Here is a 115,343-nt window from a genome sequence, read left to right as displayed (position 1 = left end):
AAGCGTCAGCTCCTCCGTCTGCAATCAGTGAACGAAGCTGGTTGAGAGCAAGCTGCTGCTGGCCTTCAATCGCCTCTTCAAAAGACGGCATTTCACGCTTCGTCATCTTTTTCTTCGATAAACGCTCAATCGCTTTAACATGATCCTTTTCACGCGGCGTCGCAAAGGTAACCGCCACACCCGATTTCCCAGCACGCCCTGTACGTCCAATCCGGTGGACGTAGCTTTCCGGATCCTGCGGCAAATCGAAGTTATAAACATGCGTCACTCCGCTAATATCGAGCCCGCGCGCTGCCACGTCAGTAGCAACAAGCACGTCAATCAAACCGTTCTTAAATTTGCGCAGGACACTGTCACGCTTCGCCTGGTTCAGATCACCGTGAATTCCTTCTGCGCGATAGCCGCGTTTTGCGAGTGCCTCTGCCAGCTCATCAACCCGACGCTTCGTCCGGCCAAATACGATCGCCAGCTCCGGCGTATGAATATCAATTAACCGGCATAAGGCATCGAACTTATCACGTTCGGCAAGCTCAATATATTGCTGTTCAATGTTTTCCATTGTTACTTCTTTTGCTTTGACTGCAATAAGCTCGGGTTCCTTCATAAAGGTTTGCGCCAGCTTTTCAATTCGCTTCGGCATTGTAGCAGAGAACAATAATGTTTGACGCTCCGTCGGAACCTCTTTCAAAATGGTCTCAATATCCTCAATGAATCCCATATTTAACATTTCATCCGCTTCATCCAGAACGACTGTTTCCACTTCCTGAAGACGGATCGTCTTACGGCGCATATGGTCCATCAAACGTCCAGGTGTGGCGACGATCACATGAGGTTTCCGCTTTAAATCGCGAATTTGCTTGCGCATATCCTGTCCACCGTAAACGACGACCGTGCGCACACCCTTATATTTTCCAAAGGCAATCAGCGATTCCGAAACCTGATTGGCCAGCTCTCTTGTCGGCGCAAGAATTAACGCCTGCACATGGTCCTCTTCCGTCTTTATCCGATTAATTAGCGGCACGCCAAATGCGCCCGTTTTTCCTGTTCCTGTTTGCGCCTGACCAATGATATCCTTACCCTCTAAGGCAGTTGGTATCGTCGCTGTTTGAATAGGTGTGGCTTCTGAAAAGCCCATTTCTGTTACGGCTCTCACCACTTGATGGTCCAAGCCAAATTCATAAAAAGTTGCCAAATATATAATCTCCTTTATCAGTGTTATCCACCGTACTTAAATAAAAAAACATCTTTTAATGATACCATGTCCAAAAAGTCAATGCAATATAATTGTTAAGAATTTAAATCTCCAACACCTTTTTCCCGCTCTTTATATACCCTCGCTTCGTAAGGATGAAACCAGGCATTCGAACAGGGCTGCAGATTTGATAGTATCAGCTCCATTCTCGACAATTGTGCAGCCAGCTCGGCCTCGAGCTTCGACTCAGCCGCTGCCATATTGACGACGATCAAATACGACTCTTCCTGCCACACTCGGCGATAGGCATAAATCGCCGGGTCATCCTTTGCCTCCAGCACATAGCGTCCATAGAGCAACGGCAGGGAATCTTTTCGCAGGCTGATCATCGCTTTGTAATACGAGAGGACGGAGTCAGCATCCAGTTCCTGGGCGGCGACATTGATCGAGCGGTAATTCGGATTAACCCCGATCCATGTTTTGTCGGACGTTGAAAAGCCGGCTTGTGCTGAATCATCCCATTGCATCGGTGTCCGGGCATTGTCTCTTCCGTCCTTCCAAATCGAAGCGATCGCTTCATTGCCGGACAGGCCGGCCTCCCGTTTAAGCCGATACTCATTTTTCGCGCTTACATCACGATACTCATCAATTGAAGAAAACCTGACATTTGTCATGCCGATTTCCTGCCCTTGATAAATAAACGGCGTCCCCTGCATAAAAAAGAATAATGTGGCGAGAGCGGTCGCGCTCTCACGCCAATACTTTTCATCGTTGCCCCAAGAGGAAACGCTTCTTGGTTGATCATGATTTTCCAAAAATAAAGCATTCCAGCCTACACCGTCCAGCTCTTTCTGCCATTTAGAAAGCACTTGTTTCACCTTTTTAAGATCGAATTGCTCCCCGTCTTTCCCCCACAAGCCAAGATGCTCAAATTGAAAGATCATGTTAAAAATCCCGCCGGCTTCTCCGACCCATAAGCCGGCTTCTTCAGCGGTCACCCCATTCGCTTCCCCGACTGTAACGATGTCATGGTTGGCAAAGGTACGCTGCTTCAACTCCTGCAAAAACAGATCGATCCCTTTTTGATTCAGATGGCCTTCAAAGGAAGGAACGTAGCGCAGGCCTTTCGGGTTGGGCAGATCAGGGAGACCTTCCGCTTTCTTAATATGGGAAATCGCATCGACCCGAAAGCCGTCAATCCCTTTAGCGAGCCAGCCGTTTATCATCTGATAAAGTGCGTGGCGGACCTCTTTGTTCTCCCAATTTAAGTCGGGCTGCTTCTTTGAAAAAAGATGCAGGTAATAGTCCCCAGTAAGCTGATTATATTCCCAGGCTGACCCGTGAAAGATCGATTCCCAATTGTTCGGCTCACTTCCGTCCTGCTTTGGTTCTTTCCATATATACCAGTCCCGCTTCGCAGAGTTTCTCGAGGAGCGCGACTCAATAAACCATGGATGCTCATCGGACGTGTGGTTAATGACCAAATCAAGAATCAGCTTCATATTCCGCTTATGAATTTCGTCCAACAGACAATCAAAATCGGCCATCGTCCCGTACATCGGCAGAATCGCTTCGTAATCGCTAATATCATAGCCGTTGTCATCATTTGGTGAAGCGTATATAGGACAGAGCCAGATCAAATCAATTCCCAGCTCCTTCAAGTAGTCCAGCTTTTCGATGATTCCCCGCAGATCGCCGTTCCCATCGCCATTTGAATCCTTAAAGCTACGCGGATAAATTTGGTAAGCAACGGCTTCCTTCCACCAGCATCTTTCCATTCCTTGCCTCCTCTTAGTATACCCCGTTCCTCTTTCTCTCTTTCATATTTTATACTCAATAAGATTACATTGAACCGGCTGGAAGTGGGTATGTTAAAAAACAACTGCATGTTCATCGTTCTCCACAGCACGTAAACATTTCAAAAGCGGTATAACAAGTCATTCACTTTTTTATACTTACTTTTCTTTTAAGAAAGTATTCCATGAATTGGAGGAAGATAGCTATGACAGATCTCAACGACAGGAATTCATCCTTACCAGAACGGCCGGAGCCATTTTGGCGTGTTTCCACCCAGTTGGCTTCCTTCCCCGCTCTCACTCAAGACATTGAAACCGATGTGGCGATTGTCGGTGGAGGCATCTCCGGTTTGACGACAGCCTACCTGCTTGCAAAGGCTGGAAAAAGAGTAACTCTGCTTGAGGCGGATGTGCTGGCCAATGGTACAACCGGTCATACGACAGCGAAAATAACCGCCCAGCATGACATCATTTACGCTGAGCTCATTTCCCACATTGGCAAGGAGCAGGCGAAGCTTTACTACGAAGCGAGCATGGATGCTTTGCGCTTCATACGCAGTCTTGTCAAAGAAGAAAAAATGGAGTGCGACTTTTCTGAGCAGGACGCCTATTTATATACAACGACGAACCAAGGTGTAAAAAAGCTAGAGGATGAGTACAACGCTTACCAGGAGCTCGGTATTCCAGGAGAGTTACTAACTAGCATTCCGGTGAAAAACATTCCGGTGAAAGCAGCCCTCGTCATGAACGAGCAAGCCCAATTCCATCCGTTAATGTATGTCGCTCACCTCGTAAAAGGCATTGTCGATAATGGCGGTTCTATTTACGAACAGACCGTGGCGCTCGATATGGAAGAAAAGAGTCGTCCGGTTATTTTGACAAAGAGCGGCGCAAAGGTTCAGGCTGATCATATTGTGATCGCCTCTCATTTTCCATTCTTCGATGGCAGCGGATTATATTTCTCGAAAATGTACCCGTCCCGTTCCTATGTCGTCGCCGCAAAAGTGGACAACGACTTTCCAGAAGGAATGTATTTAAGCATTGACTCTCCGTCCCGCTCCCTGCGCTATACGATGATGGATGGGGAGAAGCTTGTCTTAATCGGCGGACAAAATCATAAAACGGGACACGGCATCGACACAATGAATCATTACGAGGCGCTTGAGCAGTACGGGCAGGAAATCTTCCAGACGCTCGACATTCGCTTCCGCTGGTCGGCGCAGGATTTAACAACACTGGACAAAATTCCTTATATCGGGCGGCACTCCAAGCTCCACCCTTCGATTTTTGTCGCGACAGGCTACCGGAAATGGGGAATGACGAACAGTACCGTCGCTGCGCTACTGATTAGCGATCTTATTTTACAGCGCCCCAATCGATACGAGGAATTGTTCAGTCCAAGCCGTTTTGTCGCCGATCCAAGCATCAGGAATTTCATTTCGCAAAACACCGATGTCGCCAAGCAGCTTTTTCAGGGAAAGTTTGATCAGACAGAGCGCAAGCCGGAAGAGGTTAAAAAAGGGGAAGGCACAATCGTCAATGTGAATGGCAAACGCGCCGGCGCCTACCGCGAACAGGACGGCACCCTGCACGTCGTCGATACAACCTGCACCCATATGGGCTGTGAGGTTCATTGGAATCACGGTGACCATACATGGGATTGCCCTTGCCACGGCTCACGCTTTTCATACAAAGGCGAAGTCGTGGAAGGGCCGGCCAAACAGCCGCTCAAATCCATTAAAACCGACTAGTGGCTCCGTTCGCTACTCGCAGGAGAGGATGAGACAAAAGCATCTAGCAGCAATGGCTTCACTCGCCACATGCCTGTTGTGAGAAACCCACTCACAACAGGCTTTAATAGTTCGTGGCGGTTGCGCTCATTGCCTGGGGCCGGCGCTAGTGGCTCCGTTCTGCGCTCATCCGATACCGAAAAAACCCGTTTCGGTATCGGATTTCAAAACCAGGCGCAGACTCCGCACACCGTTTCGTCAAGACCTCTCAGGAAAACCTTCCTGAGAGGTCTTGACTTCAGTAAACGAGGTTTTTCTTTTCGATGTTGTGCTGGTCACAGTAGTCGTAGTAGCGTTTCATTTTGCTGAAGACGTCGTCCTGGACGATCACCTGGTCATGGTCATCGAGGTACTGGATTGTGCCTTCGAGCATAAAGATTGTGATCATATCCTCTTCCCCGTCGACTGTAAGCGTATGAATGTCGCCCGGCGGCTCAAAGACGAACGTCCCCGGCTTGGCCGACCACTCCCGTTCTAAATAGCGCCATTCCCCTTGAATTGTGTAGGCGAGCACTTGACCGCCTGTATGGCGATGTCGGTTGACCACACCACCCGGCTTGACCTTTAACAGATTAATCCAGGCTCCTGTTGCCAAATTAAAACGCACCGGTTTAAACCAGACACGATCTCCCTGGGGCACCCATGGAATTTCATTCAAATCAATCGCTTGATCAGGCAAACCCATCTGTTCTGTGAACGTGTTTAAATCAATACTCATTTTCTGCTCCTCCTTTTTCTCCTTGTTTTATGATTGAGCGGCCGGCGGATAAAGCACCGGATCCCCAGCCAACAAACCACCATCTATCGGAATATCAACACCCGTGACAAAGCTAGCATCGTCCGACAGCAGAAAATCAATTACCGCTGCTACCTCCTCCGGTCTGCCGAACCTTCGTTGCGGAGTGCGGGAAAGAATCCGTTCCTTGAACACCGGGTCCTTTGTTGCGCCGGCAGATAGTTGTGTTTCAATATAGCCCGGACTGACGGCATTGACGCGAATATTATCCTCCGCCCAGTCCACGGCCAGACACTTTGTCATTTGAATGACGGCCCCTTTAGACGAAGCGTAGCTGATTAAGTTTTTACTGCCATAATGAGCGAGCATCGAGCCGAAATTAACAATGCTGCCGCCGCCATCCTTGGCCATATAAGGATAAACGGCCTGGCACATCAATAAACCGCCGACTAAATTAATCGACAAAACCTGTTGATAATCCTCCTTTTGAACGCTTTTCGCCGGCGCGCGCGTAATAATCCCGGCCGCATTGACCAAATAGTCCATTCTGCCAAAGTCACGGTAAATCTCGGAAACTACCCGGGATACCGCCTCTTCGTCAGAGACATCTCCGTCATAATAGACAACGCTTCTTCCCTGCTCCTGCAGCGAGCGCTCCGTCTCCCGCCCAAGCTCTTCTGTAATGCCGACGATCGCGATGCGAACCCCTCTGTTGCTTAATCGTTCCACGACCGCGCGTCCGAGGCCTGTTACTCCTCCTGTGACGATCGCCACCTTTCCTGCATTCACCCAAGCCACCTCCTGTAAACTGCTGTTTCAGAAAACCGCGTAGCGGCTTATCTTAGAAGCGGCGTGCGAAGCCGCCTCCCTTCCCCAAATCAACCCGAAAATCTTATACGTTCTTATCTGTTAAAAAGCCGGTTCACTCACTAGACTACGAGATTCTGATTAGCCTTCAGCGCAATTTTCGGCTTCACCTCCTTATTCACCAAATATGGCGGATAATGACCGGTAAGCACGGCCGCCACGTTCTCGGCACATTTTCTTTTCAGCTCCTGCTCCGATTCTACAGAGTACCAGGCGACGTGTGGATTGAGGATGACGTGCTCCATCTGTAAAAAAGGATGATCGCCCGATAGTGGCTCCACTTCGACGACATCGAGTCCAGCCCCGGCAATCTCTCCATTTTGCAAGGCAAAGATGAGTGCCTCTTCATCAACGACCGGACCTCTCGCCGTATTAATCAGAAAAGCCTCGTTCTTCATCAGTTTAAAGTGCTCCGCTCTGATCATGCCGCGCGTCCGCTCCGTCAGTGGCGCATGAATCGAAAGATAGTCGGCATTTTGGCACAGCTCCTCCAGCGAAACAAGCTCCACGTTCAAGTCGGCGGCAATTTCCACTGAAACAAACGGATCAAACGCCATTACTTTTAAACCAAAGGCCTGCGCTTTCGGAACGAGAGCACGCGGAATGCTTCCAAGTCCGACGAGTCCGAGTATCCGGTTTTTCAGCCGATAAACCGGCACCCCCTGCTTAAAATCCCATAAGCGGTCTTCCTTAATTGCGGCGTTCAGCTTGACGACTTTCCGGGCGCAGGCGATCAGCAGGGCAAAAGCATGGTCGGAAACTTCATCCAGACAGTAGTCCGATACATTGCAAACTAAAATGCCCGACTCCGTTGCTGCCTGAACATCAACCGTGTTGACCCCGATCCCGTACTTCGCAATAACTTTGCAGTTGTCGAGCGTGTTGATGACCCTTTGGGACAAAGGCGCATATTGATTGAAAATCGCATCTGCCCCTTTGGCCGCTTCGATCACCTCGTCCTCTGTCCGGCATTGCATCGGAATGAGCTCCGCCCCAATGCCCGAGAGGACTATCCGTTCAATATCAAGAGAGCTGTATTCATAATCCGTGACGACTACTTTGAATTTCCCCATCTAAACGGCCCTCACTTTCCATCTATTATAAAGCGCTTACAAAAATAAGAAAAAAGGATAGATATATGTAATATATTACATATTAAAAATTTTATTGTCAAGCTGAAACACTTACGAACCGATAAGCTGGATGGCGGCTGTAACGACCTTCACGTTTCTGTATTAGTCTATTAGCTGAATCGTCCATATATTAATAGAAAACCTGTCCTTCCATCGCAGAGCCCTGTCTATGAAAAAACCAAGCCTGGAAAAAGGTCCATCCCATCCTTTGTTCCAGGCTTTCCTCTACTTATCCAACTTCAGCTTAGCCAACGCTTCAGCCAACGCATTGTTGGCAAATTCGTCTTGCTTGTTTTGCTTTTTCATATAGTTGGCGACTTCTTTTTTTGACACTTTCTTATGCTGATTCTCTTTGCGCCGTTCCTGAAAAGCCGACAGCTTCTCGCGATGACCACAGCTGCAAACGAAGGTCTGTCCTTCCCCTTCACCCCAGAGCTCCAGCTTCTTTTTGCATTTCGGGCAACGGGCGTTGGTCACTTTGGCAATATTTTTCTTATAGCCGCACTGTCGATCCTGACAGACCCGCTTTTTGCCATGCTTTGTGTTCAGTTCAATTAGCAGCTTTCCACATTGCGGGCACGGTGTTCCTGTAATATTGTCGTGCTTGAACGTTTTGTCGCTTTGCTTGATTGATTTGACGATGCTGCCGGCGTACTGTTTCATTTCCTCGACAAACTGTGACTTGCTCAGTTCGCCCTTGGCGATTTTCTCCAGCTTCAGCTCCCATTCGGCTGTTAAAGCAGGGGATTGAAGATCTTCAGGGACGAGGTCAAGCAGCTGCTTTCCTTTTCCCGTCAGAAACAGCTCTTTCCCCCTCTTTTCCATCAGCTGTGTCTGCAGCAGCTTCTCAATGATGTCGGCCCGCGTTGCCACCGTTCCGATCCCGCCCGTTTTGCCGAGCGTATCGGCGAGCTCCTTCTCCTCCTTGCTTAAAAAAGCCATCGGCTTTTCCATTGCGGTAAGCAGCGTCGCTTCAGTCAGCCTTGCCGGAGGCTTCGTTTCCCCATGCTTTAACTCGACCTTGGCCAAACGAAGCTGTTCCCCTTTTTGCAGGCGTGGAAGGTCAACATCCTCCTCTGTCCGGGAACCATCTTCGGCATACACTTCCTTCCAGCCGGGCGAGAGCGTGCGTTTTCCTTTGGCGATGAGCTGTTCCCCAGCTATCTCTGCACTAACCGTCGTCTGCTCATATTCCATCGCTGGAAAAAGAGCGGCGAGAAACCGGCAGACGACAAGGCGATAAAGCTTTGTCTCTTTTTCGCTCAGCGCAGCAGGGGCCGGCGCCTGCTCGGTCGGAATAATCGCATGGTGATCGGACACCTGCTTATCATTGATGCAGGCAAGCCGCTGATCAAACGAGCGTCCTTTCAACAAAACAACGACTTTCCGAAATGGCTGCACGTCACACGCCTTAATCCGCTCCGGCAACGTCCCGACAAGATCGGAGGAAAGATAGCGCGAATCGGTCCGCGGGTAGGTCACCGCCTTATGCTGCTCATATAAGCGCTGCAGGATCGACAGCGTCTCCTTCGCCGAAAACCCGTAACGGCTGTTCGCTTCCCGCTGTAATTCTGTTAAATCGTACAGCTGCGGAGGCGGGGTTTTCTTTTTCACCGTGTCCACTGCAGTAATGACGCCGTTCGCGTTCTTCAGCTTTTGTTCCAGCTTCTCGGCTTTGGCTCGGTCAAAAATACGCTGCTCCTTCGTCTTTTGATCGTGCCATTGCAGCGTCAGCCCCTGTGTGGTCGTCACCATCAGCTGGTCATAAGGGACTGGCTTGAACGAACGAATATCAGCTTCCCTTTTCGCAATCATCGCCAATGTCGGCGTCTGCACGCGTCCGCACGATAGCTGCGCCTGAAATTTAGTCGTCAGCGCCCGCGTTCCATTAATGCCGACATACCAGTCCGCTTCTGAGCGGGCAACGGCCGAGTGATAAAGGCCTTCATATTTTTTCGCGTCTGCGAGCTTGGCAAAGCCCTGCTTAATCGCCTGGTCGGTGACGGAGGATATCCAGAGCCGTTTCAATGGCTTGGTAACATGCGCTTTTTCAAGTATCCATCTTGCGACCAATTCTCCTTCACGTCCGGCGTCGGTCGCGATGATGACACGATCGACATCCTTTCGTTGCAGCTGCGCCTTTACCGCGTGGAACTGCTTGCTCGTCTGCTTAATGACCACGAGCTGCAGGCGCTTCGGCAGCATCGGCAAATCCTCCAGCTTCCACGTTTGATACGTTTCCCCATAGGCTTCAGGCTCAGCGAGCGTAACGAGATGGCCCAATGCCCACGTGACAATATATTGATCTCCTTCCAGAAAGCCATTTCCTTTCCGCTCACAGCGCAGCACTCTGGCAATGTCCCGGGCGACGGACGGCTTTTCTGCTAATACAACCGCTTTTTTCATAAAAACATCCTTTCTCAACAGATCACTTCTTTTCAGTATACATGATCTGTCTTTCCCCAGCTAATCACTTATGCCGTGACGAGCTTCAAGCCGATTACAGCGGTGATGATCAGACTTAAACAGACCATCCGGGTGATGCTTCTCGCCTCGCCGTAAAAAAGCATTCCGATAAGCGCTCCGCCAGCCGCCCCAATTCCGGTCCAGATCGCGTAGGCCGTCCCCATCGGCAACGTTTTCAGCCCCAGCGACAACAAAAAGAAACTGATCGCAAATGCGGCGAATAACGCAAGCAGGCTGGCGGCAGATTTGCTCTTATGAAACTGGTTCATCATCGTCACCCCGAGCATCTCAAAGATGCCGGCAAGGATCACATACAACCACGCCATCTTAGTTACCCTCCTTCTCGACTTCCTCCGTGCTTGTTGCCGCTTTTAACCCGAAAATGCCAGCAAGCAAAAGCGCCAGAAACAACAGCACGGATAAGCGTAACGGTTCACCGAATATCAGAATATCCATCGTCACCGTTCCCGCCGTGCCGAGGCCGACGAAAACCGCATATACCGTGCCAACAGGCAAACGCTGACCTGCCCGGATGAGCAGGCCGAAGCTGACGATGATCGCTACTGTGGTCAGCGCCCACTCTCCCGTCGTAGCGGCATATTTCAGGCCGATGACCCAGCCAACCTCAAAAACGGACGCCACCACGACCATCAGCCATTCCAAAGATCCTTTCATCATCATTCTCCCCTCTTACTTCTCCTCACAGAAAAAGCCCGGGAGCCTTCTGTCTTAACAGAATTCTCCCGGGCTTTTATCCCTCCGTGTCACAGACTGCCGAGCCTGTGCGTTTTCTCTCGGTCCAGACCGCCGGTTGACGCGGAACCCTAGAAAACCTTTTATCATATTGCCCTTATTATGAACAAAGCCTCAGATCAAGTCAACCTCTCCCGAAGCGGCTCGTCAGCTGAAGTTGCTGAAATAATACGATTTTCACTTTTTCAGCAGCTGCGAGTTACGAAAAAGGACGCTTTTCAGCGGCCTCCGTCAGCTGAGCCTTTTCAGAAAGACAACCTTTAAATAATCTCCCTCAGGGAAGGCCTTCGTCGTGCGGAAATCGTCAGGCAGACTGTATTGCTCCATCAGCTCATAGCTGACTCCTTCACGTGAAAAAGCTTCGCGAATAAAGGAGTGAAACTTTTTCATCGAAAAAAGGCTGCAATTGGTCGAGGCGACAATCAAACCATTTTTCCTCGTTAAGGCAATCGCTTCCTGCAGCAAACCGGTATAATCCTTCTGCGCGCTGAACGTTCTTTTTTTCGAGCGGGCAAAGCTTGGCGGGTCAAGAATAACCAAATCAAACGTCTTTCCTTTTTTGCGGGCGTAGGAGAAATACTGAAACACATCGATCACGACAATATCCTGTGCTTCATAATCAATTTGATTGACACTGAACTGTTCAATTGTTTTTGGTAAACTTCGTTTGGCGAGATCGACGCTTGTCGTTTTTCGCGCTCCTCCTAAAGCGGCCGCAACCGAAAACGCTCCCGTATAGGAAAATGTATTCAACACATCCTTGCCGTCGGCATAGTGATCGCGAATCCGTTTGCGAACATCACGCTGGTCAAGAAAAACCCCGGTCATCGGCCCATCATTCAAATACACAGCGAACGTCATGCCATTCTCCTTGACCAACAATGGAAATTCGCCTCGCTCGCCGCTGACGAAATCATCGTCTTCCACGTACTGCCCTTTCGCCGAGAAACGTTTTTTCTCATAAATCCCTTTGCACGTCACGATTGATTGCAGCGCCTCGTAAACTTCTTTGCGAAACGAATAGATCCCCTCGCTGTACCAGGTGCACAAATAAAACCGATCATAGTAATCGATCGTCAATCCGCCGATTCCGTCACCCTCGCCGTTAAATAGGCGAAAAACCGTCGTCTGATCATCAGCCTTCAGCGCGGCCCGCTTGTCAAAGGCCGCCTTGAGGCGGGATTGAAAGAAGGGACGATCAATCTCCTCGCCCTGCTTTCTTGTCAGCACCCAGCCTACTCCTTTATTTTGCCGGCCAAAATACCCTTTGCCGAGAAAAGCACCCTTTTCATCAAGCAGCCGCAGCAGCGTTCCTTCTTGAAGCGAATCGATAAACGGCTGGTCGAACGCTGATTTCTCAATGAGCGGATAGCCATTTTTCAATTTCGCCGCGTAACGCTGTTTGATCACTGCTGTTTGTTCTTTTGTCATTACGATCCAACCTTACTCTTCATTAGCTGTTTTCTGTTCTCATCTTACCATAAACAGCTTCCTTTCCCTAAGCAGGTCAAAAAGTCACTCAGGAAATCAGCCCTAGAGTATGGTACACTTAAAAAAAAGGAGGGATTGGGTGAATACTTCATATGTTTGGACCCTGATCATCAATAAGCAGAGTAAAAAGATTGAGCCTGATAAAATAACGGTTTTTCAGCAATGTACATTAGTGGAGTGCGTCGAAAAGACAAGTGCCGAACGCTATCTCCTCTATTTTTATCATAATCAATTCCTTACCGCTCTTCCACAGCCGACGGCGGAGCCGGGAACCTTTTTAGATTTGGCCGAAAGACGAGGCCTGCACGTTGAACAGGCAGCACCGTTTTTTTCCTTACTCGCTGACCCGTCTGAAACGCTGCACGCCGATGGCCTGCCACAGCTTTTGCCTCGTTTGAAACGGTCCTTGCCACCTGAGGAAACTGCGCTTATTTTCTCCTATTTCGATCACGCTTTGACCCCGAAGGAACTCGAAAACTCATTGAAAGATCTCTTTTTTTCTTACCGACGCAACGGTCAGCTGAACAACGCCTTTCGCCTTGCCACCCTTCTGCGCCTGCGTGGCTATAAGCAGGATTGGCTGCACGCGACGATCATCCATCCGGACTATACAAAAGCAGCCGAACTGTATCAGGCGCCTTTAACCTCGCTGCTGGACACCGATCCTTTGTACGTTGAACAGAAAGCCTTCATCCGTTACATCAAAAAGCAGGACGACAACCTGCTAACGGCTCTCTATAAAAAACAGAAAAACACGCTCAACCTTCTTGTCCTGCAAACCGACAGCTACAAACAAAACCCGTCCGAAGCATCCCTTGCGACCCTGATCACCGCTTATCAATCTTCTTTTAACGCGCAGGATTGCCTGCATTGCCTCCTCGCCTTGACAGAAAGCGTCCCTGCTGAAAGCGGACTTCATGCTCACGTCTTCCACTTCCTGACCGAGCAAAACGAATATGACAAAGCGATCGAGCTACTGTTAACACATTCTTTCCTTCTTTCCAAGCAAGAGCTCATGCAACTGCCTGACATGTGGTGCCAGCTTACGGCAGTTCCGGACAATCTACTGTCCAAAAAGGTCTCAAAGCGATTATTCAAGCTGCTTCGCGGCCATCCTGCTGTGCTTGAGCGGATCATCCAGCTCTCGCTTCCGGTCCTGCTGCAGCGCTACCAACTAAAAGAACTGCACGACTGGCTCAAAAATGCCAAACACGCCACATTGCAACCGTTGGAGCAACGGCTCGCTCAAGTGCTGAGGCTCGAAGAAGAAGCTGACAACCAGCTGGAACTGGGGCGGTTCTATTTCGAATTTGAACAGTATGAAAAGGCGATCGACTGCTTCAGCTGGGACATGGAGCTGCGCCCAGACGAATCAGCTCCGCTTGAATGGCTTGTGAAAACCTATCAAAAGCTCGGTAAACATGAAGAGGCGGCCGCTTACCAACAGCTGCTCGGTCAGTTAAAAGCATGATCAGCTGGCTGCTGTCACGTTTTCACAAAAAATCCACCGGATTGCCGCATTCACGGCTCTCTCCACTAAGAAAAAGCTGTTATACTTGGTATGGATGCTATGCAACACAACCACCATCTACTTTTTCTTATTATAAAAGGAGTTGATTATTGGTGAGTGCCTCATTAAAAGGTTTTAGAATCATCAGCTATTTGGAAGGCATCTCCTTCTTACTGTTGCTTGGAATTGCCATGCCGTTAAAATATTGGTTTGATATGCCGCTCGCTGTCACCGTAACAGGAATGGCGCATGGTATTCTATTCGTAATTTACTTGCTTGCTGTCGCCTATCTGATGATCGCCTTCCGTTGGTCGTTCATGAAAGGACTGCTCGCAGTCGTCGCCTCTGTCGTGCCGTTTGGCCCGTTTATTTTCGACGCTAAAATGATCAAGGCCGAAACTGCGGCTTCTGACAAAGCAGCAAGTGAAGCGTAATCGGCCTGTGAAGTGAGCAGGAACGAACAGAAATAAGACAAGCAATTGGAAAACGTCACAGACGGATTTTCCCTGCCTCTCAAAAGAAAGCTGTCTCAGAAAGGTTGAAAGATGACCTTTCCGGGACAGCTTTTTTCGGTTGATTTTTCCGTTTGCAGCCAGGGCGAAAGCGAGGCGGATTTTCCCTGTTTGCACATGGGGCATCCTTCAATCGGAATGTTTCTTCCTGACAATCGCCTGCTTTTGATCATTGACGATAAGCTGGAAAACATCCGGACGGCTGTAATGACCGACCACATCAAAATCAAACCGGCTTTGCGTCACTTTATCCAGCTCAAGCGTCGCAAACAATATCCCTTCTTCATGATAGAGCGGTTCGACGACGTACTCACCAAGCGGATCGACAATGGCGCTGCCACCCCGGCTGAGTACATCATCGTCTTCATGAATGTCGTCGTAGTACGCCAGGTCGGCAGGGTACGTCGACTTCGTCGCAAATTGATTGCTGGAAAGCACGTAGCAGCGCCCTTCGCAGGCAATATGACGAATCGTCGACTGCCACGAGTCGCGGGCATCGGCCGTCGGCGTAATATAAATATCAACCCCCTGTGCGTACATCGCTGTTCTGGCAAGCGGCATATAGTTTTCCCAGCAGATCAACCCTCCTATTCTGCCAAACGGGGTATCAATAACGGTCAATGTGCTGCCGTCCCCCTGTCCCCACAGCAAGCGCTCCGAGCCGGTCGGAACGAGCTTGCGATGCTTGCCCAGCAACGTCCCTTCAGGCCCGAAATAGATGATGGAATTATACAATGTCCCCGTGCTGAACTCCTGATCCTGCTCGACTACGCCAATCACTACATAAACTTCCAGCTCCTTTGCCAGCTCAGCCAGTACCTCCGTTTCCGGTCCTGGAACCTGAATCGCGCTGTCCCAATAACGCTGCCAGTCCTTGCGTCCCCCGGCAGTCCGGCTGCCGACCCGCGCGCCGAAGCTAAGGCCGCGCGGATAACCCGGAAGGAAAACCTCGGGAAAGACAATTAGCTCCGCCCCCTGGCCGGCCGCCTCTCTCGTTCTTTTTCCGATTAGCTCCAAGGCGACCTGCTTATCAAATAAGGTAGGCGCCGCCTGGACTACAGCAACGTGAACTTGACGTTTTTTCATTTTACCATCCCTCTCTAAACGTTCTCCCCACTTCTTCTCCTGCCACTGAAACTGCTTTCTCTCCACGGATGCGCAATCAGCCGTCGTAACTCCATCCGGCGACCGCAATTTCTCTCTACCTGTTAACAGAGATGGATACCAGCTCCGGCCCGCCGCCAATAGGAACCGAAATCCTCGCCGGCACGCCTCTGCTGGACAAAAGCCGCCAACACCGGGCGAATGGTTGCCATACCTGACTCACTCCTCACTAATTCCGACTTAACCACTATTATAATAAGTGATTGAGCGATAATAACCATCCAATACCAGATCATTTCCCCCATCCATTTGCGCGGTCATCCAGCAGCTTTGCCGATTTCCACTTAACGAGAATTGCAACGTTTTTTCAAAGCAGCCACCGGCTTTGCTTACAAAGAAAAATGAGCAGGAAAGAAACGCTCTCCTGCTCATCTTTATCGTGAAACAAACCGGTTCCCTTTCACCCAAAACCGCCACGGATATTCCCTTGCTTCACCGCTATTATCAATCCCGATCCGCGGACCGCTCATAATGATTCCAGGCTGTCGGCCTTTGGCAATATACAAAGGAGGCTCAACAAACCGCCTCCCATAATCGTTGCGGTCGATGCCGAGCGCCTTCGTCAGCTTACCTGGTCCGTTCGTCAACTCCTGTTCTTTTTTCTTCTCTCCGCGTCTCTCATACATTAGCTCCAGTCCCTGATACGGCTCAACCGCGCGAATCAGCACCGCCTCCGGTTGATCAACTTTGCCGGAAACGACATTGACGAGACAATGGGTGTGCATCACATATGTATACACATAACCCGGGGCGGCAAACATGATTTCCGTTCGCGGCGTGCGCCGGTTGCCAAAGCTGTGCGCCGCGCGATCACCCGGTCCTATATACGCTTCCGTTTCCACAATCCAGCCGGAGGCCGTACCTGAAGCGCTCTCTTTCACGAGCAGTTTCCCAAGCAGCCCTTTCGCCAGCTCAAGAGTAGGCTGCTCAAAAAACGATTGCGGTAATGGCTGAACCTTCATCGTTCTCTCTCCTTCCTTCCAGCTGAGCGCCGGTTCCACGATTTGTCTTTCTTTCAAAAGAAAGCGATAAAACGGTATAATAAATTATAGCAAATATGTCCCAGTATCAATAACGAAAGGAGATTCCCAATGACCCGAACACTTATTATTACCCAGGACATCGAGAAAGGATTGCTGAACAAAGTCAAAGACGCTCTCCCGGATTGGAATATAATCAGTGGAAGAAACAAGGAAGTTTGGCATGACAAATTGAACCAGGCCGAAATTATTGTCGGCTGGAAGAAAGAAATGGCCTCGGCCTGTCTGGAGCAGCCGGCAGCGCTTCGCTGGCTCCAATCATGGACGGCTGGCGTCAATAACCTGCCATTATCCAAGCTCAAAGAGCGCGATATCCTCGTCACCGGCGGGAATGGTGTTCACGCCTATCCTATTTCTGAAACAGTATTTGCCCTCATGCTTGCTCTTACCCGCAACATCCATACGTATGTCAGAAACCAGCAAAAGAAAGTGTGGCACGACGGCTCCATCCGTCTTGAGCTTCATCAAAAAACCATCGGCATTATCGGCGTAGGGGCGATTGGAAAAGAAACAGCGAAAATCGCCAAAGCATTCGGAATGACCGTGCTTGGTGTCAGACGGTCGGCGAAGCCAACGGATTATGTTGATGAGATGTATCCGATTGATGAATTAAACTCGATCCTGCCAAAATGTGATTATGTTGTTGTTACCCTCCCGCTCACAAAAGAAACGCATCACCTCTTTGGTGAAGAACAGTTTGCCAAGATGAAGCGCTCGGCGTTTTTCATCAATATTGGCCGCGGGGATATTGTCGACGAAGAAAGCCTGATTACAGCCTTGCAGCAGGAGCAGCTTGCCGGCGCCGGACTCGATGTTGTCTCAACCGAGCCGCTTCCGGCGGACAGTCCTCTCTGGGAAATGGAACAGGTAATCATTACGCCGCACACAGCCGGAGCCACCGAACATTATGCCCGGCGGTTAATCGAGGACATCTTACTGCCAAACCTCAAAAGCTATTTAGCCGGCAACCAGCCCTCTCTAAATGTCATAGACTACGAGGCGGGATATTAAAGGGACTGGACCAAAAGGTTGATTGGTCCAGCCCCAAAGCAATGAGCGTAACCGCCACGTTCTTTGAACGCGTGTTGTGAGCGGGTTTCTCACAACACGCTTGTGGCGAGTGAAGCCATTGCTGCTCTATGCTAACTGGTTTTGTCCCAAGCTCTTCCCCGGGGCGGTTGTATGTGCGCAGAACGGAGCCACTGCCTTTGCCAATTTCTACCTGTCCAGCGCGTCCAGAACAACAATTACCTTGAATAAGTCACCGTCAACCTCAATGGTCAGGCTGCCGCCGTGGAGGTCGATAATCGACTTGGCGATCGCCAGACCGAGACCGGAGCCTTCAGTATGACGGGAAGCATCACCGCGCTTGAACCGTTCGAATAACTCTTCACTATTGTCGCCAAGCTCGTATTTCGTTACATTTTTGAAGGTGATGATAACCTGGCCGTTCTCACGCTTGCTTGAAATATAGACCCTCGTATGCTCAAGCGAATAGTGTAAAATGTTGGCGATTACGTTATCGAATACCCGCCAAAGCTTTTGCCCGTCAACGAATGCAAAGACATGCGTCTGTTCATGGGTGACGCGGAACTGTAATGTTGAAGCCTGAATCGTTTCATTATGCTCAGCGAGCGTCTGCTGCAGCAGCTGGACGATATCAGCCCGCTCTCTAACCAATTCAATGTTTCCACTGGCCATTTTCGAGGCTTCGAATAAATCATCAATTAACACTTTCAGCCGCTTTGACTTCCGATCGATGATTTCAATATACGCCTGCCGATCCTCGCTTGTCGTATCCGGCGCCTTGAGCAATTCGGTATAGGTAATAATCGATGTGAGCGGCGTCCGTAAATCGTGACTGACATTGGTGATCAATTCTGATTTTAACCGTTCACTTTTCGCCTGCTCCAGCTGTGATGCCTGCACGCCATCCTTCATTTTATTCATCGCATCAGCCAGCTCGCTTAGCGCCGACTTTCCTTTCACCGGCAAGTCAGCCGTCACCGCTCCTGTCGCCACAGTCGCCGCATGGCTGACAATTTTGTTGAAATACCCGACTTGCTTCAACAGCCAGAGCATAAGCGGTCCTCCAACAAGGAACAAGACTATGGCATATGGAATAACGAGAGTTGGCTCAACACCGATAAAAATCGCGCCGAAGCCCATCAAGTAAATCATTCCGAGAAGAAAGCTCATTTGCGTACCGACCTTCCGATTCGAAAATGTTTCCGTAATTGCCCGAATGATCCTGCAGAGCAGGGTTCTCTCCCAATAAAGTCCCCACTCATCTTTTTCTTTGGCAACGGTCAGTAAGTAGCTGCCTTGAACTAGACAGAGACCGATCAGAACTGCCGCGAGCAGCCAGTTGATGATAAAGCCCTCCAGCATATAATAAAGATTGTAAGACAGACTGTAGCCGAGCGGCTTTCTTGCCAATGAATCAACGAAATCCAGGGCGAGAAAGACTAGAATGATAAACAGGATCACCCCGGCGTCCTGCGGCATCCGCTTATAAAGCTCCAACCCTTTTTGATAAGGAAGAACCTCTTTAAAAGGAATTCTTTTTCTTCTAAAGATCATCGCGCAGGTTAAAAGAAGCCCCAATGAAAAATATCCTGCTAATAGCCACTGCGTCTGTTGATAATGATCGTACGATTCCATAATGAAATTATTTGTCCGATCCTTTGGAATGCCAATAACGCCTTCGATATTGCCCATATCCGCATAGGAGAAAAGCGGAAAGCCATCGTCCGCGTGTACCAACTGGCCATCCATCGGCAAATACTCACCGTTTTCACCTGAATAGCGCTTCATAAATATCATCTTATCCGTGGAAAATACTTGGTCGAAATCGGCAATATTCAAGGTCGTATTCGTATAAATATTACCCGTACCCGTATCTTCTAAATAATACGTAAAAATGCTTTTATACGTTAAAAAAGCCGCACGTTCTCTCTCCAGCTCCTGATAGTATTGATCGACCTGCCTTGCTTTCATATTGCGAATCTTCGCTTCAATATGCTCATCGCTATTAAAATTAAGCGTAATATCCTCTATCTTCGCATCGCGTTCCTCCCGGTAGGCTGAGGCGAGTTCTTCATTCCCTTCACTTTGCGCGAATTGAATATCAGCTTCATACTGCGCGTTAATCGATGATATCTGTTCTGTTAAATCCCCATAGCGATAGCGATGCTCTTCAATTTCTTCCTGCGAGACAGTGATCCGTTCCTTCGCTTCTTCCCTGGATAGGTCGTTCAGCTCAAATAAATGCAAATAGCTGATAAATTGCGCAAGCTCATAGTCAAACTCGTCTGTTTCAAAATAACTTTTTTTCGTATATTCACTGCTGAAAACAAGACCGGCCATCATTCCACTGACCCCAAAGGCAATCAGCAAAAGCCAAATTCCCACTCTCACTCTATTTTTCCATTTTATATCCAACTCCCCATACCACCTTTACATATCTTGGATTCTTCGGATCAATCTCAATCTTTTCCCGTATTTTACGGATATGAACGGCAACCGTATTTTCCGCATTGTAGCAAGGCTCGTTCCAAACCCGCTCATAAATTTCCTGAATCGAAAAGACCCTGCCGGCATTTCTCATTAAGAGCTCGACAATTTTATATTCAATCGGTGTCAATTTGACCGCCTCTCCATGAACGGCAACCTCCTTCGCCGCCGGATCAAGCGTCAGCCCGTGCAAATCAATAACTCTCGCTCCACCTTCATACGTGCCAAGCGTGACGTAGCGTCTAAGCTGCGACTTCACCCGGGCAATCAGCTCCAGCGGATTAAACGGCTTTGTCACATAGTCATCGGCGCCGACCTGCAGTCCGAGAATTTTATCAATGTCCTCACTTTTCGCACTAAGAATAATAATTGGGATGTTTTGCTTTTCACGAATCTTAAACGTTGTCGCTATCCCATCGAGCCGGGGCATCATCATATCAAGAATGATCAAATGCACGGTCTGCTCATTCAGAACATCAATCGCTTCAATCCCGTCCTTCGCCTGAATGACTCTCATTCCCTCGTTGCGCAAATAGATCTCGATGGCATCGCGAATCTCTGTTTCATCATCAACGACTAATACCGTGTACGGCTCCATTTCCGTTCTCCCCTTTCCTGTCTAACGTAGTATAGCATGTCTCTCTTTTCCCGCTCACTCAGTATAAACAGGAAATCTTAACATCTCCTTACTGAATTTCTTAAGAATTTCTTAACATTACAAGCTGGAAGAAAGAAGCGGCGTACGTAACCGTTACAACTTTTCAAAGGTGGCTAAAAACGAGATTCTTTTAGACATCCGCGAAACGCCATTCCTTGAATTACCCCCAAATTTTTATTCTTCTTATCTAATAGAGGGGCGTGTGACAGGCGACAAAATGTTTTACAGTTATTGGTTTTACTAAAAAATTTTTCATCATTAAATAAATTTATAAAATTAAAAATATTGACTTTTATTTAATTAAATAATAAACTCAGTTTTGTAAACGCTTTCTTTATACTCCTTTTTTTAACTCAATTTCCGTAATTGATCTTAAATGTAAGCGAGTTTTTAGAAAGCGTTTTCTATTTTGATAAAGGGGGACTACTATGAAAAAATTTGTTGCTAGTTTATTCTTTGTATGCTTCATTCTGCTGTTAGCTGCCTGTGGGGGTACAGAATCAACTTCCGATGACGGAGCCGGAGAGCCGGCTGACACGGAAGAACCAGCTGAAAATGGAGAAGACACAACAACGGAAAGCGAATCGGAGACATCATTCCCTGAACAAAACATTACATTAATTGTTCCTTTTGATGCCGGAGGAGGAACCGATGCGACGGCAAGAGCCCTCGCCTCTGCCGCCGAAAAGCATCTTGGCGTCTCGGTCGGCGTTGTCAACCGCACCGGCGGTGGCGGAGCGGTCGGTATGTCTGAAGGAGCCAATGCTGCTCCTGACGGTTACACGGTGACGATGGTCACGGTTGAGTTAGCGACCCTGCCTCACTTAGGTCTTGCTCCGATCACATATGAAAATTTCGCAGGAATTGGCCAAATGAACTTTGACCCGGCGGCGGTCACTGTTCCGGCTGATGCCCCTTACGATACATTGGAAGAATTTATTGAATATGCAAAAGAGAATCCCGGCCTGCAAATGGGGAACTCCGGTACCGGTTCAATCTGGCATCTTGCCGGCGCTTCGATCGAACAAGCGACAGGTACTGAATTCAACCACGTTCCGTATGATGGAGCGGCGCCTGCTGTAACGGCATTGCTTGGCGGACATATTGACGTCGTCCCGGTCAGCCCGGCGGAAGTATTGACTCATGTCGAGGCTGGCACATTGAAGACGCTTGCCGTCATGTCGAATGAGCGCTCACCTGCCATGCCTGATGTTCCTACGTTTGCCGAACTAGGCATTGATGCTGTCGCTGTGGGACCTTGGCGGGGACTAACTGTGCCAAAGGATACACCGCCAGAAGTAATTGAAGTGTTAACAGAGGCGTTCAGTAAAGGAGCACAGGAAGAAGAATTTATCGAGTTTATGGATAACAACGGCTTAGGAATCGTGATCCTTGATGGACCGGAATTTGAGGCGATGATGCAGGAATCGCATGATTTCTACGGAGAACTAATTCCGGAGCTTGGCCTTAACGAATAAGCTCCTTAGTAGCAGCTCACAATCGCATGACATTCCACTGATTACAGGCGGCTCCAGGCATGTGTCCATCCTGCCGGGCCGCCAGCTATTTCTTTTTGATATGAGGTGATCATATGACAAAAGCCAATCATGATGTGATAATCAGCATTTGTGTAATGGGGTTCGCAGTCTTCTTTTTTTCTCTTACTTTTCAATTTCCGACCGGCAATCCACAGGATATGGGGCCTGCCTTCATGCCGAGAGCCTATGCCATTATGATTATGATTCTTGGTCTATTGCTGTTCTTTAAAGGATTAAAAAGCGGACCGCAAGCCGGGAAGAAAGGTACGAAGCTCATCTTACTGACAATTGGTTGGCTTTTTATTTATATTTTCTTCGTGCCGATTATTGGTTTCTATATCATGACACCACTCTTTCTGTTTGTATTCCTGTGGATCGTCCGTGAGCGCCGCCTCATCCCGCTGCTCGCTATTCCACTTTTCACAACTGTCCTTATCTTTTTCTTTTTCAAGCAGCTTCTCAATGTTCCGATTCCGGCAGGGACGTTATTTTAAGCAGTGAGAGAAGGCAAGTTCTCGTCCGAACTTTGCATGGAATGATTCTCCACCTTAATTCCGGCTCCCGCTCTCTCGCCCGTCACGGACTTGTGGCAACTGTCGCCATTTGCCAATAGGTCAAAGCTAGTTTTTGTCTCAAGCTCACTTGCAGAACGGGCTCACTGCTTCATTTTCGGCTTGGAACAGGCTGCTGAGACAGCCCCATTATGTTAAGGAGGGATCACATGGACTTATTTATTCAAGGCTTGAGCAACATTTTTACGATTCAGGTACTCGCTATCCTCCTGCTTGGATCGGCTGTTGGAATTTCAATCGGTTCACTGCCGGGGCTGACAGCGACAATGGGGGTTGCCTTGATTTTACCGATTACATTTGGAATGGAGGCCGTCACCGGTATTCTATTACTGGTCGGCGTTTATTTTGGCGCGATTTACGGCGGCTCGATCACAGCAATCCTTTTGCGAACGCCGGGTACCCCTGCCTCTGCGGCAACGGCAATTGAAGGCTATGCGCTTTCCCAAAAAGGCTATGCCCAAAAAGCGCTGACGGTTGCGACTTTATCTTCTGTGACAGGCGGCATCCTCAGCGTTCTTGTGCTAATCTTAATTGCGCCGAAGCTAGCCAGTTTTGCTTTGCAATTCAGCGCGCCGGAATCTTTCGCGCTGGCCTTCTTCGGCTTATCGATTATTTCAAGCATCTCCGGAAACTCCCTTGTGAAAGGATTAATTGCCGGCTTTGTCGGCTTACTCATTGCCACGATCGGCCTTGACCCGATGGGAGGCTTTCCGCGCTTTACGTTTGACAGTCTTAATTTAATGAACGGGGTAAACTTCATTCCTGTAATGATTGGCCTGTTCGCCGCGGCGACCGCCCTGGAATCGCTGGAAGATCTCTTTTCCGCTTCAACGAAGAAAGTGAGCGATACGCTGAAAAAAGCCAAATTAAAATGGGTGGAGTTCCGCTCTCTCACGGTTACGATTTTGCGATCCTCAGCGATCGGTACCGGCATCGGGATGATCCCGGGAGCCGGCGGCGATATCGCTGCCTTTGTTGCTTATAATGAAGCAAAACGGTTCGCGAAAAAAACCGACCAATTCGGGGAAGGTGAAATCAAAGGAATTGCCGCACCTGAAGCGGCCAATAATGGCTCGACGGGAGGAGCGATGATTCCGTTATTAACATTAGGAATCCCCGGCGACGCTGTCACCGCCGTTATGCTCGGCGCCTTAATGGTACAAGGCTTACAGCCGGGACCATTGCTGTTTGATACGAATGCCGAGCTCGTCTATACCCTCTTTGTCGGGATGCTTGCAGCCAATTTAATTATTTTGTTGTACGGAATGCTCGGTATTCGCTTATTTACAAAGGTGCTGCTCGTTCCAAAAACATTTCTCGCGCCGATTATTCTCGTGCTATGCGTCATCGGCTCTTATTCTTTAAACAACAGCTACTTTGACGTCTGGGTGATGCTTGTATCAGGAGTAATCGGCTATATTATGCTGCGCTATGGCTTCCCTGCTTCTCCGGTGATTCTCGCTTTGATCCTCGGACCGATGATGGAAGCGAACTTCCGGAGAGCGCTCGTCATGTCCGAAGGAAGCTACAGCGTCTTTTTCACCCGGCCGATTTCAGCCACACTAATCATACTTGGGCTGTTTACGTTGCTAACACCATTGATTAAAAGCTGGTATCAAAACAGACGGCTTGACAATAAGCAGTCACTCGATCTCTAACAAAAAAGGATGCTGACCATCCCTCTCGCAATGAGCGATTGAGATAGCTTACAAGACAGAATCCGTTACTCGTGAGCAGGAGGACAAACTAGACCTCCTGCTCACTTTGCTTTCATGCCCCTTCGTCATCCTCCCAAAACAGTTCATCCAATGTGCGGGAAAGCGCTTTGCAAATAGCAAGACAAAGGCTGAGGCTCGGATTATACTTCCCGAGTTCAATCAGCCCGATCGTTTGTCGTGAAACGCCAACGATTTTGGCAAGCTGCTCCTGTGATAAATCCTTTTCGACGCGCGCCATTTTCAATTTGATATTCTTCACGGTTGATCACTCTCTTCATCTTCCTCAAGCTCCCGCTCAATCGCCCGCTCGCTTCTTTTTAACGCAGCCTGATGGGAGATAACTAAAATGAGAACAAGCACTGGAACATACATAATCAAGGACGCTAAAAAGACGATTCCAAAATAAGAGAGGCTTTGAGCCGCTCCTTCTCCATAAACAATCGCGCTGCGAATGCCAAAAAACAGCGCGATCGCCACGCCAACCGCTAACCCTATGATGACATTCTTTTTATTCATCGACAGCCTGCTTTCCCGGTCATGAAGCTCTACTTCAGCAGAAAAGACACCAAGATTAGCCGACCTCACGACATAATAAACGCCCTGACTAACTAAGATAACAAGCTCCGCCACAACCTCCCCTGGCTGAAATCCATAAATAATCGTTTTTACGACGATGGAGCCGATACAAATAAGCAAGACTAGCATGTAAATCTCACGGTAAATTTTATTTTGTAAATGAACGATCCTTTCATCGACGCTGGCGCTTCCTTTAAACAGGTTCATTACGCTCACACTCATTTCCTTTAAGATACTCATATTATATAATATATTCATCTTTTTGCAATATATATATGTCATTTTGTATTATAAAATAGTCATCAGCCGATTTATCATAATCGACTGATGACTTTGTACGTTCTTATTTAAACACCGGAATAGGCGAGAAATCCGCCGTCAACCGGGACTGTAATCCCTGTAACAAACCCGGACATATGCTCGTCGACCAACCAGAGCAATGTACCGAGCAAATCCTCGGGCTTGCCGAAACGTTTCATCGGAGTGTGAGTAATAATTTTCTCCGAGCGCTCTGTTAATGAACCATCCTCATTCGTTAACAGCCGGCGGTTTTGCTCGGTGAGGAAGAAGCCAGGCGCGATCGCATTGACACGCACGCCAGCCGGTGCAAGATGAACGGCGAGCCATTTCGTGTAATTTTCCACCGCCGCCTTCGCGGCGCTGTAAGCCGGGACCTTCGTCATCGGGGAAGGTGCGCTCATCGATGAAATGTTGATCATTACCGCGCCCGGACGGTTGATCATCCGTTTGCCGAACACCTGGCTCGGGATAACCGTGCCGATAATGTTTACGTTAAAGACGAACTCAAATCCATCTCCCGTTAAATCAAAAAAGCTCGTTACATCCTCATTCCCGATATCCTCAGGCTGCAATGTTTCCTTCGTCGTCGTCCCCTGCGGATGATTGCCACCTGCTCCGTTGATTAAAATATCACACGGTCCGAATGCTTCATAGACAGCAGCCTCAGCGGCCTGAACGCTTTTGACATCCGTCACATCACAAGAAACGGCCAGCGCCGTCCCCCCTGCCGCCACAATATCATCGACAACGAGCTTTCCTTTTTCTGCACTGCGATTTAAAACCGCGACCTTAACTCCCTGACGGCCGAGCTCTCTTGCCATCGCTCCACAAAGCACCCCGCTGCCCCCTGTAATCACTGCCACTTTTCCAGCTAAATTTTCATTTTTCATTCGCATGACTGCTCCCCCTTAAGCTGACTCAGCGTATCCCAGATTCCCCATACATACATAATCCCTAGCGCCCGGTCATAAAGGCCGTAGCCCGGGCGGCACTGCTCATCCCAAATATGACGGCCGTGGTCGGGGCGCGCGTAGCCTTTGAAATTCATGTCATGATACGCTTTAACGATACTCGTAATATCAACGGTGCCATCCTTTGTCCGGTGAGACGTTTCAATAAAGTCCCCATTTTCAAACAGTTTCACATTGCGAATATGGGCGAAAGCAATTCGGTCACCAAACTCCTTAATCATCTTTACCAGATCATTCTCGCCGTTCGCGCCGAGCGAGCCGCTGCATAAGGTGACCCCATTGGCCGGGCTATCGACCAGCTGCAATATTTTGCGGATATTTTTCTGATTGGTGACGATCCGCGGCAGGCCGAATACAGACCATGGCGGGTCATCAGGATGAATTGCCATCGTTATACCATATTTCGCCGCGACGGGAACGACTTCCTCTAAGAAGTAACGCAGATTTTCCCATAAATCCGCCTCGGTAACCCCCTGATAACGCGCAAACAGCTCCGTCAAATATTTCAACCGTTCAGGCTCCCAGCCGGGCATCGTAAAATCTTCATGCTTCGTTATTTGCTTTACCAACTCCAATGGGTCCATATCGTCCAGCTTCGCCCTTTCATAAAAAAGGCCGGTCGACCCATCCGGATGCGGTTCAAAAAGGTTCGTGCGCACCCAATCAAACACTGGCATAAAATTATAGCAAATCACCTTAACTCCGACTTGAGCGAGACGTTCAATCGTGATCTTATAATTTTCGATATACGTATCCCGTGTCGCTGCCCCCAGCTTAATATCCTCATGAATATTCACGCTCTCAACGACGTCAATATGTAAGTTGTACTTTTCAGCCTCCTGCTTGATCTTCAGCATCCGTTCAAGCGGCCACGCTTCTCCGGCCGGGATATCATGAAGAGCCCAAGCGACTCCTTCCACCCCTGGAATTTGCCTTATATGGTTCAGCGGAACCGTATCGTTTCCCTCACCAAACCAGCGGAATACCATTTTCATCTGATGTGAACCTCCGTTCTAGTGAGCTTCCAGTAAATAGGAATGAATATTGTGAAAGCAAATATTTTCAACAAGCTCTCCTAAAAAAGCGTAATCATCAGGGTATTCTCCATTTTCGACCCAATGACCAATCAGGTTGCAGAGAATCCGTCTGAAATATTCATGCCTTGTGTAAGACAGGAAGCTCCTGGAATCCGTCAGCATACCAACAAAGCTGGAGAAGACGCCGACATTAGCGAGAATTTTCATTTGCTCTTCCATTCCGTCCCGCTGGTCGTTAAACCACCAGGCCGTGCCAAATTGAATCTTCCCCGGCCTGCCTCCTTGAAAATTGCCGGCCATTGACGCGACCATATAATGATCACGCGGGTTCAGGTTATAGAGAATCGTTTTCGGAAGCTCATCCGTCTGATCAAGTGTATCAAGCAGCCGGGCGAGGTCTTCAGCATACGTAAAATCGGCAATTGAATCAAACCCGGCATGCGCCCCTACCATCCGCTGCATTTTCGTATTCGTTCTCCGCAAAGCGCCAATATGAAACTGCATCGCCCATCCTTTTTCCGCATACATTTTTCCGAGCGCCAAAAGAGTCGCTGTACGCAGCTTCAATGCTTCTTCGGCAGTCAGCTGCCGGCTCACAATCCGCTTTTGAAACAGCTGCTCGATTTCCTGCTCCGTTGCTTGCTGATAGAAAGGCTGATCAAGGCCGTGATCTGACAAGCGGCAGCCTGCATCATGAAAATAGGCGACCCGCAGCTCCAAGGCAGCAATAAAATCGCGGTACGTTGTAATCTGCATGTCAGTGACCGCTTCAAGCTTGTGCAGCCAGTCGTCAAAGCCGGCCAATTCAATTTGCAGCGCCTCATCCGGCCTGAAAGTAGGTAATACACTGACCTCAAAGGATTGATCCTCTTTCAACTGCTTATGATATTCCAGCGAATCAACCGGATTATCCGTCGTGCATAATGCTTTGACGTTGAATTTTTGAATCAATTCCCGCGCGGAAAAGGATGGCTTCTGCAAAAGCTCGTTGCATGTCTGCCAAATCAATTCCGCATTGGCGGGGGTTAAAATCTCCTCAATACCAAAACAGCGCCGCAGCTCTAAATGAGTCCAGTGATAAAGCGGGTTCCCTATTAAATGGGGGACGGTTTCAGCCCATTTCTGAAACTTTTCCCTTTCATCCTTCTCTCCGGTAATATACGCTTCTTCAATACCACGGGCGCGCATCGCCCGCCATTTATAATGGTCATCACTTAGCCACGCTTCCGTTATCGTTTGGAACTGTTTGTTTTCCGCAATGTCTTGTGCCGATAAATGACAGTGATAATCAAAGATCGGCATCTCCTTCGCAACATCATGATAGAGCCGTTTCGCGGTCTCCGTTTCTAACAGGAATTCCTCGTCCATAAAGGTTTTCATTTGCTCACCCCACTTCATTTATCTCATTAACAATTCCGGCAAAAACATGACAATCTGCGGGAAAATCGTCATTAACGCAATCAGCACAATCACCGCCAGTAAAAAAGGAGTAGCCGATTTTATATAATCCGCAACTGAAACCCCGGTTAACGAACATACCGTATACATCGTCACCCCTACCGGCGGAGTCATCCCTCCCATCGTGACAATCGTCATCATGATGACGCCGAAATGAACCGGGTCGACGCCGATACTAGTCACGACCGGCAGCAGAATCGGAGTCAGAAGAATCGTATTCACCGTGCTTTCCATCACCATGCCGGCAAGCAATAAAAACAGCAGAACAATCAACATGATGATCACCGGATTTTCCGTAATGCCTAAAAGGGTATTGACCGTCGTCTGCGGAATTCTGGCAAACGTAATCGCATAGCCTAAAATCGAAGCCGCAGCAATTATCAGCATGATGACCCCGTTATCTTCGACCGTATCCTTCAGCACCGTGCGCATGCTTTTCTGATCAAGCTCGCGATAGACGAACTTCCCGATAATGAAAGCATAGACGACAGCAAAGGCGCCCGCTTCAGAAGGAGTAAACACGCCAAAACGGATTCCGACAATTAAAATAACCGGAAAGAGCAAGCCCCAAAAGCTTTCTTTAAAGGCGACCGCGACTTCCTTAAATGTCGCCCGCCGCGGCCGATCAAGGTCGTAATCATTTTTCTTGGCGATCACGAAGGCGGCGATCATTAAGAGCAATGTCATCAAAATCCCCGGAACGATCCCGGCAATAAACAGCTGTCCAATCGAAACCTGACCGACAAACCCATAGAGAATAAGCCCAATGCTCGGTGGAATCGTCGCCGTAATTAAAGCACTGACGGCAATGACAGCAACCGAGTAACCACCGGAGTAGCCTTTTTGCATCATTTGCGGCGCCAAAATTCGACTTTGCATCGCCGCATCGGCATTGGCCGAACCGGAAATCCCGCCCATTAGCGCACTAAGAACGATTGAGACGTGTGCCAGGCCGCCAACCAAATGGCCGGTGAGCGCGTTGGCAAACCGGATCAGACGCTTCGTAATCCCGGTCGCATTAAGCAAATTCCCTGCGAGAACAAAGAATGGAACGGCCAGAAGCGGGAAGGACTGTGTTCCCGACACAAAGCGCTGTATTGCTAGGTTAATAGGCAAATTTGGTTCAAGAATAAAAAAGAGCAAACCGGAAATCCCAATCGTAAAAGCGATCGGCATATTCAGTAACAATAAAACCACAAAGACTATCACGACGATCAGCATCCCGGCACCTCCCTGCAGCAAGCCTCTGCATTCAAATGACATCTCTTATTCATCATCTCTACCTACTTTACGATTCCGCTGCGCAGACAGCGCCCGGCTCCATTTAAAAATAAGTGTCAGCAGCATCAAAGAACAGCCAACCGGAATCGCCGTTGTAATATAGGAATAGCTCAACGGCAAGTTTTGAATCGATCGCAATGAGTGATGCAGACTATGCTGAAAGCCATAATAAATCATGAAAATCAGAAACGCTCCCACGAGGAGATCCATCAGAACCGCTACGGCGATTCTCACCTTCTCCGGCAGTTTTTCCGTCAGAATATTAACGCCAATATGCCGGTTGTTCCGCAATGCCTGATTTGCCCCGAGAAAAATAATCCAAATAAAGAGAAGCTGGGCCATTTCGACTGACCAGGCAACAGGAAAGCCCCCCCATCTAAATACAGCTGCAAAAAATACTAATCCGACAACGGCGATTAATAAAAGCTTCGTCAGCTTTTCTTCTATTAAAATGATATATTTTTGCACTTTTAACATGAAGGTCACCTTCCCATTTCTCATCCTTACTCGTTTTCGCCCGGCCTTCTGCCGTTTTAATGCCCTAACAGCTCATTGATTTGCTCGCGCAGCTCGGCATAGCCTTCGAACTGCTCATACACTGTATCTGTCGCTTCTCTGAAAGGAGCGGTATCTACTTCGATAATTTCCATTCCTGCCTCAGCCATCATTGCTTCATACTCATCGAGTTGATCCATCACACGCTGCGAGGCAAACTCCCCGCCGGCCACAGCTTCCTCCAGCACAATCGTTTGATATTCCTCTGGTAAACTGTTAAACCATGTATCGCCAATCACGAGCCCTGTTACCAACTGAAAATGAGCGGTTTTCGATAAGTAATCAGCCACTTCATACAAACTTGCTCCGTGAGTGGCAGGATGCTGCGCCTCGGCGCCATCAATAACGCCCTGCTGAATTCCTGAATAAACCTCAGCCCAGGCCAGTCCGGTTGGGTTGGCTCCCATCGCCTCAATTGATTTTAGAAAGACGTCGGCGCCAATCGTCCGAATGCTTAATCCATTCAAATCGGCAGGCTCATGGATCGGCTTATTCGTCACCATATGACGGGCACCCTGGTACCAGTTCATCGACAAAATTTTCAAATTGTGTTCAGCCGCCAAATCATCCGCCCAGCCCTGAAACAAGTCGGATGTGGTCACCGTCTTGATTTCCTCGTAATCTTCCAGCAAATAAGGCCCTTGCAAAATTCCCATCTCATGATTAAAATCGGCCATGATGCCGGCATCGGCCACCGTTCCGACGTTTGCACCGGCCATCGCCTGCTCTTGAATTTCCGCCGTATCACCTAATTGCGAGTTTGGATAAATCTCGACCGTTAAGTCTCCGTTTGTACGCGCTTCCACATTGTTTTTAAATTCAACCAGCCCTTCATAGATTGGATCATTTTCTGTCACAACAATACCAATGTTTAATGCATAGCTTCCCTCTTCGGAGCCTTCAGATCCTCCTGAATCCCCTGTCGCATCCCCTCCTGAGCTTTCTTGATTGCCGCCGCAGGCAGCCAAAAGAAGTAAAAGAATCAAGCTTCCTAGAAAAAACGCTTTCTTCATCATCCTATTTCCCCCTTATGCTTGGTTTTGTCTATGACAAAGGAAATTCCATCCATGTCACCGCTTTCATATAATCGCATTCAAGCTTGTCTACCATAAAACACTTTTCTCGGCCGTAGCCTTGTAAAAATATTGCGGGTACTCCTGCATGAACTTGGCAAAATCAATTGATTGAAGCCCCATATGATCCGTCATAACTTGACGCGCTTGATCACGTTTATTCTTTCTCATGCTGTCGATAATTTGCTCATGCTGTAATAAAAGTGTTTCCCAATGATAGTTCGAAGCAAGGCTAAGCATCCGGATACGATTCAGGTTGAACATCATTCCCTGCATATAATCCCAGACACGCAGCTTGTTACATGCTTCAAAAATCGTTTTATGAAAATCCTGATCGTACTCGAAGAAATCCTCATACCGCTTTTCGGCGATGCTGTTCTTTTGCATTTGCAGATTCTCCTCAAGCTTGACCAGCATCTCTTCGGAAACATGGTCAAATGCCAATTCAACAGTGGCAATCTCTAATGTTGCCCGCATGTACCTCGCCTCTTCCACATGCTCTGGATCAATCAACGAAATAAACGAGCCGCGCTGCGGATAGACTACGATCAGCCCTTCCTGCTTAAGCCGCAAAAACGCTTCCCTGACCGGAGTCCGACTGACATTAAGCTTTTCTGCAATTTTGTTCTCTGTAATTTTTTGTCCTGGAACTAAATTGAACTTCACAATCTCGTTTTTGATAATGTTGTACACGTTTGTTTGCACGGTATTCGTATTCTCGTTATGAATCATGACAACTCCACCTTTTTTAGTTCCAAAATAACAGATGATTAGCAATTAATCTATTTGCATACTTGTATACTACAATACATGTATTCCAGATGTCAAAACATTTTCGCAATTTCGATCAAGTTTACTTGCGTGCATTTTGGTATTCTACAAATGAAGGAGGGTGGATATGAAACATGACAGTACGGTGAATAAAGCGATTTACTACATTGAAACCAACCTTGATTGGCCATTGACATTAAACGTGGTCGCCACTCATGGAGGCCAATGCAAAACTTCCTTTTTTGTATCTCGAAGAAGAGTAATGGCTCCGCGCGTTGCGCGCCTTGCTTCGAGAAACCCACTCATAGCAAGACTTTCAAACCCAGGCAACGGCTACGCCCATTACGAAAAAGCTGCTGAAAAGGTAAAAATCGTACTTTTTCAGCAGCTTTCTCATTTTCACCGGATTTTTCAGCAGGCACTCGGCTACACAATCAGCGACTATATTCGCTTCAGGAGACTCGCCCAGGCCGCTAGTCTGCTGATTCAGAGCGACAGGAAAATTCTTGAGCTCGCCTTTGATTTTCAGTTTGAATCACAGGAAGCTTTTACGCGAGCCTTCAAAAAAGTGTACCGGCTTCCACCTGGAAAATATCGAAAACTCATGACCCCGCTTTTGCGGCAAAAGGAGGAAACAACGATGACTCAGGCTAAACAAGAACCGATAAAGGGCTGGTTCCTTAGCGGCAGCACACCGTACAGCTATGAAATGGGGATCGATCACAAAGTCTACCATCATGGGCGCTCGGCGGGTTACTTGAAGTCCTTGGCTAGGCAAGAGGTTAGCGGTTTCGCTACGATGATGCAGGAGTTCAGAGCAGATGCTTATCGGGGTAAACGCCTCAAGCTGTCAGGATTTTTGAAAACAGAAAATGTTGAACGGTTTTCCGGACTGTGGATGAGAGTCGATGATGCCTCTTCAGACATCCTCCAATTTGATAATATGAGCAACCGTCCGCTGAAAGACAGTCAGAACTGGAACCATTATGCGATTGTACTTGATATTCCCGACACAAGCGCCGTCATTTCATTCGGTGTCCTCTTAGAAGGAAAAGGCTGCATTTGGGTAGACAGCCTGAAGTTTGACGTGGTGTCCAGCCAGGTTCCGACGACGAATCTTGATTTTGCGGAATCCTTACCCGATCAGCCGGTCAATCTGTCATTTGAGGAAAGTGACTAAGCAAAAAAAGTCCGTACCGGGATTTCCTCGGTACGGACTTGGCGCAGGGCGGAACCACTGCCGGCGTTTATTTCGCTTACTTTCTCCCACATGCTTCGGTAAGCTTCGTAAAATTTATGTAATGGTTCATCTTGATAGCGGCTAGTTGCAAGAGTATCCTCCAAAACGCGACGGAGGTACTGGACATCACTTTCAATGTTAGCAGCGATTTGACTAAGCTGAGCTTTATGTTGTCTCTCTGCCACCTTCTTTAATTCTGTCTGAAAGCTCGTCAAATAACTTTCAAAGTCATAAACGAGATTTGAATGATCATTAAGAAGGAACAAAGCGTCCAAAAGATTCGATCTGTGCAACGTCATACTATCAACGAGTTGATGGATAGAATGTAGATGAAGATGTTCCTCCTCGGCATTGGCCGCATTCTCAAGCTCGCCAATTTCATCAACAATTCTATCTAAATAGTCAACTTGATGATAGAGCGTATAGGAATACATCTGACTCACTCTTTCTTTATAAAGAAGCAGTTCCTGTTCTGCTGGCTTTTTTTCATTGTAGAAATAGAGTGTGCTGATCATGAACAGCAAGAGTATGACAGACAAAACGAAAAGCGTTTTCTTCATTCCATTGTCCTCCAAAAAACGGTATTTCTACTAGTATATCAAAAAAATCGCAGCCAGGACCTTGATCAGCGTCCGGGCTGCTACTAGCTTTTCCGTTTGTTAGTAAAGCACATCAGCCTGTCTTTCCCGCCGCCATCTCACGACGATCAGGATTATGGCGCCGGTAATCAGGCAGCCATATAAGAGCGGCTGCATGTAGACCGGCAGCCAGAAAGTGGTCAAGTGCTCAAGCAAGTAGTCAAGCCCAATCGAAAAGCTGACAAAAGCAAGCGGCACCTGTACGCCGACCGCGCTAATATAATTTGGGACGACACTTGAAATAAAGAAGATAAGCAGCGTGAAAAGAAAGCCGAGTAAATAAACAGCGCCGATCGTCAGCGCGATATAATCACTGAACGTCAGATCAAACCAGGAAATCATCTCATAATTAAAGAATGAATTGATCGGCGCATCTAAAAACATGGCGGTGTTATTCCCGCGATAAAGCAGGAAGAGCGCCGCCAAATAAACTGTAATTAGCAAAAAGCTGGCGGTCAGAGAGGCAAAAAGCTTTGTAATCAGCAGCGGCCGCCCTTTCTTGAATGTATATTGCAGCTCGACGAGACGAGTGCGGCGATCCCGCAAATAGACCGGCGTCAGCAACACCATTAAACTAAGCAGGATCAACACCGTCGTATAAGTGATCAAAGAATTGTAATTAGAAAAAATTTCACCCGAGAAAATCGCCGTTATCTGCCCGCTGTCAATTAATTGCTGCTCCCGCGACTGCTGGGCTTCATTGTAATCATTTGACAGCGTACCAATCCTGCTATAGCGCTCGATCATATATTCACGTGCCTGCAGCTCCCAGAAAAGATCCACTCCCTCGTCAAACAGGAGCCGGCTGCTAAGCTCATACTCTCCCTCAACGGAACGGTTTCTAAAATCGGCATAGGTGCCCATTCCGGCTTCAACGTATTCGGGGCGCGCCTGCAAAAATTGATCGGCCTCAGTGACCCGTTCTTCATATTTTTCCTGGAAATGAACGAACTCCTCCTCATCGAAAAACCGGCCATAATCCTCCCTCATCTCGATTAAAACAAGATGACTGTCGCCGTTCGGTCGGCCATTTGGAAAGTGGTCGAAATAAAAGCTGATAAACAGCTGATAAAATAAGGAGGCGACAATGAAAAGGAGCAGCATGATTTTCCAGGTAAACAACTTCTTAAGTTCATATAAAAAAATCCTCATCAGTTTCTCCTTTTATAGATTGGATTTGCCAAAGCGTTTCAGTGCAAAGATTGAAGCAAGAGCTACTATAATCGTCCAGCTGAGAATCGTTGCCTGTTCATAATAGGAAAAGATCGTTAATGTTCCATTGCCCGTCCACCATATATGCGGGTTAAGAATGAGCGTAAAGGGAGTAAACATCGTGACAAACAATAGATTTGACGATGTCGGGACAATGCCGGGCAAAAGCACCACTGCGCCAAAGATAATCGCAAATGTAAGAAAGACGAGATAGCTGTTGCGAATAAAAAGAGCAAGCACAGCCGTAAAAGCAGTAAACAGCAGCTGGCAAAGATAAACAAGCACTATGGAAGCCAATAAATATTCCGCAAATGACAGGCTCCACCATGAAAGATAGGTCATTCCTGATTCACTGTTGAACTGGCTGCTGATCGGCACATGCCAAAGCCCGCTGTAATCAAACCTGAGAAAATACGCCGCCAAGGTCGAGCCGATGAGGATGGTGGTGACAAGGAGGCTTGCTCCGAGCGACACGAGCAGCTTGTCCAGCTGCAGCCGTCTGCCCCTTTTCGTCGTATAGGTCACAAAGGCGGTGCGGTTTTCAAATTCATACGTCAGCAAAAAGCCCGTCATCAGGACAATGAGAATCAGCGATTCATTAAGCAGAGAGCGGAAAATGGTTTGAAATAAAGCGGCGTGCATTTCATACACTTCGCCGTAAAAAAACAGCGTATTCTGTTCCCCGGCCTCGCCCGCCTCTCTTTCCCGTTCCGCCAATGCCCGGTACTGCTGCCTGATCGTCTCCGCCGCTGTACCGCTAAGACCGTACTTCATAATCTCCCCTTCGGCAATTTCGTCCATCGCAATGGATTCAGCGCCTTGCTCAAGCTCAACCGCCGCCTGGTAATACGCGTCTTGGACGATCCACTCAAACCAGCGCGCTTTCTCCGCTTCCCCCGCCAGCTCCAGATCGGCCAACGAATGACCCGTTTCCTCCTCCAACAGAAGCTGTTCTTCATCAAGATCTGCTTTCCACTGAGCGAGCATCGTCTCATCAATTTGATAGCCGTATTGATCAACGAGCGTATTTAGCAGAGCCAGCTCATCCCGGTCCTGGGGCATCGTCAAAATCAAATAAAGATTGAAGGCGATAAAAAGCAGCATAAGCAAAGGAACGACAGGGGCGCTGACAATCTTCTTCCATTCCAGCAGCCAAATCCTCATTGTTCGACCTCATCACGATAAATGTAAAGAAAGACGTCCTCAAGCGTCGGCGCGGCTGCCTTCCATTCAGGGCGCGGCTGATCCTCGCAAATAAAGCGCACCTTCATCTGCCCTTCCTCCTGCTTTTCAGCGAGAGAAATATATTGCTGGCGGAAGGCCGGTGCCTGGGCAAATTCAATCGTGGTTTCATATACTTTTCCGGCGACAACGTGACAAATCTCAGCGATCGGCGCTTTATAGAGCACCTGCTTGTCCTTGATCATAATAATTTCATTGGCGATCGATTCAACATCGGAAACAATATGAGTCGAGAGGATGACGATACGATCACGGGCAAGCTCCGACATCAGGTTACGGAAGCGCGCCCGCTCTTTTGGATCGAGGCCGGCGGTCGGCTCATCGAGAATCAGAATTTCCGGGTCATTGAGCATCGCCTGGGCGATCCCGACGCGTTGCAGCATCCCGCCTGAAAATTTTTTCAGCCTTTTATTGGCGACGTCTTTAAGCGCGACCAGCTCCAGAAGCTCCGCAATTCGCTCATCGGCCTGTCTCGCCTCTACTCCTTTCAAGGCTGCCAAATAGCGTAAATACTGCTTTGGCGTATAGTTTTTGTAATAGCCGAACTGCTGCGGCAAATAACCGAGCACCGCGCGATATTTTTCATCAAGCTTCCTTATATTTTCGCCTTTATAGCGGATTTCGCCACGATCCGGAAACAGCAGCGTGACGAGCATTTTGATCAATGTCGTCTTGCCGGCTCCGTTTGGGGCAAGCAGTCCGTACACCCCGTTGGTGAATTCAAGATTAATATTTTCCAGCACTTTCATGTCACTGAAGCTTTTCTCAACCTGGCGAACAGCCAACATGTTACATCACGCCCTCTCGTTTTCGTCCAATCATTTTCTTTAATGAAGCAACATACATTCCCGCGCTCGCAACAAAAAGAAGCAAATAAATAACAACGGGAATCCGGCTGAGAAACAACTGATAAAACTCAGCACTGTACCCCGCCAGCAGCAGATTCATGACCACCCAGCCGGCAGCGAACCCGTATTTCGTCAAACGCGAACGTAAAAAATAAACAACATAAAGCGAAAAGCTTGAAAACAGGAACAAAGCAACCGTCGAAATAAGAAGGGCAAAGAGTGGATTAATTCCCGAAAATGGCGCCACGATGGCAATAATAACGGCATTTCCAAATAAAGAAACAAAGCTGAACATCAGCATTTTAAACGCGGTCAAATCGTAGAAGCTCCACTTGCATACCATTTCTACCTCATACGTCTGATGCTCGTACACCTTTAAAAAGGAAAGAAGACAGCTCAAAATATACAAAAGCGGCGAGGTAATAAAGAGAAATGAATAAAGATGAGCATCTGTCCGCAAAATCGAGCTTTGCCCGCTGATTCCAATAAAGACAAGCAAGGTGATCGCGGTGAAAAATAAGAAAAACAGCTCTGTTCGATTATGAAACAAATGGTTGAAGCCAACCTGCTGATAAAGCTTAATCAAATGCCGGTAAAAGGAATCCTTTTCCTCTAGTCCCGTCGCAACAATTGCTTGAATCTCTTCCTTTATCTCCTGCTCAGCCGGATAATCAATCTCAAATTTGTTATCCTTCATGCGCTCCCTCCTTCCAAGCCTGTTTGACATACTTTTGCGCCGTGTAAAATTTCGTCTTCACCGTTGATTCAGGCAAATCAAGAACCTCCGCTATATTGCGAAACGTATACTCGGCAAACAGCTTCAGCCGAAAGATTTCCTGCGAACCGGCATCAAGCTGATTAACGACCGCCACCACCTTTTCCAAATCCTGCTGCTGCTCGAGCCTTATCGTGAAATCCTCTTCATCATTGAGGCTCTCCTCCTCAATCGGGTCGATCAGCTGATGGTATTTATAATATTTGGAGCGGTAGTAATCAATAATGCGATTCGTGGCCAGCCTGTACAGCCACGTGCGAAAGGAAGCTTTGCGCTGATCGAAGGTTTGAATCGATTGAAGGACACTAATAAAAACCTCCTGCGTCAAATCCATCGCCAGCTCTTTCTGCAACGTCTGCTTATAAAGGAAGCGGTACATTTCTTTATAATAGGAAGAAATTAATTCATTCGCCGCCTCTTTATCCTGTTTCCGCTTAATTTTTTTAATTAAAGCTGCTTCTTTCTTCATCCTGTCCACTCGCTTCTGCTTCGTTTTTGCTCCTCATGGATATATTCGTAAAGGAATAATAAATAGTTTTGACTTTCTAAATAAATTCCCTGAATACTTCTCTCAAAAGTTCTGCTAAGCATACCTTTATTGATCTTTTGACACAAGTTATCTTCTCATTTTCCAATATAGAAAACCGTTTGACCTTATCAAAAACAAAATTGTTTGAGAGATAATATTCATCTTTGACAGAATTAATTGACAATAATAAATTTTGATAATAAAATGTAATTAAATTTATCTTTGAATAAGTTTGGTAAGTTTAATTAATTAAGGAGGAATGTTATTTATGAGTAATAATTTCAGAGTCGGTTTAATTGTGCCCAGTTCTAACACGACAATGGAAACAGAAATACCTGCCATGCTTCATAACCGAATGAAGGAGCACCCAGAGACTTTTACCTTTCATTCTGCACGAATGAGAATGAAACATGTTAACGCCGAAGAATTAAAAAAAATGGACATAGATAGTGATCGTTGTGCCCTAGAATTATCCGATGCCCGGTGCGATGTGCTTGCTTATGCCTGCCTTGTCGCCATAATGTGTCAAGGTCCCGGATATCACCAAATCTCTGAAAAGCGATTGGCAAAGGTAGTAGAAGAAAATGCTGAGAGAGCTCCGATTGTTAGCAGTGCGGGTGCATTAATTACTGGAATTAAAAGATTAAAAGCAAAAAAGGTATCCATCATTACCCCCTACATGAAACCTTTGACAAATCAAGTTATTGATTATTTAGAAGCAAGTGAAATTGAAGTTATTGATTCCATTAGTCTCGAAGTCGCTGACAATCTGGAAGTAGGGAGGCTTGATCCCGTTCATTTAATTGATCATGCTGCCCGGTTAAATTGTAAGGGGGCAGGTGCTGTCGTTCTTTCAGCTTGCGTACAAATGCCATCCTTACCCTCTGTTCAAAAAGCTGAAGATCTTTTAGGAATACCGGTCTTATCAGCAGCAACCGCGACTGTTTATGAGATATTATCAAATTTAAATGTAGCGCCTATTGTTCCAAATGCCGGTTCCTTACTTTCCGGTACTATTAAATAAAGAGCACAGCGGGGTGCATACAGGGAGGGAAATCAATTGTCAGAGAAGGATTTGGAATTTTTCGAGAACAGAGGATTTGGAAAGAAGTTAGGATTTGGGACATGCTTATGTCTTATTGTTGTTGATTTTATTAATGGATTTACCGATGAAAACATGCCTATGGGCTCAAATTTAGATAAAGAAATCAAGAATACTAATGAGCTGATAAAGGTTGCCAGATTACAGAGTATACCTGTTATTTTTACGACAATTTCTTATTCGAATAGTTATTTAGACAGTAGAAACATCTGGAGAAACAAAATGGAAGGATTAAATACACTCCAAGAAGGCACAAGAGCTGTCTTAGTCGATGAAAGGCTGGATTATCAGCCCCAGGACGATTTATTAGTTAAAAAGTACGCCTCATCCTTTTTTGGAACAGATTTAGTCTCCTTACTTAATAACGCAAAGGTTGATACACTTCTGATCACCGGCTGCACGACAAGTGGTTGTGTGAAATCGACAGTAGTTGATGCTGTTCAGCATGGCTTTTGCCCGATAGTTGTTAAAGATGCTGTTGGGGATCGTTCAAAAGCTTCCCATACCCAGAGCCTGTTTGATATTGAGCAAAAATATGCAGATGTCATGACAACAAGTGAAATTATTGGGACATTAATCGATTCAGTAAATTCCCCGGCAAAAAATTCGTAAGGAGGAGAATATGAGCAAAGTATGCATTCATTTAACCCATGGAATTGAGGCGCCAACTCAAGCAGACCGTGCCTTCTTGATTGCCAGAACGGCTATCGAAGAAGGGCATCAAGTGTCTATGTTTTTAGCCGGTGCCGCTGTTAATTTGTTGAAGGATGAGCACTTAGATACCATACTTGGCTTCGGTCCGGAATTACGAAGCTACTATAACGCTATTATATCTGGTGGCGGCAAAATTTATTTATCTCAAATCTCTTGTGACTCGCGTGGTATTACATCGGCCGATTTGGACGGAAAAGAAGTGGAGTTGTCGCCTCCGAACAAACTTGTGCAACTCTCTATCGAAAGTGACTCCATGATTACTTATGGATAAACATATTTAAAAGAAGGAGTTGAAAGATCATGATAATTTCAAAGCAAAACGGTAAGTTAGTTTTAGTCCGGCAGGATGAGCATATGATTCATGCTGGGGAAATAACACAAAGATGGGGAAATGACTTCGTCGCTAAACCAGATCCGAATGACGCTGTAGTGATGGCCATTGGAAATCATGACGTTGGATGGACAGAAATTGACGACCTGCTCCCATTTGATCATGAGAAAAGCCGGCCGGTTAACTTTCTTGATGTCGACCTGAAACAACATGTGGATTTCTATGGAAAAGGATATCAGCAAATCGTAGAACAGAATAAGTATGCTGGTTTATTGTTAGGAATGCATTGGATTGGATTATACACTAGTCGTTTTGGTTACGATCCTACTTTTACTTACAAAGCACCGGCCGAATTAAAGCCCTTTATGCATCAAACCATTTCAGAGCAAGAAAAAAAATGGGTTGATATAAAACAGGAAATTTGGAATTTTAACCAGTCAAGACGCGAATTCGAAGATAACATTTGGTTACATTATGAACTGTTTCAAATTATGGATCGGTTGTCTTTGTTTATTTGCTTGAATGATCTAAATGCAAAAAGCAAAGTAGAGCTTGGTCCTGTCCGGTTTACAAAAGACGGGGATTACCACTTTTTATCTGTAGAATCCAATGGCAATGGTGAGATAAGTGTCGATCCCTTTCCATTCGACCGGGAATTTGAAGTTTCCGTTCCTTTGCGTCGAATTCCAGATGTCAATTATTCTTCTGAGAAACATTACAGAGAATCGTTCATCAGTACACCAATAGAAATCCTTAAAGCTAAGTTAGTCAGAAAGCGTAATTAAAATCAATTAAATTGTTAGAATTTTAAGATTATAAGGCACAATTAATCCTATAAATGGCCTTAGCCTGATACTGCCTTCGGGCTAAAGCCTTTTTATCTAGTTTCTCTTCTTCCTGAAAATATCGTTGTTCATTATGACTATTAGTGAAGATTAAAGAACGGTTGAAAGGAAAGTGATGTGAAGTTATCTGACAAATTATATTGACTAATAAAATATCGTAAACTATAATCCTAAATAGAAATAGTTAAGTTTGGAAGCTTTTATAAACTTATATAATCTTTATAAATGATTTATAAGATTTAATCAAATCATTTGAACCAACGTAAATATCAGCTTTCTCATCCTGATATTTATGAAAACAATTACCTTTAGGAGGAAATTTCATGAACACAATAGCAATTGTAGGGGGAGGCCCTATAGGATTAGCACTTGGCGTTGGATTAGTAAGAAAGGGGCTGAAGGTAGAACTACTAGAAAAAAGATCCTCTATTTCGACTTTTCCTAAAGCCTCGACCATCCATCCCCCAACTTTAGAAATTTTGGATGAATGGGGTTTATTTGAAAAAGCTAAAAAAATTGGAAGAGTTGTTGATCGAATTCAATATTGGAACCGAAAAACGGAGGAACTAATTGTAGAGTTACAGTTAAATCTTCTTAGAGATTACACTAAGTTTCCATATCGTCTTCATTTTGATCAGCAATTCCTGTCCCAAATATTTTTAGAGGCTTTGCAAAAGTCTCCTTTGGCTACGGTAAAGTTTGAAACAGAAGTAGTCGATGTTCACCATGATTCACATTCCGTTACGCTGACCACAAAGGAAACTGACGGGAAAATCACTCAACAATCCTTTGATTACCTCGTTGCCGCAGACGGCATTTCGAGCTCTGTTCGCGAAAAGCTGGGTATATCCTTTACAGGTCATACTAATCCTGCCTACCACTTGTTAATGGGGTTAAAAGAATATGAAATTAGCAATAGATTCCCCAATTTGGCCGGTGTAGCTATGTTTTTAGATAATGACGAGTGGGTCGACATGATTACAAACCCCGATATGCTGAAAGTTATTATTCCGATTTCCCATGACCGTACGGAAGAAATAACGAATGAGTTTATCCGAAATAAAATGACTGAAATTGGGATCGTCAAGGATGGATTTGATATTTATTACAAAACAATTTATAAAACACATCAATTAGTCGCGGACAGAATGAATGACGGACGGGTTGTTTTAATCGGTGATGCTGCCCATGTCAATATCGAATTTGGTGGAATGGGGATGAATAGTGGAATACACGACGCTTATTTACTTGTTGATAAGTTTGAAAGAATAAAACAAGGTGGCGACGCAGAGCAACATTTTAAACAATTTGCTGAAAGGCGAATGAAAATTAACAAAGAGGTCGTACAACGAGACACGATCAAGAACACGCAGTTGATTAAAGATATAGACACACATGAAAAACAACTTCGCCAACTTGCTGATAATGAGGCACTGGCTAAAAAGCACTTGCTCAGGACTTCAATGATTGAAGGTTTTAATATGATGTTTGAAGATATGAACTTCAATAGATAATTAAAATATTAGGAGGCACAATTATGTCCAAAAAATATAGAAAATTTAGATATATCCCTCTATTCACTCTTCTATTTTTGATTCTTTCTGCCTGCGGTACTAATAACGAAGAAGTCACCACAGAGGGGGAAACTCCCCCCAGTCAGGATTCCTCCGGGGAAATGGTTATTCAACTAGCTACCGTTGAGCCTGACGGCCACACCGTTACCGAAGGAGCATATAAATTCAAAGAACTCCTAGAAGAAAAGTCCGAGGGTACTATTACAGTTGAGGTCTTCCCCAATCAGCAACTGGGTTCAATGAGAGAACAAACGGAAATGACACAAATGGGGTCCATTCAAATGTCCATTGCTCCTGTTTCAACAGTCGGTAGTTTTGTCGAGGAGCTGCAAATCCTTGAATTACCTTTCTTATTTACCGAGGAAGACACGATGTGGGATGTATTGAATAATGAACCTGGTCAGCAACTTTTGGATACTATGGCCTCAGCAGACTTAAAAGGACTCGGGCTTTGGGCAGGTGGATTTAAACAAATGACAAGTAATATTGAACCAATCAAATCACCTGAGAATTTGAAAAATTTAAATATACGTGTTATACCATCAGACTCCTTGATTGCTCAATACGAGGCATGGGAAGCCAATCCGACTCCGATTGATTTTGCAGAGCTTTATACATCACTCCAACAAGGGGTTGTTGATGCACAGGAAAACCCTTTAATCACCATTTTAAAACAGAAATATTATGAGGTTCAGAACTATTTAACACTTACCAATCACGCCTATCAATTTCATGTCATGATGGCCAATGACCAGTGGTTTACGAATCTTGATAGCGATATCCAGGAGCTTATATTGGAAGCTGAAAAAGAAGCACGAGAATTTTCAACTCAAATGAATCAGGATCTAAATGAATCAAATTTACAAGAATTAATTGATAGCGGCATGGAAGTCAATACATTAGATGATGAGGGTATTCAAGAATTCCAGACTAAGTCTTTACCATTATATGAACGTGCTATTGATACTGAACAAAAAGAAACCATTCTAACAAGTATTCAGGAGGCACTCGCAGAACTGGAATAAACAAACAGCCTTAAGGGCTATTACTCCCGCCCTTAAGGCTTTCTATTATCCATTTAAAAGGAGGGGTTATGTATGAAATGGCTTAATTGGGTTGAAGATGGCTTAATTTCTATTTGTATGCTGGTAGCCGCTATTTTGATTTTATGCAATGTCGTTCTACGTATGTTTGGATACGGCATCTCTTGGACAGAGGAACTTGTGCGCTATTTAATAGTCTGGCTCACGTTTGTCGGATCCAGTGTATGCATTAGACAAGGTATGCACATTAGCGTAGATTTCATTATGCATATCCTCACTAATAGCTGGGTTAAAAAGACTTTAACAATTTGTCTCTCCCTTATTGCAATTTTATTTTCTCTGCTTTTTACGTACTTTGCCTTTAAGTTCTTCCTTCATTCGTTTCAAAGCAACCAGAGATCACCTTCTCTTAATATTCCAATTAGCTACATCTTTATTGTATTGCCTCTTTCCGGCTTACTGATGTTTTTCCGCTATAGTCAACAGCTATTTTTAGACGTCGTAAGAAACTAAACTGAGGAGGAGCTTGGAATGATTACTTTACTGATCGCACTTACTTTTATATTGTTAATTGTTGGAGCGCCTATTTATATTTCATTATTATTATCTTCGATGATCACAATGTTATTATTCACCAGCACAGACCCAATGGTGCTAATTCAACGGACATTTGGCGGGATTGATAAGTTTGTATTAATGTCGTTACCTTTTTATATCCTTGCAGCTAATGCAATGGATGTAGGTGGATTATCAAAAAGGATTTTACGTTGGGCCCAGGCTTTAGTAGGTTATTTACATGGCGGCTTGGCCATGACGGTACAAACAGCGGCAATGTTTTTTGGTGCTTTATCCGGTTCAAGTCCGGCTACTGTAGCTGCCATTGGGAAAATCATGTATCCGGAAATGCTAAAGCAGAAATATCCGAAATCCTTTTCGACCGGACTAATATTAGAATCAGGCTCTATATCTTTGATTATTCCACCTAGTATCACGCTTATTTTGTATGCTAGTGCTACAAATACTTCCGTCGGTTCATTATTTATGGCCGGGTTATCAGCAGGAATTATTTTCGGTTTAATCATTTTAATCTATATTTACGCAGTATCCAAAATCAAAAAAATTCCTAAAGGTGAACCATTTAATATTCCTGTATTGTGGCAGAGTACAAAAAATGCAGCATGGTCCTTAGGGATCCCTATCATTATTATAGTCGGTATTTCAATGGGTATCTTTACTCCGACTGAAGCAGCTGGCGTATCAGCTCTCTATGCTATCTTTATCGGAATGGCTGTTTATCGCGAAATTACTCTCAAAAAATTATTCTTAATCTGTAAATCCTCAGCAATTATGTCAGCGCAAATCATGATTTTAATCGGAGCCGCTTCCGCGTTTGGTTGGCTGTTGACAGTTGGACAAGGGCCTCAATTATTAGCTGAGTTTTTAAATTCCAATTTTAATTCATCCTTAATGTTCCTGTTATTTTTGAATATTGTTTTGTTGATACTTGGAATGTTCCTGGATGCTTCAATAGCCTTAATCGTTATCGCCCCTCTCGTACTACCAACTGCCATTTCGTTAGGGATAGATCCGATTCACCTTGGAATTGTCATGGTTTTAAATTTAGCAATCGGAACCTTTACTCCTCCCTTTGGATTGAACATATTTGTAGGAAAGAGTGTAATGGGGCTGGAAGTACATGAGATGATACCTGGTATAATGAGGTTTTTAATCGTGGCTCTTGCAGGGTTGCTCCTTATAACTTATTTACCAACCTTATCTCTGTTTCTGCCAAACATGATTTTTAATTAGCCGATTTATCTACTATAATGTAATGAGTTATACATCTTAAAATTCTAGTGTTATGATTAAACTAAGCTGTTCTAATGATGATGAGGCTAGCCTGCTTCATTATGGGAGGATGCATATGTACGATGATTTATTAAATATTTCTGAAGCAGCAAAAATGCTCGGGCTTTCTCCAAGTACTTTAAGAAGACTTGAAAAAGACGGTTTTGTTGAAGGTTATGGATTAAGAGTCATTTACACACCTGGGGGACAAAGACGATACGCTCTTGATGAAGTACAAAAGCTTTATACGAATAATGGGTTTTCAGGGGAATTGGGGGTCGGGAGCAAGCCAGCCCTTTTAATACGTGATCTTACAAATGCTTTTACAATGCCCTATTCACAATTGGTGTGTCAGCTCGATAATCAAATTGAAGTTGTCTCTAAGCTAATTGACCTGGCAACTCAACTCAGAGTCCCTGTCATTTTCAGCATTACCGTGTACGATCCGCAAATAAAAGCCTCAGAATTGTGGGGTAAAAAGTTTCCAAATATCCAATTGCTAGACTCCAACAGTAATTGGGTGCAAATTCATCAAGACTTGAGCCAAAAAAAATATGACTTTGTAAACAAGTTAGTCTATATTAGCGATTTCCATTCAGAATTGTTTCGTGATTTCCTGAAGGCTCAAGAAATAGATACCCTTATCATAGCTGGTACAACGACAAGTGGAAGTATTCGTGCAACAGCAGTAGATGCTCTCCAGTACGGTTATAACGTGGTTATCCCGAGAGAAGCTGTCGCAGATCGTTCAAATGCTATCCAAAACGTGACTTTAATGGATTTAAATGCTCGATATGCAGACGTAGTAAGTGTAGACAAAGTATTTCACTATCTAAAAGAAACAGATAAGTAGCCGTTTAGCTTCTTACCTGTTTTTTTAATCTAAAAGAAGAAGTCCTAGGTCGTCTCACTTCTATATATTCACCATTGAAAAACAATACTCAACCATTAGTATAAGCAAAAAGAGGATCTTAAATGAGATAGACTCTTCATTTTTTGATCCTCTTTATTTTTGCGTTTTCTCTTCTTATTCTTCAAATGCTACGACATTGCATGTTGCTCCACGAGCTCCCTGCACCTTCAACGGGAGCACTGACAGCTTTACTCGAGTTTGCTTGATTTCCCCGAGATTACACATCGCTCCAATATACATCACATCGGCTGAATTTAGAATATGTGGAGATGGAAAGTCCTCATATGCTTTTTCAAGAGAATAATTGGCAAGAAAGCGTTTTGCTTCGACTGACGGGAACGGATTGCGTTCCCAAGCCGGCTTTGAAGCCCACTGCGGCAACTGATACTTTCTACCTCCTCCCCAATATGGAATATCCGTGCCGACAAGCTCCGATTCATTTGTCTTCATAATCTCTACCAATTTTTCTGCAGCCTCCTTCGAAAAATGTGGCGCTGTCCGGGCATAATCATCACCTAGCTTGACCCAGTTTTCATTATCTCCCCATCCAGTACGTAAGATAATCGCATCGCCTTTTTCCAAGGTAACATTGGCGAACGCTTCCTCAACATCTGCCGCAAAAAGCTCATCATCGGCTTGACATGGCAATTCCACGACAACCGCATCTTTCATCATGAGAGTTTCCAAAGGCAGTTCATGGACTTTTGGGGCATTTGGATCCTGCATTGCCCGGATCATCAGCCTCGTTCCCGTCTCAGAAAACATTGTAATCATCGTTAGTTCATAACCGTTAAATGAATCAGACGTAATCGGAGTAGACTGGAATGGCACATCCCACGCCCACACGTTTCCTACCGGCATATAATCATACAAAGGTAAAGTTAAATCAATCCATTTTCCCATTTTTTCTTCCTCCTTAAATGTTGACTTTCTTTTATTTTTCAGGTAATTCGCAAGGCAGCTTAGCAAGCAGACCGCCATCTACGGTATGAACGCCTCCTGTAGCAAAGCTCGCCTTTTCACTACATAGAAAGACAGCGAATTCAGCAATTTCCCTGCTTTCTCCAAGCCTTCCAATCGGATGATCCTCTCCCCAGGCTTTTAACGTTTCATCTCCGTCGAAACGACTTGCTGACTTCACTAGCGCAGGAGTATAAATTGTTCCTGGACATACCGCGTTGACCCGTACACCTGCCTCGGCATGATCGATGGCCATCGCTCTTGTTAGGGCATTGATGCCCCCTTTTGAGGTCGTATAAGCAACGACATTTTTTTGCGAGGCAAAGGCTTGAACGGATGAAATATGAACAATTGCCCCACCTCCACCCTCAATCATTTTAGGTAAGCAGTATTTTGCTGTTAAAAACATGCCCTTCAAATTGACATTGATCACTTGATCCCAAATATGTTCCTCTAACGTCATCGCATTCCCTGAAGCTCTTATTGCCGCCGAGTTTACTAAGCAATCAATTCGTCCAAATGCTGCGTGAACTTGCTCTGCCATCACCGCAACTTGCATACTATTAGCTACGTCCGTTTGCACCGCAATAATATTCTTGTTACCTGTCTTAGCAACCGTTGCTTCCACCGCTTCATTAATCGCTTCTTCGTTACTATCGATTAACGCGACAGATGCTCCCTGTTCAGCAAACAGTTGCACTGTCTCAAGCCCAATCCCGCTTGCACCACCAGTTACAATTGCTGTCTTCCCAGCAAAACTCATAAACTACCTCCTAGCCACTTCTTTCCTAGTTTCTTAGTTATTCTCGATCACAATAGCCCTTGCTGGAGCTCCTTCAAAACCCTTTAGTTTGATTGGTAAACAAATAAACTGCACGCGGGAACTTGTGATTTGGGAAAGCCCGCATAAATACTCAACAAGTAGAATTCCCTCGTTCAATAGAAGCTGATGAGTCGGCATGTCCTTTAATCCAAATTTTCCAGTACCATCAATCAACTTCATTGGGTAATCTTGAGGAAAATCGAAGCCAACTACCTTTGGGCTACGCTCTTTTAGCCACTCGGCTGCTTCCTCTGTGACATATGGCGCTTTTGACCAATATTCTCGACTGTAAGGACTATATTTTTCATCCCAGCATGTTTTTAATAGAATAATTTTTTCATTATCCTGAAAGCTACTACTATTTTCTAAGTCAGCCACAGTAATTGCTTCATCCGCTTGTTTCGCTGATAAATCGATAATTACAGCTTCACCACTGTAAGCATCTACACTAAGCTCCTCAATCGTTGCCTCATTTTCTTTACAGTGCAACGGTGTATCGACATGAGTAAAAGCATGCGCACTTGTTTGTAAGCGAGAGGATCTAAAGTCATCTCCATCCTTAAAATCACCTATTACCTCATGGTTAATGTTCCAGCGCCAATGGTCTGTTACTGTCATTGATAAGTCAACCATCTTCATCATGATAAAGCCCTCCTTTATCCAGCTTTAATCCTCAATGGCCACAACCGTCACAGGTGCCCCTATACAATCTCTTGCCATTAATGGCAGCGCTGTCAGTTTAATTCGTTTGCTTGTAATTTGATCCAGATTGCATAAAGCAGCGATGATATAGCCATGGGCGTGAAGTGGCCATGAAGCGGCCCAGTCAGGCCAGGCCTTATCCTTCGTATAATTTCTCAGATAGATCTTTGCTGTTTCTGATGGGAACGGCGGCCGAAGCCATTGGGGGAGGTCGACCCACTCCTTTTTCATATGCTTCCAACCACATGACCCAACATAAGCAACATCAATGGCGACCGTATCACTTTCCTTCTCCTTCATTACCTCAGCAAGCCGAATGGACCCGGCCTCACTGAAATGAGGTGTTTGAATGGCATAATCATCGCCTAACTTCTCATACCGTTTATTATTTCCCCAACCCGTTCGAATGAGAACAATATCACCCACACGATAATCAGGGTTATTGGCAACATGCCTGTCAATATCCTCCGGCACGATTTCTTCCTCAGCACCTTTCGGAATATCGATTACCACGGCTTCCCGATTGACAAATTTATCAAGCTCAATCTCACCAATTGTCGGTGCATCATCATCAATCGTTGCTGCCATCATTAATCTTGTACCTGTTTCGGAGTGAAAGGACAAAGCATCAATCCGGACGCCATTGTTCTCCAAAGTTACAATTGGTTCTTGACGAAACGGAGCATCCCAAGCCCAAACATTTCCGACAGGCATCCCTGGATAAAGCGGTAAAGTAAGGTTAATTGTTTTTGACATTCTTTCTATCTCCTTTCTTCCATATCGTTGATTTGTTTTTCAATACGCTATCTAATCCTTTCCTCGCTCACCCCCTTCGACTATTTCTGAACACTTACATCAACAGAGACGGCAGCCAGGTTGTAAGTGTCGGAAATAGGATGACTAAAATCAATGCCACTAACAAAATCGGGATAAAAGGTAATATCGACTTCATTACTGCCTCTAAGGAAAGATCAGCTATCTTACTTGTTGTAAAAAGTCCCAACCCGAACGGCGGAGTTGACAAGCCAATCATCAAATTGAGGACCATCATCACTCCAAAGTGAACCATATCGATACCTAGCGTCTGAGCTAATGGAACAAAAAATGGTGTCATGATAATTAAAACAGCGGTCGTTTCCATAACCATTCCAAGCAGCAACAAGAAAATATTGATAATAACTAGAAATAGTAATGGATTATCAACAGCAGAAGCCCATTGCGCTAGGAGGTTTCCGAGCTGTTCCATTGTAAGTACCCAAGAGAATGCAGAAGCAACCGAAATAATGAGCATTACAACAGCTGAAGTAATAATTGTTTCCATAAAAATTTCAGGCAGCATTGATAGCTTCAGCTCACGATAAATAAAGAAGCCTAAAATAAACGCATAGACCACTGTAAAAGCAGCCGCTTCAGTAGGAGTAAATACTCCTGTTACAATTCCGCCAACAATGAGCACCGGCGTCATTAATGGAAAAAAGGCCGACATAAATGTTCTTCCAGCACGTCCAAATGAAAATTTTTCATCGCGCGGATAGTTTTCCCTCACCGATATAACGTATATAAGCACCATTAGACAGACTGCAATCAATAGTCCAGGGATAACACCACCCAAAAAAAGCTCACCAACAGAGACACCGGCAATTCCACCGAAAATAACCATCGGAATACTTGGTGGGAAAATAGGCCCAATTGTAGAAGAGGCACAAGTTACAGCTGCAGAAAACGGTTTAGGATAACCTTGTTCCTCCATTGCTTTAATTTCTACCTTACCTAATGATGCACTGTCAGCCACAGCCGAGCCGGAAATCCCAGCAAAAATAATACTCGCTAAAACATTTGAATGACCTAAAGCCCCAGGCACCTGACCAACTAACGCTCTTGCAAATGAAAAGATTCTTGTCGTAATTCCTGCCCGATTCATAATGCCTGCGGCCATAATAAACAAAGGGACAGCCAGAAAGAGGAAGGAGTCCACCCCAAGCAGCATTCTTTCAACAATGATATGAAGCGGCACATCCATTGTAAAAAACACAGAGATCGTAGTGGCAATACCAAGCGAAAACGCCAGTGGCATACCAACGAATGATAGACCAGCAAATAAAACAATCACCAAAATGAGTGTCATGCCTTCATCCCCTTACTTAGACGATTCATGTCCTCTTCATCTTCGTCCTCTTCTTCATTTCTCGGTCCGAAAAAATCGTCATATAGAAAATTCAAAACGTGAACTAGCATAACAAAAGCTGAGAGTACAATCGGCAAATAAAGCCAAATAGCCGAAACCCCTGAAGCTGGAAGCACTTGGGTGGATATGGACACCGTCAGTCGTGTCCCGACAACTAGAATCATGCAAAAAAAGCCTACATACAATAAATTAGAGAGCAGATCGATTGCTCTTCTGATCATTCTGTTTGTCTTAATGTAAAAAAACTCAAAACGTGAATGCTCCTTTTGTTTAAAAACAATGCAGGCTCCAAAAAAGGTGCACCACAGAAAAAAGATACGAGCAAAATCATAGGAACCGACAAAGCTAATTCCAAGCACATACCGCAAGGCAGCCGTACTAAATACATTTATAAACATAATCACTAGTAGAATCATTGTGATAATCCTTGTAAGGCTATCAAGCTTACCGCTCAGATACCTAATCCACATTTGGAAACCTCCCTAAAATCTGACTGGGAATGTTCCAAGAAAGTTGCTAACCTTTGGAACAACTGGTCCCAGCGCGTATAACGATTTTTACTCCCATCCCAGTTCTCTAATAGAGTTGATCAAATCAGGACCAAAAGTACCTTCCCACTTTTCATACACAGGCTGCACCGCATCAATCCATGGCTGGTAATCTTCAATTTCATTTATTTGTAATCCTTCATCAATCAGCTCTTGCTTATAAGTTTCATCTGCCTCTTGTTGCAACTGATTGTAATACTCCGTCGCCTGGCTGTAAGCAGTGAGAATCACTTCCTGATCTTCTTCTGCTAAACCATTCCACCAATCGAGATTGGCAGCCACAATTTCAAAGTTGTTCAAGTGTCTTGTTTCTGTTTTGTAGTCGTAACCCTCTTGAAACTTCTGAGTGGCCGTAATAACGTATGGATTTTCTTCTCCATCAATCGCGCCCGTTTGCAAAGCAGTATAGACTTCTGTAATCGGCATTACAGTTACATCAGCACCGAGAGCTTCAAGTGTGTCCTTCAGCATTTCATCCTCAAACGCACGAATGAGCAAGCCATCTAAATCTGCTGGAGTTTCAAGCGGTTGATGTCGATTCCCGATATTACGAAATCCGACTGTCCAAAAACCTAAACCATAAACATTATGATCCTGCAATCTCGCAAGCAAATCCTTGGAAATATCACTATTAACAAAGCGGTTAATATGATCGAAATCTTCAAACAAATAAGGAAGATTTACAACTAACTGTTGCTGATCTACCGTCCCAAAGGTCGACGTTGCTACCATTTCTACACTGCCATTTTGCACTCCAGTCATTAATTCACGCGATCCACCCAGTTGAGCAGATGGATATACATTTACTTTGATCCGTCCATCAGTTTCCTCATCCAGTATTTCTCCCATCCGAATGGCAGCTAAATGCTCTGGGTGATCAGGAGCCATCGCATGACCAAATCCAAATTCAATACTTTCACCTCCCACATCCTTTGAGTCTCCTTCTCGACCAGATTGCTCCGCAGCGCTTTCTGCGTCATCACTTGTTTCGGAAGAACCGCAACCTACGAGCATCATACTAAGGCTAAGCAACAACAGGAAAAAAATTTTCTTCACCCTTATTCACTCCTTCTTTGATTTTGTTTTTAAGAACCAGATGATGAAAGCGCTTAAATTAAGTGAAATAAAAATAGCTGATCAATAAACCAAGCCTCCTTAATCAAATTAATTCATTCCCAATCGTAGATGTTATAAGAACACACTTTTCAGGAAATCGTTTTCCTCAGGAACAATCATAATCTGCTATTTTCATAAAGTCAAGAATTTTTAGATAATTATTTTTTTCAAAATTCGCTTGATTTCGCACTAAATTTACCACTTTTATTAAAAGTTATGTTAGAATATACATATATACTAGAATTAGTTTATTGCACTAATTAGGATATCTTCCAGCATTTTATGCAAACGATTACCCATAAGGAGTCAAAAAAATGAAGGTCACAATGAAAGATATTGCAAAGGAAGCAAATGTTTCAGTAGCTACAGTCTCTCGAGTCATTAATGGAACAAAACCTACCTCAGAGGAAACTTACAAAAAAATCATGGATGTGATTAAAAAATATAATTACGTGCCTAATTCTTCTGCTCAAAATCTGCGCCAGAAAAATACAAAAACAGCCGCTTTAATCGTTTCAAGTTTTCCAGATTCTTATATCACGAACATCACGAAGGCTGTTGGTCAGCGAGCACGAGAGTATGGATATAGATTACTTTTTATCGATACAAACGAGCAGGCTGATTATGAGCAGGAGTCTATTCAGCTTCTAACTTCTTCACAAATGGTGGACGGATTAATTTTATCACCAACGTCAAATAATATTGATTACCTCCAACCATTAATTGACAAACAGTTTCCGATTGTTTTAGTCAACCGTTACGACCCTAAATTGGAGACTATCCCCCGTGTTACAGCCGATGACTACCAGGCCGGCTTTGATGCAACTAATCATCTGCTCTCTCACGGACATAAGCATATAGGGGTCGTTTATAACTTTCCGAATGTTACCACGACAATTGACCGCCTCAACGGTTACAAAGAAGCTCTGCAGTTAGCCGGTATCCCATATAGGGAGGATTACTTTGCCCAAGGCTTCGGAACTGTCGAAGGTGGAATGAGAGCAACTGAACGACTATTAAAGAGCAAGCCCGAGGTAACTGCTTTATTCATCCAGAGTGACCTGATGACAATTGGGGCGATTTCCGCCTTAAAGAATTTATCATTGAAATGGCCTGATGACATTTCATTAATTGGATTTGGTGACTTTGAGGCTTCCGAAATTATTGAGCCGCCGATTACAAATGTCAATTTGCCACCGGACACGATTGGAAAAACCGCCTTTGATGCCTTACTAAATAAAATGAGCAATCCTCAGTACAACCGCCACATTCAACTTCCGACCTCATTAATTGTGCGGAAATCCTGCGGTTCTCATTAATATATTCGAACACTTTATTAATAACCGAGGATCCCGCCCCATATTAGAAATAGATCCATAAAGCATTTATTTTCTTTCTAAGCTTTTCGGGGGAAACCAATCATACCCCCTTTCTTTTTCTTAACGGTAGCTTTTCCCATCTCATTCATGCGAGTTCCTCCCAATTCCCCCCTCCTATGACAAAAACTAAAATCACTCTTCGCCGATATCCGCTAAATTCTCCTTATACAGGGCAAGCTACAAAAGAATCATCTGCCTCAAGCCGTTTAATTGGACGATGCAGAAAAAAAGCCGTATCATTTTTAGGAAGGATGTATTTCTAAGGAGGAAAAGACCTTGACCTCATTTACCCCTAAACATTTTCATAATATACCATTATCCGTTTTGGATCTTGCTCCGATTACGGAAGGCAGCGACGCGAGTCAGTCGTTTAAAAACAGCGTTGAACTGGCCCAGCATACAGAGGAATGGGGCTTTCACCGCTATTGGCTGGCGGAGCATCATAATATGCCCGGTATTGCCAGTTCAGCTACTTCGGTCGTGATTGGCCATATTGCCGGAGCAACGAAGCATATTCGCGTCGGCTCAGGCGGTATTATGCTGCCAAACCACGCGCCGCTAATGATCGCCGAGCAGTTCGGCACGCTTGAAGCGATGTATCCGGGTCGGATTGATCTCGGGCTCGGACGGGCGCCGGGAAGTGATCAGGCGACAGCTTATGCGCTTCGTCGCACTTTGCAGAGCCGGGGAGAAGATTTTCCTGAGCTTGTCGAGGAGTTGGAAGGCTATTTTGCCGGTGGCGAGTCGGCCCGCGTGCGCGCGTTTCCAGGCGAGGGAGCTGATATTCCGATTTGGCTGCTGGGCTCCAGTGGCTTCAGCGCTCAGCTCGCCGCTCATAAAGGCTTGCCGTTCGCCTTTGCCAGCCATTTTGCTGCGGAGTATACGTTGCCGGCCCTCCGGCTTTATCGCGATAACTTTAAGCCTTCGGAAATTTTAAAGAAGCCTTATGCGATGGTCGGCGTTAATGTAATTGCCGCCGATACAGAGGAGAAGGCCCAGTTTCTTGCCACCTCTCAGCAACAGCAGTTCCTGAGCCTGCGTCGCGGTGCTCCGACACCATTGAAGCCGCCGGTTGAGAACTTGGAGGAAGTCGTTAGCAGCTATGAGCTTGCCAGCTTATCGCAATCGCTCGATTCCCGTACGACCCTTGTCGGTACGAAGGAAACCGTCAAGAAGAAGCTTGAGCAATTCCTTGCTGAAACCGAAGCTGATGAGATGATCATTAATTCACAAATCTATGATCAGCAGGACCGTTTGCGCTCCTATGAAATTGTCGCAGAGCTGCTTGAAGTATAAGGGGCTGAAAAAGTACGATTTTCACTTTTTCAGCAGCTTTTTCAGAGGTTTCGTTGTGAAGGGGGTCTCAAAACAGGCTTGTGGCGTGTGAATCCATTGCCAATAGGTCCGTCTCGAGCTCTACACTTCGAATCACCCTGTAAACGATTTTCCGATTTTTTATATAAGAAAAAGCAGGTGAACCCGACAGGTGATGAACAATCCCCTGTCAGGCTCTCCCTGCTTTTTTTCTTATACACTGAGCAGCCGGCTGACCTCTTCTTCAATTAGCTCCTCGCCTTCATAGACGATTCTTCCTTTGTCGACGATATAGAAGTAATCGGCGACACTTTTGGCGAAATCGAAGCTTTGCTCAACGAGCAAGATTGATGTTTCCTTTTGGTTTTCCTTAATGTCCTTGATAACTTTTTGAATATCCTCGACGATATTCGGCTGGATTCCTTCGGTCGGCTCATCAAGCAACAGCAGTTCAGGCTCGGACACAAGCGCTCTGGCAAACGCAAGCTGCTGCTGCTGCCCGCCGCTCAGGTCACCGCCGGGGCGGTCCTTCATTTCCTTTAATACAGGAAAATACTGATAGATCGTTTCATCAATCGTCCGCTTCTTGTCGCTTCTCGCCTCAAGCCCTAATAGCATGTTTTCATAAACCGTCAGATTGGAGAAAATTTCTCTGCCCTGCGGAACAAAGCCGAAGCCTTTTTTCGCCCGATAGGTCGGATTTTTACTCGTAACATCCTCCCCTTTATACGTGATCGTTCCTTTTCGATTCGCCAAAACGCCCATAATCGTTTTGATAATCGTCGTTTTGCCAACGCCGTTTCGTCCCATCAGACAAACGACCTGGCCCTGTTTGATTTCAAGCGATACATCACGAATGACGATACTATCATCATAAGCTACTTCAAGCTGTTGTAGTTGCAACATCCTTCGCCTCACCCTTACGTCCAAGATATACTTCCATTACGCGCTCATTTGCCTGGACGATTTCCATCGGCCCGTCGCAAAGCAGCTGCCCTTCATGCATCACCGTCACCTTTTCTGAATACTTGCGGACAAACTCCATATCATGCTCGACGACGATGATCGCGCACTGCTCCTTTAATTTCAGCAGCAATTCGCCTGTCTTCTCTTCCTCCTCCTCCGTCATGCCGGCAATCGGTTCATCGAGCATCAGAAGATCGGGCTTCTGCATCATCACCATCCCGATTTCCAGCCATTGCTTCTGGCCGTGGGAAAGCAGCCTCGCCATTTCGTCTTTATGAGGAAGCAACCCAATCAGCTCGAGCATTTCCGTAATTTGCGCCCTCTCTTCCTTTGTTGACTTCGCCTTTAAAATGCTAAATAGCCGCTTATCCTGCTTCATCGAAAGCTCAAGATTTTCCCAGACAGTTAAATTCGGAAACACGGAGGGAGCTTGAAATTTGCGGCCGATCCCTTCGCGGACAATTTCAAATTCCTTCAACTTTGTCAGGTCATGCTTTTCTTTAAACATCAGCGTCCCCTGACTTTGCTTTGTTTTTCCACAGACGACGTCAAGAAAGGTTGTTTTACCGGCGCCATTCGGCCCGATTAGGAAGTGAAGCTCCCCTTCCATGATTTCAATCGAAAAATCGTTAATCGCATAAAATCCACCAAAGGCAACCGATGTATGTTCAGCTTGCAGGATAGTCCGCTTCTTTGCTTTCTTTGTTGACTGTTCGTTTTTCATTTGCATTTCCTCTCCTTTTTAATTTGTCCAGCAGGCTCATCAGGCCTCCAGGTAAGAAAATGACGACAATCACAAACACGGCACCAAGAAAATAAAGCCAAATATCGGGATACGACTCACTGAAAAACGTCTTGGCACTGTTTGTTAAAACCGCTCCAATAACCGGGCCGACAAGCGTGCCCCGTCCACCGATCGCCACCCATAAAATCATTTCAATCGACGGGATAATGCCGATCATCGTCGGCGAAATGATGCCGACTTGCGTAACAAACAGCATGCCGGCCAAACCGGCAATTCCAGCCGAGATGGAGAACACAAGCACTTTGAACATCGACGTATCATAACCGGAGAAACGCAGGCGATTCTCCCCGTCGCGAATAGCGATTAACGCCTTCCCAAAGCGGCTGTTTACGAGACGGGTGCAGATGAGAAAAACGATAACCAGGCAGGCAAGCGTTATATAATAGAGCGCTTTTTGCGTCGCCGGGTTGGACAGTGAATAGCCAAATATCGTCGAGAAACCTGTTAACCCGTTTGTTCCGCCTGTTACATCCTGCTGACTAATAATCAGCGTCACGGTAACCATCACAAGAGCCTGTGTCAAAATGGTAAAATAGACGTCCTGAATCCGATTGCGGAATGTAAAGAATCCAAGGATTGTCGCCAGTATCATTGGAACAAAAATAGCGGCGAGAATCGCGACAGCCGGATTTTGCAGCACTGCCCAGAACCAGGGAAGCTCGGTAATGCCGTTCCACATCATAAAGTCAGGTACACCGTTTGATGATTCCATCGTCAAATAGATCGCCATAATATAGGCTCCGAGTCCGAAGAAAATCCCGTGTCCGAGACTGAGTACCCCCATATAGCCCCATAATAAATCAAGTCCAATGACAAGAATCGCAAATGCCAAATAGCGGCCTAACAGGTTGACACGAAAGTCTGACAGAAAAAATGGCAGTATGATTAAAATAATCGTCAAGATCAGAAACAGCCACTTTCGGCTGATCAAATAATTGGCAATTGATAGCTTCATAATATGTTGTTCTCCCTTCTATCAATCCTGCTGATAGGTCGTAAGCCTCCATATCCTCAGCAGGCACCGGCCCGTATCCTCCTGTTTAATCGAGGGAACGGGTGCGCAATGAAAACATTCCCGATGGACGCCATTGCAGGAACAGGACAATTAAGGCGAAAATAAGCACCTTTCCCATTGAAGCATTGGTCCAGTATTCAAATACTGTATTGAAGACGCCGATCCCCATTGCACCGGCGACCGTTCCGAGCAGCATCCCGACACCGCCGACGACAACGACCATAAAGGCATCGACAATATAGTACGTACCGATCGTCGGCCCGATCGGCCCAATTAACGTTAAAGCCGCACCGGCAATCCCGGCGATACCGGCGCCGATCGCAAAGGTCGTCGCATCCACGCGCCGCGTCGAAATCCCGACACACATCGCCATTTGCCGGTTTTGCATGACCGCCCGTATCTTTCGACCATTGTTCATTTTATAAAGATAAAACGATAGAATCGCAAAACAGACGAGAACGAGCGCAATAATAAAAAGTCGTGAAACTGGCAATGTCACAGACATGATCTCCACTCCGCCTCTAAGAAACGACGGCGCCTCGACACCGACGTTCGGCGCTCCAAAAATAGAACGGGCTGTTTGCTGAAGAATGAGACCAACACCAAATGTCGCCAGTAAACTGTCAAGCGGTCGGCCATAGAGATGACGAATGATCGTATATTCTAATAACATTCCGATTAATGCTGCAACAATAAAAGCGATGGGAATAGCCAACACGAAATAAAGATCGAATAAATGCGCAGGGACGTATTGCGTAAAGATCGACTGGACCACATAGGTCGTATAAGCGCCAATCATAATCAGTTCCCCATGTGCCATATTGATTACTTTCATTAATCCAAATGTTATTGCCAAACCGAGGGCGATCAGCAACAAAATCGATCCTAAACTGATCCCATTAAACGCCTGGATAAGTAGTGCTTCCACCGTGAATCACATCCTTTTTTTCCTCAATCAGAATCAGCATATGCAGGCAGCTGCTGCCTCCTTTGAACTGGCAGCAGCTGCCGCATTGCCTCCATGATGTATTTGCTATTGAGCTAATGTGCTGCTGATTTCACTCGCCCAGTCATACCCTTCTAAATAAGGATCTGGTTTAACCGGCTCTCCGGAATTCCATACTTCCGTAAATTGACCATCTGCTCCGATTTGACCAATCCGCACCGTTTTATAAACATGCTGATTATCGCCATCGACAACAACAGGTCCGCCAGGCGCATTAAACTCAATGCCGGCTGCCGCTTCCCGAACTGCGTCAACGTCAGTCGTTCCTGCTGCTTCTACAGCCTGGGCCCATAAATGAACCATGAAATATCCTGCTTCGATCGGATCGCCCGTCACTCGATCCTCACCGTATGCTTCCTTATACTTCGCAACAAATGTTTCATTTTCCGGTGTGTCCGTAGTTTGATAATAATTCCAGCTTGCATAATGACCTTCCAGAACGTCAGCTCCAATACCGCGAATTTCTTCTTCGGCTACACTGACAGAAAGAATCGTCACATCATCGGCTGTAATTCCGGCATCTGACAGCTGTTTAAAGAAAGCTACATTACTGTCGCCATTTAATGTGTTGAAGATAACTTGCGGCTGAGACTCACGGATCCTGGAAATAATTGTATTATAATCAGTATGACCAAGCGGCGTGTACTGCTCGTCAACTAATGTTGCACCATTTTCTTCAAGCTGCGCTTTAATGATCTGGTTCGCCAGACGCGGGAACACATAGTCAGAGCCTAATAGGAAGAACTCTGTCCCTTCATTCTCAAGCAGCCAGTCAACCGCCGGCACAATTTGCTGATTCGGTGCTGCTCCTGCATAAAAAATATTCGGAGAAGCTTCCATACCTTCATATTGAACCGGATAGAAAAGCAGTCCGTTGTTGTCCTCGACTACCGGCAGCATCGCTTTTCGGCTCGCTGACGTCCATCCGCCAAAGATGACATCGACCCCGTCCTGCTGCAACAGCTTCGTCGCGCGTTCAGAGAAAATATTAGGCTCTGAGGCACCATCTTCAATGATCGGGACGATTTCTTTTCCCAATACGCCGCCAGCTTCGTTAATTTCCTCGATGGCCAACAGCTCGGCATCCCTTACGGACGTTTCACTCATCGCCATTGTTCCGCTTAAAGAATGAAGGATTCCTACAGCAATTTGTTCACTTTCATCAATTTCAACCTCTTCTCCGGGTTCTGCCTCCGAAGCCGTGCCGCCCTCAGTTCCTGTCGTCGGCTCATCACTTCCTCCGCCACAAGCCGTTAAGGCAAGCATTGTCAGTCCTACCACTCCAGCTAACCACTTCTTTTTCCGTAACATGTTTGACCTCCCAGTTATTATCTTTTTCGAACAATTCCGATAATACCAAGTTTCTAACTCAAGTACAGCATTTATGTCAGGAAAGCTGACAGAACATTTTCTCACAAAATGGCTGAATATCTAACAACTGTATGTCATTTTTACTATCCAACTTCCATGTCAGATTATTTAACAACATTATTGCAGCCGCTTTTTTTACAAGTTACAGTTCATATATGACTTTTGGAATATTCAGCAGCAAAAGCTTACATGAGATGTGAGGTGAAACATACATGATTCTTAACCCAATCGAAAAAGAAAAACTGTTTCTATTTATGGCAGGTGAGCTGGCAAAACAGCGCAAGGAAAAAGGACTGAAGCTAAACTACCCCGAAGCTGCCGCTATCCTTAGCTGCTTTATTCTTGAAGGAGCAAGAGAAGGGAAATCGGTTGCTACGTTAATGAAAGAAGGAAAGCATGTGCTGACCGCCGATGATGTTATGGAAGGAATTCCGGAAATGCTGGATCACATCCAGGTCGAGGCTACCTTCCCGGATGGAACAAAGCTTGTAACGATTCATGACCCTATACAATAGCGGCTGGGACAGAAGTTGACGTTAAGAGGAAGAGCAAAGGGAAAAAGCCTACCCTTTTGTCTAAAGCTCATACAATGGGAGGGATTGCCTTGATACCAGGAGAAATTCGGACTGCGAAAGGTTCGATTGAATTAAATGAAGGAAGAAAAACAATCTCGATACGCGTCGCCAATAGTGGAGACCGACCCGTTCAAATCGGCTCCCACTATCACTTTGCCGAGGTTAATCGCGAGCTCGTCTTTGATCGCAAAGCCGCTTATGGCATGCGTCTTGACATTGCCGCGGGTACGGCCGTTCGCTTTGAGCCGGGCGAGGAAAAAATCATTGAGCTCGTTGAGTTCGGCGGTTTAAAGGAAATTTATGGCTTAAACCAATTAACAGAAGGAAGTCTCGCAACAGAAGAAACGGCTTTTTTGAAAAAGATTGACGCATTTGCCCGGCAAGGAGGCGAAACAACTTGAAACTGACACGTCCACAATATGCAAGCCTGTACGGCCCGACGACCGGTGACAAAGTCAGGCTCGCCGATACGGAGCTTTGGCTTGAAATCGAGCAGGACTTTACCGTTTATGGCGATGAATGCAAATTCGGCGGCGGCAAAGTGCTGCGCGATGGGATGGGGCAAAGCGGCATCCATTCTCGCGATGACGGCGTGCTTGATCTGATTATTACAAACGCGACCATCGTCGACTATACCGGAATTATTAAAGCGGATATCGGAATTAAAGATGGACGGATCGTCGGCATCGGCAAAGGCGGAAACCCGACTGTGATGGATGGCGTCGCTGACAATATGATCGTCGGCGCCAGCACCGAAGCGATTGCCGCGGAAGGCTTGATCGTCACAGCTGGCGGAATTGACGCTCATATCCATTTCATCAGCCCGCAGCAAATCGAGACGGCGATTTCCTCCGGGGTAACAACGATGCTCGGCGGCGGAACAGGTCCAGCTACCGGCACGAAGGCAACGACCTGCACACCCGGAAGCTGGAATATTCACCGGATGCTAGAAGCTGCCGAAGCCTTCCCGGTTAACATCGGCTTTCTCGGCAAGGGCAACAGCGCCAGCCACGCTCCGTTGCGCGAACAGATTGCAGCCGGAGCAATCGGCCTGAAGCTTCATGAGGATTGGGGGACGACCCCGGCGACGATCCGCACCTGTCTCGATGTTGCTGATGAGATGGACGTACAGGTCGCCATCCATACCGATACATTAAATGAAGCCGGCTTCTTGGAGGAAACCGTGGCGGCAATCGGCGATCGGGTAATTCATACGTATCATACCGAAGGAGCCGGTGGCGGACATGCCCCCGATATTATTAAAATTGCCGGCCTGGCCAATATTCTGCCGTCCTCAACGAATCCAACGCGGCCATTTACGATCAACACGATCGATGAACATCTCGATATGCTGATGGTCTGTCATCATCTTGATCCTCGTGTGCCAGAAGATGTCGCTTTTGCCGATTCGCGGATTCGGCCGGAAACGATCGCAGCCGAGGATGTGTTTCACGATCTTGGGATTATTAGCATGATTTCCTCCGACTCCCAGGCGATGGGCAGAGTCGGCGAAGTTGTTCTGAGAACATGGCAGACGGCCGATAAGATGAAAAAACAGTTCGGGCCGCTTGAAGAGGATGCCCCTTATGACCATGATAATTTCCGCATTAAGCGCTATATCGCGAAATACACGATCAATCCGGCGATTACGCACGGCATTGCCCATGAGGTTGGCTCTATTGAAGTCGGAAAGCTCGCCGACCTTGTCCTGTGGGACCCGCGCTTCTTTGGGGTCAAACCTGAACTGACGCTTAAAGGCGGAATGATTGCCCACGCCCAGATGGGAGATCCGAACGCTTCGATTCCGACGCCGCAGCCGGTGATGCAGCGGCCGATGTTCGCCAGCTTCGGCAAAGCCGTCCAGGCGACAAGCCTGACGTTCCTGTCACAAGCGGCCTACGACCAAGGTGTCCATAAACAGCTTGGGCTGCAAAAGAAGATTGCCGTCGCCCATGGCTGCCGTAACCTGGCAAAAGCGGACATGAAGCTGAACGACGCGACGCCGGATATTGAGGTCAATCCGGAAACGTATGAGGTTAAGGTTGATGGCAAACTAGTCACATGCGAGCCGTTTGAAACAGTGGCGATGGCTCAGCGTTATTTCTTATTTTAATTTTATCGAGGAGGCGAGCAACGATGCGAATGACAAAAGTGATTGGCAACCTTGAAGATATGCAGCATGACAAAGAGAAGGTCGAATGGATTGAGCTCGATTGGGAGGAACTGAACAAGCGAATCCTGCGCAAAACGACAACAACTGGCCGCGAGGTGGCGATCGTCCTCGATGAGCAGGGCTTGCGCTATGGCGACGTGCTTTTCCATAACGATACTTCAACGATCGCCATCCGGACGAAGCTTGAGCCGGCTTACGTCATTAAGCCTGCCACGCTTACCGAGATGGGAAAGGTCGCCTTTGAGCTTGGCAACCGCCACACCCCTTGTATTATCGAAGACGATGAGATTATCGTCCGCTACGACCAGACACTTGAAGTGATCTTTCGCGAAACGGGGGTTGCCTATGTCGAAGCAGAGAAACGATTTAACGAGCCTTTCAAATACAAAGGACACCACCATCACGATCCAGATGAATCAGCTTCTGCAGCTCATGCACATTCATGATTCCGCTTTTCCGATCGGTTCATACACCCATTCCTTTGGGATGGAAACCTATATTCAGCAAGGAAAGATCCACGACAAAGAGACGCTGCTCACGTATTGCCGCAGCTACCTTCACGGCAATCTCGGCACAGGCGACGCGATCTTTGTGAAGGAAGCTTGGCAAAGCCTTGCCGCAGTCCCAGGTCTGACGACTCTTTACGAGCTAGATTCGTTCTGTCACGCACAAAAGCTGGCAAAGGAATCACGGATCGGCAGCACCAAAATGGGGCGTCAGTTTCTTGAAACGGTCTGCCCCCTCTCCTCTTCTCCACTGCTTCCACAATGGAGAGAGGACATCAAAGAAAAACGAACCCATGGGCACCATGCGCTCTCTTATACGCTCTATGCATATACCGAAGGAATGCCGTTAGCGGTAACGATTTGCAGCTTTCTTTATTCCTCGGTCGCCAACCTGATCCATAATGCTGTCCGTGCCGTCCCACTTGGGCAAACAACCGGCGTTCAGGCGATCCACGCAATTTTGCCCGACTGTGAACAGGTCACGACCCAAGTATTGGCCCGCACGCTTGACGATGTCTCCAACCAGGCAATCGGAATTGAACTCGCCTCAATGGAGCATGAATTTTTATTCTCACGCTTATTTATTTCCTAAGAAAAGCGCCACAGGCGACTTTTCTTAGAAGCGTCGGGCGGCGCCGTTACCATTTCTATAAGTCTATCTGAAAGTGGGGTTCTTTCAGATAGACGTGTAACGAGCGAAGCCGACGCCCTTCCACGAGTAACCCGAAAATTTTGATCATAAAAAGCGCCACAGGCGGCTTTTCAAAAAGGAGATGATAGGATGAAGCCCGTACGAATTGGAATCGGCGGTCCGGTCGGCTCAGGGAAAACATCGTTGGTCGAACGATTGACGCGCAAGCTGCATGAGACATACGAGCTGGCCGTCATTACAAATGATATTTATACGAAAGAGGATGCCCAGTTTTTAACGACACATGGAGTACTTGAAGCCGACCGCATTATCGGTGTTGAAACCGGTGGCTGCCCGCATACCGCTATTAGAGAAGATGCTTCGATGAATTTTGAGGCGATCCATGAATTAAAGCAACGCTTTTCCAGCCTCGATATCATTTTTGTCGAGAGCGGTGGCGATAATCTCTCAGCGACATTCAGTCCCGAGCTCGTCGACGGCTTTATTTACGTGATCGACGTCGCCGAAGGGCAGGATATTCCCCGCAAAGGCGGGCCTGGCGTCACTCGTTCCGACTTGCTTGTCATTAACAAAATCGACCTGGCACCTTACGTCGATGTCGACCTCGACTTAATGAAATCAGATACGAGCCGGGCAAGAGGCGAGCGTCCTTTCGTATTTGCCAATCAAAAAAAGGATATTGGCATTGATGAGATCATCAAATGGATACAATCGCAACTGCTGCTGGAGGACTTTGCCGAGGAGCCGGCTAATACATGAGCCACGCCGCTGCCGCCTTCCAGACACTGCAAGGCCGGCTTGACCTCAGCTTCGCCCATCATCGCGGCAAAACGAGAATGATGAGCTGCTATCAGCTGCCGCCGCTGAAAGCGAGCCGCGCTCTTTACCCGGATGATGATGGAGCTGCGACTGTTTATTTGGTCGATACATCGGGCGGGATCGCGAGCGGCGACGAGAACCGGATGACGATCTCGGCCTCTGCCGCCGCCAAGGTTCATCTGATCCAGCAGTCATCCACAAAGATTTACCCGGCCCGGCTGGATGGAGAAGTAAGCAAGCAAAGTCTGAGCTTTGATATTAGCGAAGAGAGCAGCCTTTACTGGCATCCGGAAACGACGATCCCGTTTGCCGGCTCGCGTTTCGTGCAAACGATCGAGATCGCGCTTGATTCCAGCTCCACCTGCTATTTTGCCGAAATTTTATCACCTGGTCGGCTGGAGCATGCCGAAAGCTTCCAGTATGAGTCACTCGATTTAAAGCTGTCGGTTGCGTACGAAGGCCGGCAAATCGCCTACGACCGGCTCCGCTTCCAACCGGACGCTACGCCCCAGCTCGGCATGCTCGATGACTATTATTACGGGAGCGCCTGGTTCTTTTCCCCGGACTTTGGTGAATCCGCAGCCGAGCTGCAGGAAGCCTGTCCGATTGATCAAGATTGCCGCTTTGCGGTGACATCGCTTGATCCGGTCGGCTTTCATGCCCGCTGGCTAAGCCGCGATCTTTGCTTACTAAAAGCACATATGAAAAGCTTTTTTCAGCACATTAGCACATTATAATCGACAAAAGACATCCATCCCCTTTGCGTATAGTGATAAAATAAGTGGTGAAGCACTTATTCTTTTCAAAATCACTAATGTGAAGGGGACTTTTCAATGAGTAAACAAACGACACCTGTCTACAGTAACAAGTATGGCTCTGTTAGTCTTTTTGCCTGTCAATACGACCAGCGTTTTTCCTACTATGCCTATATCCCAAAACGCGAGGAAGGCACAACCTATTCATTAGCTGTTATCGTTCACGGCGATGAGCGCGCCGCGCAAAAATTCAGAGGCTCTTTTAAAGACTTCGCCGAAGAAACCGATACCATTATTTTGGCACCCCTCTTCCCATCTGGCATTATTGAACCAGATGATACCGACAATTATAAATTCATCGCCTTTCATGACATCCGCTTCGATCACGTCCTATTGGCGATGATCGATGAAATCGCTTCCAAATATTCGATCGCCAAGGACAAATTTCTCCTCCACGGCTTCTCAGGCGGCGGTCAGTTCGTTCACCGTTTCTATTATCTCCATCCCGATAGGCTGCTCGGCCTCTCAATCGGCGCCCCCGGCCGCCTGACGTACTTGGACGAGTCAAAAGTGTGGTATGCCGGCATCCAGGATTTCGAAGCGCGCTTCGGTCAGGCAATTAATTTCGCTCAATTAAAACAAGTACCGGTCCAGCTCGTGATCGGCAGCGAAGACCACGGCAGCGCCAAACCGCTCTCCGATCCGACAGCGACGCTTGACACAAGCCAAATCGGCCACACCCGCATCGAACGCCTGCAATCTCTGCGTGACAACTACGAAGCCCACTCGATCGAAGTCGAATATGTCGAAGTCCCCGGAGCAGGGCACGAGCCATTCAAGCTGCTCGATCCGGTAAAAGCATTCTTCAAACGGGTTTTATAGAGCTTGAGAAAAAAGGTTTGCTTTTATCTTTTTTCTTAAGCTCGAAGCAGGTTTCTTCGGGATGAACTTTGCGCAGAACGAAGCTACTGCCACCTTTTTTGACAATCTTTTGAGTCAGTCTAAAAGTGGGGTTCTTTCAAACTGACGTGTAACGCGCGAAGCCAAGTCTTTTAAAAAAGGAGCAAAGAAATTGTTCTCATGCTCCTTATTAAGCCTGACCGGAACAGCTTACTCCGGCAAAACGCCCCACCCATTCGGACATCAGCGTAAACAAAGGGATCGCAGCTAAAAAAGGCAGGAAAATGACGTCCCCGGTCATCTTGGCGTTAAAAAAGCTGACCGAAACAAACAGAATGCCAACACTATTAAAAACGGCGATCTTTAAAAAAGGGTGGAGCGGTAATTTTCTAATAAAGTAGTAAAGAGGTGCGGCAAACACTGAGAGGCCAAAAAAGCATACCGCAAATGCGGTAAAGACCATCAGCCATTCAAAATCAAATCCTATTGGGTTGCGCTTCAATTCATAAGCGACAATGATCTTAACCGAAATCGAAACAATAACACTTACGACAAAGGATGTGAGCACAGAATCAAAAAATAATCGCTTCCCTTCCATAAGGCATCCTCCTCCGGCAAGATTGCTTCCCTCGAAAAGCGAAAACAAAGCCTGAGAACGAAGGCACCAACCTTTGTCTCAGGCTCCTTGACTTCCATCTTTACAAAATCAAATCAGCTCGCTTTTTTCTTTGCCCGTTCTCGTCTTTTTAATTCGCCGAAGCTGACAAATGTTCGGTTCTCTTCATCCCACAAACGGTGCCGCAACGATCTGAGACTCGTCAGCAAATTAATCGTCGTCACCTTCTGCAAATCAGGATTGTTCGTATGCACTTTTTGCAAATGATAGTTCGGCAGCTTCGGGCTGAGATGATGCACATGGTGGTAGCCAATATTGCCCGTCATCCAGCGGAGGACGTGCGGCAGTTCGTAAAACGAACTCCCGTGTACAGCCGCTCTAATATAATCCCATTTGTCATTACGTTCAAAATAGGAGTCCTCGAACTGATGCTGGACATAAAATAACCAAATGCCGGCAGCAGCCGAAAAGAAAAAGATCGGACCGTGCACGAGCAAAAATTGTTGCCAGCCGATTAAAAAGGACAGGCCGACAATGATCGCCGCAATGCCACTATTCGTTAAATACGTGTTAAGACGTTCCTTCATCCGCGCGCCCGGACGGTTAAACCGGTAATCAATCAGGAAAATATAAAATGGCCCGATGCCAAACATGCAAACCGGATTGCGATAAAGGCGATACATCAGCTTCTTCAGACGGGAAGCCGCTACATATTCCTCCACCGTCATCGTCCAGACATCACCGACACCGCGGTTATCGAGCTTTCCGTTCGTCGCGTGGTGAACATTATGCGTATAACGCCATTGATGAAACGGAGTAAACGTTAAAATGCCGGTTATCGTTCCGACAATCGTATTTGCTTTACGGTTGGAGAAAAAGGATTGGTGACAGCAATCATGGAAGATAATAAAAATTCTGACAAGCAAGCCTGCAGTCGGGATCGCTATGGCCAATGTGAGCCAGTAAGAAACGGAGAGGGATAAGTAAGCCAAAAACCACAGCACCACAAAGGGCACCATCGTATTTATCAATTGCAATACGCTAGCTTTCGTATTGGATTTTTCAAACGGTACGATATTCTTTCTAAGATTTTCTTTCGCTTTTTTTTGGTTATTCATAGACGACCTACTCTCTTCGAAAATTTGAATAAAGAATGGATTCCGAATTGAGCCAGATCTATTCTCTAACTTAAGTATAGTTGATCTGATAAGAAAAAGTAAGCTATATTTCGTGACAAAATTATGCATGATTCGGACATGTATGCTAATTTCTTACCGCGATTTTAAGCGTGATGCACCTACCAAAGAGGATGACAGACAAAAAAAGAGGGTGGGCCCATGTGCCACCCCCTTCTGGTTTTACTTTACTTGCCGAGCCCAATGCCGGTGAGCGGCGATTGCTTCGAGAAACTGCGTAGTAAATGTCTCGATGTTCTGTTCAGCTGTGACAACACCCGCGCTGTTTTCCATGCCGGCTTCTTTCACCCATGTCAGTCCTTGATGGGTGGCGCCGATCGGCTTAAAGTGATCATACGCTTCATGGAGAAAATACAAGGCGTCCTTAATAAACGAGCGGTCAACGTTGTTACCTCCGACCAGATAAAGCGCATCGAACAGCACGGACTCCCCGGTCAAGAATGTATGATCCACTTCCAGCTCGCTGCCGTCCGAGCCCGTTTTCTTTCCAAGCCGGTCACTGACAATCTCCGGCTTCGCGCCCTCCTGCTTTAAGCGGTCCAGTACGGCCATTACATCCTGGCCATTAAAGCCGTCATCAATAATAACACCAACTTTACGTGTATCGACCTTTTTTATTGTATTTTCCTGGCTTAAAGCTGGTGATGACTTCGTTACAGAAGAGCCTCCGCCTTTCGGAGCCTCGACTCCAATCGCTTCAGCAAACCCTTTTGCCAGATCGAGACTGACATTGGCAAACATCTCGACAACCTGCCGTTGAACGGATTTGCTTTCCACCTTTCCAAGCTCAAAGCTGAATGCCTCAATAAGATGCTGCTTCTCCGGCTCGCTCATGCTGTTCCAAAATAACGTCGCCTGTGAAAAATGATCCTTAAAGCTTTCGCTGCGAGCCCGGATTTTGCGCCCATCTATCTTTTCCTGATAGTGAACATAGCCGCCTTCTGCCTCACTGGCCGGCGCTGGCGTGTTCCCGGCGAGAGAATTTTTATGATAGCTGACCTGCCCCTTGTTGATCGTCTGTCTGCCATAGCCATCGCGCTGATTGTTATGGAACGGACAGACCGGGCGGTTGATCGGCAGCTCATGGAAATTCGGCCCGCCTAAGCGAATAAGCTGCGTATCTGTGTAGGAAAATAACCGTCCCTGTAGCAGCGGGTCATTTGTAAAATCAATGCCCGGCACGACATGACCTGGATGGAAGGCGACCTGTTCCGTTTCCGCAAAGACATTGTCAACGTTGCGGTTCAATGTCATCTTCCCGATGATTTTGACAGGGATGTCCTCTTCCGGCCATATTTTCGTCGGATCAAGAATGTCGAAGTCAAAAGAGAATTCGTCCTTCTCCTCAACAATTTGGACGCCCAGCTCATATTCCGGGTAATCCCCATTTTCAATCGCCTCCCACAAATCACGGCGGTGAAAATCCGGGTCCTTCCCTGAAATCTTTTGCGCTTCATCCCATACTAAAGAATGGGTGCCGAGAACCGGCTTCCAATGGAATTTCACAAAAAACGCCTCGCCCTCTTCATTCACAAAACGGAACGTATGCACGCCAAACCCTTCCATCATCCGAAAGCTACGCGGAATGGCGCGGTCAGACATCGTCCACATGACCATATGGGCCGACTCTTGATTGTTGGCGACAAAATCCCAAAATGTATCATGCGCGGAAGCAGCCTGCGGCATCTCATTATGCGGCTCCGGCTTCACCGCATGAATCAAATCGGGGAATTTCATCGCATCCTGAATGAAGAAAACCGGAATATTATTTCCGACTAAATCATAATTTCCTTCCTCCGTATAAAATTTCGTCGCGAACCCGCGCGCGTCACGGACCGTCTCTGCTGAGCCCTTGGAGCCCGCAACGGTCGAAAACCGCACAAAAACAGGCGTCTTCACCGCTGGATCGTGCAGGAATTTCGCCTTCGTATATTTCCTCATCGATTCATATACTTGAAACTCACCATGAGCCGCAAAACCACGGGCGTGCACGATCCGTTCCGGAATACGCTCATGATCAAAGTGCGTCATTTTTTCACGGAAATGAAAATCTTCCATTAATGTCGGGCCCCGTTCTCCCGCTTTGAGGGAGAATTCATCCTCCGCGACTTTCAACCCCTGATTCGTCGTCAGCTTTTTGCCCTCATCTTCAACGCGAAACTGCTCCAGTTGTTCATCTTTTTTGTTCGGTTTATCACTCATCAGTACTCCTCCTTTATCATGCTTTGCAGGTTGAGTACCCGTTTTGTCGGCTGCTAAAACAAAGAGAGGTGTGTCAAAGGAACTGCGACCCTTTGACACACCGCCTAAAATTGTGGGCGACATATCCCTAAGCTTCTATCCCTTGATCGGCGCTTGCTTCCATGTTTCTCCGCCGTCTTCGGTCTTTAAAAGTATTTCATCCTCCAAGTCTTCCGACGCTGCCAAGATCCAGCCCTCCATGTTATCAACAAAGACGATCTGTTTGAGCACCGAATTTGTTTTCAGCGTTTCGTTGAACGTCTTATTGGTGGACACCTTTTCCCACTCTAAGCCATCTCTTGTGCGGTACAATCCATCGTCAACAATAGCCCAGCCCCTATCGCGAGCAGCGAAGGTCATATCGCTGACATTTTCTACATTCACTTCGGCTGGTAGAAGTTCACCATCCCATGATTCCCCCCCGTTCATTGTGCGAAACGCAACGGTTGATTGCTCGTCACGATACGCAAAGCGGGCAATCACAATTCCTTCTTTCTTTTGCGAGCCAAAAAATTGCGGCACGGAAAAAGATGTAATGAACTCTTCACCTTCAACCTCTTCAGGCACGTTAAGCTCAACCGGACTCCAGCTCTTGCCACCATCTACAGTCTGATAAAACAACAATTCATCACTGACCGGATTGTCCAGCGAAACCCATCCATGCTCTGCGTCGCTGAAAATGATACCATTGGCCGTTCCGGTTAACGAAAGAGCATTCCTCGTTGCCTCATCGGACTCCAAGTAATCGGTGTTGCTGGATAATAGCTCCCACGTTTCTCCCCCATCTATCGTCCGAAACACTCTTTTCTCACTCTTCATCATCGCGGCATCTCCGACCGTTAACAACCAGCCTTCCTGATCATTGAGGAAGGTAAAATCCACAGCCATATTATAGCCAGGAATTGAAGTTTGGCTCCAATGTCGCCCTCCATCAGCTGTATAGGCGATTACCATTTCCTTGTCATTCGTCCAGCTAATCCAGCCATGGTCTGCATCGAGAAACTCAAACGCTGGCTGGGAAATGCTAGCAGTGGATTCATCGTCCAGCCCTGTTAGAGGAACCTCTTTCCAGTGCTGCCCCCCGTCTATCGTCTTAACCACCTTCAACGGATCGGACTCCCAGGCCCAACCGATTTTATCATTTATCATCTGTACAGCTTGCGGATGCTTCAGCACCTCCCCCGTCGTCGAATCAGTAGAACCATCGCCAGCCTTATCATTCACTCCCGGTATATTAGACGAGCCGTCATTAAGTAACTCGGTAATCAGCCAGCCGCCATCTCCTTTGCTTACCGTCAAGCTCGCATGAGCGGTACCGGCACTTCCCGTTGACGTTGCCATATGAAAGATAACTTCATATTTTACCGCATCTTCAGCCGAAACCTTCTGCTCATTGATCTCGTAACGCTCGACCCATGGACTTGATACACCGGTGACCCAGTTGAACCGCTTCAACTGTTCTCGTGTCTGCTCTTGGACGTCCGGAGCGAACATCGCATATTGCACAGCACCGTTTCTCTGCTTCACCGCTTCTGCCCATGTTTCCACCGCCTTATTGGCGCTGACCGGCGCAATCCAGTTTCGCAGCAGTTCTACCTGACGCTGGAGCGACTTATCTTCCTCTTGGGGTGAGTCGACATCCGTCATATCGACTTCCACTTTATTTCCCTCTTTGTTCCAATTGACTTTTGCCCCTAACGCCTCGCTAATTGAACGCACTGGCACCATCATGCGGTTGTTAATAATTTGCGGAGGTACATCGGTTTGAATCATATGGCCGTTCACTTCCAGCTTAATCGAATCAGAAGCGGTTACAGCTACAATGCCTGCCAATAAAAAAATCGTTGTCATACAACTAGCTAGGATGATTCCCTTTTTGCTTCGCATCTTAGAAAACCTCCATCATTTTTTTCGCTTCATATATACAGGAACGTCAGCAAACTTAAAAAAGTTTCATCTCCCTTGAGGAAAACCTCATCCGGCTTTCTTTAGATGAATCTCAGCGTCAGCTACGCGGTTTGCTTTCTCAGTTCTGCCTTTCCTCGCTTCGTTTCCATTTTGCGGGCAATGAACGTTCCAACAAGCAATGACCAGACTGGTGCACTGATATTAAATAATGTAATACCGGAGGCGGCAATAATAAACGCAAAAGCAGCGCTCATTTTCAGCTCTGGCTTTGAAAAGCTGATATGCAGGCTGTTCCCGAACACACCAAGCAGTGAAAGCCCAACTAAAATCGCGACAAAATCAGCCGGCAAAGCTTGAATAAACGGAACGAGCTTCCAGGACAGAAGACCGAATGTAATCAAAATCAAGCCAGAGATGACAGCGCCAATATACCTCTTCTCGTAAGGCCCCGCTTCTTCATCAGCACAAATCGCCGACATCATTCCCGCGACATTGGCACTGATTCCGCCAAAGAAGCCGGCGCAAATTGTAAAAATCCCACCAAGTGAAACCAATTGATTAACCGGCAGATGATAATCGTTCTGCTCAATTGCTCCAATCCCGACCGCAGCATCATTACTTAAAATTAATAATGCCAGCGGGATCGCAACTGACAAAAACCCTAAAACGCTGAAAGACGGCATCTGAACAGCCGGAACGACAAAAGCCGAAGCGCCCCCGCTTACATGAAGCGGATAAGTTACGAGCAACAGAATAAAGGCCGTCCCCACAGCAGCAATCAACGGAGGTACCCTCATTTTTTTATAGCTGAAAACAAAAAACACTACTAATGAAAGAATGCCGATCAACGCCATCTGACTAATCGAAACAATGAAATTCGTCATATATTTCATAATCATTCCGGCAAGCATCGCCGCGATAATTTCCTTCGGCACATATTCAATCAACTTTTTAAAAAAACCGAAATAACCGACAATAAGCATTAATAATCCGGTCAGCACATAAGCTCCAACAAGCTCGTGATAAGAAAATTGCCCCGTGACTGTAGCTAAAAAAGCGATCCCTGTGATGGAACTCGCTCCGACAATCGGCATCCGGTAATAAAGTGGTACTAAAACGCTGAATAGCCCGCCGAAAATATACATCGCCAGCATCCATGAAATGGTTTGTTCATTTGTAAAACTACCGTTTTCAGCTGCCTGCAGAATAATGACAGGCACGCTGATAATGGCCAATAGTCCGGAAACACAGCCCGCGGTTATATTTTTTCCATTAAAATCTGTAAATGGATTTGTATTATTCTTCCGTCCAAAAAAAACATTCCATCCTGCCATAAAAAACCCTTCCCTACGCTGCTAAAATTCGGCTTTTCACTCCCATGATCATGTTTCACATGAAACATTAGGAAACCGAAATATTTGTTGACAGCTTGCATTCTTTTCAAACAATTGTGTTAATTATATGCCCATCAACTGGCTGCGTCAACAGCATGATAAAGCACTATTTTTAAATTCTTACTTGACTTATGATAATGATAATTGTTATCATTTGTTTATGGCTGTTTTCTGTTTAATCAGCAAATTTGTTGGATAGCGACAGGTTTTAAATTATGCTACATAATTTAAAAATAGATAAACTATACGATTAGGAGTGAGATAACATGAAGAAATATTTATCCTTTCTTATTCTTCTCGTGCTGGTTGTTACATTAGCCGCATGCGGAACAGACTCATCAAATGATGCAGATACAGGTGAAGAGGAAAGCCCGGCTACAACTGAGGAAGCGACTGAAGAGGACGGCAGCGGAGCGGAAGCAGAGTCCGAAGCAGCTGAAATTACCGTTACTCATGATCTTGGCGAAACAGTTGTTCAGAAAGAACCGGAAACGGTTGTTGTCTTTGATTACGGTGCTCTTGAGACATTAGATACACTTGGAGTCGAAGTCGCAGGTGTCGCAAAAGGAAGCTCGCTGCCGGATTATTTATCAAAGTATGAGGGCGATGAATATACGAATGTCGGAAGCTTGAAAGAGCTTGACTTCGAAACAATTTATGGTTTAAATCCGGATTTAATCATTATTTCCGGCAGACAGTCTGAAGCGTATGAAGAATTAAGTGAAATCGCTCCTACCATTTTTGTCGGAGTCGATACAACGAACTACATGGAGTCGTTCACCCACAATGTTGAATTGTTAGGAGAAATCTTCAACAAAGAGGAAGAAGCAGAAGCAGAGTTAACAAAAATCAATGATGCGATTGCAGCTTTAAATGAAGAAGTTGCTGAACTGGACGGAACTGGACTCATCGTTTTGACGACAAGTGGAAATATTAGCGCATACGGAAACGGCTCAAGATTCGGGATCCTTCACGACGTATTCGGCATCCCGGCAGCTGATGAAAACATTGAAGCATCAACTCATGGAATGAGCGTTTCGTACGAATACATTGCCGAAACAAATCCTGATTACCTCTTCGTGATCGACCGTGATCAGGCGATTGATGAGGCAGGCAGTGAAAATCCATTAATTAACAATGAAATTATCGACAGCACAAACGCTGCGCAAAATGACAACATTGTCTTCCTGAACCCAAGTGTTTGGTACCTATCCGGCGGTGGATTAATCTCCGTATCGGAAATGGTGAAGGAAATCCACGAAGGCATTCAATAAGAAATGACGCCTAAGGGCGCCTCGAGTCTGTCGACAAAGTCGGCAGGCTTTTTTGTAAGTTGAAGAAAGCAGTCGCTTCGAATCCGCTACCGGGATGGGGGCACGCATTTCATCTAAAAAAAATCGCTCGTTCCTATAAAATGGAGTGACTACACCCCAAGCTATAGAACGAAGCGATTTTTATGATTGCCTAAACCTTCTGCTTTTGCTTTTTCTTCATTTGCTTACTGCGAAGCTGACCGCAGGCGGCATCAATATCAGTGCCGTGCTCCATCCGGACGACGCAGTTAATTCCTTTTTTCTTCAATGTATCATAGAAGGTGCGGATCGCTTCCTTCGTGCTTCGCTGATATTGACTGTGCTCACTAACCGGGTTATACGGAATTAAGTTGACGTACGCCAGCTTTCGTTTATCAGCAATCAGCTCAGCAAGCTCAAGAGCATGCTCCTTATGATCATTAACATCCTTCAGCAAAATATACTCCAACGTTATACGCCGATTTGTCTTCTCGATATAATAGTCGATCGCTTCCATCAGCTTCTTAATCGGATAAGCACGGTTAATTTTCATAATCCGGGTACGCAGCTCGTCATTCGGTGCATGAAGGGAAATCGCCAAATTGACCTGTGACTGCAAATCAGCAAACTCATAAATTTTGTTGACAAGGCCACTTGTTGAAACAGTAATATGTCTCGCGCCAATCGCCAGCCCCTTCTGATCCTTCATAATATCAAGGAAGTCCACCATGTTCTCAAAATTATCAAATGGTTCCCCGATTCCCATGATGACAATGTGACTGACCCGTTCGCCCTTGCCAACCGAATCCAAATAAAGCTGGACTTTCATAATCTGCTCAACAATTTCACCACTGGACAGATCACGATCCTTCGTCAACAGGCCGCTCGCGCAGAAGCTGCAGCCAATGTTACAGCCGACCTGCGTTGTTACACAGACGGACAGGCCGTATTTCTGACGCATTAATACTGTCTCAATTAAATTGCCATCGTTCAGCTTAAAGAGAAATTTAATCGTCCCGTCTGCCGACTCCTGCTTTATATGCTCAGTCAGCGTCTGGAATTCAAAATGATCCTCCAGCAGTTGCAGGCATTCTTTATTAATATTCGTCATCTCGAAAAACGTCGTTACCCGCTTTTGATAAAGCCAGTCCCATACTTGAGAAGCGCGAAATTTTTTATGTCCATGTTCCAAAAGCCAAGACGTCAATTGTTCAAAGGTTAATCCATAAATGGATTGTTTACTCATGTAATACCCTCTTTTCAAGCTTGAAATGTATCCCTTTATTCTACCCAAAGAAAGCAAAACAAGCAAACGGTTTGTTTTCCAGTGTTACCAAATCTGGTCCCCTTTAAACGATCTCAGCTCTCTACCCGGCTAAACGATCGACTCCATTACGACAACGGACCAGCCTTTTCCTTTATACGCATTGTAGCCTTCCGTTAAACAGTAGGCGTAAATATGATTCTGCTCAATCGTATAGCCGCGTGTTTCCCGGCCGGAAAGCAGCAGCTCAACCGCTCTCAGATGGTTCAGCTTTGTATTTAACACGTCAGAGCGGTCCTTTGACGCAATGACATAGCCCTCTGAATTGATGACATAAAGCTTGCTCGTCTCATCAATCTTGACCCGGTCGATGATGTCATAAATAAATTCCCAGTTAAATCTCGTCGTAAAGACACCGATGATGTTGCCCTGATCATCATGAACAGGACTGGAATAGCTCATCGTATGTCCTTCCACGACATCCGAATAATACATGTCCGTTACATAAACCTGATTGGTGCGCACCGTTTCCTTAAACCATGTACGCTTCGACATATCCTTGCCTACCTGATTCGGGTGCTGTGCCGAGGCAACAATTTTGCCTGACAGGTCGACGACAAACAGATCAAAATATACCTCATAAATCGCATGGATATTTTTCAGAAAAGCCTCAGCATGTTGGACCGTTTCCGGAGAAGGCGCAAGCAAACATTGCTTAATCGCATCAAACGTGGCCCACGCCTGGACATCGCAGTTGCGCTCAAATAAATTGCGGTCAATTTTGTCAATCGTATCATAAGCAATATCAACCGTCCGGACGGCAATAATTTCATTGGCCTTATTCTGGATGCTAGTAATGATCTCTTCACTTTGTCTGCTCGCCTGCAAGCTTTCCTCAGCGAATTTTTTTATCTCTGTCGCCACAACGGAAAAGCCGCGTCCCGCTTCTCCGGCTCTGGCTGCTTCAATCCCTGAATTCAAGGCAAGAATATTTGATTTTGTCGATATGTCCTGGATTTGTTTCATGACTACTTGCATTTCATCGTTGTCTTTCTTTAATTCATTCATCAATACCGAAACATTCAGACTTTTCTCAGCCGTTTCCTCCACTCGTTCCAACCCCTTTTTCTATGATATGACCCATAGGAATTATATCATAGTTATTTGCCAGAAAAACACATTTCGAGCGACTCTTTCGTATTTTATTTTTGCAAGTCCTTTTCTTACAATTGACGAAAAAGCTGATAGGCTAAGAAAACGGCCATCCCCCACATAAAAAGGGCTGACGCCTGATTCAATTTCCTTATTTTTCGTCCATCTTTGTCGTAATGACCCAGTTTGCGGCCCGCTGCGGCCAGCATGAAAAACCAAATAAAAGAAACAGCCACGCATGCTCCGGCGAACAGCAGCTTGTCAATTCCCTGATACGCCAAGGAACTCGTTCCAACGACTCCAATCGTATCAATGATGGCGTGAGGGTTGAACAAGGAAACGGAAACCGCAAAAAGGATTTGCTGTCTCGGTGAAATAGGGCCACTCGGCTCCTCCTTGCTATCATCCGGGACACTCTTCCATATCGACCAGCCCATATAGAGTAAAAACAGACAGCCAATCGCCAGTAATAATTGGTTCATCCACGTAAATTGCAGCACAATTACAGAAAGCCCGGCTACCGCCAGCGCGATTAAAATCGCATCACATACAGAGGCCGTAATCACTACAGGGAGCGCCGCCCTGAAGCTATGCTGTGTCACCCCTTGATTGAAAATAAAAATATTCTGCGCCCCTAATGGCAAAATTAATCCAAATGATAAAATCAGCCCGTGAACAATTGCTTCTAACATCGTCTCTCCTCCCTTACTAAAGGTAGCATAACGGATAGAAAAAATCCTGTCTGCAACCAATTGGTTCGCTGACTATCCAACCAATTTACGCTATACTTTATCTACAAATGCAAGCGAAGGAGGGAAACGTATTGTCAGAAATCAATTGGAAGCCTGTGAAATCATCCTCAATCCCCTTGTATTTGCAAATTGTCAATTTTATTCGAAATAAGATCATGAGTGGGGAATGGACGATCGGAACAAAGCTCCCCTCCCAACGGCAGTTAGCAACCAGCTTTGAGGTGAACAGAAGCACTGTCATCACCGCCCTGCAGGAGCTTATCGCAGAGGGACTGCTCGAAGCAAAAGCCGGCAGCAGGACGATCGTCGCCAACAATACGTGGAATGTCCTGGCCGCCTCATCACCGAATTGGCCGGAATACGTCCAGGCCGGGATTCATCAGCCAAACAAATCGCTGATCCAGCAAATCAATAAGGCCGAAGCGGAACCCGCCATTTTGCGGCTTGGCACCGGGGAACTCGGCTCTGAGCTGATTCCCGCTGATGCCATGCAACAGATACTGACCTCACTTCAGCACGAGCCGCTTTCCCTCGGCTATGAAGAGCCGAAAGGGAATATGCAATTGAGGGAAACGCTATCCGGTTATTTGCGGAATAAGGGAATCTACGCCTCGCCGTCATCGATTTTAATCGTTTCCGGTGGTCTTCAGGCACTGCAATTAATTGCCTGGGGTCTTTTACGAAAGGGCTCCGTTATCTTGCACGAAGCGCCGTCTTATCTTAATTCTCTTTCTATGTTTGAATCGGTCGGAATACGCGGAGTCGGCATCCCGCTCGACAGTCAAGGCCTGCAAATGGAAAGACTCGTCCAACTGAAGCGCCAGCATGACGCTGCCTTGCTTTATACGATCCCTTCTTTCCATAATCCTACAGGGGCGGTCATGTCAGAGGAACGACGCAAACAGCTAACCGAAATAGCCCACCGTGAAACGCTGCCTCTTATCGAGGATGACGTCTACGGCGATCTTTGGTTCGAGAATGCCCCTCCACCACCCTTAAAGGCTGATGACAGGGGTGGTAACGTTCTCTATTTAGGAAGTGTGTCGAAGGCATTAAGCCCGGGCTTGCGGATTGGCTGGCTCGTTGGCCCTGAGCAGGTGATTGACCGGTTGGCCGATATTAAGATGCAGACCGACTACGGCTCAAGCTCGCTCTCTCAAGCTGTCGTCAACCAATGGATACGAAGTGGAAAATATGAGGCCCATCTGGCACGTCTCCGAGCAAGCCTTCTGAGACGCCGCGATTTAATGCTCGATATCCTGAAGCACTCCTTTTCCGATTGTTGCACGTGGAACATTCCGGACGGAGGTTTTTACATTTGGCTGCAGCTACAAAAAGGGATCTCCGCGCGAAAATTATTTCAGCACGTCTTACAGAAAGGAATCTTGCTTAACCCGGGCACGATCTACGATAAATTTGACGACAGCCATCTTCGTCTGTCTTATGCCTATCCTTCTGAGTCGGAGCTTATCCAGGGCATGCAAAGTTTGGCCAAGATGATAAAAGAGGACTTTCGTCAATAAAACCTCAAAAAATCAGAAAAAATTCGTCACATTCTTGCTCACAATTTCACAAGAATCATGAGATAATAGAGACATAAACAGCAAACGCTTTCTTTTTTCGTTGTTAATCCTGGCTGTTTAAAGGAGAGGATCGTATGTATAACCATATCTTAGTCGCAGTCGACGGTTCACAGCAATCAGAGCAAGCTTTAGCGAAGGCTATTCAAGTAGCGGAGTTTCACAAATCTTCCTTAGTCATCGCCCATATTATTGACCTCCGAAATGTTACCGGAGCGGTCGGCTTCCACGATTCCTGGTTCGTCCGGATTGAAAATGATGCGAAAGAAATGCTGGCGCGCTACAAAGAGCTGGCGGAAGCAAAAGGGCTAACCAAGGTTGAAACCGTGCTAAAATCAGGCAACCCTCGCTTTTTAATCGCGGAAGAGCTGCCAAAGACTTATCACATTGATCTGCTCGTCACCGCAGCAACCGGCCGCAACAGAGTTGAGCGTCTGTTAATCGGCAGTGTCGCAGAAGCTTCCGTCCGTCAGGCCCCTTGTGATGTCATGATTGTGAAGAATGCCGCTTCCGAATAAGCAATCGTCCCTTTACCATAGCAAGAGCTTGAGAAAAAGGCTGGCTTTTCCTTTTATCTCAAGCTCCCGTTTTCCCCATAAGCCTCTTTCACTGCTTCAGGGCTCCCTTGCGCTCGTCGCCGCTTACTTGACCAAACTAGTTAACACATGCTCAATAATCTGCTCGTTGGCGATTGGCCCGCCGTACAGCCAGCTCGTCGTACTGTCGAACTCATACAAATGATCATTTTTCACAGCCGGAATGCTTTGCCATAAAGGCTCCTGCAGCATCTCTCTGCCTTCATCGCCATCACTGTTGACCAAAAACAGGTGATCAACATCCATATTCGCCAATTCCTCCAGCGAAACAGGGTTCCAGTTTCCCGATCCTGTAGCCGACACCTCCTTGACTAAATCAGGAGCTGTCAATCCAAGATCCTCATACAAGACCGCCCCGCTGGATAGGTCTTCACTTACAATATAAAATTGCTTCGAGACAAGCCAGATCGCCGCTACGGATTCCTCACCAATCGCTTCCTGCAGCGTCTGTTGCGCTTCTTCGGCGACCTCCGTATATTCAGTAAGAATCTGTTCCGCTTCCTCTTCTTTATTTAACACTTTTCCGACTGCCCGCAGCGCCTCGCGCCAGTCATCATTGACCTCATCGCCGAGTACATAAGTCGGGGCGATTTTCTCATACTGACTGTACTTGCCTTCTCCTACCGTGGACTCTGAACCAATAATCAATAAGTCCGGATCAAACTCGATGACCGTTTCAAATGGCAAATCCCATGGAATCGTTGGCACATCCTGCAAATAATCCTGTAAATAGTGCTGAATGCTGCCCTCTCCTACCGTCCATTGCGCGACAGGAGTAAAACCAAGTGCGACAAGAGGATCTTCAAGATAGGAAGCGATAATCCGCTGAGGATTCGCCGGTACGGTCACCTCATGACCCATTCCGTCCGTTAAAGTAAACGATTCGTCACTCTCTTCCCCCGCCGGCGTTTCTTCGGCAGGGGCCTCTTCAGGATTCTCTTCACTTTGTCCCTCTTCCGGCGCCGCACCTCCGCAAGCACTTAAAGCCATGATCGCAATTAATAAGAAAACAAAAAGGAATATGCTCTGCTTCCGTTCACTTTGTCTTACATATGTCTTCATCTTCTATTCTCCTTCACGGTTAAGAAACACCTTACTCAAATTTTGCATCCGATTAAATGATAACAATTCTCATTATCGATTTCAACTGTTGTTTTACTTAATAAACAAATAAAAACCCTGTGAGGAGATCCGATCCTCACAAGGCTGATGGCTATCATCTTTCATTCCGTGACTCTAACGTACCCAAATCGGCCCAATCAATCCTTCCGGCTTCATTCCCAGCGCCAGTTTACTAAGATGGGCATAGCTAACCTGTCGATTTGCTGCGAGAAATTGCTTCAGTTCTTCAATTTTGCTGTCTGCTTTTAATTGCTCAATTTCTCGCTTGTAGACAGCCAGTACATAGTCCGCCTGAGCCTGAGGCTGAAACTTGTCAGCATCCTCTTCCATGAGTAAGGCTCCCATATATTGATAACCATATTGGAGCTGACGGGTCAATTGGACGACATTGAGAAACTTTTGGAAAAGTACCGGCTTCGTCCGACGGAACTGTTCCACCGCCTCTTTCGCCGTTTGGACTTCCTGATAACTTGATGCGGTCAGCATGTCATCTCTCCTTTTTCTAAATTAATCCCAAGGCTTTTTCAACTCAAGGTTCGCGACAAGCTCTTTATTTTGCTGACGCTTCAGCTTACGAATTCTTTCACGTTCCTTTCCAGTCTCATAGAGATATTTTTCTTCCTCTGATTCCGGAATGACGCCCGGCACTTCCTTTGGCCGCTTATTCTCATCCAATGGAACAAATGTCAAAAAGGCGGTCGCGGCGATTTTACGTTCCGCCGTTTCAAGATCCTCAGCGATCACCTTACAAAAGATTTCCATTGATGTCTTCCCTGTATAGCTGACAAATGATTCAATACAGACCGAATCACTCTGTCTGATCGGCTGAAGGAAATGCACAGAATCGGTTGAAGCCGTGACACACTCCTTCACTCTTGAATGTCTGCGGGCGGAAAGAGTCGCACAGGCATCCATCTTTTTCATTAGAACGCCACCAAACAATGTATAGTAATTGTTCAAATCGTTAATCAATACTTGATCAGTTTGAACAACACGAGTTTCTTTCATTTTTTTTGCTTCCATTATCTCACCTTATTTCTAGATGCATATTCTGAGTAGAATTCGCTCATTTCCTATTATAGGTTAAAGACAACGGTAAAATACAATGCCGATCCTACATACGCTCTATACTGATCGCTTATGAAAGCGTTTTGTAGGAGGATTTCCATGTGAAAAATAGAGGTTGGAAAGCGGAATGACATTTTCTTTGTAAGATTGATGTTTTCTATCATAGCACTGACAAAGGGGAAAGATGCATGGTGTAATGGTACAATCCTAGCATCGGGAATAATTCTACGAGGCAACAGCTGCTTACCATCAGACCACAAAACAGCAAACAGGAAGTCCGCTTCTCTGCTTGCTGTTTTACCCTTTTTGATCCGGTCTGCTTTTCGGCAGCTTTCCTTTTGCAAAATGAATGAATTCCGTGGCAACATGCGATAAATACGCTTCTTTTTTCCAAATCATCGCCAGCCTCCATTCAATCGTCGGATTCGTAACGGCGATCGTATGGACATCCCGCTTCAGCTCTGTGCACGTGCTTTCCGGCAAGAGCGTGATTCCTAAATTATAGGCGACCATTTCTTCAATGAAGTCCAATTGCGATGTCTCCGAAATAATGCCCGGCTCAAAGCCGGCTTCCCGACATGCCGCCAGCACAAGCCTTCTCAGCTCAAACTCACGATTAAACATAATAAATGACTCATCCTTCAGCTCCGATAACGCCACCGCTTCTCTGCCGACAAGACGATGGGAAGGCGGGACAACGAGCTTCAGCTTGTCCGTTTCAAACATATAATAATCGAGCATATCATGCTTATCGGGAAGCACGACTACGCCGAAATCCAGCTTATCATTTGTAATCTCTTCTTCAATCTTCTTGGACCCGGCTTCTTCTAATTGAAAGGTTACTTCCGGGTACTCTTTATGAAAGGAAGCAAGCAGCTGCGAAAAGAAGAATGAATTCACAATCGTCGGCAGCCCGATCCGGATCTGCCCCGTTTTCACTGTTTTCATCTTATCCAATTCTGCATACAGCCGCTGCCATTGCTTATCCATCACCTGCGCATGCTTATTTAAAACATGCCCGGCATCTGTCAGGATTACCTTTTTCCGCGAACGGATAAACAATGGCAGGCCAAGCTCATCCTCCATTGATTTAATAATCCGGCTGAGCGCCGGCTGCGTAATATACAGATTCTCAGCTGCCTGCGTAAAGCTGCCCGTACGCGCCACTTCAAGAAAGAACTGCAAATGCTTCATTTCCAATTTAGAACCATCACCTTTTGCTTTTTAGAGTCACAGTAAAGCTTTCCATTATTGTCTTTTTTTATGAGATATTTTGCTCTATCAGCCAGTTTCTTAAAGCCGATATCGATAATGAGATGAAAAAACTGAGCCAGCTGAACTCAAACTATGGTGAAGCAATAGTCTACTCAAAACGAGCCCCTCTCCTTCATCACAATCTCCTCGATAATATCTTTCACCGTCACCTGTTCTAACACCTTTTCAAGCGCAAATTGGGCAGCGGCCAATACGGGGAGAATCGCCTCCTGAATGTTGCGTCCTACGACACAATCCGGATGGGGGTGGTCATGTATACTAAACAATTCTTTTTCCTTTACGACATCGACTGCCTTATAGACGTCCAGCAAAGTAATTGAAGCCGGCTCCTTAGCAAGCCTCGCCCCGGCGACTCCCGGCTGTACGATAAGTAAATCGGCTTTTTTCAGCATGCCCATAATTTTTCTAATTAAGGTCGGGTTCGTATTGACGCTTCCTGCCAAATATTCGGACGAGCTTATTCCGTCTTTATTTAATTCAATCAGAGCTAAAATATGAATGCCTACGGCAAAGCGGCTGCTTATCGCCACATCAATCACCTGCCTTTTTCTTTGTCATGACTACAATACCGTATTATACCTCAAATTGATTGACAGGATAACAAGGAGTATCTATGATAAATACATGTATCTGAAATAAATACAAGTTAATCATTAAAAAACGAAACGGGAGGGATCATCGATGAAACTTTTAGTAACGGGTGCAACAGGGAAATTAGGGACAAAAGTGGTAGAAACGCTGTTGAAAACCGTACCGGCCAGTCAGCTGGCTGTCAGTGTCCGCGATCCTCAGAAAGCTGAAAGCTTGCAAGCACGCGGTGTCGAAGTGCGCCAGGGCAATTTCGACCATCCGGCTACATTGGATACGGCTTTTGCCGGCGTCGACAGATTGCTGATTATCTCAGCTGACGGTGACAATGAAACGAGAATTAAACAGCATGGCAACGCCGTCTCCGCAGCGGCACGGGCAGGCGTACGCTTCATCGCTTATACAAGCATCACGAATGCTCAGGAAAGCAGTAATTTTCTCGCTCCGACTCATAAAGCGACCGAAAATGCGATCTTGGAAACAGGCATCCCGTATTCCTTTTTGCGCAACAACTGGTATTTGGAAAATGAAAGCTCAAGTATTCAAGGTGTGCTGGCTGGCGCCCCTTGGGTGACCTCTGCCGCTGATGGAAAAGTCGGCTGGGCTGTGCAGCAGGATTATGCAGAAGCCGCGGCGGCCGTTCTCGCCGGTCAAGGGCATGACAATACAATCTATGAGCTTGCCGGTAAACCGCTGACGCAGGAAGAGCTTGTAGCAACGCTGAGCAAGGTGATCAAAAAGGACATCACCGTCCAGCAGGTTGATGACGAGACGTATGCCGATGTAATGAAACAGGCCGGGGTACCGGAATCGTTTTTACCTTTCTTAGTCAACATTCAAAAAGACATTCGCGAAGGGACGCTCGACATTGAAAGCAATGATCTGGAAAAGCTTCTCGGACGACCGGCTACTCCAATCGAGGATGGACTTTCACAAATCGTGAACGCGAACGGATAGACAATCTCATTTCAGCAAGACTAAACATACTACCATTAGTAGCACAAACCATGGCCTTGGTTCGTGCTACTATTTTTTTATAGTAGCAGGAAAGTCGACTATCCTACACGCGAAAAGGGAAGTTTCTCCTCTATTCGCTATATACGCCCGAGCCTTCAGATGACATAAAGCCTTTTTTTGCAGATCAAAATAATGTGACAGAATGGGAAGAAGCCCATCATGCTAAAACGATTGTAGGGCCTTATGATACTGAAAATGTACTACTTGTCACTTTAGATTATAACGGAATTGCTCCAGCAAAAGAACATACTATAAATAGTAATGGCACTGAAGTTACAGTCGAGCAGGATGGTATGTATATTATCCATTCTTTTTCCATAAATAATGTGACTTACAAATTAGCTTACGATACTAGTCATTATTTTTCACAGGATAATATAACCGATTACACCAGTTCTGTTATAAATAACAGTTAAAGGAGACATGTGACATTCCATCAAATGGTTTAGAACATATAGGGCTGGGCAAACACCTTTTGCCCAGCCCTTTCTCTCTATTCACTTAATATGCCGTCCAGCCCGCGTCGGCCGTGATGACTGTTCCATTCACAAAATCTGCTTCATCAGAAGCAAGGAACAAGGCAATATTGGCAATGTCCTCCGGCTTTCCGGTACGCGGATTGATCGCCAGACCCGGCTGTGTCCGGCCGATGCCGAATTCATTTATATTAGTCATCGACGTGCCAATATTCGTTTCCACAGCTCCGGGGGCAATCGCGTTGCAGCGAATCCCTTTTTGTGCATACATAAAGCCGGTGTTCTTCGTAAAGCCGACGACAGCATGCTTTGAAGCTGTATAGGTTGCTCCTGCTCGGGCACCTTGTAATCCCCCTGCCGAAGCGATATTAATAATGACCCCTTTTTGCTTTTCTAAAAATATTGGAAGAGCCTTGCGCGTTGCCCGCATTACGCTCGTCGTATTGATCGCAAAGATTTTTTCCCATGACTCATCTTGAATGTCGGCGGCAGCCTCGAAGTTATCCATAATGCCGGCGTTATTAACTAAAATATCAAGCGTGCCGTAGCTGTTGACAGCTGTGTCAATCAAATTTTGAATATCCTCTTCCTTCGCAACATTGGCGACAACAGCGATTGCCTCGCCACCAGCCGACTTAATCACGTCCACCGTCTGGTTTGCCGCTTCGGCATTAATATCAGACACGACTACCTTCGCACCCTCTTTTGCATAAACGTTAGCAATCGCTTTTCCCATTCCTGACGCGGCCCCGGTAATAACAGCTACTTTGTCCTGAAGTCTCATTTCCTGATCCCTCCATTCGTTTTTTCATGCTTTTCCTTACAACTTCATTATACACCTATCAATTTAGAAACATCCGCTTTATAGAATTTGTCAAAATGAGGTTTGTGTGTCTAAAAATTTAATCTTCTATTAATCATCGTCGGGATGTTTTTCGATCCGACTTCTGCTATTTTAGTATTAACTCCTCTGCTTGTGCCCGTCGCGCAAAGTCTGGGGATTGACCTGATCCATTTAGGTTTGATTATGACAATGAATATTGCCATCGGGATGTTCACGCCGCCATTCGGGTTAAACTTATTTGTCAGCCAAGGTGTCTTCAAGAAGCCGATTCATGACATTGTAAAGAGCTTATCCCCTTTTTGGATTTGGTACGCGATCTCCTTGCTGATCGTCACCTATCTTCCACAGATCTATCTATGGATCCCGGAGATGGTCGCGAAATAGAACCTGACAATAGGAGGATTAAATCCGTTGCAGCTATCCGTCATTCTTATCGCTCTTTTTGTTTTTCTATTGGCCGGGGTATCAAAAGGAATTAGTGGAATGGGCCTGCCTCTGGTCGCCACTCCGATTTTAACGGTGATGTTCGACCTACAGACAGCGATAGCCTTAACCGTCCCGGCGACGGTGGCGACCGACTGCTTTATGCTCGTCAAAACATTTGAGAAGTGGAGCACATTAAAAAAAGCCGCCGTCCTCACCTTAATGGGAATCGGCGGTATGATTATCGGTTCAACCATTTTAGTCATGACCGACTCCAACCTTTTGACCGGCCTGCTCGGCGTCGTCATTATTTTCTTCGTCATTAGTTCACTGACATCCTTCCTGCCTCAATTTACGAAGCCGCCGCAATGGGTCGATGGCGCCGTTGGTCTTATCGGTGGTACTCTTCAGGGAGCAGCAGGAGCGAGCGGACCGTTGATCAGTTTATATTTTTTGCAGATGAACGTCAGCCGCTATCAGTTTTTATTTTTGATTAACTGTTATTTTGTCGTTATTGATATCACGCAGCTAATTACGATTAGCTCGCTTGGCTTTTATCAAGGAAACACGCTTTTCCTCTACGCTCTTCTGGCGATCATTCCGTCATTTCTCGGCCTTGCCCTGGCAATGAAAATCCAAAAATCTATCACCGACAGCGTGTTCAAGTATTCCGTCCTGTCCTTAATCGGGATAAGCGGCTTGCTGCTCCTTTATAAAGCCCTCTTTTCATGAAGCTGCTGAAAAAGTGTGTTTCGCTTTTTCAGCAGCCTCCTTTTCATAGACGTCCAATCGACGGGAGTGCCACCTTTTTTCACGATCAGGATTGCGTCGACTCCCCACCGTCAACATGAAGAACCTGACCGGTGACATGGCGCGAATCATCCGAAGCCAGATAGACAAATGTCGGTGCCACCTCAAACGGATGGGCCATCCGATTAAAAAGATTTCCGCCGTGGAGCGCGTTTTCATCGGACGAAAAACTAGCCGGAATAAGAGGAGTCCAGATACGGCCGGGTGCAACCGCGTTGACGCGGATTTTCCGTTTGGCAACATTTCTCGCCAATGCGCGGGTCCATCCGACAATCGCCGCCTTTGTCGCGGAATAATCCATTAACAGCGGCTCCCCTTCGTAGGCCACGACAGATGCCGTGCCAATGATCGAGCTGCCCGCTTCGAGGTACGGCATCGCCGCCCGCGTCGTATAAAAGTGCGAGTATACATTGAGTTTAAACGTTTCATCAAACTGTTCATCGGTAATTTCCGTTATGTCGTTTTGCTGAAACTGGATGCCGACATGATTGCATAGTACATCCAACCGGCCAAATGTGTTGATCGTTTCATATACGATATGTTCACATTGCTCCTTTTCCCTCAAGTCACCCGGCAGCACTAAGCATCTTCGGCCAAGCTCTTCGACCCGGTCTTTTGTCCGGTTCGCATCTTCGTGTTCATCTAAGTACGAAATCGCTACGTCGGCGCCTTCCTTCGCGAAGGCAATCGCTGCTGCAGCGCCCATGCCGCTGTCTCCCCCGGTAATGAGTGCTGTTTTACCGGTTAATTTCCCGCTGCCGAGATAATGCGGGTTTTCGATAATCGGCTTTGGAACCATCAAGCTCTCAAGGCCCGGTTGCCGAAGCTGCCTTTGCTCAGGCTGAGCCATCGGGACTTCTTCCGTTTTTGTGATTTTGCCGTAAATCGGGTATTGAGGATACGGATCATCCTTCTTGTTCTCTTCAAACCATTGCTGATACACTCTGATTCTTTCAAGCTCTTCATTCGTTGGCTGATTGCGCTCATCTTTATTTTTCATAACGTCTCCCTCCCAGATAACATATGCTATGTCTAGGCATTTGCTTATGTGAAGAATGCTAATAAAAAAATCGGGAGGAATGACATTTGAATATTGAATTTTTTCCAGAAGCGACAAGGCTTTTGCAAAATGAGGAAGAAAAGGTGACAATGGACTATATGACATACAGCTGGGATCTGCCAACGATCGCTGTGCGACCGCCTTATTACAGCAACCCTGTTTACGAGCCTTATTACCCGGCATTATAGGCAGGACAGTCAGAGGCCTGGTCAGAAGGTTGTTTCATTACCTTTTGTCCGGCCTCTAAGCAATGAGCGGAACCGCCACGATCTGTTGAAGCTAGTATTGTTTCAGCCCATCGTTCCCGGGCAAAACATCCAAACTTGACCTTCCCGTCCATCATTCGTTATAGTGACAATACACGGTAAGAAATACGCGTAGCGTCCTTTCTTAGAAGCGGCGCGCGAAGCCGACGCCCCGCCCCGACAGGCGAAAATGGGTAAAAGAAATGAGGGGGACACATGGAGTGGAAACCGAACCGCGACGATCAAAAACCTTTATATAAACAAATTGCAGCCTATTTTGAAGCTGAGATTTCTTCCGGCCACCTCCCTCCTGCCAGCACATTGCCCTCCGAAAGAGCGTTAGCAGCAACATACGCTGTCAACCGGAGTACGATTGTCGCCGCTTACGCCGAGCTTGAATCGATGGGGCTAGTGACGAGGCAAAAAGGAAGCGGCACAAAAGTCAGCAGTGATATTTGGGGCTTGCTCAATAAACGGATGCCGAACTGGAATCACTATGTAGAGGCAGGTTCAGTTTTACCTAATTTCCCGATTGTTCAAAGATTGAGAGAGCAATCAAAGGATGATCGCATCATTAACTTCATGAGCGGAGAATTATCGAGTGATTTATTCCCGACAGAACAGTTTCAGACAATCCTTTCCAGCCATCGCTTTACCGAGAACCTTGGCTACGACGAACCGCAAGGGAATGAAAGGTTAAGGGCCGTCATTGCCGAGCATGTCCAAGCATATCGAAATATTCAGACGGATGCTTCGTCGATTCTGATCACATCCGGAGCGCAGCAGGCCCTCCATCTTATCGTCCAGGGGCTGCTCCAACAAGGCGATGCCGTAGCAATCGAAGATCCATCCTATTGCTGCTATACGTTACCGCTTTTCCGCTCAGCCGGATTACATGTCCATTTAGTAAAGCCCGATAACAATGGGATCCGGCCCGCTGATCTGATTGAGCTGCATAAAAAGCATCGCATTCGCATGATCTTTTTAAATCCCGATTTTCAGAATCCTACCGGGACGGTGCTTAGCCTGGAGCGCCGCAAGAAAATTTTAGATATTTCATCCGAGTTCGGCATTCCGGTCATTGAGGATGACCCATACAGCCTTACGTCAGCAGGGGAATTTAATCAGCCTACTTTAAAGTCATTGGGCTTGAACGGCAATGTGCTCTATATTAGCTCACTTTCAAAAATCGTTGCCTCCGGATTGCGGGTCGGCTGGGTGATCGGTCCCCACCCCGTTATCCAGCGTCTGGCTGATATTAAGCAGCAGGTTGATTTCGGACACAGCATTTTTCCGCAGTGGGTGGCAAAAGAGTTTCTTGACTCTGCCTACTTCCCGCACCATATCAGCTTGCTCAGACAAAAGCTGGAACGCCGCAAACAAGAGATGGTCACAAGCTTACAAGCGCTCTTACCCGAGCAGGTCGAATACGAGACCCCTCAGGGCGGCATTCATTTATGGTGCAAAATTAACGGCTTATCTAATGAAAATCGGCTGATCGAAGAGGCGATAAAAAAAGGCGTCATCTTCACCCCAGGGCGCATAATGGGTTCCGAATCGGGCTTTGTCCGCTTTACATATGGGAGAGGAAATGAGCAGCAAATCCGTGAGGGGATTAAACGATTTAAGGAAGCTCTTATCGAGTCAACGATGACATAACATCACCTTGTCCCAACGCTACAAAGTGGATGAGAAAATTAATGGCAAATTGGATGGTGCCAATTTTGTCATGATCGGGTTTAATAAAAGAACATAGACATCATCATGCAATCCCTGAAGGAGAGAAACAATGACAATCTTAATTATTTTTGCCGCTATTGTTTGCGTAGCAGCCCTTGTCATTACATTATCATTGACAAAAACAGAAGACTCGAATTATAGCAGCCAACGCAGTATTGGCAATCAATTAATTATTTATCTTGGCCTCATTCCGGTTATCGTAATTGTGTTAGTTCTCGGTTGGTTCTTTTTATTTTAAAATAAGAGGCTGAGTAAAAGGTTGTTTTTCACCTTTTTCCCAGCCCCTGCTAACTAGTTTTGTCACAGCAAGACAACGCCGCTGCCTTCCTTTAGCTGTGAACCAGCTCTTTTTCACTTAAGCCAAGCGTCTTCGCTGTCGAAGTATGAATGTCGTGCAGAAGCTCTCGGTTTTCCGCGAGCGACACCCCATAAGAAGGAATCATTTCTTTAATCTTCGGCTCCCACTGGGCCAAATGCTGCGGGAAGCAATTTCTGATCACCTCAAGCATGACATGAACAGCAGTTGACGCTCCCGGGGACGCCCCTAATAAAGCCGCAATCGTACCATCTGCGCCAGTAATCACTTCCGTTCCAAATTGAAGCGTTCCTTTTCCGGCATCCGTGTCTTTAATCACCTGTACACGCTGGCCCGCTACGACTAAATCCCAATCCTCGTCTTTCGCATTCGGAATAAACTCCCGTAGCTCTTCCATCCGCTTTTCTTTTGACAGCATTACCTGTTCGATCAAGTATTTAGTCAAGGAGAGATTTTTTGCTCCTGCCGCCAGCATCGTAACAAGGTTATTCGGTTTTACAGAAGTCAATAAATCAAGCATCGAGCCTGTTTTCAAAAACTTTGGTGAGAATCCGGCAAACGGACCAAACAACAGCGATTTCTGTCCTTCGATAAAGCGGGTATCGAGATGCGGAACCGACATCGGCGGTGCTCCAACCTTCGCCTTGCCGTATACTTTCGCGTGGTGCCGCTCAATCACTTCCGGATTATGACAGACCATGAAAATGCCGCTTACCGGGAATCCGCCAATATGTTTTCCTTCAGGAATACCGGACTTTTGCAGCAAATGCAAACTTCCTCCCCCGCCGCCGATGAAAACAAACTTTGCCGTATGACGCTCGACTGTACCGCTCTCGACATTCCGTACATTTAATTCCCACAAGCCGTCCGCGGTACGATTCAAATCATCTACACTGTGCTTGTAACGGATTTCGACGCCCTGACTTGCTAAATGATCGAACAGCATCCGCGTCAACGCGCCGAAATTGACATCGGTTCCAGAATCGATCTTCGTTGCAGCAATCGGCACGTCCGTTTCCCGATCCTCCATAATAAGCGGAATCCATTCCTTCAATTTTTCAGGATCCTCAGAAAATTCCATTCCTTGAAAAAGGGGATTTCCTGTGAGCGCTTCAAACCGTTTCTTTAAAAATGTCACATTCTGCTCCCCTTGCACCATACTCATATGAGGCAATGGCATAATAAAGTCCTGCGGATGCTGGATTAGCTGACGGTTAACAAGATAAGACCAGAACTGCATCGAAAGCTGAAACTGCTCATTCACGTTAATCGCTTTACTAATGTCAATCGATCCGTCCGACCTTTCCGTTGTGTAATTAAGCTCGCATAGTGCCGCATGCCCTGTCCCGGCATTATTCCATTCATTGGAGCTCTCCTCACCTGCCTTTTCGAGCTTCTCAAACACAGTAATTTCCCATTCTGGTACTAATTCTTTCAAAAGTGTCCCTAACGTCGCACTCATGATACCAGCACCAATTAAGATGACATCTGTTTTTGTTTCTCCGTTGCTCATTTTTACCATCCCTATACTCTAAAATTTGCAGGAAGGATGTATACGCTCCTGCCTAGGTGTCACACCAAGCAAGGCGCGACCTATTACAAAACTTGTCTGTTTCCATTATAACCTTATCATCATGTAGGACAATTATCTATAGATGAATCAATCTATCTCTAACTAATCATTATAAGCTATTTTACGCTCGTAAAAAAGTGGCTTCATCTGCCCAAGCTGATTTCGTTCATTCCTTCACATAGCTTGTACAACTTCAATATGGACCATCCGCTAATTTGGACGGTCTCTTTTGTCCTCCCCCCCTCAATCAGAAAGGGAGTGTATCAAAAGAGATGATACTCCTTTTAATACACTCCCTGAAACGTTTTAAATCATGGCTGATCAAATCGCAATTATGCCGAAATCTCCTGCTTCTGACTCGCAATCTGATAAAAACTGTAAAGTAATCCATTGAATATTTCTTCCCATGACAGCGTTAAGGCAAATGCACGCGATTTTTCCGAAAAGGAACGGCGCAGGCTTTTTTGCTCTAAAAGAAAGGCCGTATAGTGAGCAAAGGCCTTTGTGCTTTTCGGCTCGCATAAAAAGCCGTTCACTCCATGGGAAACGAGGTGCTGCACGCCTCCTGCTTTTGCGCCGATAACTGGAAGACCGGAAGCCTGGGCTTCCAGGACGACATTGCCAAACGTCTCGGTCGGAGATGGGAAAAGAAAAAGATCAGACGACGCATACACTTCGGACAAAGCTTCCCCTTCTAAAAAACCGGTCCATGTAATTTGCGGGTGGGGTTTAGCTGACAGCGTCTGAAACAGCGGGCCGTCGCCGACTAGCAGCAAATGTGTTTGCTCTTTCATATGCGGCGGCAAAGCATGAAACGTCTCCAGCACGATATGGACATCTTTTTCCGGGGCGATGCGGCCAACATAGAGCAGAATGTTCTTTTCTTTGATCCGGTACTTTTTTCTGACGTCGCTCGATTTTTTTGCCGGCGAAAAGAACTGGTGGTTCACCCCCCGGCCCCAAATGTCGATCGAAGGGTGAAAATCGCGGTCGATCAGCTTTTGTTTTGTGCTTTCTGACGGAACAAAGACGCGGTCAAACGAGTGATGAAACCAATGCAAATATTTCCAGATCCATTTTTTGAATAAGGTGGCATGATAATAGGCTAAATAATCATCGAAGTGAGTATGATAGGAAGCGACCATCGGAATGTGATGCTTTTTGCCATAATGAAGACCAAAGAGTCCTAGATTAAACGGTGTGGCGACATGAATCAATGTCGGCTTGAATTCATCGAGCGTTTGCCGGATGTAGAGTGGATTCGGCAGTGCCAGACGACAGTCCGGATAGAATAAAAACGGGATGCTCATAAACCGCTCGATGTGAGGAACCTTCGGCACCGGTGTGCGGCTTTCCGGAACAAACAGACGGTATTCAATGCCTTTCGTGTCAAGATAATTGGTGTAACGCTTCAGCGTACGGGCGACCCCGTTCACTTCCGGTGCGTATGTGTCAGAAAAAATCGCGATTCTCATCTTTTGACTCCCCCTATCTATAGTGGCACCACTGCCTGCCTCTCTCTCATTGCTTCAGCAGCTGGCTCGGCTGCTGCTCATTGACCGCCGGCCGGCCAATGGAGTAATACTCTACCCCCGCTTTTTCCGCCTTCGCCAGAGGATAACAATTCCGCCCATCGATAACAACTGCCTCTTTCATCAACACTTTATACCTGGCAAGTGGAAATGCCTTAATTTCCTCCCACTCCGTGACGATGATGCTCGCCTCGGCCCCGGACAGCGCTTCGTCGATGCTGCCGGCAAACATTACTTGTTCGAGAACACGGTTTCCTTTCGGATGATCGACGACCGGATCATACACGATCAGCGACGCTCCCGCCGCCTGTAATTCCTGCAAAATGACAAGCGAGACAGCTTCACGAAGATCATCTGTATTCGGTTTGAAGCTCAATCCCAATAAGGCGATTCGCAGCCCTCGTAATGATGAAAACCGTTTTTTCAATTTCTCGATCACGACGTAAGGCTGGCGCTCGTTTACGGTACTGGCAGCGGCGAGCACCCGCAAATCAGACTGAGCGGTTTCTGCCATATGAAGAAGCGCTCTTGTATCCTTCGGAAAACAGGAGCCGCCGTAGCCCAAACCTGCCTGTAAAAATTGCGCGCCGATCCGCCGGTCCAAGCCGATGCCATGCGCGACAGCGTCGACATTTGCTCCAAGCCTTTCACATAGATTCGCAATTTCATTGATATAGCTGATCTTCGTCGCCAAAAAAGCGTTCGCCGCATATTTGATCAGCTCGGCACTGCGCGGGTCGGTATGAAAAATCGGCGTGCCAAACGGCTTGTGCAGCATCGCCACCGTTTCGGCGGCCCGCTCATGTTCTGCGCCAATGACGATCCGGTCCCCATGATAAATATCGTAAATCGCCGAGCCTTCCCGTAAAAACTCTGGATTGGAGACAAGATCAAATGGACAGCTTGTATGCTGGGCGACCATAGCGCGAACACGTTCATTCGTTCCGACAGGTACAGTGCTTTTAATAACAATGACCGTATATTCTTCAATTGCTTTCGCGACGTCAACTACGGCCTGCTCCATATAGCTCACATCCACTGCGCCATCCGCCTTTGAGGGCGTTCCGACCGCTACATAAATCACATCTCTCAAGCGATACGCTTCATCGCCATCAGTCGTAAACGTCAGTCGGCCGTTTGCGAGATTATGAACAAGAAGCTGCTGAAGACCAGGCTCATAAAACGGCACCTCGCCCCGTTTCAGCATCTTGATTTTCGTACTGTCAACGTCGATACAAATGACTTCATGGCCAACCTCGGCAAAGGTCACACCGGTGACTAAGCCGACATACCCAGTCCCAACAACGGTAATTTGCATGCGGACCCCCTCCCTTCATCGCCTTTACGCGATTGTGACGTTCATCAGTTCTTCCATGTAGGCTCTCAACTCTTGACTGAGCCCCTCTCGCTCCATGGCAAAGTCCAATGTTGCTTTCAGAAAGCCGAGCTTATCGCCAATGTCATAGCGTTTTCCCTGGAAGTGATAAGCAAGCACATGATGGGATTGATTCAGTTGTTTCAAAGCGTCAGTTAACTGGATTTCGCCTCCTGCACCAGGCGTAATTGTGTGTAGAAGTGGGAAGATGTCGGGTAAGAGGATGTAACGTCCCATAAGTGCATAGTTCGATGGCGCGTGGTGGAGAGAAGGTTTTTCAACCAGGTCTGATACGCCGATCACACCTTGTTCGATTTCCAAACCTGCCGGTGCGACAATTCCGTATCTCGATACTTCTTCGTCACGGACAGGCTGAACGCCGACAACAGGAGATTGATAGCGCTCATAAATCGTCATTAATTGCTTCGTACATGGGATAGCCGAACGGACAATATCATCCCCGAGCAGTACAGCAAACGGCTCATCGCCAATAAATGACTGGCAGCACGCAATCGCATGACCGAGTCCTAACGGCTCTTTTTGACGGATATAATGAATGTTGGCCAGGCTCGAAATGGTTTTCACTTCTTCAAGCTGCCGCCATTTTTCCTTGCCGGCGAGCACGCTCTCTAATTCGTAGGAGCTGTCAAAGTGATCCTCAATCGCTCTTTTGCCGCGTCCACTGACAATAATAATATCCTCGATGCCGGACTCGGCAGCTTCCTCGACAATATATTGAATCGTAGGCTTATCGACGATCGGCAGCATTTCCTTCGGCTGGGCTTTCGTAGCAGGTAAAAACCGGGTCCCCAATCCCCCCGCAGGGATGATCGCTTTTCGCACTTTCACCTCATTACCCCCATTCCATACGTCTTATAGGTTTTAGTGTAACAGGTGAATATTAAGGGACTGTACAGCTTTTTTAAAGATCCAGGCCCCGCTTTTTACCCGACTTTTACGAAAACTTTAGACTAAATTGGTTCTACATGTATACCTTACTATATCCGTCACAACATCAAGCGGCTTTTCAATCGAAAGCAGATGACCTGTGTGCTTGTAAGTAATCAGCTCCGCTTCAGGCAGTTCCTTCACAAGGCGTCTGCCAACCGCCACAGGGACGACCTTATCCTCTTCGCCCCACAAAAGCAAGGTCGGTTTTCTAATGTCGCGCAGCTGTTCCGTCGTCAGGTCACCCTCACGATGGCGCGCCAGCCGGACGAGTGATTTATAGAAGTTTCTTTCCTTAAGCGGTCGGCCGAACTCCTCAATCATGTCTGCGGTAATTAGTGCTTTGTTATACAGCACATTTTCCAAATAGTCCTTTACTTCCTTCCGTCCGACATACCACTGAACGAAAGCAGGAAAAAAGGGCATATATGAACTGTACATCAGGGATTTCTTTACTTTTTTCAAATAGCCGGAACTATTTAGCAGCACCAATTTATCGACTTGATCCGGAACTAATTTCGCCGTATACAAGGCGATCTGCCCGCCCATCGAATGACCGACGATAATGACCCGCTCTAGGCCGAAATATTTCAGGCACTTCGCTACAAGTTGCGCATAATTTTGAAACGAATAGGTAAATGAGGTTGATTTGTCACTCCGGCCAAACCCCGGAAGGTCAATCGCGAAAATTGAAAAATGCTCCTTAAGCAGGGGTATCAAACGGTGAAATGTATAGGTGGAAGAGGCAAAGCCGTGAATCAGAAACATCGCCGGCTTGCTCTGATCGATCCAATACTCACAATAGACGCGAAGATGATCGATGACCAAATATGTATGTTTAAGTTGGTTTTCCGTCATTTTCCTCATCTCCGCCCAGTCATTTATAAGGATAGTATGTACGCAGAAGAAGAGATCATGCGAATTTCACTATTAGGGTTGTCTTTTTTGGTAAAGTGGTTGCCTTCTTCATCTGTCATGACTTGAACAAAAAGACGCCAGCCCATTTCTTCTACATTTTTGATTATCATACCAAAAACTAGTTAAGCTGTTATCCCGCAATTTCAGTCGATCTTGGAAATTCCAGCGAAACACCGTTATAAGATCCTTCTGCCAAAAAAACCTCCATCGATACCACCTTAGATAGTGGCACGATGGAGATTTTATTTTGTAACATATTTTTCGTCAATTCGAACCAATGCTTTCTAACATTCGGCTAAGAAGAACCGCCGTCTCTGCGCGAGTCGCTCCTTTTCCCCATTTACAGCATTCAGCTGCTCTGCGGTTCAATAAGAAAAGGGCCATCAGCTGAACCATCACCAAAGGAAAAAGACTGAGAGGCTACACCCACCTCTTGCTCAACGCTTTGGAAAGCTAATCCGAGCAACAATTGTTTCTTCAGCAAACGACACATTTTTTTACTTTCTCCTCTCAAGGAAAGAAAATTTTGCTCCATACTTCCCTTTTTCATTCTTAATCCCTTTTGAGCTCACGTGTTTAATTACATGGTACTCCCCAGGTGAAAAATTAATCGTAACATCAGCCGAGGTTTCTTCCGCTTGTTCAAGACCTAACTTCAAAAGATACCTATTGACCTCAAATAAGACCTAAATAATTCCGTCACCATTTGAAATTGTGCTCTGAGCTCATCTATGAATAATTCTGGAGAGTCATCTGGAATTTCTTTCTTATCCCTTTGTGGGGGATTGCTGTTATTCGACTTCTTCGACCGATTGACGTTGATCTGATATTCCTGCACTGTCATCCCGTCTTGTGCCGTCACTTCAACCGTAATCATATTGCTTCCCACTTCAAGTTCAATAGGAGCAGAAGGTTCACCGCTTAAAGCGATATGGCCATTCATCCTTAAGACAGCATACGGATCATAAGCTGTTGCTAAGACGCTTACCTGTGAAACCGAATAAGGTACAACCACATCGTAGGTGAACTGATCGGCAGCGAAAGCCGGTGACAACGTTCCACCGATTAGTTTTAAATCCTCAAGTGCAGCATTGCTGCTTGCAGCTCTCTGAATCGCTAGCGTGTAGGTCGATGAATGAATCCCGTCCTCGGCTTCAATCTCGATAAGCACGTTCGTGGTTCCGACCTTTAGTGGTATCCTGATCGGGGAGCCACTTGCTTGTGGCTCTCCATTAATCTTTAATTCGGCATTTTTATGATCGACCACAGGCGTGATACTCACTGACGTTGTATTATGAGAAACCTCTATAGAATAGGCGTAGATTGACGGGTCGAAGGTTGGAGACAGCATACCTTCGTTTACGTCGAGACTGCTCAACAGCACATTATCGGAAGCTACCCTTGTAACAATGATCGTGTAGGTTTGCTCGGTTACGCCATCTTGAGCCAGAATGGTGACCTCTATTCTATTGGAGCCTACTGTCAATGGAATTGGATTGTCCGCGAACGCTCCGTTAACGGTCAAAGCACTGACCGAGGCTTTCATATCCACTGTCTCCACCTGAAGATCTGTTACAGCCACCCCGTTGGGTACTGTTGCTGTATATTGATACACATTCGCACTTACCGTCTCATTTAGTGTGATGCCTTGCAAGCTTAGTGAATGAATGTCCGTATTGCTAGAAGGCGCTCGTGTTACTTCAATCACATAAATCTCAGTAGCCTCACCGTCTTCAGCTGTTACGTGAATTTCAAACAGGTTCTTTCCAACCTTTAATACCGCAGGTCCTGTCACGATTTCCCCTTTGTCATTGTAAACCGTATAGGTTGCCTGTGTATGAAGTGTGGATGCTGCAAGCGTTATACTATCGCGTTCATGAGGAACGTGAGATGTATAATGCATGACGTCGGGATCAAAGGAAGGGGTGAGCGGGCCCTCAGCTATACTCAATCCTCCCAACCTTGCCTCAGTCGATGGAAGTATAGTTTGCGTCACTTGAAAGCTCATTGGTTGTATATGGTCGGCTGTGATCGTAATTGTTGCTGTATACAAGCCCGACGTTAGCTCATCCTTCGCTTTCACAGTAAATGAGGAAGATTCTCCAACTATCGTGGTTGCTGGTTGGGTGATCTCAAAGGCCTCTGCATTCGTCCCGCTTATGTTGGCGGATACATTTCTAAGTATGCCCGTACCCGTCCTCACGACCTCCACACTTCTCGTCTCTTGTGTTCCCGATGCATATCCAGACACAAGCTCCGTCAATGTCTGATCGTTAATTGGCGCTATCGAGTAGGTATGGACCTCTTGAGTAACTTGAAAACTCACAGGCTCCATATTGTCAGCTGTTATCGTGACCGTAGCTCTATAGTTTCCCGCTGCTAATTCATTCTTCGCTTCTACTGACATATTGGTCGTTGTCTCTATCGGTGAATAAGGTTGTTGCAAAATAAAAGCATCTTTACCTGGACCATCTATACTTGCATAAACATTCCTCAACGTACCCGCTCCAGTATTTCTAAGAAGAATGTTTCTAGGCCATTTATCTTCCGGCTTATACCCTTCAACAAGATCTGGAAGTTTTATATCGTCAATCGGCTCTAAGGTATAGGTGAGGGGCTGGGGCACCTCTGCAATGACCATGTCATTGACACGACCTATATCGGCAACAACAAGTTCTGCCTCACTACTTGAAATCACTCGATACATAGAGATGACAAACGTATTGTCGGATATACCAAAGTAAATCGTCCCATCACTTGGATCTCGCGCAATAGCTGAAATATGGTGCTCTCCTGAATAATAAGGCTCACTCTGTACAGCTCCTGTACTCAAGCTAGCTTTGCGAATCATCCTCTCATCAGAAAAATAAAGCTCATCGGTTGTTGGATCAACAACTGCACGAATGGGGTTCCCAATATCCGAAATCCATTCCTCGACATTCAATCCCCCTGTATCCATGCGATAAATACTAGAATCACCATATAAATCCCTTATTTGAAAATAAAGATAGTCCCCATTATGGGAAACCGAGAGCCCAAAAAGAAAGACAAAGCCATCGGTAGGCGTATCATAGAGCAGATCGATGGAACCATTCGTTAAGTCTAGGACTAACACTCTTGAAAAAAACGTTCCTGATCCATCTCCATAGGCATCTGAAAAGTACAACTTATGATTACTGGCATCCAAAGCGAACTCATTTATTACATAACCACTAGGGTTGTCATATTGAGCAACTTCTTGTAATGTATCCTGCTTCATTTTGTATATACGATCTCTCGCTGAATAGTAGATGTATCCACCTTCTGAATCAACAGCAATCGCTCTAGGTTCAAAAAAAGCACCTTGCTTAGCAAGCGTCTCAGGAGCGGAACCATTTTGCAAGTTCATTTGCATCACGCTATACTCAGGGTCACCCAATGTATAATACAAACTTGTGTTTGTGTTGGCATAAACTTCTTGATTCGCTATCCTCAAAAAACCGAGGAAACTGAACACCAGTAAGACAATGAGGACAATTACTGTGGCTCGCCTTTTATACTCTACAATTTTCACAGTACTCTCTCCTTTTTTTCCATAGCTAAGTCGCACCTCATTATAAGTAAAGAAAGAGAAAAATGAAATTGACGAATGTTAATTTTTTTCAGACTTTTGTATAATGAGTATATCGAATATTCTAAATTACACGGTGAGGTAATCATGACCAATCAAATTCAGCCAACGATTCTAAAAACAAAAATCACCCTGCCTGTTCCAAAAGATAGCAGTGTTTTACGAAGTCGTTTATTGGATACCCTTAATGCTGGATCGAAGGGTAGATTGACAATCGTAACGGCTCCCGCTGGTTTCGGAAAGACTACGTTGTTGACTCAATGGGCGGATTCAAATTCGCTACCTTGTGTCTGGCTTTCTCTCGATGAGATGGATAATGATACGGTCAGGTTTTGGCGCTATATCCTTCATGCCATAGCATCTGTGCTACCTCAATTAAACCGAGAACATATCTATAATCTGGAGCGAGCCTTATCTGGCTCTTCTATATATAGCTTTTTAGATTCGCTTATTAATGAACTTTTTGCGTCTTCCAAAGAAATCGCCATTCTTATAGATGATTACCACATCATAAATGATGCGCATATCCATGACAGCATTACCTATTTCATCCATTACCTCCCGTCTACGATACATATGATCATTTCTTCCCGCAAAGAGCTACCCTTTTCTACAGCCAAATGGACTGTTCAAAACGAAGTTAGTAGCATCGATATGGAGCAACTTCAATTTACCTTGGATGAAGCCGAGTTGTTTTACACAAATGTTAACGAGCTCGAGTTATCGCACCAACAAATTGGAAAACTGCATGAACAGACGGGTGGCTGGGCGGCAGGTTTACAGTTGGTAACACTCTCGATTCGTTCAAAAACCGACTACGATCACTTTATTCAAGAGTTCAACGGAGACCATCGGAACGTTTCAGATTTTTTGTTTCAGGAAGTAATGTCAGGTCTCCCTGATGAATTGTATACGTTTTTGTTAGATAGTTCGGTCCTCTCCAGGATGAATGCTCCGATTACCGATGCAATCACAAATCGTTCAAACAGCAGGGATATGTTAGAGATGATCAAACAATTAAATCTGTTCATTATCCCACTTGACGATCAAAATAGTTGGTTCCGTTATCATCATTTGTTTGCGCAGTTTCTACAGGGAATGTTTAAAAAGAACAGCCCTGAAGGATGGCTTAGAGCTAATCGTATGGCGAGTGAATGCCTCGCCTCATACGGCTTCATGGACGAGGCCATCCATCACGCATTGGAAGCACAAGATTTTGACTTGACCCAAAGATATTTAGCGCAAAATCTCCCTAATGTGCTGCGCCAAGGAGAGCACAAGACTTTGCTTCTTTGGTTTCAGCGCATACCGGATAAAACCTTACTTACTCCAGAGATGTCTCTCTTGTACGCCTTTGTACTCTTGCTAAACAGCGACTTTCTTGAAGCGGACCGGTTATTGGAAAAAGTGGAGCAGGAAAGCTCGTCAATAGATGAACCAAGTCGCAAAGGACAGCTACAAAGTGGCATCCTGTTTGTTCGCGCCAACTTGATGTTTCTAAATGGGGACTTCAAAAAGTGGTTGAAATTCGTTGAAGGTATACGAGACCGCATATTGCCGGAAAACGCTGTTTTTTACAATTACAACTATAACTTGTCAGAGCCTCTAGTAAGACGCACACCACTCGGTCTCAAGGGCGTTCTCTCTGCTGATACAGACACCATTGGTCGCATGTTCAATGAAATTCTGGAATCTCATGGCTGGACACAATCGCTCATTAACTTATATGTGAAACAATCTTTGTGCGAAGGCTATTACGAATGGAACGAGTTGGACAAAAGCCGCAAGCTACTGAATGAGGTCGAAAGAAATACGTTGCAGATGCCAGTTCCCGGATTGTTCATTCCACTGGTGATTATGCAAGCACGCTTCCACATCGTCGACCAAAATTTTGATCTTGCTCACGAACGGATTCGTGATGCGATCCAGTCTACTTCCGAAGCCCACTGGCTGCGACTGCTTCATGCTTTTCAAATTCGATTGTACCTGCTCGAAGGCCGGCTCATACAAGCAAAAAAAGAAGCCGAAAAACTAGGCTTAACCGCCGAGGCGTACCCAGCTTTCAACCAAGAATATGCTAATATAGCACTGGTGCGTCTGCTCGGCAAGCAACGCAAGGAAGCGGAAGCGCTCCGCCTTCTGGAGCGAATGAAGCCTCAGGCGGCAAGAGAGCAACTAATCTCGAGCCTAGTGGAAATTTCAGCTTTGCAATCTTTATTAGAATACCAGCGAGGACTAAAGGACAAAGCTACGCAACACATCCACGAAGCACTAATGCTAGGCGAACAAAATCGATATGTACGAAGCTTTCTGGATGATGGAGCTGACATGAAAGCTGTTTTGATGCATTATTTAAAAGTGAAACAGCACGAACCTTCCATGTTTCCTTCTTCAGAAGTGACTGAGAACTATGTCCACCAGTTAGTTGCATCATTTCCAAAAGAAATCATGTCCCAAAAGCAGCATAAGGAAGAGCTCGCCGAGCCATTGAACCGCAATGAAATAAATCTTCTCCGTCTGCTGAACCAAGGGGCAACCAACAAGCAAATGGCCGAAGAACTTGCCTTATCCCCAGGCACCGTGCGGGTGTACCTTTCCCGCCTGTATGAAAAGCTCGGAGTCTCCTCCAGAACCCAGGCTTTACTTGCTGCTCAGAACCTCAAGCTGCTGGAATAAACGCTTTATCATTTAAAGTCGAAGTCATGCCATTCACTTTCTTAATAGCTCGTTATCATGTGATTGAGGCTACCACAACTCAAGCCGCAAGCCCTAACTTACGACCTAATCGGTGGGAGTCTCGCATGACTATGTTTTTAGCAATCTGAGCTCCTCCTAAGCTAGTTGACTATTACCATCAATCAAATGATAGATAATAGATTGTCATCAAAGAAGTTAAGATCTTGCTAAGAAACCAATCATCATTAATACAAACGCTAAGAGATAAATCAATAAAATGAGACCAATCACAATAGGGGCTACATTCTTTGTAAACCCTATTTCTTTTTTGTTTGTCGGCAATAACAGTAAGAATTAAACTTACAACTCTTAACACTCTAGAAATAAAGAAACCCATGTAAGGAATAACCTTAATGAGTCCTTCTTTTTCATAATCTCGACTAACAAATACGTTTTCACTTGAATATCATATTCCCATCTTTTGCTGCCTCCGTTTTACAATCACTTGTGATACGCCTAACAGTGAAAAGCTCAGGACCCACAGCAGTTCCTTGCATAACACTTGAACAAATTAGTGAAATTTGTATTTACTTTAACTAGACGAATGAACAATAGATGCCGTTTAGCCATTACCCTTCCTTCGCCTTTCATTTTATTTCAAAAGCTTGATGAATCCCTCAAGCATTATGTTGGGATCAAACGTACCAAATAAAAAAGAGGTCGCGGAGTAACCTTCGCTGAACCCCCACATTTGCGCCGCAATCAGGCTGCTGTCTTTATCGCTTGCAACCCAACCGCCTTCTTTCAGAACATCGACAAACATCGCAATCTCATTGATCCAAGCCTGATAGTACTTCCTTAGCCTGTTACGGGCTTCTGGATCCTCCTTCGTCTGCAAATAGAAATCGATCAGAACCAAAAACCATTTTCGCTCATCCTTCATTCGGCTTTCCAACTCGAACAGGCACTTGTCCAATACTTGCTCCAGCGTTGTTTCATCTTTGTTGTACTTACGGGGAAGGTCTATCCAACCACTCCTCTGCCTAGCCCTCTCCTCCAATAAGTGAAAAAAAACCTCCTCCTTCGTATTGAAATGGAAATAAAACGCACCTCTCGTGAATCCAGCTCGCTCCACAATGTCTTCAATTCTCGTTGCCGCAAAGCCTTTTTCCAAAAAACAAGCCAACCCTGATTCAATTAGTTGACGGTAGGTAGCCTCACGTTTCAATTGAAACTTGGTTTTATGCAATTCATTCACCTCTTCGCTAAGATGTACAATTTATTGGGAAAGCTGTAGTCATCACTTTCTGTAATAATACCTGACTACAAGACCAGCGTCAAAACTACTTTTAAACGCGATCATTAGTTCATAAGGTATAGGCTCCAACTTCAAATGTAGCCGGATGCACCAAAGTATAGTGACCTCTCACTCCACTGTACAGCTTCGTATACGGCGATTTTAATTTCATACTAAACATATGCCTGATTGTGATTTTCCACATATGAAAAAATAGCTCAAATTAGGCTCCTTCAAGTATGAAGTGAAGAAAACCTCCACTGAAGGAAGTTTCCTTTATTCGTAATGGTTGTTGTTACTACTCAGTAGCAAGGGAGTACAGACAGCACTTTACTTGTAGGGCTATATTTGTAAGCATTGTATAAGCATCTCCAATTTGATGTCATTGGGCTTTCGCTGCTAGCTCGCTAGGATTTTCACTCCTCAAGGATCGCTCATTCTAGGTGAACGTAAAGACACGGAGGGTGAGAAGGTTGGTAATCTCCTTTACAAAATAAAACATTGAGTCCGGTGCAATACCGAACTCATTTTACCCAAGCTGCCTAATGAAATAATAGTGTCTAACTTTTAGGGGTCACTTCACTTTAGTGGGGTTTCTCTACAATCTGGGACACCTCTAGGCGTTTCCTAATATCTCTTCTTATGCAAATTCAGGGTCACTCATGACTTTGCTCTAACATTCTGAGCACCATCACAACCGCTTCTGCCCGAGTCGCTGACTCGTTTGGAGCAAACGTTTGGCCACCGTGTCCCTTGACGATGCCCAGCTTATGGAGTGCTTCCACTGCTCCTTTCGCCCAGTTCGGAATATCCTCATCATCGGCGAAGTCAGTCGGTACACTCGCGTCTACGGGCATCTTCAGCGCTCTGGCAATCATCGATGCCATCTCTGCACGGGTAATCTTCGCATCAGGACGGAAGCTACCGTCCTCGTACCCATTGACGACCCCCTCTTGCACAGCAAGAGCGACCGCGCTTTTGGCCCAGGAGCCAACCTTGTCCTCATCAGTGAAGCGAAGTACCTCACCTGTTCCGTCCCATTTCAATGCGTCCGCAAGTATAACTGTAAACTCGGCGCGAGTAATCGAATGATCAGGTCTGAACGTTCCATCCGGATAACCGCGAATAATTCCTTCAATTACGGCTTGCTTAATGCTGGTTTCTGCCCAGTGTTCAGAAATATCGCTGAAAGCAATCTTCGGATCCTGAATAGGTGGTGATTCCGTTGGATCCATCGCAAATACTGCAAACTTCGTAAAGTGATCGACCTCTACAGCAATATGATTGCCCTCAATCTTGCCCCCAGCAACCTCCACCCACTTCCTCTTCACTTCGTCATAATAGAATACAGCGGGAGCTTGATGATCCTTTAGCTTGGACGGATCGAAAGCAAAGATTAGTGTAATCGGTTTTTTGAAATTCTCCGAAGCGTTTTTTAATATCTCGTAGATCGGACTAGCAAGTATATCCCTTTCCGTCAAAAACTGTTGTGTGTCCGATACTTCTTCAATGGTGAGTATCAAATCTTTGTCGAAAGCGTTAGGTGGAATAATAACGGTGACAGCTTCACCTAAACTAACCTCACCTGTTCTACATGCTGGAAGAGTCAACTGACCATCTGAGGAAACAACTTTGGCATCACATGATGGTGAAGGCGTAATACCTCCACCGCTGTTTCCTCCAGTGACCCTCTTCCACTGGGCATATACCGTGATATCCGCGGTTACTTCTGTGGTAGCATCGAACCAAGCTCCTTCCCCATTTGCAGCCGTGTTCCAGCCTGCAAACGTGTACCCCGTTCGGGTTGGCGGAGTCGGCAGAGTTCCAACGTTCCCTCCATAGACCACCAGCTTTTCCGTTGGATTAGCATCCACATCTCCACCGTTCTTATCGAAGGTCACTGTGTAGGATCCTGATGTCCACTGGGCATATACCGTGATATCCGCGGTTACTTCTGTGGTAGCATCGAACCAAGCTCCTTCCCCATTTGCAGCCGTGTTCCAGCCTGCAAACGTGTATCCCGTTCGGGTTGGCGGAGTCGGCAGAGTTCCAACGTTCCCTCCATAGACCACCAGCTTTTCCGTTGGATTAGCATCCACATCTCCACCGTTCTTATCGAAGGTCACTGTGTAGGGCACTGATGTCCACTGGGCATATACCGTGATATCCGCGGTTACTTCTGTGGTAGCATCGAACCAAGCTCCTTCCCCATTTGCAGCCGTGTTCCAGCCTGCGAACGTGTACCCCGTTCGGGTTGGCGGAGTCGGCAGAGTTTCAACGTTACCTCCATAGACCACCAGCTTTTCCGTTGGATTAGCATCCACATCTCCCCCGTTCTTATCGAAGGTCACTGTGTAGGGCACTGAACTTTGTCCATGTTCATTCGCTCCCCATGCTACAACAGAACCATCCTCCTTCAGTGCTAGCGAATGATACGTTCCCGCTGCGATCGCTATCACTCCAGATTCTGCTTCTGCTGGCACCGTTGTTTGACCGTAATACTCATATCCCCACGCTACAACCGAACCATCCTCCTTTAGCGCTAGCGAATGATAATTTCCCGCTGCGATCGCTATCACTCCAGACTCTGCTTCTGCCGGCACCGTTGTTTGATCGTAAGCATTATTTCCCCACGCTACAACCGAACCATCCCCCTTTAGCGCTAGCGAATGATACGTTCCCGCTGCGATCGCTATCACTCCAGACTCTGCTTCTGCCGGCACCGTTGTTTGACCGTAATCATTATTTCCCCACGCTACAACCGAACCATCCTCCTTTAGCGCTAGCGAATGATACGTTCCCGCTGCGATCCCTATCACTCCAGATTCTGCTTCTGCTGGCACCGTTGTTTGACCTTCACCATTTGCTCCCCACGCTACAACCGAACCATCCTCCCTTAGCGCTAGCGAATGATTACCTCCTGCAGCAATCAAGACCACATTAATCATCACTAATTTATCCCCATACCCCCACGTCTCCACGGTGCCATTCTCTTTCAGCGCCAGCGAATGATCATCTCCGGCTGCAATCGCCACCACTCCAGATTTTGCTCCTGCTGGCACTGTTATTTGACCATATTCATTTGCTCCCCACGCCACCACAGTGCCATCTGCCTTCAGAGCCAGAGTATGATTATCTCCACCCGCGATCGCCAGCATCCCCGTACTACTGCTAATATCCGCTCCTGCGCCATGTACCATGCCAATATTGAAAGGCAGCACAACGCCAGTCACCATCGCCAGCAAGCTTATAACCTGAACAAACTGGCGAAATATCCCTTTGGATATAAAACGACACACAACCATCTCCAACTCTCCCTTTAAAATATAGATTCCTGGCGTTTGCTGAGGCAGACAGGGTAAAGGCCTCCAAGCACACCCAACTGCGTACCCTCACTTTCGTAGAAGATTTTGATTCCAGCCTCACTTCACTATTTCCACTGTCCACTTCAGCTCACCCCATTTCTAATTCCAAGAAGTTATAAAAGTATCATTTTTTTAACTTTTTAACGGCGTATAAAATTAAATACATTTATGAATGTATTTTAACAAACAAAAAAAAGGATCGTCAAGACATTTAACGACTCTTCTCGCTTGTCACTTCAACAGCTTCCCCAATCCCGTAAACCATGAGTCTCGACGACAACAAAGTAATTGTTGAGCAGCTTTTGTTGAACACTCATAATTGAGCAGTTATTCAAAACACCCTTGAACTTGAATATACGTATAAAAATCTTCTACCAGCAAGATTGTATCTGCCATTATGCATCACCCGTTTAGATTAATGTCATTCAAATCTCTTCATATAAATTCAACTGTTTGGATTCTGACCAGGGTTAGGTCAGTCAAAACCCAGCAAAGCATGAAGACGACGGCTTTTATAAACCATCGTTTTTGTGAACATAGCTTCTATCCCACTGGTCACGGATTTATTCCATATGCCGATTATCATTCTTCCTCACGTCAAGTTGACTGAAGTCCGGCCTGCGGCTGATCAATTCCGATGTCAGAGTCATTATTTTTTCCATTTCAAACACCTAAATGGAGGGGATCGGAAGTGGTTCCGTTAACATCCTATCCAAAAGTGCCAGCTTTTCGGCTAATAGTTTGCCTGCTCTTTTCTCTTAGCCAGAAGTCTAATATATTTTTTAAGACCTTTATAGCTTACAATCCCTAAGATCAAAAGAAGTCCGCTCACGATAAACGCGGTGATGATCTGAAGCGGATAAGCAACAGGTATGACGCCCAATGAAACTAACGGCAACGAAGGAAACATCCCGAAAACATGCAAAATCGTATAGCCTGCCAGTCCAATCCCTAAAATCGGGAACACAGGAATGAGAATAGCAAGTGTTGGTACTACAAACAAACTTGCAAAGCTGGCTCCTGTATAAAAAACAATCTTTTTCAGCATAAAAATGCCTCCTCTTTCCATTTCAAAGCGAAAAACTATTATTGTGGCTTCGGCAATATAAGGCAATTACGATAGTGGATAGCTTATTCATCATCTCTGCCCCGCTCACTCTGTCCCCCCAAAGGTCAGTCTGCGAACAGCGCCTAACGTATATTGTATAGAGAGATTTTCTAATTCGTTAATTGACACCAATGGCTTTATGCGATTTTGTTCGGTTTGTTCTTCAATAAAACAACAAAATCGATTAAGCAGATTACCGAAATCAGCGTTTTCCTTAAGTAGCTTACCAACCTTTTCTCCCCGCTCCTTATGACACTAATGTCAATATCAATTTTATGGTATTAAATAAGACAGATAACGGTGTGCTCATAAGGACGCGCTTTCCTGCGTATTACACACCATAAAATAGCTTCCCGTTAAACGGCAAGCAGAAAAACTGTATTACAAGCTGTGAATTTTTTTCGAGCAAAACTTAATATCAACTAATATATATTTACCCATGTTTTGCCGGTCTATGTACCGCTTCCAGTCGTAAAAGGCTGTTGAGAGAGGACCCATGCCAGCAGCCCCGACCCAATAGGAATTGAGGCAGGGCTGTGCGAGGAAGGCCGTTCGTTTATAAACGTAGGAAATTAAAAAGGGCTTAAACTTTCTTCACAAATCCAGATTTAGTTTAATTGCACCAAACCCGTCGATTTTGCAGTCAATATTATGATCACCATCTACCAGGCGGATACTTTTCACTTTTGTCCCCTGCTTGAGAACAGAAGAACTGCCTTTTACTTTGAGATCTTTAATAACAGTAACCGTATCCCCATCATTTAACGTGTTTCCATTTGCGTCCTTGATAACCTTATCTCCTTCATCTTCCGCTTCTTGATTGTTCATCCACTCAAACCCACATTCCGGGCAAACAAAAAAAGTCCCATCCTCATACGTATATTCTGAATGACATGTAGGACAGTTAGGCATTTCGTTCATGGTTGGTTGACTCCTTCATAATTTCAACTTAGTTATAACTTACATTTCTCTAACTCAGACACGCTTATTTTTTCTGCATTATTTATCGGAGGATAGTTTCCTTTATATAAAGAATCCTTTAAGCTGCAAATGAAATTTCCCATAAGAAGTTCCACAATAAGTGAATTGATAATCTATAATTACGTCAGTCAGAAGGCTTTTTAGCCAACATGGTATCGTGAAGGCCCTTTAAATACTTCTCGTACATGCCAATTAATGAATTGTTGCTCAGGCTGGTAGTCTGGATGGATTGGTTTTCGAATGGATTCCCCATGATACTTCATCAACCATTCATTGAACCCACTCGTTCCATGTGCTTCTTCAGAAACAAGCAGTATATTGGAATCTGTTAACGTAAAGACCCCTCTATCAAATAATTTGTGATGCATCGAGCATAGAGCGATACCGTTCTCCTCCTTATCAGGACCACCTGCTTGATGCCATTTAATATGAGCTGCTTCAATGCCAACAAGATTACTACCGAGGCGTACATTAAAGCCGCAAATTGCGCAACTATATTCATATGCACGTAATATTTTATTCCTAAAATCAGGGTCTCTTGATCGCTTTCCTTTGAAATCCATGTCAAGACCTACATGCATTAGAATATCGTCATGAACAGTATCCGGAAAATGATTGTGAAGTAGAATATCGGTTATTTTTCTAATCAAATTTGGATTGTTTACTAACAATGTATAAACTGATTTATTAAATCCACCCCAAACATTTCCAATCAATAGCTTCCGATTATTCGGTCCTATATCTGGGTTACTAAGTTCCCAAATGCCATCCTTCTGTAAACGCACAAATGGCTGCTCTGGGTGGTAAGATTTCCGTTTAGGACCAAATTCGATTAATAGCTCCGTTAATTTCTCTCTTACCTCTGAATAAAGCAGAAGCCTTTCTTGAGTGCTTTGTAACTTTGCTAGTGCATATAACAGAAGAAGAGGTTTATGTGGGGCACGTTGGTCTCCTCGTTTCCATATACTTAGGTTAGTTATTTTTTCAATTACCTCATTTTCCTTCATCGCTATACCCCTAATTATTTCTACGTGTATAAATACAAATAACTCCCTTATTCTTCAAAAAAAAATTAACTCGTTATACGCTCATATAGCTTTCTAATGACATCCATTAACTAAATTATATCTTTTATCTATAGCGGAAATCCATTAGAAATTAAGACAGTTAATTCAAGTCATTATTCCCCTGATGTTCCTTAAGTCATTGGTCACTTCAGGTTCTCATTGTCAGGCCGGAAAGCCGTCTCTCAAATCTCAATAGAGTTATTAAAAACAATCTTGCTGTTTCCATCTTCCCCTCTTCGTATATGAACAGATACCTGGCCAGTGAAGATATTGTAAAAGTGGAAATAGACAAAAACCCATTTCCAGAGTGGGAAACATTTATTGTGCATAGCAGTAACCACATAAACGAGCTCGGACAATTATTTATCGAGCATACTCAAAAAGCATTGGAGAATACTGGATTGCTTCATTCGTTATAATGCAAGCCCAATCAGGAGGTAACGTATGTCTCATCTAAACAAAACAATCAAGGATGTGGCAAAGCATGCCAACGTGTCTGTTGCCACTGTCTCAAGAGTATTAAACAACTTGGATCGAGTCAGTGACAAAACAAGAAAAAAAGTCAAAAAAGCGATTGAAGAGCTTCAATTTGTCCCAAATTCGCTAGCAGCCTCCATGATCACAAAACAAACAAAGATGATTGCCACGATTGTTCCTAATATCCAAAACTCCTTCTACACCTCCGTCATCCAGGCAACAGCCGATGTCGCAAAAGCCGAAGGATACTTCACATTTGTCTTCCCGACAAATGACAGCGTCGAAGAGGAAGAAGCTTTTTTTCAAGGTGTCCTCAGCAAAAATGTTGAGGGCATTGTGTTAGTTGGCACGCAAACGAATCCCGATGCCTACAAAACTATTGATAAACAGATCGTCCTCGTTGACCGCTACATTGAAAATAGCGGATTAGACGGCGTTGTTATCGATAATTTTCGCGGCGCCTATGAAGCTACGACACATATGATTGAAAAGGGACATACCGACATCGCGATTCTCTCAGGACCTACCATCTATTCCAATTGGAAAGAAAGATACTGGGGCTATCAGCAAGCATTAAAGGATCACGGCATCAAAGCAAACCCTGCCTACATGAAAGAAGGAAACTGGCAAGAGGATTCCGGTTATGAAATGACACTCAATTTAATGAGAATGGATCAACCACCAACAGCAATCTTCGCAACAAGCTACATCCTATGTACATACGCCATCAACGCCATCCGTGATATGAATCTCGTCATAGGCGAGGACATCTCCTTAGTCGGCTTCGACGAAAATGACCTCGCCCAATTCATCCGCCCAAAAGTCACCGTCGTCCGGCGCCCCACCTACGAAATGGGCACCCACGCCGCCACGATGCTCATTAACAAACTGAAACACAAAAACAAACTAGACCCACACCCAAAAAAACTCACCCTCAGCGTAGAATTACTAAAGAACGGCTCTGTTAAGGATTTGAAGTAGGGAAGTGATAGATATGGGGAGAGAAAAGAAGCTCATATAGGTTAAAGCCTATGTGAGCTTCTTTTCACTTACATTGACGGACTTTTTCTAAAATTCTAGTGCTGTAGAGGTTAGTACTTGTTAGATCAACAAAGAAGAAGGGGTAAAACGACGACTGGTTTAAGGGAGGGATGTTTATCGAGTATAACTACCCTTTGTTTTATGACTATTTGTGATATGGTTCTTCGTAATGCATCTAAATGAGGTTGCTTGATAATGAATTAATTATTTTAGGAAATTTCAATATGTATAATTCTTACTAGTTTACTAAATTCTATTACTTTATAATATAGTTTAATATAAGAAAAGTTTACGAGGTGGGAATTTATGTTTTATTTGTTTTTGCTAGTATTAACAGTTTTTCCTTTTATTTTTCTTAATTTAACAAATAATAATTGTTAATGCTGGTTAAAAACGTCCACTTGTTGACGGTATTGTTTGTCCAGGGATTGACGGATATAATGTCATTAACCACCCTGAAGAAAGGAAAAGACGCCTTCCATAATGTCGGCCATTACCAGTG

The 115,343-nt window shown here is 45.9% G+C and carries 105 protein-coding genes, 1 pseudogene and 1 riboswitch (1 of these 107 running past the window's edge); of the genes and pseudogenes, 39 read left to right on the top strand and 67 right to left on the bottom strand.

Annotation, left to right across the window (positions count from 1 at the left end):
• Together cshA and M3202_RS15165 are read right to left on the bottom strand one after the other, a co-directional pair.
• A protein-coding gene (cshA, locus tag M3202_RS15170) for a degradosome RNA helicase CshA (protein WP_251224163.1) crosses the window boundary here: on the bottom strand, nt 1–1,192 show its 5' portion. It extends 293 nt beyond the left edge of the window; 1,192 of the gene's 1,485 nt are visible here — the first part of the coding sequence; its start codon is at nt 1,190–1,192; its stop codon lies beyond the left edge, outside the window.
• Nucleotides 1,193–1,287: 95 nt separating this feature from the next.
• Entirely contained in the window at nt 1,288–2,970 is a 1,683-nt protein-coding gene (locus tag M3202_RS15165; RefSeq protein ID WP_251224162.1) for an alpha-glucosidase, read from the bottom strand.
• Nucleotides 2,971–3,194: 224 nt separating this feature from the next.
• On the opposite strand from M3202_RS15165, the gene M3202_RS15160 reads away from it, so the two are divergent.
• Nucleotides 3,195–4,739 (top strand): FAD-dependent oxidoreductase, encoded by a 1,545-nt coding sequence (locus M3202_RS15160; protein ID WP_251224161.1) that lies wholly within the window; start codon nt 3,195–3,197, stop codon nt 4,737–4,739.
• Between the two features lie 277 nt (nt 4,740–5,016).
• Here the strand turns inward: M3202_RS15160 and M3202_RS15155 are convergent, their stop codons facing one another.
• The 7 genes from M3202_RS15155 to M3202_RS15125 all read right to left on the bottom strand — a co-directional run bounded on the left by M3202_RS15155 (nt 5,017) and on the right by M3202_RS15125 (nt 12,164).
• Nucleotides 5,017–5,496 carry a 2,4'-dihydroxyacetophenone dioxygenase family protein gene (locus M3202_RS15155; RefSeq protein WP_251224160.1) on the bottom strand — a complete coding sequence of 160 codons (480 nt, stop codon included), beginning with the start codon at nt 5,494–5,496 and terminating at the stop codon, nt 5,017–5,019.
• 27 nt (nt 5,497–5,523) lie between these two features.
• Nucleotides 5,524–6,303: an SDR family NAD(P)-dependent oxidoreductase gene (locus M3202_RS15150; protein WP_251224159.1), complete on the bottom strand. Its 780-nt coding sequence runs from the start codon at nt 6,301–6,303 to the stop codon at nt 5,524–5,526.
• 140 nt (nt 6,304–6,443) lie between these two features.
• Nucleotides 6,444–7,454, bottom strand: a complete 1,011-nt coding sequence (locus tag M3202_RS15145) for a C-terminal binding protein (protein ID WP_251224158.1) — start codon at nt 7,452–7,454, stop codon at nt 6,444–6,446.
• 285 nt (nt 7,455–7,739) lie between these two features.
• Nucleotides 7,740–9,920 (bottom strand): DNA topoisomerase III, encoded by a 2,181-nt coding sequence (locus M3202_RS15140; protein WP_251224157.1) that lies wholly within the window; start codon nt 9,918–9,920, stop codon nt 7,740–7,742.
• 68 nt (nt 9,921–9,988) lie between these two features.
• Complete coding sequence (locus M3202_RS15135) at nt 9,989–10,306, bottom strand: DMT family transporter (protein ID WP_251224156.1); 318 nt, start codon at nt 10,304–10,306, stop codon at nt 9,989–9,991.
• Nucleotide 10,307: 1 nt separating this feature from the next.
• The gene (locus tag M3202_RS15130; protein WP_285890522.1) at nt 10,308–10,655 is read right to left on the bottom strand and encodes a DMT family transporter; all 348 of its coding nucleotides are present in this window, start codon (nt 10,653–10,655) and stop codon (nt 10,308–10,310) included.
• A gap of 63 nt (nt 10,656–10,718) precedes the next feature.
• A riboswitch (guanidine-I (ykkC/yxkD leader) is annotated at nt 10,719–10,819 on the bottom strand.
• Nucleotides 10,820–10,964: 145 nt separating this feature from the next.
• Nucleotides 10,965–12,164 carry a class I SAM-dependent rRNA methyltransferase gene (locus tag M3202_RS15125; RefSeq protein ID WP_251224155.1) on the bottom strand — a complete coding sequence of 400 codons (1,200 nt, stop codon included), beginning with the start codon at nt 12,162–12,164 and terminating at the stop codon, nt 10,965–10,967.
• Nucleotides 12,165–12,303: 139 nt separating this feature from the next.
• Here M3202_RS15125 and M3202_RS15120 point away from each other — a divergent pair, with 139 nt between their 5' ends.
• On the top strand, nt 12,304–13,695 hold the full coding sequence (locus M3202_RS15120; RefSeq protein ID WP_251224154.1) for a tetratricopeptide repeat protein: 1,392 nt from the start codon (nt 12,304–12,306) through the stop codon (nt 13,693–13,695).
• Nucleotides 13,696–13,844: 149 nt separating this feature from the next.
• Nucleotides 13,845–14,168, top strand: a complete 324-nt coding sequence (locus M3202_RS15115) for a DUF3817 domain-containing protein (protein WP_251224153.1) — start codon at nt 13,845–13,847, stop codon at nt 14,166–14,168.
• Nucleotides 14,169–14,375: 207 nt separating this feature from the next.
• Here the strand turns inward: M3202_RS15115 and M3202_RS15110 are convergent, their stop codons facing one another.
• Together M3202_RS15110 and M3202_RS15105 are read right to left on the bottom strand one after the other, a co-directional pair.
• Nucleotides 14,376–15,332, bottom strand: coding sequence for a carbon-nitrogen hydrolase family protein (locus M3202_RS15110; protein ID WP_251224152.1), 957 nt, complete (start codon nt 15,330–15,332; stop codon nt 14,376–14,378).
• Between the two features lie 452 nt (nt 15,333–15,784).
• On the bottom strand, nt 15,785–16,372 hold the full coding sequence (locus M3202_RS15105) for a DNA-3-methyladenine glycosylase (RefSeq protein ID WP_251224151.1): 588 nt from the start codon (nt 16,370–16,372) through the stop codon (nt 15,785–15,787).
• A gap of 129 nt (nt 16,373–16,501) precedes the next feature.
• Here M3202_RS15105 and M3202_RS15100 point away from each other — a divergent pair, with 129 nt between their 5' ends.
• The gene (locus M3202_RS15100; protein WP_251224150.1) at nt 16,502–17,461 is read left to right on the top strand and encodes a D-2-hydroxyacid dehydrogenase; all 960 of its coding nucleotides are present in this window, start codon (nt 16,502–16,504) and stop codon (nt 17,459–17,461) included.
• A gap of 207 nt (nt 17,462–17,668) precedes the next feature.
• On the opposite strand, the gene M3202_RS15095 is transcribed toward M3202_RS15100, so the two are convergent.
• Nucleotides 17,669–19,894: a HAMP domain-containing sensor histidine kinase gene (locus M3202_RS15095; RefSeq protein ID WP_251224149.1), complete on the bottom strand. Its 2,226-nt coding sequence runs from the start codon at nt 19,892–19,894 to the stop codon at nt 17,669–17,671.
• Nucleotides 19,872–20,564: a response regulator transcription factor gene (locus M3202_RS15090; protein ID WP_251224148.1), complete on the bottom strand. Its 693-nt coding sequence runs from the start codon at nt 20,562–20,564 to the stop codon at nt 19,872–19,874. Before M3202_RS15090 ends, M3202_RS15095 begins: the two co-directional genes overlap by 23 nt.
• Nucleotides 20,565–21,052: 488 nt before the next feature.
• Between M3202_RS15090 and M3202_RS15085 the strand changes: the two genes are divergently transcribed.
• The 3 genes from M3202_RS15085 to M3202_RS15075 all read left to right on the top strand — a co-directional run bounded on the left by M3202_RS15085 (nt 21,053) and on the right by M3202_RS15075 (nt 24,392).
• Nucleotides 21,053–22,102 (top strand): tripartite tricarboxylate transporter substrate binding protein, encoded by a 1,050-nt coding sequence (locus M3202_RS15085; protein WP_251224147.1) that lies wholly within the window; start codon nt 21,053–21,055, stop codon nt 22,100–22,102.
• Between the two features lie 113 nt (nt 22,103–22,215).
• Nucleotides 22,216–22,656, top strand: coding sequence for a tripartite tricarboxylate transporter TctB family protein (locus M3202_RS15080; RefSeq protein ID WP_251224146.1), 441 nt, complete (start codon nt 22,216–22,218; stop codon nt 22,654–22,656).
• Between the two features lie 227 nt (nt 22,657–22,883).
• Nucleotides 22,884–24,392, top strand: a complete 1,509-nt coding sequence (locus tag M3202_RS15075; RefSeq protein WP_251224145.1) for a tripartite tricarboxylate transporter permease — start codon at nt 22,884–22,886, stop codon at nt 24,390–24,392.
• 112 nt (nt 24,393–24,504) lie between these two features.
• Here the strand turns inward: M3202_RS15075 and M3202_RS15070 are convergent, their stop codons facing one another.
• The 9 genes from M3202_RS15070 to M3202_RS15030 all read right to left on the bottom strand — a co-directional run bounded on the left by M3202_RS15070 (nt 24,505) and on the right by M3202_RS15030 (nt 32,435).
• Entirely contained in the window at nt 24,505–24,711 is a 207-nt protein-coding gene (locus tag M3202_RS15070) for a helix-turn-helix transcriptional regulator (RefSeq protein ID WP_251224144.1), read from the bottom strand.
• Nucleotides 24,708–25,235, bottom strand: coding sequence for a DUF6773 family protein (locus M3202_RS15065; protein ID WP_251224143.1), 528 nt, complete (start codon nt 25,233–25,235; stop codon nt 24,708–24,710). The genes M3202_RS15070 and M3202_RS15065 overlap by 4 nt, the downstream gene beginning before the upstream one ends.
• 140 nt (nt 25,236–25,375) lie before the next feature.
• Nucleotides 25,376–26,224, bottom strand: a complete 849-nt coding sequence (locus M3202_RS15060) for an SDR family oxidoreductase (protein ID WP_251224142.1) — start codon at nt 26,222–26,224, stop codon at nt 25,376–25,378.
• On the bottom strand, nt 26,215–27,294 hold the full coding sequence (uxuA, locus tag M3202_RS15055) for a mannonate dehydratase (RefSeq protein WP_251224141.1): 1,080 nt from the start codon (nt 27,292–27,294) through the stop codon (nt 26,215–26,217). The genes M3202_RS15060 and uxuA overlap by 10 nt, the downstream gene beginning before the upstream one ends.
• Nucleotides 27,295–27,312: 18 nt before the next feature.
• Entirely contained in the window at nt 27,313–28,716 is a 1,404-nt protein-coding gene (uxaC, locus tag M3202_RS15050; protein WP_251224140.1) for a glucuronate isomerase, read from the bottom strand.
• Between the two features lie 18 nt (nt 28,717–28,734).
• Complete coding sequence (locus M3202_RS15045; RefSeq protein ID WP_251224139.1) at nt 28,735–30,057, bottom strand: TRAP transporter large permease; 1,323 nt, start codon at nt 30,055–30,057, stop codon at nt 28,735–28,737.
• Between the two features lie 3 nt (nt 30,058–30,060).
• A complete protein-coding gene (locus M3202_RS15040; protein ID WP_251224138.1) occupies nt 30,061–30,552 on the bottom strand; it encodes a TRAP transporter small permease in 492 nt (163 codons plus the stop codon).
• Between the two features lie 56 nt (nt 30,553–30,608).
• A complete protein-coding gene (locus M3202_RS15035) occupies nt 30,609–31,646 on the bottom strand; it encodes a C4-dicarboxylate TRAP transporter substrate-binding protein (protein WP_251224137.1) in 1,038 nt (345 codons plus the stop codon).
• Nucleotides 31,647–31,733: 87 nt separating this feature from the next.
• Nucleotides 31,734–32,435 carry a GntR family transcriptional regulator gene (locus M3202_RS15030; RefSeq protein ID WP_251224136.1) on the bottom strand — a complete coding sequence of 234 codons (702 nt, stop codon included), beginning with the start codon at nt 32,433–32,435 and terminating at the stop codon, nt 31,734–31,736.
• Nucleotides 32,436–32,601: 166 nt separating this feature from the next.
• Here M3202_RS15030 and M3202_RS15025 point away from each other — a divergent pair, with 166 nt between their 5' ends.
• Nucleotides 32,602–33,654, top strand: a complete 1,053-nt coding sequence (locus tag M3202_RS15025) for a helix-turn-helix domain-containing protein (RefSeq protein WP_251224135.1) — start codon at nt 32,602–32,604, stop codon at nt 33,652–33,654.
• Here the strand turns inward: M3202_RS15025 and M3202_RS15020 are convergent.
• From M3202_RS15020 to M3202_RS14995, 6 genes are all read right to left on the bottom strand, one after another.
• Nucleotides 33,651–34,274 (bottom strand): hypothetical protein, encoded by a 624-nt coding sequence (locus M3202_RS15020; RefSeq protein ID WP_251224134.1) that lies wholly within the window; start codon nt 34,272–34,274, stop codon nt 33,651–33,653. The genes M3202_RS15025 and M3202_RS15020 overlap by 4 nt on opposite strands.
• Nucleotides 34,275–34,373: 99 nt before the next feature.
• Nucleotides 34,374–35,504 (bottom strand): hypothetical protein, encoded by a 1,131-nt coding sequence (locus M3202_RS15015; protein WP_251224133.1) that lies wholly within the window; start codon nt 35,502–35,504, stop codon nt 34,374–34,376.
• 12 nt (nt 35,505–35,516) lie between these two features.
• Nucleotides 35,517–36,728 (bottom strand): hypothetical protein, encoded by a 1,212-nt coding sequence (locus tag M3202_RS15010; RefSeq protein WP_251224132.1) that lies wholly within the window; start codon nt 36,726–36,728, stop codon nt 35,517–35,519.
• The gene (locus M3202_RS15005; protein WP_251224131.1) at nt 36,725–37,594 is read right to left on the bottom strand and encodes an ABC transporter ATP-binding protein; all 870 of its coding nucleotides are present in this window, start codon (nt 37,592–37,594) and stop codon (nt 36,725–36,727) included. The genes M3202_RS15010 and M3202_RS15005 overlap by 4 nt, the downstream gene beginning before the upstream one ends.
• Nucleotide 37,595: 1 nt before the next feature.
• Nucleotides 37,596–38,351: a hypothetical protein gene (locus tag M3202_RS15000; RefSeq protein WP_251224130.1), complete on the bottom strand. Its 756-nt coding sequence runs from the start codon at nt 38,349–38,351 to the stop codon at nt 37,596–37,598.
• The gene (locus M3202_RS14995) at nt 38,341–38,898 is read right to left on the bottom strand and encodes an RNA polymerase sigma factor (protein WP_251224129.1); all 558 of its coding nucleotides are present in this window, start codon (nt 38,896–38,898) and stop codon (nt 38,341–38,343) included. The genes M3202_RS15000 and M3202_RS14995 overlap by 11 nt, the downstream gene beginning before the upstream one ends.
• Nucleotides 38,899–39,226: 328 nt before the next feature.
• On the opposite strand from M3202_RS14995, the gene M3202_RS14990 reads away from it, so the two are divergent.
• The 9 genes from M3202_RS14990 to M3202_RS14950 all read left to right on the top strand — a co-directional run bounded on the left by M3202_RS14990 (nt 39,227) and on the right by M3202_RS14950 (nt 47,268).
• Nucleotides 39,227–39,982 carry a maleate cis-trans isomerase family protein gene (locus tag M3202_RS14990; RefSeq protein WP_285890521.1) on the top strand — a complete coding sequence of 252 codons (756 nt, stop codon included), beginning with the start codon at nt 39,227–39,229 and terminating at the stop codon, nt 39,980–39,982.
• A 36-nt stretch (nt 39,983–40,018) separates the two neighbouring features.
• Nucleotides 40,019–40,672, top strand: a complete 654-nt coding sequence (locus M3202_RS14985) for an isochorismatase family protein (RefSeq protein ID WP_251224128.1) — start codon at nt 40,019–40,021, stop codon at nt 40,670–40,672.
• Nucleotides 40,673–40,682: 10 nt separating this feature from the next.
• Nucleotides 40,683–41,045, top strand: a complete 363-nt coding sequence (locus tag M3202_RS14980; protein WP_251224127.1) for a DsrE family protein — start codon at nt 40,683–40,685, stop codon at nt 41,043–41,045.
• Nucleotides 41,046–41,074: 29 nt separating this feature from the next.
• Entirely contained in the window at nt 41,075–41,890 is an 816-nt protein-coding gene (locus M3202_RS14975; RefSeq protein WP_251224126.1) for a DUF3891 family protein, read from the top strand.
• A 383-nt stretch (nt 41,891–42,273) separates the two neighbouring features.
• On the top strand, nt 42,274–43,464 hold the full coding sequence (locus M3202_RS14970) for an FAD-dependent oxidoreductase (RefSeq protein WP_251224125.1): 1,191 nt from the start codon (nt 42,274–42,276) through the stop codon (nt 43,462–43,464).
• 23 nt (nt 43,465–43,487) lie between these two features.
• Nucleotides 43,488–44,549, top strand: a complete 1,062-nt coding sequence (locus M3202_RS14965) for a TRAP transporter substrate-binding protein (RefSeq protein ID WP_251224124.1) — start codon at nt 43,488–43,490, stop codon at nt 44,547–44,549.
• Between the two features lie 72 nt (nt 44,550–44,621).
• Nucleotides 44,622–45,080 (top strand): TRAP transporter small permease, encoded by a 459-nt coding sequence (locus M3202_RS14960; RefSeq protein WP_251224123.1) that lies wholly within the window; start codon nt 44,622–44,624, stop codon nt 45,078–45,080.
• An 18-nt stretch (nt 45,081–45,098) separates the two neighbouring features.
• On the top strand, nt 45,099–46,376 hold the full coding sequence (locus tag M3202_RS14955) for a TRAP transporter large permease (protein ID WP_251224122.1): 1,278 nt from the start codon (nt 45,099–45,101) through the stop codon (nt 46,374–46,376).
• 115 nt (nt 46,377–46,491) lie between these two features.
• Nucleotides 46,492–47,268, top strand: a complete 777-nt coding sequence (locus tag M3202_RS14950; RefSeq protein ID WP_251224121.1) for an isochorismatase family protein — start codon at nt 46,492–46,494, stop codon at nt 47,266–47,268.
• Between the two features lie 174 nt (nt 47,269–47,442).
• Here M3202_RS14950 and M3202_RS14945 read toward each other — a convergent pair whose 3' ends face one another.
• From M3202_RS14945 to M3202_RS14915, 7 genes are all read right to left on the bottom strand, one after another.
• Nucleotides 47,443–48,231: a cyclase family protein gene (locus M3202_RS14945; protein WP_251224120.1), complete on the bottom strand. Its 789-nt coding sequence runs from the start codon at nt 48,229–48,231 to the stop codon at nt 47,443–47,445.
• Nucleotides 48,232–48,262: 31 nt separating this feature from the next.
• Nucleotides 48,263–49,051 (bottom strand): SDR family NAD(P)-dependent oxidoreductase, encoded by a 789-nt coding sequence (locus tag M3202_RS14940; protein WP_251224119.1) that lies wholly within the window; start codon nt 49,049–49,051, stop codon nt 48,263–48,265.
• Nucleotides 49,052–49,084: 33 nt separating this feature from the next.
• Nucleotides 49,085–49,753, bottom strand: a complete 669-nt coding sequence (locus M3202_RS14935) for a cyclase family protein (RefSeq protein ID WP_251224118.1) — start codon at nt 49,751–49,753, stop codon at nt 49,085–49,087.
• A gap of 24 nt (nt 49,754–49,777) precedes the next feature.
• Nucleotides 49,778–50,569 carry a cyclase family protein gene (locus tag M3202_RS14930; protein ID WP_251224117.1) on the bottom strand — a complete coding sequence of 264 codons (792 nt, stop codon included), beginning with the start codon at nt 50,567–50,569 and terminating at the stop codon, nt 49,778–49,780.
• A 94-nt stretch (nt 50,570–50,663) separates the two neighbouring features.
• Entirely contained in the window at nt 50,664–51,938 is a 1,275-nt protein-coding gene (locus tag M3202_RS14925; RefSeq protein ID WP_251224116.1) for a TRAP transporter large permease, read from the bottom strand.
• Nucleotides 51,935–52,468 (bottom strand): TRAP transporter small permease, encoded by a 534-nt coding sequence (locus M3202_RS14920; RefSeq protein ID WP_251224115.1) that lies wholly within the window; start codon nt 52,466–52,468, stop codon nt 51,935–51,937. Before M3202_RS14920 ends, M3202_RS14925 begins: the two co-directional genes overlap by 4 nt.
• A gap of 87 nt (nt 52,469–52,555) precedes the next feature.
• On the bottom strand, nt 52,556–53,602 hold the full coding sequence (locus M3202_RS14915; RefSeq protein ID WP_251224114.1) for a TRAP transporter substrate-binding protein: 1,047 nt from the start codon (nt 53,600–53,602) through the stop codon (nt 52,556–52,558).
• Between the two features lie 374 nt (nt 53,603–53,976).
• On the opposite strand from M3202_RS14915, the gene M3202_RS14910 reads away from it, so the two are divergent.
• Both M3202_RS14910 and M3202_RS14905 read left to right on the top strand, forming a co-directional pair.
• Nucleotides 53,977–54,981 (top strand): LacI family DNA-binding transcriptional regulator, encoded by a 1,005-nt coding sequence (locus M3202_RS14910; protein ID WP_251224113.1) that lies wholly within the window; start codon nt 53,977–53,979, stop codon nt 54,979–54,981.
• A 336-nt stretch (nt 54,982–55,317) separates the two neighbouring features.
• Nucleotides 55,318–56,337, top strand: coding sequence for an LLM class flavin-dependent oxidoreductase (locus M3202_RS14905; protein ID WP_251224112.1), 1,020 nt, complete (start codon nt 55,318–55,320; stop codon nt 56,335–56,337).
• Between the two features lie 231 nt (nt 56,338–56,568).
• On the opposite strand, the gene urtE is transcribed toward M3202_RS14905, so the two are convergent.
• The 5 genes from urtE to urtA form a co-directional block, all read right to left on the bottom strand.
• Nucleotides 56,569–57,261, bottom strand: coding sequence for an urea ABC transporter ATP-binding subunit UrtE (gene urtE / locus M3202_RS14900; RefSeq protein WP_251224111.1), 693 nt, complete (start codon nt 57,259–57,261; stop codon nt 56,569–56,571).
• Nucleotides 57,239–58,045: an urea ABC transporter ATP-binding protein UrtD gene (urtD, locus tag M3202_RS14895; protein WP_390188865.1), complete on the bottom strand. Its 807-nt coding sequence runs from the start codon at nt 58,043–58,045 to the stop codon at nt 57,239–57,241. The genes urtE and urtD overlap by 23 nt, the downstream gene beginning before the upstream one ends.
• On the bottom strand, nt 57,990–59,081 hold the full coding sequence (gene urtC / locus M3202_RS14890) for an urea ABC transporter permease subunit UrtC (RefSeq protein WP_251224109.1): 1,092 nt from the start codon (nt 59,079–59,081) through the stop codon (nt 57,990–57,992). Before urtC ends, urtD begins: the two co-directional genes overlap by 56 nt.
• Before the next feature lie 85 nt (nt 59,082–59,166).
• Nucleotides 59,167–60,069 (bottom strand): urea ABC transporter permease subunit UrtB, encoded by a 903-nt coding sequence (urtB, locus tag M3202_RS14885; RefSeq protein WP_251224108.1) that lies wholly within the window; start codon nt 60,067–60,069, stop codon nt 59,167–59,169.
• Between the two features lie 105 nt (nt 60,070–60,174).
• Nucleotides 60,175–61,458: an urea ABC transporter substrate-binding protein gene (gene urtA / locus M3202_RS14880; protein WP_251224107.1), complete on the bottom strand. Its 1,284-nt coding sequence runs from the start codon at nt 61,456–61,458 to the stop codon at nt 60,175–60,177.
• Nucleotides 61,459–61,730: 272 nt separating this feature from the next.
• On the opposite strand from urtA, the gene ureA reads away from it, so the two are divergent.
• From ureA to M3202_RS14840, 8 genes are all read left to right on the top strand, one after another.
• The gene (ureA, locus tag M3202_RS14875; RefSeq protein ID WP_251192649.1) at nt 61,731–62,033 is read left to right on the top strand and encodes an urease subunit gamma; all 303 of its coding nucleotides are present in this window, start codon (nt 61,731–61,733) and stop codon (nt 62,031–62,033) included.
• Nucleotides 62,034–62,122: 89 nt separating this feature from the next.
• Nucleotides 62,123–62,494 carry an urease subunit beta gene (locus M3202_RS14870; protein WP_251224106.1) on the top strand — a complete coding sequence of 124 codons (372 nt, stop codon included), beginning with the start codon at nt 62,123–62,125 and terminating at the stop codon, nt 62,492–62,494.
• The gene (gene ureC, locus M3202_RS14865; RefSeq protein WP_251224105.1) at nt 62,491–64,206 is read left to right on the top strand and encodes an urease subunit alpha; all 1,716 of its coding nucleotides are present in this window, start codon (nt 62,491–62,493) and stop codon (nt 64,204–64,206) included. Before M3202_RS14870 ends, ureC begins: the two co-directional genes overlap by 4 nt.
• A gap of 23 nt (nt 64,207–64,229) precedes the next feature.
• On the top strand, nt 64,230–64,712 hold the full coding sequence (locus M3202_RS14860; RefSeq protein WP_251224104.1) for an urease accessory protein UreE: 483 nt from the start codon (nt 64,230–64,232) through the stop codon (nt 64,710–64,712).
• Nucleotides 64,612–65,364 carry an urease accessory protein UreF gene (locus M3202_RS14855; protein WP_251224103.1) on the top strand — a complete coding sequence of 251 codons (753 nt, stop codon included), beginning with the start codon at nt 64,612–64,614 and terminating at the stop codon, nt 65,362–65,364. The genes M3202_RS14860 and M3202_RS14855 overlap by 101 nt, the downstream gene beginning before the upstream one ends.
• 189 nt (nt 65,365–65,553) lie before the next feature.
• Nucleotides 65,554–66,183, top strand: a complete 630-nt coding sequence (gene ureG, locus M3202_RS14850) for an urease accessory protein UreG (protein WP_251224102.1) — start codon at nt 65,554–65,556, stop codon at nt 66,181–66,183.
• Nucleotides 66,180–66,980, top strand: coding sequence for an urease accessory protein UreD (locus tag M3202_RS14845; RefSeq protein ID WP_251224101.1), 801 nt, complete (start codon nt 66,180–66,182; stop codon nt 66,978–66,980). Before ureG ends, M3202_RS14845 begins: the two co-directional genes overlap by 4 nt.
• Before the next feature lie 96 nt (nt 66,981–67,076).
• Entirely contained in the window at nt 67,077–67,880 is an 804-nt protein-coding gene (locus tag M3202_RS14840) for an alpha/beta hydrolase family protein (protein WP_251224100.1), read from the top strand.
• Between the two features lie 208 nt (nt 67,881–68,088).
• Here M3202_RS14840 and M3202_RS14835 read toward each other — a convergent pair whose 3' ends face one another.
• From M3202_RS14835 to M3202_RS14815, 5 genes are all read right to left on the bottom strand, one after another.
• Nucleotides 68,089–68,496 carry a hypothetical protein gene (locus M3202_RS14835; protein ID WP_251224099.1) on the bottom strand — a complete coding sequence of 136 codons (408 nt, stop codon included), beginning with the start codon at nt 68,494–68,496 and terminating at the stop codon, nt 68,089–68,091.
• Between the two features lie 113 nt (nt 68,497–68,609).
• Nucleotides 68,610–69,632 carry a Delta(5) desaturase DesA gene (gene desA / locus M3202_RS14830; RefSeq protein WP_251224098.1) on the bottom strand — a complete coding sequence of 341 codons (1,023 nt, stop codon included), beginning with the start codon at nt 69,630–69,632 and terminating at the stop codon, nt 68,610–68,612.
• Nucleotides 69,633–69,872: 240 nt separating this feature from the next.
• Nucleotides 69,873–71,912, bottom strand: a complete 2,040-nt coding sequence (locus M3202_RS14825; RefSeq protein ID WP_251224097.1) for a catalase — start codon at nt 71,910–71,912, stop codon at nt 69,873–69,875.
• A 135-nt stretch (nt 71,913–72,047) separates the two neighbouring features.
• Nucleotides 72,048–73,838 carry a stalk domain-containing protein gene (locus M3202_RS14820; protein WP_251224096.1) on the bottom strand — a complete coding sequence of 597 codons (1,791 nt, stop codon included), beginning with the start codon at nt 73,836–73,838 and terminating at the stop codon, nt 72,048–72,050.
• Nucleotides 73,839–73,960: 122 nt separating this feature from the next.
• Nucleotides 73,961–75,193 carry a benzoate/H(+) symporter BenE family transporter gene (locus tag M3202_RS14815; protein WP_251224095.1) on the bottom strand — a complete coding sequence of 411 codons (1,233 nt, stop codon included), beginning with the start codon at nt 75,191–75,193 and terminating at the stop codon, nt 73,961–73,963.
• 326 nt (nt 75,194–75,519) lie between these two features.
• On the opposite strand from M3202_RS14815, the gene M3202_RS14810 reads away from it, so the two are divergent.
• Entirely contained in the window at nt 75,520–76,527 is a 1,008-nt protein-coding gene (locus tag M3202_RS14810) for a siderophore ABC transporter substrate-binding protein (RefSeq protein ID WP_251224094.1), read from the top strand.
• Nucleotides 76,528–76,717: 190 nt separating this feature from the next.
• On the opposite strand, the gene rlmN is transcribed toward M3202_RS14810, so the two are convergent.
• From rlmN to M3202_RS14795, 3 genes are all read right to left on the bottom strand, one after another.
• On the bottom strand, nt 76,718–77,791 hold the full coding sequence (gene rlmN / locus M3202_RS14805) for a dual-specificity RNA methyltransferase RlmN (protein WP_251224093.1): 1,074 nt from the start codon (nt 77,789–77,791) through the stop codon (nt 76,718–76,720).
• A 129-nt stretch (nt 77,792–77,920) separates the two neighbouring features.
• Nucleotides 77,921–78,919 carry a methyl-accepting chemotaxis protein gene (locus tag M3202_RS14800; protein WP_251224092.1) on the bottom strand — a complete coding sequence of 333 codons (999 nt, stop codon included), beginning with the start codon at nt 78,917–78,919 and terminating at the stop codon, nt 77,921–77,923.
• Between the two features lie 113 nt (nt 78,920–79,032).
• Entirely contained in the window at nt 79,033–79,653 is a 621-nt protein-coding gene (locus M3202_RS14795; protein ID WP_251224091.1) for a LysE/ArgO family amino acid transporter, read from the bottom strand.
• Between the two features lie 131 nt (nt 79,654–79,784).
• On the opposite strand from M3202_RS14795, the gene pdxR reads away from it, so the two are divergent.
• Together pdxR and M3202_RS14785 are read left to right on the top strand one after the other, a co-directional pair.
• Nucleotides 79,785–81,236, top strand: coding sequence for a MocR-like pyridoxine biosynthesis transcription factor PdxR (gene pdxR / locus M3202_RS14790; protein ID WP_251224090.1), 1,452 nt, complete (start codon nt 79,785–79,787; stop codon nt 81,234–81,236).
• A gap of 134 nt (nt 81,237–81,370) precedes the next feature.
• Complete coding sequence (locus M3202_RS14785) at nt 81,371–81,811, top strand: universal stress protein (protein WP_251224089.1); 441 nt, start codon at nt 81,371–81,373, stop codon at nt 81,809–81,811.
• A 123-nt stretch (nt 81,812–81,934) separates the two neighbouring features.
• Here M3202_RS14785 and M3202_RS14780 read toward each other — a convergent pair whose 3' ends face one another.
• The 5 genes from M3202_RS14780 to M3202_RS14760 all read right to left on the bottom strand — a co-directional run bounded on the left by M3202_RS14780 (nt 81,935) and on the right by M3202_RS14760 (nt 85,884).
• A complete protein-coding gene (locus M3202_RS14780) occupies nt 81,935–82,951 on the bottom strand; it encodes an iron-hydroxamate ABC transporter substrate-binding protein (protein WP_251224088.1) in 1,017 nt (338 codons plus the stop codon).
• Between the two features lie 174 nt (nt 82,952–83,125).
• Nucleotides 83,126–83,497 carry a hypothetical protein gene (locus tag M3202_RS14775; RefSeq protein ID WP_251224087.1) on the bottom strand — a complete coding sequence of 124 codons (372 nt, stop codon included), beginning with the start codon at nt 83,495–83,497 and terminating at the stop codon, nt 83,126–83,128.
• Nucleotides 83,498–83,518: 21 nt separating this feature from the next.
• A complete protein-coding gene (locus M3202_RS14770; protein ID WP_251192628.1) occupies nt 83,519–84,034 on the bottom strand; it encodes an acyl-CoA thioesterase in 516 nt (171 codons plus the stop codon).
• Nucleotides 84,035–84,376: 342 nt separating this feature from the next.
• Nucleotides 84,377–85,279, bottom strand: coding sequence for a LysR family transcriptional regulator (locus M3202_RS14765; protein WP_349775625.1), 903 nt, complete (start codon nt 85,277–85,279; stop codon nt 84,377–84,379).
• Between the two features lie 167 nt (nt 85,280–85,446).
• Nucleotides 85,447–85,884 carry an Rrf2 family transcriptional regulator gene (locus tag M3202_RS14760; RefSeq protein ID WP_251224086.1) on the bottom strand — a complete coding sequence of 146 codons (438 nt, stop codon included), beginning with the start codon at nt 85,882–85,884 and terminating at the stop codon, nt 85,447–85,449.
• A 151-nt stretch (nt 85,885–86,035) separates the two neighbouring features.
• On the opposite strand from M3202_RS14760, the gene M3202_RS14755 reads away from it, so the two are divergent.
• Both M3202_RS14755 and M3202_RS14750 read left to right on the top strand, forming a co-directional pair.
• On the top strand, nt 86,036–86,899 hold the full coding sequence (locus tag M3202_RS14755; RefSeq protein WP_251224085.1) for an SDR family oxidoreductase: 864 nt from the start codon (nt 86,036–86,038) through the stop codon (nt 86,897–86,899).
• Nucleotides 86,900–87,093: 194 nt separating this feature from the next.
• Complete coding sequence (locus M3202_RS14750) at nt 87,094–87,375, top strand: hypothetical protein (protein WP_251224084.1); 282 nt, start codon at nt 87,094–87,096, stop codon at nt 87,373–87,375.
• An 85-nt stretch (nt 87,376–87,460) separates the two neighbouring features.
• Here M3202_RS14750 and M3202_RS14745 read toward each other — a convergent pair whose 3' ends face one another.
• Nucleotides 87,461–88,219 carry an SDR family oxidoreductase gene (locus M3202_RS14745; protein ID WP_251224083.1) on the bottom strand — a complete coding sequence of 253 codons (759 nt, stop codon included), beginning with the start codon at nt 88,217–88,219 and terminating at the stop codon, nt 87,461–87,463.
• 132 nt (nt 88,220–88,351) lie between these two features.
• Between M3202_RS14745 and M3202_RS14740 the strand changes: the two genes are divergently transcribed.
• Nucleotides 88,352–88,663, top strand: a complete 312-nt coding sequence (locus M3202_RS14740) for a TRAP transporter large permease subunit (protein WP_349775626.1) — start codon at nt 88,352–88,354, stop codon at nt 88,661–88,663.
• Nucleotides 88,664–88,690: 27 nt separating this feature from the next.
• Complete coding sequence (locus M3202_RS14735; RefSeq protein ID WP_251224081.1) at nt 88,691–89,434, top strand: sulfite exporter TauE/SafE family protein; 744 nt, start codon at nt 88,691–88,693, stop codon at nt 89,432–89,434.
• Nucleotides 89,435–89,519: 85 nt separating this feature from the next.
• On the opposite strand, the gene M3202_RS14730 is transcribed toward M3202_RS14735, so the two are convergent.
• Nucleotides 89,520–90,512, bottom strand: a complete 993-nt coding sequence (locus M3202_RS14730) for an SDR family oxidoreductase (protein WP_251224080.1) — start codon at nt 90,510–90,512, stop codon at nt 89,520–89,522.
• Nucleotides 90,513–90,598: 86 nt separating this feature from the next.
• On the opposite strand from M3202_RS14730, the gene M3202_RS14725 reads away from it, so the two are divergent.
• From M3202_RS14725 to M3202_RS14715, 3 genes are all read left to right on the top strand, one after another.
• The gene (locus M3202_RS14725; RefSeq protein ID WP_251224079.1) at nt 90,599–90,760 is read left to right on the top strand and encodes a hypothetical protein; all 162 of its coding nucleotides are present in this window, start codon (nt 90,599–90,601) and stop codon (nt 90,758–90,760) included.
• Between the two features lie 273 nt (nt 90,761–91,033).
• The gene (locus tag M3202_RS14720; RefSeq protein ID WP_251224078.1) at nt 91,034–92,476 is read left to right on the top strand and encodes an aminotransferase-like domain-containing protein; all 1,443 of its coding nucleotides are present in this window, start codon (nt 91,034–91,036) and stop codon (nt 92,474–92,476) included.
• A gap of 130 nt (nt 92,477–92,606) precedes the next feature.
• On the top strand, nt 92,607–92,795 hold the full coding sequence (locus M3202_RS14715) for a BshB3 potential contributor to bacillithiol synthesis (RefSeq protein ID WP_251224077.1): 189 nt from the start codon (nt 92,607–92,609) through the stop codon (nt 92,793–92,795).
• Nucleotides 92,796–92,886: 91 nt separating this feature from the next.
• Here M3202_RS14715 and M3202_RS14710 read toward each other — a convergent pair whose 3' ends face one another.
• The 7 genes from M3202_RS14710 to M3202_RS22575 all read right to left on the bottom strand — a co-directional run bounded on the left by M3202_RS14710 (nt 92,887) and on the right by M3202_RS22575 (nt 102,772).
• Nucleotides 92,887–94,386 (bottom strand): malate:quinone oxidoreductase, encoded by a 1,500-nt coding sequence (locus M3202_RS14710; protein WP_251224076.1) that lies wholly within the window; start codon nt 94,384–94,386, stop codon nt 92,887–92,889.
• 392 nt (nt 94,387–94,778) lie between these two features.
• On the bottom strand, nt 94,779–95,921 hold the full coding sequence (locus tag M3202_RS14705) for a glycosyltransferase family 4 protein (protein ID WP_251224075.1): 1,143 nt from the start codon (nt 95,919–95,921) through the stop codon (nt 94,779–94,781).
• 46 nt (nt 95,922–95,967) lie between these two features.
• A complete protein-coding gene (locus M3202_RS14700) occupies nt 95,968–97,296 on the bottom strand; it encodes a UDP-glucose dehydrogenase family protein (protein ID WP_251224074.1) in 1,329 nt (442 codons plus the stop codon).
• 24 nt (nt 97,297–97,320) lie between these two features.
• Entirely contained in the window at nt 97,321–98,202 is an 882-nt protein-coding gene (galU, locus tag M3202_RS14695; RefSeq protein WP_251224073.1) for a UTP--glucose-1-phosphate uridylyltransferase GalU, read from the bottom strand.
• Nucleotides 98,203–98,319: 117 nt separating this feature from the next.
• Complete coding sequence (locus M3202_RS14690; protein WP_251224072.1) at nt 98,320–99,159, bottom strand: alpha/beta fold hydrolase; 840 nt, start codon at nt 99,157–99,159, stop codon at nt 98,320–98,322.
• Between the two features lie 409 nt (nt 99,160–99,568).
• Complete coding sequence (locus M3202_RS14685; protein WP_251224071.1) at nt 99,569–99,769, bottom strand: hypothetical protein; 201 nt, start codon at nt 99,767–99,769, stop codon at nt 99,569–99,571.
• A 105-nt stretch (nt 99,770–99,874) separates the two neighbouring features.
• On the bottom strand, nt 99,875–102,772 hold the full coding sequence (locus M3202_RS22575; RefSeq protein ID WP_251224070.1) for a cadherin-like beta sandwich domain-containing protein: 2,898 nt from the start codon (nt 102,770–102,772) through the stop codon (nt 99,875–99,877).
• Between the two features lie 144 nt (nt 102,773–102,916).
• On the opposite strand from M3202_RS22575, the gene M3202_RS14675 reads away from it, so the two are divergent.
• Entirely contained in the window at nt 102,917–105,505 is a 2,589-nt protein-coding gene (locus M3202_RS14675) for a winged helix-turn-helix domain-containing protein (RefSeq protein WP_251224069.1), read from the top strand.
• A gap of 652 nt (nt 105,506–106,157) precedes the next feature.
• Here the strand turns inward: M3202_RS14675 and M3202_RS14670 are convergent.
• The 5 genes and pseudogenes from M3202_RS14670 to M3202_RS14650 all read right to left on the bottom strand — a co-directional run bounded on the left by M3202_RS14670 (nt 106,158) and on the right by M3202_RS14650 (nt 113,263).
• Nucleotides 106,158–106,754: a TetR/AcrR family transcriptional regulator gene (locus M3202_RS14670; RefSeq protein WP_251224068.1), complete on the bottom strand. Its 597-nt coding sequence runs from the start codon at nt 106,752–106,754 to the stop codon at nt 106,158–106,160.
• A gap of 704 nt (nt 106,755–107,458) precedes the next feature.
• Nucleotides 107,459–110,107: an RCC1 domain-containing protein gene (locus M3202_RS14665; RefSeq protein WP_251224067.1), complete on the bottom strand. Its 2,649-nt coding sequence runs from the start codon at nt 110,105–110,107 to the stop codon at nt 107,459–107,461.
• A gap of 793 nt (nt 110,108–110,900) precedes the next feature.
• Entirely contained in the window at nt 110,901–111,215 is a 315-nt protein-coding gene (locus M3202_RS14660) for a hypothetical protein (protein WP_251224066.1), read from the bottom strand.
• Between the two features lie 643 nt (nt 111,216–111,858).
• A pseudogene (locus tag M3202_RS14655) lies at nt 111,859–112,196 on the bottom strand (zinc ribbon domain-containing protein YjdM).
• Nucleotides 112,197–112,396: 200 nt separating this feature from the next.
• On the bottom strand, nt 112,397–113,263 hold the full coding sequence (locus M3202_RS14650) for a phosphorothioated DNA-binding restriction endonuclease (protein ID WP_251224064.1): 867 nt from the start codon (nt 113,261–113,263) through the stop codon (nt 112,397–112,399).
• A gap of 504 nt (nt 113,264–113,767) precedes the next feature.
• On the opposite strand from M3202_RS14650, the gene M3202_RS14645 reads away from it, so the two are divergent.
• A complete protein-coding gene (locus M3202_RS14645) occupies nt 113,768–114,781 on the top strand; it encodes a LacI family DNA-binding transcriptional regulator (protein ID WP_251224063.1) in 1,014 nt (337 codons plus the stop codon).
• Nucleotides 114,782–115,343 lie beyond the last annotated feature (562 nt).

The sequence above is a fragment of the Halalkalibacter oceani genome (assembly GCF_023715605.1).
In the GTDB taxonomy this organism is placed as follows: Bacteria; Bacillota; Bacilli; order Bacillales; family Bacillaceae_D; genus Halalkalibacter; species Halalkalibacter oceani.
This window is presented reverse-complemented; position numbering and strand designations above follow the sequence as displayed.

Excerpts from the sequence above, each read along its gene's own strand:
- M3202_RS15165 (WP_251224162.1), bottom strand. The coding sequence starts at position 2,970 with ATGGAAAGATGCTGGTGGAAGGAAGCCGTTGCTTACCAAATTTATCCG.
- M3202_RS15160 (WP_251224161.1), top strand. The coding sequence starts at position 3,195 with ATGACAGATCTCAACGACAGGAATTCATCCTTACCAGAACGGCCGGAG.
- M3202_RS15155 (WP_251224160.1), bottom strand. The coding sequence starts at position 5,496 with ATGAGTATTGATTTAAACACGTTCACAGAACAGATGGGTTTGCCTGAT.
- M3202_RS15145 (WP_251224158.1), bottom strand. The coding sequence starts at position 7,454 with ATGGGGAAATTCAAAGTAGTCGTCACGGATTATGAATACAGCTCTCTT.
- M3202_RS15140 (WP_251224157.1), bottom strand. The coding sequence starts at position 9,920 with ATGAAAAAAGCGGTTGTATTAGCAGAAAAGCCGTCCGTCGCCCGGGAC.
- M3202_RS15135 (WP_251224156.1), bottom strand. The coding sequence starts at position 10,306 with ATGGCGTGGTTGTATGTGATCCTTGCCGGCATCTTTGAGATGCTCGGG.
- M3202_RS15130 (WP_285890522.1), bottom strand. The coding sequence starts at position 10,655 with ATGAAAGGATCTTTGGAATGGCTGATGGTCGTGGTGGCGTCCGTTTTT.
- M3202_RS15125 (WP_251224155.1), bottom strand. The coding sequence starts at position 12,164 with ATGACAAAAGAACAAACAGCAGTGATCAAACAGCGTTACGCGGCGAAA.
- M3202_RS15110 (WP_251224152.1), bottom strand. The coding sequence starts at position 15,332 with ATGAAAAAACGTCAAGTTCACGTTGCTGTAGTCCAGGCGGCGCCTACC.
- M3202_RS15105 (WP_251224151.1), bottom strand. The coding sequence starts at position 16,372 with ATGAAGGTTCAGCCATTACCGCAATCGTTTTTTGAGCAGCCTACTCTT.
- M3202_RS15100 (WP_251224150.1), top strand. The coding sequence starts at position 16,502 with ATGACCCGAACACTTATTATTACCCAGGACATCGAGAAAGGATTGCTG.
- M3202_RS15090 (WP_251224148.1), bottom strand. The coding sequence starts at position 20,564 with ATGGAGCCGTACACGGTATTAGTCGTTGATGATGAAACAGAGATTCGC.
- M3202_RS15085 (WP_251224147.1), top strand. The coding sequence starts at position 21,053 with ATGAAAAAATTTGTTGCTAGTTTATTCTTTGTATGCTTCATTCTGCTG.
- M3202_RS15080 (WP_251224146.1), top strand. The coding sequence starts at position 22,216 with ATGACAAAAGCCAATCATGATGTGATAATCAGCATTTGTGTAATGGGG.
- M3202_RS15075 (WP_251224145.1), top strand. The coding sequence starts at position 22,884 with ATGGACTTATTTATTCAAGGCTTGAGCAACATTTTTACGATTCAGGTA.
- M3202_RS15065 (WP_251224143.1), bottom strand. The coding sequence starts at position 25,235 with ATGAACCTGTTTAAAGGAAGCGCCAGCGTCGATGAAAGGATCGTTCAT.
- M3202_RS15060 (WP_251224142.1), bottom strand. The coding sequence starts at position 26,224 with ATGCGAATGAAAAATGAAAATTTAGCTGGAAAAGTGGCAGTGATTACA.
- uxuA (WP_251224141.1), bottom strand. The coding sequence starts at position 27,294 with ATGAAAATGGTATTCCGCTGGTTTGGTGAGGGAAACGATACGGTTCCG.
- uxaC (WP_251224140.1), bottom strand. The coding sequence starts at position 28,716 with ATGAAAACCTTTATGGACGAGGAATTCCTGTTAGAAACGGAGACCGCG.
- M3202_RS15045 (WP_251224139.1), bottom strand. The coding sequence starts at position 30,057 with ATGTCATTTGAATGCAGAGGCTTGCTGCAGGGAGGTGCCGGGATGCTG.
- M3202_RS15040 (WP_251224138.1), bottom strand. The coding sequence starts at position 30,552 with ATGTTAAAAGTGCAAAAATATATCATTTTAATAGAAGAAAAGCTGACG.
- M3202_RS15035 (WP_251224137.1), bottom strand. The coding sequence starts at position 31,646 with ATGATGAAGAAAGCGTTTTTTCTAGGAAGCTTGATTCTTTTACTTCTT.
- M3202_RS15030 (WP_251224136.1), bottom strand. The coding sequence starts at position 32,435 with ATGATTCATAACGAGAATACGAATACCGTGCAAACAAACGTGTACAAC.
- M3202_RS15025 (WP_251224135.1), top strand. The coding sequence starts at position 32,602 with ATGAAACATGACAGTACGGTGAATAAAGCGATTTACTACATTGAAACC.
- M3202_RS15020 (WP_251224134.1), bottom strand. The coding sequence starts at position 34,274 with ATGAAGAAAACGCTTTTCGTTTTGTCTGTCATACTCTTGCTGTTCATG.
- M3202_RS15015 (WP_251224133.1), bottom strand. The coding sequence starts at position 35,504 with ATGAGGATTTTTTTATATGAACTTAAGAAGTTGTTTACCTGGAAAATC.
- M3202_RS15010 (WP_251224132.1), bottom strand. The coding sequence starts at position 36,728 with ATGAGGATTTGGCTGCTGGAATGGAAGAAGATTGTCAGCGCCCCTGTC.
- M3202_RS15005 (WP_251224131.1), bottom strand. The coding sequence starts at position 37,594 with ATGTTGGCTGTTCGCCAGGTTGAGAAAAGCTTCAGTGACATGAAAGTG.
- M3202_RS15000 (WP_251224130.1), bottom strand. The coding sequence starts at position 38,351 with ATGAAGGATAACAAATTTGAGATTGATTATCCGGCTGAGCAGGAGATA.
- M3202_RS14995 (WP_251224129.1), bottom strand. The coding sequence starts at position 38,898 with ATGAAGAAAGAAGCAGCTTTAATTAAAAAAATTAAGCGGAAACAGGAT.
- M3202_RS14990 (WP_285890521.1), top strand. The coding sequence starts at position 39,227 with ATGAGTAATAATTTCAGAGTCGGTTTAATTGTGCCCAGTTCTAACACG.
- M3202_RS14980 (WP_251224127.1), top strand. The coding sequence starts at position 40,683 with ATGAGCAAAGTATGCATTCATTTAACCCATGGAATTGAGGCGCCAACT.
- M3202_RS14975 (WP_251224126.1), top strand. The coding sequence starts at position 41,075 with ATGATAATTTCAAAGCAAAACGGTAAGTTAGTTTTAGTCCGGCAGGAT.
- M3202_RS14970 (WP_251224125.1), top strand. The coding sequence starts at position 42,274 with ATGAACACAATAGCAATTGTAGGGGGAGGCCCTATAGGATTAGCACTT.
- M3202_RS14965 (WP_251224124.1), top strand. The coding sequence starts at position 43,488 with ATGTCCAAAAAATATAGAAAATTTAGATATATCCCTCTATTCACTCTT.
- M3202_RS14960 (WP_251224123.1), top strand. The coding sequence starts at position 44,622 with ATGAAATGGCTTAATTGGGTTGAAGATGGCTTAATTTCTATTTGTATG.
- M3202_RS14955 (WP_251224122.1), top strand. The coding sequence starts at position 45,099 with ATGATTACTTTACTGATCGCACTTACTTTTATATTGTTAATTGTTGGA.
- M3202_RS14950 (WP_251224121.1), top strand. The coding sequence starts at position 46,492 with ATGTACGATGATTTATTAAATATTTCTGAAGCAGCAAAAATGCTCGGG.
- M3202_RS14945 (WP_251224120.1), bottom strand. The coding sequence starts at position 48,231 with ATGGGAAAATGGATTGATTTAACTTTACCTTTGTATGATTATATGCCG.
- M3202_RS14940 (WP_251224119.1), bottom strand. The coding sequence starts at position 49,051 with ATGAGTTTTGCTGGGAAGACAGCAATTGTAACTGGTGGTGCAAGCGGG.
- M3202_RS14935 (WP_251224118.1), bottom strand. The coding sequence starts at position 49,753 with ATGATGAAGATGGTTGACTTATCAATGACAGTAACAGACCATTGGCGC.
- M3202_RS14930 (WP_251224117.1), bottom strand. The coding sequence starts at position 50,569 with ATGTCAAAAACAATTAACCTTACTTTACCGCTTTATCCAGGGATGCCT.
- M3202_RS14925 (WP_251224116.1), bottom strand. The coding sequence starts at position 51,938 with ATGACACTCATTTTGGTGATTGTTTTATTTGCTGGTCTATCATTCGTT.
- M3202_RS14920 (WP_251224115.1), bottom strand. The coding sequence starts at position 52,468 with ATGTGGATTAGGTATCTGAGCGGTAAGCTTGATAGCCTTACAAGGATT.
- M3202_RS14910 (WP_251224113.1), top strand. The coding sequence starts at position 53,977 with ATGAAGGTCACAATGAAAGATATTGCAAAGGAAGCAAATGTTTCAGTA.
- urtE (WP_251224111.1), bottom strand. The coding sequence starts at position 57,261 with ATGTTGCAACTACAACAGCTTGAAGTAGCTTATGATGATAGTATCGTC.
- urtD (WP_390188865.1), bottom strand. The coding sequence starts at position 58,045 with ATGAAAAACGAACAGTCAACAAAGAAAGCAAAGAAGCGGACTATCCTG.
- urtC (WP_251224109.1), bottom strand. The coding sequence starts at position 59,081 with ATGAAGCTATCAATTGCCAATTATTTGATCAGCCGAAAGTGGCTGTTT.
- urtA (WP_251224107.1), bottom strand. The coding sequence starts at position 61,458 with ATGTTACGGAAAAAGAAGTGGTTAGCTGGAGTGGTAGGACTGACAATG.
- ureA (WP_251192649.1), top strand. The coding sequence starts at position 61,731 with ATGATTCTTAACCCAATCGAAAAAGAAAAACTGTTTCTATTTATGGCA.
- M3202_RS14860 (WP_251224104.1), top strand. The coding sequence starts at position 64,230 with ATGCGAATGACAAAAGTGATTGGCAACCTTGAAGATATGCAGCATGAC.
- M3202_RS14855 (WP_251224103.1), top strand. The coding sequence starts at position 64,612 with ATGTCGAAGCAGAGAAACGATTTAACGAGCCTTTCAAATACAAAGGAC.
- ureG (WP_251224102.1), top strand. The coding sequence starts at position 65,554 with ATGAAGCCCGTACGAATTGGAATCGGCGGTCCGGTCGGCTCAGGGAAA.
- M3202_RS14845 (WP_251224101.1), top strand. The coding sequence starts at position 66,180 with ATGAGCCACGCCGCTGCCGCCTTCCAGACACTGCAAGGCCGGCTTGAC.
- M3202_RS14840 (WP_251224100.1), top strand. The coding sequence starts at position 67,077 with ATGAGTAAACAAACGACACCTGTCTACAGTAACAAGTATGGCTCTGTT.
- M3202_RS14835 (WP_251224099.1), bottom strand. The coding sequence starts at position 68,496 with ATGGAAGGGAAGCGATTATTTTTTGATTCTGTGCTCACATCCTTTGTC.
- desA (WP_251224098.1), bottom strand. The coding sequence starts at position 69,632 with ATGAATAACCAAAAAAAAGCGAAAGAAAATCTTAGAAAGAATATCGTA.
- M3202_RS14825 (WP_251224097.1), bottom strand. The coding sequence starts at position 71,912 with ATGAGTGATAAACCGAACAAAAAAGATGAACAACTGGAGCAGTTTCGC.
- M3202_RS14820 (WP_251224096.1), bottom strand. The coding sequence starts at position 73,838 with ATGCGAAGCAAAAAGGGAATCATCCTAGCTAGTTGTATGACAACGATT.
- M3202_RS14815 (WP_251224095.1), bottom strand. The coding sequence starts at position 75,193 with ATGGCAGGATGGAATGTTTTTTTTGGACGGAAGAATAATACAAATCCA.
- M3202_RS14810 (WP_251224094.1), top strand. The coding sequence starts at position 75,520 with ATGAAGAAATATTTATCCTTTCTTATTCTTCTCGTGCTGGTTGTTACA.
- rlmN (WP_251224093.1), bottom strand. The coding sequence starts at position 77,791 with ATGAGTAAACAATCCATTTATGGATTAACCTTTGAACAATTGACGTCT.
- M3202_RS14795 (WP_251224091.1), bottom strand. The coding sequence starts at position 79,653 with ATGTTAGAAGCAATTGTTCACGGGCTGATTTTATCATTTGGATTAATT.
- M3202_RS14785 (WP_251224089.1), top strand. The coding sequence starts at position 81,371 with ATGTATAACCATATCTTAGTCGCAGTCGACGGTTCACAGCAATCAGAG.
- M3202_RS14780 (WP_251224088.1), bottom strand. The coding sequence starts at position 82,951 with ATGAAGACATATGTAAGACAAAGTGAACGGAAGCAGAGCATATTCCTT.
- M3202_RS14775 (WP_251224087.1), bottom strand. The coding sequence starts at position 83,497 with ATGCTGACCGCATCAAGTTATCAGGAAGTCCAAACGGCGAAAGAGGCG.
- M3202_RS14770 (WP_251192628.1), bottom strand. The coding sequence starts at position 84,034 with ATGGAAGCAAAAAAAATGAAAGAAACTCGTGTTGTTCAAACTGATCAA.
- M3202_RS14755 (WP_251224085.1), top strand. The coding sequence starts at position 86,036 with ATGAAACTTTTAGTAACGGGTGCAACAGGGAAATTAGGGACAAAAGTG.
- M3202_RS14745 (WP_251224083.1), bottom strand. The coding sequence starts at position 88,219 with ATGAGACTTCAGGACAAAGTAGCTGTTATTACCGGGGCCGCGTCAGGA.
- M3202_RS14730 (WP_251224080.1), bottom strand. The coding sequence starts at position 90,512 with ATGAAAAATAAAGATGAGCGCAATCAGCCAACGAATGAAGAGCTTGAA.
- M3202_RS14720 (WP_251224078.1), top strand. The coding sequence starts at position 91,034 with ATGGAGTGGAAACCGAACCGCGACGATCAAAAACCTTTATATAAACAA.
- M3202_RS14715 (WP_251224077.1), top strand. The coding sequence starts at position 92,607 with ATGACAATCTTAATTATTTTTGCCGCTATTGTTTGCGTAGCAGCCCTT.
- M3202_RS14710 (WP_251224076.1), bottom strand. The coding sequence starts at position 94,386 with ATGAGCAACGGAGAAACAAAAACAGATGTCATCTTAATTGGTGCTGGT.
- M3202_RS14705 (WP_251224075.1), bottom strand. The coding sequence starts at position 95,921 with ATGAGAATCGCGATTTTTTCTGACACATACGCACCGGAAGTGAACGGG.
- M3202_RS14700 (WP_251224074.1), bottom strand. The coding sequence starts at position 97,296 with ATGCAAATTACCGTTGTTGGGACTGGGTATGTCGGCTTAGTCACCGGT.
- M3202_RS14690 (WP_251224072.1), bottom strand. The coding sequence starts at position 99,159 with ATGACGGAAAACCAACTTAAACATACATATTTGGTCATCGATCATCTT.
- M3202_RS14685 (WP_251224071.1), bottom strand. The coding sequence starts at position 99,769 with ATGAAAAAGGGAAGTATGGAGCAAAATTTTCTTTCCTTGAGAGGAGAA.
- M3202_RS14675 (WP_251224069.1), top strand. The coding sequence starts at position 102,917 with ATGACCAATCAAATTCAGCCAACGATTCTAAAAACAAAAATCACCCTG.
- M3202_RS14665 (WP_251224067.1), bottom strand. The coding sequence starts at position 110,107 with ATGGTTGTGTGTCGTTTTATATCCAAAGGGATATTTCGCCAGTTTGTT.
- M3202_RS14660 (WP_251224066.1), bottom strand. The coding sequence starts at position 111,215 with ATGCTGAAAAAGATTGTTTTTTATACAGGAGCCAGCTTTGCAAGTTTG.
- M3202_RS14650 (WP_251224064.1), bottom strand. The coding sequence starts at position 113,263 with ATGAAGGAAAATGAGGTAATTGAAAAAATAACTAACCTAAGTATATGG.
- M3202_RS14645 (WP_251224063.1), top strand. The coding sequence starts at position 113,768 with ATGTCTCATCTAAACAAAACAATCAAGGATGTGGCAAAGCATGCCAAC.